General features: G+C 53.5%; 82 protein-coding genes and 1 other RNA gene (1 of these 83 running past the window's edge). 40 read left to right on the top strand and 43 right to left on the bottom strand.

All coding sequences use genetic code 11. From position 1 onward, the window contains the following. Positions 1 to 729, bottom strand: partial view of a DUF4252 domain-containing protein gene (locus tag KIS77_01855; protein MCW5921059.1) — the 5' portion only. It extends 45 nt beyond the left edge of the window; only the first 729 of its 774 coding nucleotides appear in the window; the start codon lies at positions 727 to 729; its stop codon lies beyond the left edge, outside the window. A 211-nt stretch (positions 730 to 940) separates the two neighbouring features. Between KIS77_01855 and KIS77_01850 the strand changes: the two genes are divergently transcribed. Continuing rightward, positions 941 to 1,807 (top strand): prohibitin family protein, encoded by an 867-nt coding sequence (locus KIS77_01850; protein ID MCW5921058.1) that lies wholly within the window; start codon positions 941 to 943, stop codon positions 1,805 to 1,807. A 163-nt stretch (positions 1,808 to 1,970) separates the two neighbouring features. Next, positions 1,971 to 3,086 (top strand): OmpA family protein, encoded by a 1,116-nt coding sequence (locus tag KIS77_01845; protein MCW5921057.1) that lies wholly within the window; start codon positions 1,971 to 1,973, stop codon positions 3,084 to 3,086. Between the two features lie 21 nt (positions 3,087 to 3,107). Here KIS77_01845 and KIS77_01840 read toward each other — a convergent pair whose 3' ends face one another. The 3 genes from KIS77_01840 to KIS77_01830 all read right to left on the bottom strand — a co-directional run bounded on the left by KIS77_01840 (position 3,108) and on the right by KIS77_01830 (position 5,459). After that, positions 3,108 to 4,049: a DUF3137 domain-containing protein gene (locus tag KIS77_01840; protein MCW5921056.1), complete on the bottom strand. Its 942-nt coding sequence runs from the start codon at positions 4,047 to 4,049 to the stop codon at positions 3,108 to 3,110. A gap of 75 nt (positions 4,050 to 4,124) precedes the next feature. Then, complete coding sequence (locus KIS77_01835; GenBank protein ID MCW5921055.1) at positions 4,125 to 4,616, bottom strand: hypothetical protein; 492 nt, start codon at positions 4,614 to 4,616, stop codon at positions 4,125 to 4,127. A gap of 57 nt (positions 4,617 to 4,673) precedes the next feature. Further along, the gene (locus KIS77_01830; protein ID MCW5921054.1) at positions 4,674 to 5,459 is read right to left on the bottom strand and encodes a ParA family protein; all 786 of its coding nucleotides are present in this window, start codon (positions 5,457 to 5,459) and stop codon (positions 4,674 to 4,676) included. Between the two features lie 306 nt (positions 5,460 to 5,765). Here KIS77_01830 and KIS77_01825 point away from each other — a divergent pair, with 306 nt between their 5' ends. Then, on the top strand, positions 5,766 to 6,500 hold the full coding sequence (locus KIS77_01825; GenBank protein MCW5921053.1) for a S24 family peptidase: 735 nt from the start codon (positions 5,766 to 5,768) through the stop codon (positions 6,498 to 6,500). A 196-nt stretch (positions 6,501 to 6,696) separates the two neighbouring features. Next, positions 6,697 to 8,847, top strand: a complete 2,151-nt coding sequence (locus tag KIS77_01820) for a hypothetical protein (protein ID MCW5921052.1) — start codon at positions 6,697 to 6,699, stop codon at positions 8,845 to 8,847. 46 nt (positions 8,848 to 8,893) lie between these two features. On the opposite strand, the gene KIS77_01815 is transcribed toward KIS77_01820, so the two are convergent. The 4 genes from KIS77_01815 to KIS77_01800 all read right to left on the bottom strand — a co-directional run bounded on the left by KIS77_01815 (position 8,894) and on the right by KIS77_01800 (position 15,115). Then, positions 8,894 to 9,541: a response regulator transcription factor gene (locus tag KIS77_01815; GenBank protein ID MCW5921051.1), complete on the bottom strand. Its 648-nt coding sequence runs from the start codon at positions 9,539 to 9,541 to the stop codon at positions 8,894 to 8,896. Then, entirely contained in the window at positions 9,538 to 12,690 is a 3,153-nt protein-coding gene (locus KIS77_01810) for a hypothetical protein (protein MCW5921050.1), read from the bottom strand. The genes KIS77_01815 and KIS77_01810 overlap by 4 nt, the downstream gene beginning before the upstream one ends. 21 nt (positions 12,691 to 12,711) lie before the next feature. Continuing rightward, complete coding sequence (locus KIS77_01805; GenBank protein ID MCW5921049.1) at positions 12,712 to 13,479, bottom strand: hypothetical protein; 768 nt, start codon at positions 13,477 to 13,479, stop codon at positions 12,712 to 12,714. Between the two features lie 76 nt (positions 13,480 to 13,555). Further along, complete coding sequence (locus KIS77_01800) at positions 13,556 to 15,115, bottom strand: hypothetical protein (protein ID MCW5921048.1); 1,560 nt, start codon at positions 15,113 to 15,115, stop codon at positions 13,556 to 13,558. 382 nt (positions 15,116 to 15,497) lie between these two features. On the opposite strand from KIS77_01800, the gene KIS77_01795 reads away from it, so the two are divergent. Then, entirely contained in the window at positions 15,498 to 16,955 is a 1,458-nt protein-coding gene (locus tag KIS77_01795; GenBank protein MCW5921047.1) for a GWxTD domain-containing protein, read from the top strand. 10 nt (positions 16,956 to 16,965) lie between these two features. Here the strand turns inward: KIS77_01795 and KIS77_01790 are convergent, their stop codons facing one another. Beyond that, a complete protein-coding gene (locus KIS77_01790; GenBank protein MCW5921046.1) occupies positions 16,966 to 17,424 on the bottom strand; it encodes a hypothetical protein in 459 nt (152 codons plus the stop codon). A 433-nt stretch (positions 17,425 to 17,857) separates the two neighbouring features. On the opposite strand from KIS77_01790, the gene KIS77_01785 reads away from it, so the two are divergent. Next, complete coding sequence (locus KIS77_01785; protein ID MCW5921045.1) at positions 17,858 to 19,498, top strand: peptide MFS transporter; 1,641 nt, start codon at positions 17,858 to 17,860, stop codon at positions 19,496 to 19,498. A 355-nt stretch (positions 19,499 to 19,853) separates the two neighbouring features. Here the strand turns inward: KIS77_01785 and KIS77_01780 are convergent, their stop codons facing one another. Further along, positions 19,854 to 21,005 (bottom strand): OmpA family protein, encoded by a 1,152-nt coding sequence (locus KIS77_01780; GenBank protein MCW5921044.1) that lies wholly within the window; start codon positions 21,003 to 21,005, stop codon positions 19,854 to 19,856. Between the two features lie 187 nt (positions 21,006 to 21,192). Next, positions 21,193 to 22,620, bottom strand: a complete 1,428-nt coding sequence (locus KIS77_01775; GenBank protein ID MCW5921043.1) for an OmpA family protein — start codon at positions 22,618 to 22,620, stop codon at positions 21,193 to 21,195. Positions 22,621 to 22,979: 359 nt separating this feature from the next. Between KIS77_01775 and dnaK the strand changes: the two genes are divergently transcribed. Then, the gene (gene dnaK, locus KIS77_01770) at positions 22,980 to 24,908 is read left to right on the top strand and encodes a molecular chaperone DnaK (protein MCW5921042.1); all 1,929 of its coding nucleotides are present in this window, start codon (positions 22,980 to 22,982) and stop codon (positions 24,906 to 24,908) included. A 388-nt stretch (positions 24,909 to 25,296) separates the two neighbouring features. Here the strand turns inward: dnaK and KIS77_01765 are convergent, their stop codons facing one another. Together KIS77_01765 and hscA are read right to left on the bottom strand one after the other, a co-directional pair. Next, on the bottom strand, positions 25,297 to 29,784 hold the full coding sequence (locus KIS77_01765) for an HYR domain-containing protein (GenBank protein MCW5921041.1): 4,488 nt from the start codon (positions 29,782 to 29,784) through the stop codon (positions 25,297 to 25,299). A gap of 141 nt (positions 29,785 to 29,925) precedes the next feature. After that, positions 29,926 to 31,788 carry a Fe-S protein assembly chaperone HscA gene (gene hscA / locus KIS77_01760; GenBank protein ID MCW5921040.1) on the bottom strand — a complete coding sequence of 621 codons (1,863 nt, stop codon included), beginning with the start codon at positions 31,786 to 31,788 and terminating at the stop codon, positions 29,926 to 29,928. A 299-nt stretch (positions 31,789 to 32,087) separates the two neighbouring features. On the opposite strand from hscA, the gene KIS77_01755 reads away from it, so the two are divergent. Then, positions 32,088 to 32,894 carry a queuosine precursor transporter gene (locus tag KIS77_01755; protein ID MCW5921039.1) on the top strand — a complete coding sequence of 269 codons (807 nt, stop codon included), beginning with the start codon at positions 32,088 to 32,090 and terminating at the stop codon, positions 32,892 to 32,894. Positions 32,895 to 32,934: 40 nt separating this feature from the next. Here KIS77_01755 and KIS77_01750 read toward each other — a convergent pair whose 3' ends face one another. Further along, a complete protein-coding gene (locus KIS77_01750) occupies positions 32,935 to 33,507 on the bottom strand; it encodes a cytidylate kinase family protein (protein MCW5921038.1) in 573 nt (190 codons plus the stop codon). 371 nt (positions 33,508 to 33,878) lie between these two features. Here KIS77_01750 and cls point away from each other — a divergent pair, with 371 nt between their 5' ends. The 4 genes from cls to KIS77_01730 all read left to right on the top strand — a co-directional run bounded on the left by cls (position 33,879) and on the right by KIS77_01730 (position 39,438). Next, positions 33,879 to 35,336 carry a cardiolipin synthase gene (gene cls / locus KIS77_01745; GenBank protein MCW5921037.1) on the top strand — a complete coding sequence of 486 codons (1,458 nt, stop codon included), beginning with the start codon at positions 33,879 to 33,881 and terminating at the stop codon, positions 35,334 to 35,336. A 33-nt stretch (positions 35,337 to 35,369) separates the two neighbouring features. Further along, positions 35,370 to 36,332 (top strand): DUF4340 domain-containing protein, encoded by a 963-nt coding sequence (locus tag KIS77_01740; GenBank protein MCW5921036.1) that lies wholly within the window; start codon positions 35,370 to 35,372, stop codon positions 36,330 to 36,332. A gap of 150 nt (positions 36,333 to 36,482) precedes the next feature. Continuing rightward, the gene (locus KIS77_01735; protein ID MCW5921035.1) at positions 36,483 to 37,784 is read left to right on the top strand and encodes an FAD-binding oxidoreductase; all 1,302 of its coding nucleotides are present in this window, start codon (positions 36,483 to 36,485) and stop codon (positions 37,782 to 37,784) included. A 373-nt stretch (positions 37,785 to 38,157) separates the two neighbouring features. Next, positions 38,158 to 39,438: an agmatine deiminase family protein gene (locus KIS77_01730; GenBank protein MCW5921034.1), complete on the top strand. Its 1,281-nt coding sequence runs from the start codon at positions 38,158 to 38,160 to the stop codon at positions 39,436 to 39,438. A gap of 120 nt (positions 39,439 to 39,558) precedes the next feature. Here the strand turns inward: KIS77_01730 and KIS77_01725 are convergent, their stop codons facing one another. After that, entirely contained in the window at positions 39,559 to 39,834 is a 276-nt protein-coding gene (locus KIS77_01725) for a hypothetical protein (GenBank protein MCW5921033.1), read from the bottom strand. Here KIS77_01725 and KIS77_01720 point away from each other — a divergent pair. Further along, positions 39,833 to 42,163: a TonB-dependent receptor gene (locus KIS77_01720; protein MCW5921032.1), complete on the top strand. Its 2,331-nt coding sequence runs from the start codon at positions 39,833 to 39,835 to the stop codon at positions 42,161 to 42,163. The genes KIS77_01725 and KIS77_01720 overlap by 2 nt on opposite strands. A gap of 109 nt (positions 42,164 to 42,272) precedes the next feature. Here the strand turns inward: KIS77_01720 and KIS77_01715 are convergent, their stop codons facing one another. Next, positions 42,273 to 43,991 carry a dynamin family protein gene (locus KIS77_01715; protein MCW5921031.1) on the bottom strand — a complete coding sequence of 573 codons (1,719 nt, stop codon included), beginning with the start codon at positions 43,989 to 43,991 and terminating at the stop codon, positions 42,273 to 42,275. Positions 43,992 to 44,122: 131 nt separating this feature from the next. Between KIS77_01715 and KIS77_01710 the strand changes: the two genes are divergently transcribed. From KIS77_01710 to KIS77_01700, 3 genes are all read left to right on the top strand, one after another. Next, positions 44,123 to 45,070 carry a methyltransferase domain-containing protein gene (locus tag KIS77_01710; protein MCW5921030.1) on the top strand — a complete coding sequence of 316 codons (948 nt, stop codon included), beginning with the start codon at positions 44,123 to 44,125 and terminating at the stop codon, positions 45,068 to 45,070. A 143-nt stretch (positions 45,071 to 45,213) separates the two neighbouring features. Further along, the gene (locus KIS77_01705; protein MCW5921029.1) at positions 45,214 to 45,996 is read left to right on the top strand and encodes an N-acetylmuramoyl-L-alanine amidase; all 783 of its coding nucleotides are present in this window, start codon (positions 45,214 to 45,216) and stop codon (positions 45,994 to 45,996) included. Between the two features lie 16 nt (positions 45,997 to 46,012). Further along, a complete protein-coding gene (locus tag KIS77_01700; protein MCW5921028.1) occupies positions 46,013 to 46,528 on the top strand; it encodes a hypothetical protein in 516 nt (171 codons plus the stop codon). Positions 46,529 to 46,602: 74 nt separating this feature from the next. On the opposite strand, the gene KIS77_01695 is transcribed toward KIS77_01700, so the two are convergent. Continuing rightward, positions 46,603 to 47,409 (bottom strand): class I SAM-dependent methyltransferase, encoded by an 807-nt coding sequence (locus KIS77_01695; GenBank protein ID MCW5921027.1) that lies wholly within the window; start codon positions 47,407 to 47,409, stop codon positions 46,603 to 46,605. A 316-nt stretch (positions 47,410 to 47,725) separates the two neighbouring features. Here KIS77_01695 and KIS77_01690 point away from each other — a divergent pair, with 316 nt between their 5' ends. The 3 genes from KIS77_01690 (at position 47,726) to KIS77_01680 (ending at position 54,055) form a co-directional block, all read left to right on the top strand. Beyond that, on the top strand, positions 47,726 to 49,267 hold the full coding sequence (locus KIS77_01690; protein MCW5921026.1) for an acyl-CoA carboxylase subunit beta: 1,542 nt from the start codon (positions 47,726 to 47,728) through the stop codon (positions 49,265 to 49,267). A gap of 301 nt (positions 49,268 to 49,568) precedes the next feature. After that, the gene (locus KIS77_01685; GenBank protein MCW5921025.1) at positions 49,569 to 52,013 is read left to right on the top strand and encodes a TonB-dependent receptor; all 2,445 of its coding nucleotides are present in this window, start codon (positions 49,569 to 49,571) and stop codon (positions 52,011 to 52,013) included. Positions 52,014 to 52,228: 215 nt separating this feature from the next. Continuing rightward, the gene (locus tag KIS77_01680) at positions 52,229 to 54,055 is read left to right on the top strand and encodes a gliding motility-associated C-terminal domain-containing protein (protein ID MCW5921024.1); all 1,827 of its coding nucleotides are present in this window, start codon (positions 52,229 to 52,231) and stop codon (positions 54,053 to 54,055) included. 94 nt (positions 54,056 to 54,149) lie between these two features. Here KIS77_01680 and KIS77_01675 read toward each other — a convergent pair whose 3' ends face one another. Further along, complete coding sequence (locus KIS77_01675) at positions 54,150 to 54,476, bottom strand: DUF4296 domain-containing protein (GenBank protein MCW5921023.1); 327 nt, start codon at positions 54,474 to 54,476, stop codon at positions 54,150 to 54,152. After that, positions 54,473 to 54,967: a histidine phosphatase family protein gene (locus tag KIS77_01670; GenBank protein MCW5921022.1), complete on the bottom strand. Its 495-nt coding sequence runs from the start codon at positions 54,965 to 54,967 to the stop codon at positions 54,473 to 54,475. Before KIS77_01670 ends, KIS77_01675 begins: the two co-directional genes overlap by 4 nt. A 223-nt stretch (positions 54,968 to 55,190) precedes the next feature. Between KIS77_01670 and KIS77_01665 the strand changes: the two genes are divergently transcribed. From KIS77_01665 to KIS77_01655, 3 genes are all read left to right on the top strand, one after another. Further along, positions 55,191 to 56,906: a hypothetical protein gene (locus KIS77_01665; GenBank protein MCW5921021.1), complete on the top strand. Its 1,716-nt coding sequence runs from the start codon at positions 55,191 to 55,193 to the stop codon at positions 56,904 to 56,906. After that, entirely contained in the window at positions 56,903 to 57,373 is a 471-nt protein-coding gene (locus KIS77_01660; protein MCW5921020.1) for a 23S rRNA (pseudouridine(1915)-N(3))-methyltransferase RlmH, read from the top strand. Before KIS77_01665 ends, KIS77_01660 begins: the two co-directional genes overlap by 4 nt. 361 nt (positions 57,374 to 57,734) lie before the next feature. Continuing rightward, a complete protein-coding gene (locus KIS77_01655) occupies positions 57,735 to 58,352 on the top strand; it encodes a rhomboid family intramembrane serine protease (GenBank protein MCW5921019.1) in 618 nt (205 codons plus the stop codon). Between the two features lie 108 nt (positions 58,353 to 58,460). Here KIS77_01655 and KIS77_01650 read toward each other — a convergent pair whose 3' ends face one another. The 5 genes from KIS77_01650 to KIS77_01630 all read right to left on the bottom strand — a co-directional run bounded on the left by KIS77_01650 (position 58,461) and on the right by KIS77_01630 (position 72,354). Next, positions 58,461 to 59,147: a methyltransferase domain-containing protein gene (locus tag KIS77_01650; GenBank protein ID MCW5921018.1), complete on the bottom strand. Its 687-nt coding sequence runs from the start codon at positions 59,145 to 59,147 to the stop codon at positions 58,461 to 58,463. Between the two features lie 39 nt (positions 59,148 to 59,186). Then, on the bottom strand, positions 59,187 to 62,342 hold the full coding sequence (locus KIS77_01645) for an AsmA family protein (GenBank protein MCW5921017.1): 3,156 nt from the start codon (positions 62,340 to 62,342) through the stop codon (positions 59,187 to 59,189). Positions 62,343 to 62,970: 628 nt separating this feature from the next. Further along, positions 62,971 to 65,352 carry an FdhF/YdeP family oxidoreductase gene (locus tag KIS77_01640; protein ID MCW5921016.1) on the bottom strand — a complete coding sequence of 794 codons (2,382 nt, stop codon included), beginning with the start codon at positions 65,350 to 65,352 and terminating at the stop codon, positions 62,971 to 62,973. A 159-nt stretch (positions 65,353 to 65,511) separates the two neighbouring features. Further along, positions 65,512 to 67,059 (bottom strand): lysine--tRNA ligase, encoded by a 1,548-nt coding sequence (gene lysS, locus KIS77_01635; protein MCW5921015.1) that lies wholly within the window; start codon positions 67,057 to 67,059, stop codon positions 65,512 to 65,514. 279 nt (positions 67,060 to 67,338) lie between these two features. Further along, positions 67,339 to 72,354: a hypothetical protein gene (locus KIS77_01630; protein ID MCW5921014.1), complete on the bottom strand. Its 5,016-nt coding sequence runs from the start codon at positions 72,352 to 72,354 to the stop codon at positions 67,339 to 67,341. A 45-nt stretch (positions 72,355 to 72,399) separates the two neighbouring features. Here KIS77_01630 and KIS77_01625 point away from each other — a divergent pair, with 45 nt between their 5' ends. Continuing rightward, positions 72,400 to 73,479 carry a terpene cyclase/mutase family protein gene (locus KIS77_01625; protein ID MCW5921013.1) on the top strand — a complete coding sequence of 360 codons (1,080 nt, stop codon included), beginning with the start codon at positions 72,400 to 72,402 and terminating at the stop codon, positions 73,477 to 73,479. A gap of 50 nt (positions 73,480 to 73,529) precedes the next feature. On the opposite strand, the gene KIS77_01620 is transcribed toward KIS77_01625, so the two are convergent. The 5 genes from KIS77_01620 to KIS77_01600 form a co-directional block, all read right to left on the bottom strand. Next, positions 73,530 to 74,831 carry an NAD(P)/FAD-dependent oxidoreductase gene (locus KIS77_01620; protein MCW5921012.1) on the bottom strand — a complete coding sequence of 434 codons (1,302 nt, stop codon included), beginning with the start codon at positions 74,829 to 74,831 and terminating at the stop codon, positions 73,530 to 73,532. 179 nt (positions 74,832 to 75,010) lie between these two features. Then, positions 75,011 to 75,637, bottom strand: coding sequence for a trimeric intracellular cation channel family protein (locus KIS77_01615; GenBank protein ID MCW5921011.1), 627 nt, complete (start codon positions 75,635 to 75,637; stop codon positions 75,011 to 75,013). A gap of 79 nt (positions 75,638 to 75,716) precedes the next feature. Next, positions 75,717 to 77,354 carry a glycosyltransferase family 39 protein gene (locus tag KIS77_01610; GenBank protein MCW5921010.1) on the bottom strand — a complete coding sequence of 546 codons (1,638 nt, stop codon included), beginning with the start codon at positions 77,352 to 77,354 and terminating at the stop codon, positions 75,717 to 75,719. A gap of 99 nt (positions 77,355 to 77,453) precedes the next feature. Further along, positions 77,454 to 78,674 (bottom strand): ABC transporter permease, encoded by a 1,221-nt coding sequence (locus tag KIS77_01605; GenBank protein MCW5921009.1) that lies wholly within the window; start codon positions 78,672 to 78,674, stop codon positions 77,454 to 77,456. 67 nt (positions 78,675 to 78,741) lie between these two features. Then, the gene (locus tag KIS77_01600; GenBank protein MCW5921008.1) at positions 78,742 to 79,626 is read right to left on the bottom strand and encodes a hypothetical protein; all 885 of its coding nucleotides are present in this window, start codon (positions 79,624 to 79,626) and stop codon (positions 78,742 to 78,744) included. 140 nt (positions 79,627 to 79,766) lie between these two features. On the opposite strand from KIS77_01600, the gene gcvP reads away from it, so the two are divergent. The 5 genes from gcvP (at position 79,767) to KIS77_01575 (ending at position 86,059) form a co-directional block, all read left to right on the top strand. Continuing rightward, positions 79,767 to 82,634 (top strand): aminomethyl-transferring glycine dehydrogenase, encoded by a 2,868-nt coding sequence (gene gcvP / locus KIS77_01595; protein ID MCW5921007.1) that lies wholly within the window; start codon positions 79,767 to 79,769, stop codon positions 82,632 to 82,634. Between the two features lie 166 nt (positions 82,635 to 82,800). Beyond that, positions 82,801 to 83,529: a Crp/Fnr family transcriptional regulator gene (locus KIS77_01590; GenBank protein ID MCW5921006.1), complete on the top strand. Its 729-nt coding sequence runs from the start codon at positions 82,801 to 82,803 to the stop codon at positions 83,527 to 83,529. A gap of 65 nt (positions 83,530 to 83,594) precedes the next feature. Then, complete coding sequence (locus tag KIS77_01585; GenBank protein ID MCW5921005.1) at positions 83,595 to 83,999, top strand: hypothetical protein; 405 nt, start codon at positions 83,595 to 83,597, stop codon at positions 83,997 to 83,999. Further along, positions 83,996 to 84,955 (top strand): NAD(P)-dependent alcohol dehydrogenase, encoded by a 960-nt coding sequence (locus tag KIS77_01580; GenBank protein MCW5921004.1) that lies wholly within the window; start codon positions 83,996 to 83,998, stop codon positions 84,953 to 84,955. Before KIS77_01585 ends, KIS77_01580 begins: the two co-directional genes overlap by 4 nt. A 57-nt stretch (positions 84,956 to 85,012) precedes the next feature. Continuing rightward, complete coding sequence (locus tag KIS77_01575) at positions 85,013 to 86,059, top strand: hypothetical protein (protein MCW5921003.1); 1,047 nt, start codon at positions 85,013 to 85,015, stop codon at positions 86,057 to 86,059. Between the two features lie 15 nt (positions 86,060 to 86,074). Here KIS77_01575 and KIS77_01570 read toward each other — a convergent pair whose 3' ends face one another. Continuing rightward, positions 86,075 to 86,620, bottom strand: coding sequence for a metal-dependent hydrolase (locus KIS77_01570; protein ID MCW5921002.1), 546 nt, complete (start codon positions 86,618 to 86,620; stop codon positions 86,075 to 86,077). Positions 86,621 to 86,631: 11 nt separating this feature from the next. Beyond that, positions 86,632 to 90,363: a GHKL domain-containing protein gene (locus KIS77_01565; protein MCW5921001.1), complete on the bottom strand. Its 3,732-nt coding sequence runs from the start codon at positions 90,361 to 90,363 to the stop codon at positions 86,632 to 86,634. Between the two features lie 156 nt (positions 90,364 to 90,519). On the opposite strand from KIS77_01565, the gene rnpB reads away from it, so the two are divergent. Next, positions 90,520 to 90,977: RNase P RNA component class A (gene rnpB, locus KIS77_01560), an RNA gene on the top strand. A gap of 97 nt (positions 90,978 to 91,074) precedes the next feature. Here the strand turns inward: rnpB and KIS77_01555 are convergent. Continuing rightward, positions 91,075 to 91,455 carry a hypothetical protein gene (locus KIS77_01555; GenBank protein ID MCW5921000.1) on the bottom strand — a complete coding sequence of 127 codons (381 nt, stop codon included), beginning with the start codon at positions 91,453 to 91,455 and terminating at the stop codon, positions 91,075 to 91,077. Between the two features lie 190 nt (positions 91,456 to 91,645). Between KIS77_01555 and KIS77_01550 the strand changes: the two genes are divergently transcribed. Together KIS77_01550 and KIS77_01545 are read left to right on the top strand one after the other, a co-directional pair. Beyond that, positions 91,646 to 92,191: a hypothetical protein gene (locus tag KIS77_01550; GenBank protein MCW5920999.1), complete on the top strand. Its 546-nt coding sequence runs from the start codon at positions 91,646 to 91,648 to the stop codon at positions 92,189 to 92,191. Positions 92,192 to 92,251: 60 nt separating this feature from the next. Next, complete coding sequence (locus KIS77_01545; GenBank protein ID MCW5920998.1) at positions 92,252 to 92,965, top strand: hypothetical protein; 714 nt, start codon at positions 92,252 to 92,254, stop codon at positions 92,963 to 92,965. Positions 92,966 to 93,038: 73 nt separating this feature from the next. On the opposite strand, the gene KIS77_01540 is transcribed toward KIS77_01545, so the two are convergent. Then, positions 93,039 to 93,785: an acyl-CoA desaturase gene (locus tag KIS77_01540; protein ID MCW5920997.1), complete on the bottom strand. Its 747-nt coding sequence runs from the start codon at positions 93,783 to 93,785 to the stop codon at positions 93,039 to 93,041. A 228-nt stretch (positions 93,786 to 94,013) separates the two neighbouring features. On the opposite strand from KIS77_01540, the gene KIS77_01535 reads away from it, so the two are divergent. Further along, positions 94,014 to 95,249, top strand: a complete 1,236-nt coding sequence (locus KIS77_01535; GenBank protein ID MCW5920996.1) for a serine hydrolase — start codon at positions 94,014 to 94,016, stop codon at positions 95,247 to 95,249. 58 nt (positions 95,250 to 95,307) lie between these two features. On the opposite strand, the gene KIS77_01530 is transcribed toward KIS77_01535, so the two are convergent. Both KIS77_01530 and KIS77_01525 read right to left on the bottom strand, forming a co-directional pair. Beyond that, on the bottom strand, positions 95,308 to 95,661 hold the full coding sequence (locus KIS77_01530; protein MCW5920995.1) for a hypothetical protein: 354 nt from the start codon (positions 95,659 to 95,661) through the stop codon (positions 95,308 to 95,310). Positions 95,662 to 95,708: 47 nt separating this feature from the next. Next, on the bottom strand, positions 95,709 to 96,893 hold the full coding sequence (locus KIS77_01525) for an MFS transporter (GenBank protein ID MCW5920994.1): 1,185 nt from the start codon (positions 96,891 to 96,893) through the stop codon (positions 95,709 to 95,711). A 124-nt stretch (positions 96,894 to 97,017) separates the two neighbouring features. Between KIS77_01525 and KIS77_01520 the strand changes: the two genes are divergently transcribed. The 4 genes from KIS77_01520 to bshC all read left to right on the top strand — a co-directional run bounded on the left by KIS77_01520 (position 97,018) and on the right by bshC (position 101,487). Beyond that, complete coding sequence (locus tag KIS77_01520; protein ID MCW5920993.1) at positions 97,018 to 97,980, top strand: glycosyltransferase family 2 protein; 963 nt, start codon at positions 97,018 to 97,020, stop codon at positions 97,978 to 97,980. Next, on the top strand, positions 97,977 to 98,810 hold the full coding sequence (locus KIS77_01515; GenBank protein MCW5920992.1) for a flippase-like domain-containing protein: 834 nt from the start codon (positions 97,977 to 97,979) through the stop codon (positions 98,808 to 98,810). Before KIS77_01520 ends, KIS77_01515 begins: the two co-directional genes overlap by 4 nt. 41 nt (positions 98,811 to 98,851) lie before the next feature. Next, on the top strand, positions 98,852 to 99,802 hold the full coding sequence (locus tag KIS77_01510; GenBank protein MCW5920991.1) for an SDR family NAD(P)-dependent oxidoreductase: 951 nt from the start codon (positions 98,852 to 98,854) through the stop codon (positions 99,800 to 99,802). A gap of 77 nt (positions 99,803 to 99,879) precedes the next feature. Continuing rightward, entirely contained in the window at positions 99,880 to 101,487 is a 1,608-nt protein-coding gene (gene bshC, locus KIS77_01505; protein MCW5920990.1) for a bacillithiol biosynthesis cysteine-adding enzyme BshC, read from the top strand. Here bshC and KIS77_01500 read toward each other — a convergent pair. Continuing rightward, entirely contained in the window at positions 101,468 to 102,769 is a 1,302-nt protein-coding gene (locus KIS77_01500) for a 1-acyl-sn-glycerol-3-phosphate acyltransferase (protein MCW5920989.1), read from the bottom strand. The genes bshC and KIS77_01500 overlap by 20 nt on opposite strands. Positions 102,770 to 103,027: 258 nt before the next feature. On the opposite strand from KIS77_01500, the gene miaA reads away from it, so the two are divergent. Next, on the top strand, positions 103,028 to 103,924 hold the full coding sequence (gene miaA / locus KIS77_01495; protein MCW5920988.1) for a tRNA (adenosine(37)-N6)-dimethylallyltransferase MiaA: 897 nt from the start codon (positions 103,028 to 103,030) through the stop codon (positions 103,922 to 103,924). 53 nt (positions 103,925 to 103,977) lie between these two features. On the opposite strand, the gene KIS77_01490 is transcribed toward miaA, so the two are convergent. The 4 genes from KIS77_01490 to KIS77_01475 form a co-directional block, all read right to left on the bottom strand. Beyond that, positions 103,978 to 104,634 carry a phosphatase PAP2 family protein gene (locus KIS77_01490; GenBank protein MCW5920987.1) on the bottom strand — a complete coding sequence of 219 codons (657 nt, stop codon included), beginning with the start codon at positions 104,632 to 104,634 and terminating at the stop codon, positions 103,978 to 103,980. Beyond that, positions 104,631 to 106,226: an LptF/LptG family permease gene (locus tag KIS77_01485; protein ID MCW5920986.1), complete on the bottom strand. Its 1,596-nt coding sequence runs from the start codon at positions 106,224 to 106,226 to the stop codon at positions 104,631 to 104,633. The genes KIS77_01490 and KIS77_01485 overlap by 4 nt, the downstream gene beginning before the upstream one ends. An 87-nt stretch (positions 106,227 to 106,313) precedes the next feature. Beyond that, complete coding sequence (locus KIS77_01480; protein MCW5920985.1) at positions 106,314 to 106,985, bottom strand: ribulose-phosphate 3-epimerase; 672 nt, start codon at positions 106,983 to 106,985, stop codon at positions 106,314 to 106,316. 22 nt (positions 106,986 to 107,007) lie between these two features. Next, positions 107,008 to 107,769 (bottom strand): 3'-5' exonuclease, encoded by a 762-nt coding sequence (locus KIS77_01475; protein ID MCW5920984.1) that lies wholly within the window; start codon positions 107,767 to 107,769, stop codon positions 107,008 to 107,010. A gap of 350 nt (positions 107,770 to 108,119) precedes the next feature. Here KIS77_01475 and KIS77_01470 point away from each other — a divergent pair, with 350 nt between their 5' ends. Then, complete coding sequence (locus KIS77_01470; protein MCW5920983.1) at positions 108,120 to 109,139, top strand: hypothetical protein; 1,020 nt, start codon at positions 108,120 to 108,122, stop codon at positions 109,137 to 109,139. Between the two features lie 71 nt (positions 109,140 to 109,210). Here KIS77_01470 and KIS77_01465 read toward each other — a convergent pair whose 3' ends face one another. Beyond that, the gene (locus KIS77_01465) at positions 109,211 to 109,981 is read right to left on the bottom strand and encodes a hypothetical protein (protein ID MCW5920982.1); all 771 of its coding nucleotides are present in this window, start codon (positions 109,979 to 109,981) and stop codon (positions 109,211 to 109,213) included. 207 nt (positions 109,982 to 110,188) lie between these two features. Here KIS77_01465 and KIS77_01460 point away from each other — a divergent pair, with 207 nt between their 5' ends. Together KIS77_01460 and KIS77_01455 are read left to right on the top strand one after the other, a co-directional pair. Then, positions 110,189 to 111,286 (top strand): sensor histidine kinase, encoded by a 1,098-nt coding sequence (locus KIS77_01460; protein ID MCW5920981.1) that lies wholly within the window; start codon positions 110,189 to 110,191, stop codon positions 111,284 to 111,286. Between the two features lie 81 nt (positions 111,287 to 111,367). Further along, positions 111,368 to 112,093 (top strand): response regulator transcription factor, encoded by a 726-nt coding sequence (locus KIS77_01455; protein ID MCW5920980.1) that lies wholly within the window; start codon positions 111,368 to 111,370, stop codon positions 112,091 to 112,093. Positions 112,094 to 112,395: 302 nt separating this feature from the next. Here KIS77_01455 and KIS77_01450 read toward each other — a convergent pair whose 3' ends face one another. Together KIS77_01450 and KIS77_01445 are read right to left on the bottom strand one after the other, a co-directional pair. Next, positions 112,396 to 113,181, bottom strand: a complete 786-nt coding sequence (locus tag KIS77_01450) for a hypothetical protein (protein ID MCW5920979.1) — start codon at positions 113,179 to 113,181, stop codon at positions 112,396 to 112,398. A gap of 439 nt (positions 113,182 to 113,620) precedes the next feature. Then, positions 113,621 to 115,285, bottom strand: a complete 1,665-nt coding sequence (locus tag KIS77_01445; GenBank protein MCW5920978.1) for a glycosyltransferase family 39 protein — start codon at positions 115,283 to 115,285, stop codon at positions 113,621 to 113,623. Between the last annotated feature and the right edge of the window lie 58 nt (positions 115,286 to 115,343).

The following is a 115,343-nucleotide window of genomic DNA, read 5'->3' as shown; positions in this document are numbered from 1 at the left end:
TTGAGTTTTTAGCTGCACCCAATATAGGCCACTCGGCAGCTCGGGCAAAATCACTTGCTGAATCGGTATGCCCGAAAGACGCAACTGAGCAACCTGACGGCCATGCTGGTCAATCACGCAAAGCAGCGACGGAACGTCTTGCTCGTCATTGTAGGCAATCGTGAACGCTCCGCTGCTTGGGTTGGGGCTGACACCGAAATCAATAGCCACCGCCTCAGTGGTGCGGGCCAACTGCTCGGCCGCTCCCGCCTCAAACAATTCAGCCAACTCGGAGAGATTGCCCAATTCGAGCTCGCCCGCAAAGCAAACCAACACAAATTCATCGGGCGAACCCACCAGCAACACCATGTCCGTCACGACACTTTCCTCGCTTTTGGCCCAAATACGGACGTTTTCCTTGCCATCCCGAACAGTCAACAATTCATCAAACTCATCGGTAGGCACTTTTTGAAGTGCTTCCTTGTAAAGTTTAATGCCGTCAGTGATGCTATCTGCGGCCAAAATGCTCAGGCTCCCGATGTTCCTCACCACGTTGTGCAGTTTGTTCCAGTCCTTGTCGGCCACGCGGGTCTGCGTCGCCACCTCGAAGAGGTCCTTGCTCAGATAAGCAAAGGTGAAGGCCGGGGCTTTTTTATGTTGCTCGATAAACTGGGCGATGGCTTCGGGTTGAGATTGAGCCATGCCACTGGCAAGCATGGCCACGACGAGGCAAAGCATAATTTGTTTCATAGCGAATGGTTGAAAAGTGATGGAAATGGAGCGGAGACGAACGCCCCACGCAAGATGTTACGGCTTTGCTGAAGAATATTCGGGAAATCCAAAACTGTCAATTTTTTCTTAAAAAAAGACTTTTTGCCAAACACTCATTTTTCATCCTTGTTAGGACTCAAAGTGTCCTGCACGCATAAAGCTCAAATTTTCACACTTAAACTTCTTCGTTATGAGAAATACCGTGTTTTTCAAATTGTTTGGTGCGGCGGTTGTGTTGCTGAGCCATGTCGCCCAAAGCTGCACCGTCGTTCGTCAAGGAGAGTTCGGGGTAAAACGCAAATTGGGCAAATACGACGACAACGTCTATACCAGCGGCCTGCGCACGTTCAATCCATTCACCAGTAGAATCGTGAAAATAAGCGGACAAACCGAGAACATCGAAGTCTCCGTCAATATCCCTTCGCGCGAGGGCCTCACCATTCAGAGCGAGGTCTCCATACTCTACAATGTGGTGCAAAGGCAAGCCCCCAGTCTGCTCCGCAGCGTTGGGCTGGACTATGAGCAAACCATCATCCTGCCCGTGTTCCGCTCTGCGGTGGCCGATGTCACCGCCCGCTACTACGCAAAGGACATGCACTCAGGCAGCCGGGCAGAAATCGAGGTAAGCATCCGCGAGTTGATGATGCAGACTTTGGAGAAAAAAGGCATCATAGTGGAAGCGGTGTTGTTGAAAAGCATCGTGTTGCCACGCAACCTGACCAAGGCAATAGAGGAAAAACTTGAAGCCGAACAACAAGCACAACGGATGGAATTTGTGCTTTTGCAGGAAAAACAGGAGGCCGAACGCAAGCGCATACAAGCGCAAGGCTTGAGCGATGCCAACAAAATCATTGCCGAAGGCCTAAGCCAAGAAGTGTTGCAGTTCAAAGCCCTCGACGCTTGGCTCGAATTGAGCAAGTCGCCCAACGCCAAGGTCATCATCACCAATGGCTCAGTGCCCACCATGATGGACATTGACCAACCGACCTCCACCACCATGCAGCCCCGCCCCATCCCATCAAGAGCGACTGGGCCAGTACTCGGCTCCAACGAATAAAACCGACTTGCTCGAACTTAAACACACAAACAATCGGAACACGCCCACCCGACGGATGGACGTGTTCCTTTTTTTAGGGTAGTTCTTTATTTTTCAGCTGGAATGTTCCAACTTTGTCGGGTACTTTACATTGAAAATCATTTTTTCAACAAAACGAATTCCAATGAAATCAATTCGACACATCACACTCTTGAGCAGCACCCTGCTAGCGTTTTTTCCCTCGTTCCTTCTAGGGCAGAACCTCGTGCTCAACCCCGGCTTTGAGGAAATCACCCCCGACAAGTCCGTCACGCTGAACAGCCCCATCGAGACGGCAGCCCACTGGAGCGCCCCACACGCTGGCAAGTCTTTGCTCTACACCACCTCCAACGGCTACATATACGACCCTAACGGTGCCTCGTGGCCCTTCAAGGCACGCACCGGCAAAAACGTGGCGGGTATGAACGTCTATGGGGAAAGTATGTTCGGCGAGCCGCTCCGCGAATACATCCAAGGCACCTTGACGCGCCCACTGACGGTGGGCAAGCAGTATGTTTTTGAGTTTTGGGTACACTACCACTGCGAGGGAGCCAACAACATAGGCATTGTTTTTTTGCCTGAAAAAATCAAGGACAACTCCACCGGATTACTCAAATTCCAACCTGTTTCATTTCAAAAAGAGGTCACCAAATACAATAACGACAAGGACACTTGGACAGTGGTGCGCGATACCTTCGTAGCCGTGAAGCCATTCAAAAGTTTCATCATTGGCAATTTTTTGCCCGACAGCCTGACCGAGATAGAAGACAACGGCTACAATCACCACTTTGCATACATTGACGACATTGTGGTGCTGGAATTGAGCAATAAAGCACAGGTTGTCATTTCAAAAGCCGAAACGGAGAAGTGGGAAGGCAACACGGAAGTAAGCAAAGTATTGGCAGTGGCACCGAAAGGCGTGTCGTCAGAGACATCGCTCGTCTATTTCAAGTTTGACTCCGCCACATTGCAACCCGAGGCCAAATCCATGCTCGACGAAATCGCCGCCCAATGGGGACAAACCCCCAACGGCGTCACCATCGCGCTCGGGGGCCATGCCAGCAGCGAAGGCAGCTCGGCGTACAACAAAAGGCTCTCTCAACGCCGCAACCAAGCCGTGCGCAGATACCTTCTTTCAAAAGGCATACCCGCTTCCAATATCTCCACGACCGCTTTTGGGGAAGAAAACCCCGCCGCCGACAATGATACGGAGGGCAACAGGAGCAAAAACCGACGGGTAGAAATTCGAGTGAATCAGTAAAACTGGCAGATGAAGGCTTGCTCAATTCATCACATCCACATCCAGCATGAGCTCAAGCAACAGGCGGATGTCGCTGAAAAACTCGCCAATCGTTTCAAAATTGGCGTTATTGGCAAATAGGGAAGGCTCCAACAGGTCCTTATCCTGTGAGAGCGCGATATAAATCCTGTCAGCGATGATGGAGAAATAAATCTCCTTTTGCCGATTTTTTTGCTGAAACATCGCCCTGAATTTCAGAATCAACTGCTGCATCTCCTCCGAAATCACGTCTTGCACCCGAATGTCGGGCGTTGCGTAAGTGTCAAAGAACACCTCGAATTCGGGCAACAAATTTTCTTTCACGCGGCGCCCTCCCACCAAATGAAAGGCACGCTCGCTGCGGCTCATGTATTTGCGATAGGCATCGGGCAGCACCAACACACCCCCGTGCATATCCCAGCGTTTGTAATCGCCTACGAGAAAAACACCGTGAAACACGAGGTCGAGTTTGCTCCGAGTGGGCGAAAATTCCTTCACGCGCAGCTCACACAGTTCAAAGGGCGTCTCGCGCACTTGCCCCTGAATCAGGTCTTCGCCCGCATACACTTCGGCAGATGTGAAGATGCGGCTTTCGAGAAAAGTCTTGGGTTCGATGACACCTTTTGGGTCGTAGCCCGTGAATGAAAAATTCACGTCGTTGTCAATAAAATCGAGAATCAACTCCACGATGCGCGGCTTGAACTCCCGATAAAAAACTTGAACCCGGAAAATCAGGTAGGAAATCCACAGCGCCACCGGGATGAACAGCAGCAAGGTGAAGACAAAAACATTGACAAAAATTTGCAGCGCCACCACTCCGAACAAAAACACGCCCGACAAGGCCAACAGCCGCAGCAATCGCCGCCGACGATGCTCCAGATGAAGCAGTTCAGGGAAGATATTTTGATTGTAAAATTGGCGAAAATCGTGGTAGGAGTTGTGCATAAACGATGATGAACGACGCAGTTGGAATGGGGATGCGCGGGGGCCAATCCCCTTCCACAACCCATCATTCACGGTTCAAAAGTCTATTCCTTTTTGCTGCGTGTATTCCTCGATGTACTCGTCAATGAGATGGACGAGCAAATCCCGCATATAGGAGTTTTCCAATCGAGCGATGGCTTTTAGCTTTTCCAATTTGGCTCGGTCGAGCGTCACGGTCAGTCGTTTTTTCCCGGTTGCCTCATCCGTTGCAATTTCCTGCACGTCAATGGTTTGGCGAATGAGCGCATCCAATCCGGTCATGGACGAGCGAACGCTGGCACTTGAGGCAGAGGCCTTCGTCTTGCCGCTGGGCGTGGTCGTGTCAGGTTGGTTGGCCTCGTAGCGTTCGAGGCTTTCCTCCAATGCCTCTTGCAGCAGCGAATCGAGGTCGGACATAAAATTCTTGTGTGCCGCCCTGCGCTCCTGTGGGCGAGCCACGATGGTCGCTGCCGCAAAATGGTCGCCCTGCCCGGCATGGACATCGGTCAGCAGATCATCGAGACCCTCGGAAAATCTTTTTTTACTCATTGGATTTGTCCTTTATTCAATACAGGCAATATCTCGTTGGCAATTGGCACATTGCGCTCAGTTGACGGTGGAGGGTTGCTCGCTGAACACGCCATTTTCCACCCGCTCCAAAAACTCCCGGCTCAGTGCCAGATAATCCGCGGCGCCAGGGCTTTTGGGGCTGTACTCAAAAATGTCCTTGCGCTGGGCCGGCGCCTCTGCCAACGCCACATTGTCGCGGATGTAAGTGCCAAACACCTTGTCGCCGAAATACTTGTGAATGGTATCCACCACATCGCGATTGAGCACGCGCCTGCTATCGTACATGGTGGCAATCACGCCGGCCATTTCCACCTGCTTGTTGAGGCGGAATTTCACCTTGTCAATCACCTGCTTTATTTTGGCAAGCCCCTGCACGGCAAGAAATTCCGTCTGCAACGGAATCAACACATAGCGGCTGCTCGTGAGCGCGTTGAGCGTGAGCAGCCCCAGCGAGGGCGGGCAGTCAATCAAAATGTAGTCATAATCGTCCGCCACCTGATGGAGCAATTCGCGCAGGATGAACTCGCGCCCGGCTTCGTTGATGAGTTCCATCTCAGCGCCAGAAAGGTCGAGTGATGAGGTGACGACGTCAAGATTGGGCTTGTAAGTGTAGGGAGCCAGTTCGCCTTCGCCGCGCAACGCTTCATAAATCGTGAATTTCTGCCGTGGTATGCCCAGCGAAATAGTCAGGTTGGCTTGCGGGTCGAGGTCAATCAGGAGCACTCGCTTGCCCAATTCCACCAAACCCGCGCCTATATTGATGGCGCTCGTCGTTTTGCCGACACCGCCTTTGTGATTGAGAAGAGATACAACTATACCCATAGAAAGGTTTGAAGGTTGCTGGTTTCACCAACAAAAGTACAAAAGTTTATCAAACAACATCCCGGCCAAAAACAGAGATGCAAGTTGGAGGATAGGTTTGTTTGAGATTTTTTTTCAAAGGAGATCAGTCGCAAAATTCTGATTATCAATTATTAAAAAGACTTTCGAGAAAAAAAATTGCTTTTGGGCGAAAAAAATCTTTGACATTTTTTGTTTTTAAAAACTCTTTGTTTTAAGTTTGCATCGTCAAATTTCAAAGAAACCAGTCATTCACCCTTTTATTGCTCATCAAAAAAACAGCGCGTTATGATTAAGGAAGACCGTATCGAACTCAACAAGCGTTTCATTCATGCTTTCAAATTGCTCGAAGACAGGGGTGCCATTGTCAAGAATGACCGCAGTGGCCGAGGTGTCGGCGATGTGGCCGACAAGGTATTGGGCAACAAAGCTTACGGACACATCATTCGCGCTTTTCTTAACCCCGATAGCAAGCGGGTGATTGACTATGGCCAAGCCAAGTCGTTCTGCCGCGCCTATGATATCAATGAGGCATGGCTGCTCTATGGCATTGGCCACCCGTTTGGTTTTGAAGCGCCAAGCGATGCCTTTGTCGGCGACCGGGGCGGTGTTTCCGTAGGCGGCAATATTCTTTTCACCACTATACGCGCATTCGCGGGCAGCACGCTAGGTGCTGAAAATCAAGAAGACAATTCTTATTTTTCCATACCGGGCGTGAGCGGCCCTGGTTTGGTGGCCTTCCAGATTGAGGGCAACTCCATGGACCCCGTCATCAAGCACAACGATATAGTGGTCTGCAAATCAGTGGAGAACATCGCCGACATTCGAGACAACGAAATATATGCCGTGAAGAGCAACGGCAATGTGTGGGTCAAGTACGTTCAGAAAATTTACAACAATAGAGGGCGAGTCACGCGCCTCAAAATGATTTCAGCCAATTATTTTGACAATGACCCCTTCGAGGAAGAAGTCAACGAGACCACTCGCCTCTATAAGGTAGTGAGAAAAATTAGCAACGTCTGATAGGCTGTAGGCTGAATGTCCGCTCAGCTGCCTCTTGGGGTGAGGCGGACATTCAGCCAAGCAACCAATCCATAAAATCTATCCTGCTGTTTATTGTTTTCGGAGCCTCCCGGCGCAAATGCCGGCGAGGCTTTTTCATTTTTTCTAATGCTTCCTTGTGCTACCTTTGGCGGCGAATAAACCATGAAAGCCCATCATGCAAAAAATCATTTTTGGCCTTATCGCCCTCGCCTTTGCCGTTTATTTTGCCTGTGGCAAAAAAGTATTTGACCGCCGCCCGGTGAAATATGTGGCCTTCGTCGGTTTTAACCATCAGGACACCACACGCGCTCGGCTCAACAATTTCGCCGACTCGCTGCACATCCTCGCCTTGGAAAAATATCTCCGACGCATCAACGCGGAAAAAAAGCCCAAACGCTACGACTGCGAGTATCGCCTCCTCCCCTTTCAATGCAATTTCGAGGAAGATTCCATCGCCCCGATATACAATCGAATTCTGGCCGACACCAACATCGCGCTCGTGGTGGACAATACTTGGGGGCGCCATATTCGACACGCCAGAGACATTATCCGCGACCAGCTCCCGGTTATTTCCCTGACTGCCGACCAGAATGACACGCTTTTTGGGAGAAACGCCATCTTTCTCGAACCCAACGACCCTCAGCCGTTTTTCCTCGCCAATTTTATTCAAAAAGTGTTGAAGGCGCCCTCAGTTGGTTTTATCACCGAGGACGATTACTTGCTCCACAAACAATTTGAACGATTCGCCAAACAATACGACCTGAGATGCAACACGCTGCTGACTTTCAAACAAGATAGTTTGGTGAGCAATCTGGTGCCCGCGAAAGATACCGCTAGGGTCATCAGCGCCATTCGGCAGGCGTTGGCCTCTACTGACGAAAGGTATATTCTGCTCAACTTGCACAGTGCTTATGGCAATCTGGTGATGCGTGCCTTACAGGCTGCCTCAAAAGAGGAAATCAAGGCGAAAACCATACTTGGCATATCGGGCATGACCAGCCTCAAAGACAGTGAGTTGCAAAGACTGACCAAAGAGAAGGGACATGTCATCATCCGATATGAAACGACGGAAGAACTTCTACAGGAAGATGTGTATCATCTGAAGGAGGAAATAGAGGCGCGGTTTCCCAATCGCTTTTTCCAAACAAGAACCTCGCAAAACGCCCTCCGCCGGTGCTACGACGCGATGAACATATTCGAGGCGGCACTGCAAGCCGGTCATTCGCATCGAGCGGCATTGGTCGGGTATTTCAGCAACCTGAAAAACAGAAAGGTGACTATTTTCAACGAGTTGTATGAGTTCGACAGCACGCTCATCCTTCGCAAGGAACCCACTTTTAGCCGCACCGGAGACGGCAGGACGCAGGCTTTTCCCAAACAAGTCAATATCTTCGGCGACTCTGTGCCAAACCTGCATGTGGGCATTGACATCGTTGACATCAACGACATTGACATTCGAAAAAACATCTTCAATTGCAACCTGCTCTACTGGGTCATCGTGGATTCCAATTTTATCCAGAAAGAGGGATACATTGACTTTTCCACTATCAACGACCCGGAATCGCGCTACCTCATCGCCGAAGAAGCAGATACCAACGGCAATATGCTGCGCCTTTATCGTATCAGCGGTTCTTTTCTCGGCAATTTTATCTCCTTCGATTTCCCTTTCGACCGACATGAGATAAAAATACCCATCGAGGCGCTGAGCTCGAGCAACAACATCAAAATCAGTTTCGACTACAGCCGTCTTCAAACGAAAGACAAAATCGCCGATTTTCAGATGAACGACTGGAACACGGACCAGTACTTCGTGACGCTCGACAACAACATCTCGCACGCGCTCGGCTCTCCTTACAGAATCATGGTGGAGGGAGAAGACAGTACCCAACATCTCGAAAAGTACAAGACGCTCAACGTGCACTTGCGCGTGAGCCGCCGGCTTTGGGGCGCCATCATACTCGTGGTGTTGCCCTTCATCATGTTCAGCGCATTGCCTATCTTCATGCTGTTTTTCCACAAAGCTAGTTTCGAGGAAGTGGGCGAGCTCATCATCACCTCTTTCCTCGCCACGGTGGCCTATTCTATCAATTTGGTGCAGATATCGCCTGCTACCGACTCGATGAATCTGGCTTATATTTTCCTCATGCTGACACTGGGCATCAACTTTTTCTGCTTCATCTACGTCACCTACATTGACCGGTCGAGGAACGGAACTTCCTCCAACGGGGGGCGACGCACGATATTCCGTTTGCCGGGCAAGGTCTGGCTTCCTTATCTGCTCCTTATTTTGCTGTTGATGCTCTTCTACCTCATTTTTCAGAATTGATGCCTGCTTGCGAGAGCCGGTTTTTATTGTGGATTGGCGAGATGCGTCAGTCGCCATTTCCGAAGGCTTTCTCGATGGCTTCCCGGCTGTTGGTGACGTGGAGTTTTGTGTAAATGTTGTGGATGTGTACCTTCACCGTGCCTTCCTTGATGCCCAAGACGTTGGCGATTTCGCTGTAAGTGCGGCCTTTGGAAAGCAGTTGAAGGATTTCATGCTCCCTTCCGCTGAGTACCTCGGTGGCTTTGCTTATCGGTATTTTTTTCTGAAAAAACTCAATGACCTTTTTAGCGATGCTGCTCGACATCGGCGCCCCGCCTTCCAATAAATCTTCCAATGAGGAGAGAATCTTCGAGTCGGAGGCATCTTTCAGCAAATAGCCGCTCGCCCCTGCTTTCAGGGACTCGAATATCTTGTCGGCATCCTCAAACACGGTGTACATCATGAAGAGCGTGTCGGGCATTTTGGGCTTCACCGCTCGCACACATTCGATGCCGTTGACCCTGCCCGGCAAACCGATGTCCACCACGGCGATACGGGCGCCTGTCTTGGGCAAAAAATCAATGGCCTCTTCGCCGTTGTGATATTTGTGGCGACAGGTGAATCGCGGATGCTCGTTGATGAGCTCGCAGAGATAATCGCGGATATCGGGTTTGTCTTCCACGATGGCTACCGAAGCTGCGTTTTCTTTGCTCATGGTTGGGTCGTTTTTTCGATGGGAATGATGAACGTGAGCAACGTGCCGTCCATGTTTTCGATGCGCATTTCGCCACCCACGTCTTGCAGACGCTGTCGCATATTGTGGAGTCCGTTGCCGAATTGATTGATTTTTTCGAGTTCTATGCCTTTGCCGTCGTCCTGCACTTGCACCACCAAGCAGTCGTTTTTGAGTTCAAATGAAATGCTGACCCGCTCTGCCTGAGCGTGTTTCACCACATTGTGCAGGCTTTCCTTCACCGCCAGATAGAGGTTGCGCCGTCGTTCGCCCGAAATAGCTTCATCGGTTATTTCCTCTGGTTCGCGTATGTGATAGTGCAAGCCGCTCACGTCGAGAAAATCTACGGCATAGCGACGAATGTATGCCACGAGATTTTCCACCGTATCGAAATTGGAGTTCATCGCCCAGATGATTTCGCCCATTTTTTGCACCAGATCCTGCGAATAATCCGCGATTTTGTTCACTTGCTCTTGAAGGCTGGGGTCGGTTGTTTTTTTCTGCACCCTGCTGCTCAGCATTCGGATGGAGGTAAGGCCGCCACCGAGGTCGTCGTGCATTTCGCCTGCGATGCGGTTGCGCTCTTGCGTGAGGGCCTCTTGCTTCTCTATTTGGAGGCGTTGCTCGCGCAATTGTAGGTTTTTCTCGCGCAATTGGCGGCGGACGTAAGCGCGGAAGTAAGAGACCACGATACTTGTCGCGGCGAGGAAGCAAACCAAATAGAACCACCATTTTTCCCAAAACGGCGGCTCGATTTTGATGAAAAGTCGGCGTGGCGTCGGGTTCTCGATGCCATCGGAGTTGGCCGCTGTTATTTCCAACAAATACGCACCGGAGGGAAGGTTGGCATAGCGGGCAAAACCGCGTGCCGATTCGCAGCTTATCCATGTGCCGTCGTAATGTCTTCCATCGGCGTAAGACAGCCGGTAGCGCAATCGATTGTTGACAGGGTCGCTGTATTCCATGGCGACAAAATCGAACGCCAGGGTGTTCTGAAAGTAATCGCAAAAAAGGCTGTCCAGCATGGTCACGTTGCGCGGCAACTTCTTGACAACTTCATCATTGATTTTCACCTCCGTGATACAGACCTTGGGCTGTGTGGACACATCGCGGAGTTCGGAAGGAAGAAAATAATTAAGCCCATCCACCCCCCCAAACCACAACCGCCCGTCGGGTGTCTTTTGGTAAGCACGCGAATTGAACTCGTATCCTTGAAGGCCATCGGCCAGATTGTAGCGGCGCGACTTCCATGTGACGGGGTGCAGCCGCAGCAGGCCATAGTTGGTGCTCAGCCAGAAATGCTGCTGTTCGTCGGGCAAGATGCCATACACCGTGCTGCTAAGGATGGTATCGGGTTGGCTGCTTGGCTTTTGGGCATCCCACAGGGGCAAGCGCCGAAGCCCAAAATCACCCCCCATCCAGATGAAGGTGTCCGTCTCGGCGAAGGCATAGACGTAGCCACCTATGTCAACTTCGGCCTCCGTTTTCAAGCGCCCGTCCTTGATGGAAGATATTGCCAGTGTTTGGCCATCAACGCTGAGATAAATCAAGCCATTTTTGTCTTGGTGGATTTGTGAAATGTAAGACTGCTCGAACCCCATCGGCTTTTCTGCCGCAACACTCCCTGCCTTTCGGACTATTTGGCAAACACCAGCATCCGAAGCGGCCAGTATGGTACCATCGCGCAGTTGGAAAAAGTCGTTGAATCCGCGCCCATTTTGAATTGCCTGAAATGTGCGTCTTCGCAAATCATACAGGTACGCGTTTTGGTCGGGGATGCTGGGCGCAAAGAGCAAATCGCCATTGCGGAGCATCCTGATGACTGATGTGAATTGATTTTTCCCGTTAGGCGTTTCCTTGCGTGGAGCGACGGTGTTGGCGGCGACCGAACGCAAGGGAGCCATGTTGCTGCCGAGCCACAGCACGCCGTTGTCGTCTTGCGCGATGGCATCGGCGGAAAATCGGGACTCATTGGAGAAGTAGAGCGACTTGCTGCGCACCAGATGGAATTTGTTTTTGTCAAGCAAACCATAGTCCACCCCCACGGCCCATATAGATATCCACACCACTTGGTCGCGGTCAACGTAGATTTCATTGAGTTCATCGGAAGAGAGGCTGGCCGGGTCGTCCGGGTCGTGGCGATAACGGCGCACGAACTGGGCCTTGCCCCTGTCGAACAACAGCAGCCCTGCCCATTGGGTGGAAACAAAAAGATAGTCAGCCCCCAATCGTTCCACATCCACCACCTGCCCTACCCTTTCTCCCTCAAACGTGTTGAAAGATTCCACGAGCACTCCCTTTTCGATGTCGAAAAGCAGCAAGCCTTCGCTGCTGGTCAGCCAGACCAAGCGTTTGTTCTCTGGCAACAATCGGCGAATGGAGTATCCTTTTTTGCCTTTCTCACCTTTGAGAAAATGGTTTTTCTTGCGCAGTTTGCCCTCCGCTATTTCGTACAAAACAAAACCCGCATCGCGGGTGCTGTTGGTGCTGACGATGCCGAATACCTCGCCAGTGGCCTCGTCGCTGAGCGCAAAATTGTAAAAGCCGTCCAACCGGCCAATGTTCTCGCTCATTGGCGGGCTTCCCAATTGTTGCGGCGGCGTGATGCGGTACAAACTATCGTTGAGCCGCGTCCACAGCCGCCCTTTCCCATCGCGGTGAAAAATGTAGTAACTGCTGCTCCATGGGGTTCCGTCGAGCGAAATTTGAAAGGTGAAAAAATCGTCGGTGGCGCGTCGGTAACAGTTGATGGCCTGCACTGTCCCGAACCAGATATTGCCCTGTTCATCCTCAAAAAAAGGGCTTTGGATGTTGTTGCCGACCATAGAATGCCGTCTCCCTTGTTCGGGGCGATAGACCCTGACCGATTGCCCGTCGAAGCGATTCAGCCCATCGGACGAGCTAATCCACACAAAACCTTGCTGGTCTTTGTGCACAAAGGGATTGATGGATTGGGAAAGCCCTTCTTTGGCGGTAAGATGATGCAAATAAAATCGTTCGGGCTGCCCGATAGCGGGGCTGACAAGCCCAACACACAGTAGGAGGACAAAGGCACGCAGATAACCGCCGGATGTCGCGACGACAACCGAGAGCGGTGTTGCTGATAAAGTGTGATTCTCAAAAGGCTTCATTATGTCGTGCTGACCACTGCTCTAATCACTCGTTAGATAGCGTTTCGGTGGACACGGCGGGCCAACCCAGTATTGTTGCTGGTTGTGCTTTTTGGCGATTAAAATAAAATAATCTTGATGGTCGGCCACAGGTTCCATGGTGTCGTTGAGTCGTATGCCCAGATAAAACTCTGTGGAGCCTGCGAGGGTGTTGTTGTCCGTGTTTGATATCAACCTGAAAAGGGTTTGGTTGTCTATGGCAATTTTGAATGGCGAGCCGCCGGGAATCGGGTTGTTGCTTTTCAGAAGATTGTACCCTTTGTGGCCCGAACTGGCATTGGCTATAAAATTGTCGCGCTGAGCGTTGTAGTCAGCCATGGCGTTCACCTCCGTCAGCGTGCCCGGTTTTTGAATATACATTTTGTAAACCCTGCCCGGCGGCACGGAGGGGTCGGTCGTCTCGCCCGGATACCGCCCCTTCCCGTCGGAGCCACGGGCCAACAGCGTGAGCATATCGGTGCCATTCACTGTCTCTATGCCCAAAGTGATGGTGAGGCCGACAATGCCCGACGGGGCGGTGCCTACCACGCCGCCCGTCAGATTTTCCATGACGTGGCCGCTGAAAAAGCAGGCGATAAAGCGGCGTCCGCCCGTCACTTCCCAATAAGTGCTGCGGTCAAGTATTTCGCGCCGCGAGTTGATGTCGGCAAAATTGGCGATGAGGTCATTGAACGTCGCTTGGTCGAACTGCCAATCAATCTCTGCGGAGTTTTCCCAAAAATAGAGGTCGGTGGAATCGGAGCGCGGCATAATTGAATTGTTTGAAATAGAAGAATGATTGAAATGGGATGTTGTTGGTGAGGGTGAAGGCATCGCTGCCCTTTCCTCATTGTCCAGTTGTTCCTCTCCCGCCAGCATGAAAGATTCTTTGGTTAAAATCCTGTTGGATGTCCCGTCTCATTTCTTTGGGAAACTGAATCAACCCTGCCATTGTGATATGCTTGAATTTGGCGCTCAGCCCGTCGTGGTCTATCTGGATATCCTTATTGTTTTTTTGAACGAGGGGCGTTTCATGTTTCAAATATGAATATGGCTCATGCGCTAGCACCCACATAATTTGCTCCGCCACGATATGGCTTCCCAGCACGCCCAGATTTTGACCGCCGTATTTGACTTCGGCTTCTAGCAAGATGTAGAGCCAAAGCGGCAACGCATGGGCTTTCACTTCCACGCCCAAGGCGAGTCGCACCTCATCGTCGGTCAGCAGGGTGTGATAGGCCCCGGTTTTTTCATTCACCAACGGGTAAAGCACGGAAGCAAAGGCATGACCCGTCGGCAATGCTTCCGAACGCGCTAGGTTGATTTGCGCAAGGGCGGGTCTGTTTTTCAAAAAGATGAGCGCATTGAGCGGGTCAGCGATGGTGTGGTCAATGGCCGAGCTGGGCTGGGCAAGTGGCTGCTCGGGCATATCGAAAAACAGGGGCCACTCGAAATTGATGAATGGATATTTGGTGAAGCCACGCAAGTCTTTTTCGCGGAGGTTGTTGTTGCGAGCAGACTGCCGCCCAAAAATCCGGCGGCGCTCTTTGGCGCGATTGAGCGTGTAAACATCTTGCACTTGGCTGTGACCGATGCGCAAGGCAGCACGGCTGAACTCGGGCATCATGCGTGGTTCTTCATCAGGCTTGAAGAGCAGAAAATGGTCGGGGTTGGCCAGTCTGTCCACGAGCGCCCCCTCGTACATCAGGGGCTTCAGATACTCTTCCACGATGATGCGGTGATAGCACCAAGTGACCAATTTGCGCGTCTCGCTAAAAAGCGCCTCGCCTGTGAGCGCAGGTCTCTTGAAATTGAGCCAATCCGCCACCGCGTTGTGGAATCGGATGAACGCGCAATGCAATTGCAAAAGCAAGAAATTTTGGTCGTTGCGGGTGTCGGCCATGAGCGGCACTTGGCTGGTGTAGAGGCGGCGGATGTCGTATTGGTCGCCGCCGACGGACTCGACATACAATTTGACACCTCTGAAAATGGGATAATTTGCGCTTTCCTCGTGGTGCAACGAACGCATGGCCGGGTCGTTAAAATCGGTTCCATAGTAAGCGTATAGGTATGGCATGGCGCCCGGCCCATGACCGTAAAGCGATTGGAGGCGCAGGGCGGGCGATTCGTCGCCACTGTGTCGGCTAATCGTAATATCGTGTGCCAAAAATTGACCAAAGTAGGTGAAGCCAGCCGCTATTTTATCATTGTCCTTCGTGGCAATGGCTCCCACGTTTTGCGGCTCTGCGCGCATGGACTTAGCAATAGCTTCCAATTGGGTGGGCGTGAGCGAGGGAGTGCTTTTCCCTATGTGGGCAAACCGAAAAGCAGATTGCCGATAGGGGTCATAGTCGGGGATTTGTTCCGTAACCCCAGAGCCGTGACCTTGAGAGTTTTCGATTGTCATCGCAAATACTTTTGTTCAGATGAATTGATTAAAAAAACCCCCTCCGGCCATACGGGTGGAAGCGACCGGAGGGTTGACGCAAAAGTTTGGTCTTTTGGAGGACTGCTTCACGGCATCAAGTGTTTCATGTTTTTTGGGGTTAGTCCCAAATGGGATGGCCTTCATTTTTTTTTATGAAATCATACAGGGCGCACTAACTTTGAGGGGCTTAGCCGGAGGTTTGACGACACAAAAGTAATTTAACTCATCTTTGGCAGAATATATCGAAAGATATATTGTCGGCAATTTTTTTTCCGCGCAATTTTGTCGCTTGCCCAATTTTAAAAAACCTAACAAAACACAAACGAAACAGGCCCACTACTTACATTTAAGCACTTTTGCCATGAAAATGAAATCTGCACTCCTTGCGCTGGCTTTGATGCTTGTTTCGCAGCTCGCCCACGCGCTCGACGCAGGCGTTTCTTACGCCGTGTATGCCACGCCTGAAAAACCATATCTTGAAATCAACATCGAAATAGCCGCCGCCTCGGTGATGTACCGACACGTTGACAGTGTGATGCTTCAGGCAGGCGTGGAGGTCTTGATTTTGGTGAAACAAGGCGACGAGACCGTCAAATTTGACAAGTATGTGCTGAACAGCCCTTTGGTGGATTTTCCGCAGGCATTGCTCGATGTGAAGCGGATGTCGCTGCCCAATGGTGATTATTTGCTCGAAATATCTTTCGTGGATGTCAACGACCCGGAGAACAAGGCGCTTTTCAAACGCCCCCTAAAAGTGGCGGTGGGGACGCAAATCCATCTTTCGGAGGTGCAGCTGCTGCGCAGTTTTCGGCGTGACGACACGGACAATCCTTTCACCAAAAACGGCTTCTTTCTCGAGCCCCTGCCTTTCCTCTTTTACGACCAAGGCGCCAAGTTGCTCGCTTTTTACGCCGAAATTTATCATTCGAACAAAGACATCCAAGACCCGGCCTATCTTGTCCGCTACTTTATCGAGCAAGAAAAGGGCAACGATGTCACCAACCTCATCTCCATCGGCCACCAGCGAAAAAAGCCCTCGCCGATTGATGCCGTGCTCGTGCAAATGGACATCAGCAAACTCGAAAGCGGCAACTATTTCCTCACCGTCGAGGTCCGCAACGCAGCCAACGAACTGCTCGCCACTCGAAAAGTGGCCTTCCAACGCAGCAACCCACTGCTCGAACTGCCCGAAAAAGAATTGACCGAGGAATTCGTCCATCAGCAGTTCGTGCAGCATCTGGACGAAGCGGCCTTGCGCTATGGCCTGCGGGCCGTCTCCGCTTATGCCATCGGCGAAGAGCCGGAGATGCTCAAAAACATCTTGCAAGGCGGCGACCTAAGCAAGATGCGTTTCTACCTCTTCCGCCATTTCATGCGCGAAGACCCCAACAACCCCGAACAGGCTTACAAGAAATTTTTGGAATTGGCGGCAGCGGTGGACAAAAAATTCAGGAGCGGGTTCCGATACGGTTTTGAGACGGACCGGGGGCGCACCTTCCTGCGCTTCGGTCGGCCCGACGACCTCGTGACGGTCGAGAACGAACCCGGCGCGGTGCCTTACGAAATCTGGGTCTATTACAAATTCCCCAAAACCCAACAAAACAACGTGAAATTCCTGTTTTACAACCCTTCATTGGCGGGTGAGGACTATCTGCTGCTGCACTCCACCGCTCGCGGCGAAATCAGCAACCCACGCTGGGAACGGGTGCTTTACTCGCGCAATTCCACCGAGTATGTGGAAGATGGCAACTACCACGATGCCACCGGCACCCAACGCAACTTGGGCCGCAACGCACGACAGTATTTTCAGGATTTCTGATGAAGTGGGGTCAATGCCTGTCCGCCTTGGCTTCCTCCCGCCGCTCGACGTAGTTTTCCCACACAGGCTTGTAGTCGTAAGTCAGATAGACCTCCGTGTTGAATGCGCCCCAAGCGCCATTTTCGAGGGAAAGATTGAGCCGGCGCTCCGACCCGGCGGGTATTTTTAGCAAAATGACATGGCCGAGATTCATCGCTATAGTCCACGACAACACGCGGGCATCCTGCGGCGGAAAAATGTCCCAAAACCCCTGGGCCTCCAATATGCGGCGTATCTCCGGCAAATTCTTGTCTTGTTGGTGCTTCAGCACGACGGTCACAAGGATGCTATCGGCAATAGGCTCCACGGGAGCGGCCATCGAAGGCCCTTCCACCGAGGTGGAGTCGGTTTTTTCAACTGGTTGCTGTGCAAGGGCGATTTGGCTCACAAAAAAGATACTCAGGCCTATAAGCAAAATTTTCTTCAACATTTCCAAAAAAAGGATTTCGATAAATTTTGAATGTGCAACGAGCGGCAAAGATATGTTCCCACGCAACCAAACGCGCTCGAAAACGCACAAGTTTTGGAAAGTTCGGTCAAGGCATCTCGCACAGTATGATTTTATACCTTGATTCGCCAAGATTTGTTAGATGAACATGATTGACGTTCTTGATTTTTAGCAGATTGCGATTGCGGCCATGCCCAAAACCTAACGGCGCGAAGTATATACCCATACTTCGCTTCGTCAAGTCTTCAGCATGGATGAACCCCTCCTTCGCGTGAATCATCAAAAATCAGGGAGAGCAATCAAGCGTATCTGATAAATCTTGACGAATCAAGGTATACATTTGCCCGAAACATAAACGGCACTCAGATGCGATGTACTCTCCCCATTCCGCTGTGTGCAGCCAATCATCCATCCCATGTTCAAGAAACACCCATCCGGATTACCCTTCCTTTTTTTCACCGAAATGTGGGAACGCTTCGGCTATTACCTCATGATAGGCATCTTTTTGCTCTACATGACGGACACCCAAAAAGGCGGCTTGGCTTTTGACCGCTCCATGGGCTCCGACGTGTACGGCACCTTCATCGCATTGGTCTATCTCACCCCTTTCATAGGCGGGCTTGTGGCCGACAGACTTTTGGGCTATCGGCGCAGCATCATCCTGGGGGGCGTGCTCATGGGCATCGGATACCTGATGCTGGCCATTCCGAACAACTTGTTTTCATTCTACGCCTCGTTGGGCGTCATGATTTTGGGCAATGGTTTTTTCAAACCCAATATCTCCGTGCTGCTTGGCAATCTGTACAACGAGGAACAGTATAAGCACCTAAAAGATACGGGCTACAACATCTTTTACATGGGCATCAACATCGGGGCGCTCATCTGCAACTTCTTCGCTGCATGGCTGCGACACAACATCGGCTGGGGCGCGGCTTTTGCCGCCGCAGGGGTGGGCATGTTCATTGGCGTCGTGGTGTTCCTCGTCGGGATGAGGCACTACGCCCACGCCGACGTGCGCAAAGCGCCCGTGGCGGGCGAGGCAGGTGTCGGGCAGATGTTGTCGTCCGTGCTGTTTCCGGCCATCGTGGCGGGTGTGTTGGGCTGGATGATTCCGGGCAACATTTTTGGCTCCGATTCTACCGACGCTTTTCTGTTTGGCAGCATTCCCGTGGTAGGTTTTTATCTTTGGATTCTGATGAAAGCCGCGCCGGAAGACAAGCCGCGCATCAAAGTGCTGCTGTCTATTTATGCCATCGTCATCATTTTTTGGGCTATTTTCAAACAAAACGGCACCGCTCTCACTACTTGGGCCGAATTTTACACCGACCGCGAAATGCCCACATGGATGGCCAAGCCAGCAGAAAGCCTCAAAATGGCGCAAGTGGTCTCGATGGAGGAAGGGCTTTACCCAAAATACGACGAGCAATTCCGCACTACCCGCGATTCGGCTGGCAATGTTGTGAAAATCGCCACATTCGACCCCTACTTCCTGAACGTGCCCGAAGCCAAGCGCCCGCCTGACGGCGGAAGCGTCTCGCTCATCTCCACCGAACTCTACCAATCTGTCAATCCATTCTTCGTGGTGATTTTCACGCCGTTGCTCATCGGATTTTTTGCTTGGCTCCGCCGCCGAGGCAAAGAACCAACCACCCCAGCCAAAATCGGCTGGGGCTTGGTCATTTCCGCATTGAGCACCCTCGTCACCGTGTGGGCGGTCTATGCTGCCCACAATGGAGCGGTGAAAGCATCCGCTTGGTGGCTCATCGCTGCTTATGGGGTCATCACGGTGGGCGAGCTCTGTCTCAGCCCGATGGGGCTTTCGATGGTGTCGAAAATGGCGCCGCGCCACATCACCGGGCTGATGATGGGCGGCTGGCAATTGGCCACTTCCATCGGCAACAAATTGAGCGGGGTGCTTGCCTCACTTTGGGACCAATATGACGACAAAGCCAATTTCTTTTGGGTTAACTTTGCCCTGCTGTCGGGCGCGGCATTGGCGCTGTTTGCCATGCTGCGATGGCTCAATCGAGTTTTCCGAGAAAAGGGATTGACCTGATTCTTAAAGTTTGTTTGAATTCATTTCACCTTCCGACCCCGTGAAATGAATTTAAACAACCTCTCACAGAGCGTCGTTTTTCAATTTCAATCATCAACCTACAATCTAATCATCGGTCATGGCAACAAAGAATAGACAGCCAAAGCAAAAAGTCACCGCCAAAGACCGCGAGGAAAATCGCAAGTTTCTCATCGTGGTCGCCTTAGCCACAGTAGCTTTGATGTTGCTGATGTATTTCATCTATGTTAGGTGACAAACGCCTCACGGTGTTTTTCAAACAAAAATTGCCTTCGTTTCACGCGAAACGAAGGCAATTGTATTTTGAGAAAAAGGCTCGCCTTATCAGCTTTTCGCCCTATTTTACGAACAGCTCAAACTCCACGCGACGGTTTTGCTCCCGGCCTTCGGGTGTGCTGTTGGTAGCAATCGGGCGGGTTTCGCCAAAGCCATCGTGACTCATCCGGCTGGCGCTGACACCCTTGCTCACGAGGTAGTCGTAGCAGGTTTTGGCGCGGCGCTTAGAGAGGTCGAGATTCATCTTGTCGTCGCCCACATCGTCCGTGTGGCCTTCTATGCGAAGGCTGTATGCCGGGTAACGCTGCATGAGCGAGGCGATTTCGTCGAGCACGGGAAGGGACTCTGGCAAGAGGGTGGCTTGGGCGGTTTCAAACTGGACGGCACGCACGGCGCGAATGAGCACATCCTTGTCAATCTGGGCAAGCTCGGGACAGCCCTTGTTCGCGGCGGTGCCCACCACATCGGGACAGCGGTCCTCATCGTCTGCGATGCCATCGCCGTCGCGGTCGGGGCACCCGTTGAGGCTGGCCAATCCCGGCACATCGGGGCAGCGGTCGAACCTGTCCACCACGCCGTCGCCGTCGCGGTCGTTGACCTTGCTCAGCATACCGTCTTCATCCCGTTCGGGGCCCCAGTAATAGGTGAGGCCCACTCCGTGGTGCCAGCCTTCGCGCCCGCGAATGGAGGGGCGAAACTGTGTCTGGGCGCTGAGGTCAATATTGCGCGTCAGCCGGATGTTCAGGCCTATGCCCAAGGGGATATTGAAATCCAAATCCCTTTTGTCCACCCGCTCGCGGAAGACCCTGTCCTTATCGGCATCAAAATCGAAAGTGGTGCCTACCCCAAAGTGGAAGTAAGGGTTGATGAGGTTTTCGTGCCGGAATAGCTCGTATTGCAGCAGGGCGTCCAAGTTGAACAACTTGTGGTTGACACCCGGGTTGACCGTGCTGGGCGGGATGCGGGCGCTGCCATACTTGACCGGAATCACGAGGAAGGTTTGCGGAGCAAAGCACCATTGGTACGCCAACTCGACACCGCCGCCGTCAATATCGCCCCAAATGTCGGCAAACTTTCGGTCTCTTAGTTGAGGCGACACATAGTTGTAGAAGTTGTAGCGGGCGGTGAGACCGTGTAGTGGCTGGGCTACCAAATCTTGATAGCAGAGCAGCAAACATGATGCTGCCAGAAGCGAAAAGGAAAACTTTTTCATTGGTAAAAATTTTGTTTTGTTGAATGATATTTTAAAAACTGCGTGAAAGTACACATTCCCGCACTCAACAAAACATACTCGTCGAAGTTTTTTTGCCAATGATTTATTTCTAAAAGAACATGAGCCACCGCCGAATATTCGGGATGGCTCATGCCTGAATGAAAACGACAGCCCAAAGGCTGACACATTATTTGACGTATAAGTCGAACTCCACGCGGCGATTCTGCTCGCGGCCTGCGGCAGTATCGTTGCTGGCTTTGGGCTTGGTTTCGCCGAAGCCCTGATGCGTCATACGCGAGGCCGGTATGCCTTTGCTGATGAGATAGTCGTAGCAAGTCTTGGCGCGGCGCTCGGACAGGGTCTGGTTCATCTTGTCGTCGCCCACGCTGTCGGTGTGGCCATTGATGTCGAGACTGTATTCGGGGTACTGGTTCATCACTGCCACCACTTCATCCAAAACGGCGAAAGACCTTTGCAACAGCACCGCCTTGCCAGTTTGGAATTGTACCAACTTGACTGCACGTTCCAACTTGGCCTTATCCTCGGCTTTTATTTCCGGGCACCCCTTGTTGCTGGCTGGGCCGGGTTTGTCGGGGCAGCGGTCTTCGCGGTCAATCACGCCGTCGCCATCGCGGTCGGGGCAGCCTTTGGTCAAAGGACTGCCGTATTCATCGGGGCACATATCCTCGTCGTCGGGGGTGCCGTCGCCGTCGCGGTCGCGCACTGGGCAGCCTTGCAAGGCGGCGATGCCCGCCTCGCGCGGGCATTTGTCGAGGTGGTCGGGGATGCCGTCGCCGTCCGTGTCGGGGCAGCCCTTGAATGCCGCCAAGCCTGCTTGGTCGGGGCATTCGTCTTCGGCATCAGGAATGCCGTCGCCGTCGCGGTCGGGGCAACCCATGAATGCCGCCAAGCCCGCTTGGTCGGGGCATTTGTCGTCGGCATCAGCGATGCCGTCGCCGTCGCGGTCGGGGCAGCCCATGAGCGAGGCTAAGCCCGGCACCTCGGGGCAATTGTCCGTGATGTCTGGCACACCGTCGCCGTCGCGGTCGGCAGGGACCTCTGGCGCACCGCCAAAGAAGAAAGTGGCACCGACCCCGTGATGCCATCCCGGGCGATTATCCATAGAAAAGCGATATTGTGTTTGCGCGTTGAGGTAGAGGTCTTTCAACAATTTGACATTGAGACCCAATCCGGCCGGGATGTTTAGGTCGAACCTGTCAGCATCCGCATTCCAAGTGGAGCCGACACCCATTAGGAGGTAAGGGTTGATGACACTCTCGTATTTGAAAAGGTTGAACTGCACATGCGCATCCAAATTGAGCAGCAGTTCGTTGCGCGCCGGAAAACCACCGGGGGGCGTTTTACCTCTTGCAGTGCCCATCTTGAATGGCACCACCAACCATGTGCGGGCATCGAGCCGGCCATTATAGGCGATTTCCACTCCCCTACCCCTAGTGTCGAAGATATCCGTCCAATCCTTCCAGTCGGGTTCGGGGTTGTGATAGTTGTAGGCGAGCACACGGACGGTTAGCCCGTGATTAGGTTGGGCAGAAACTTGATGTTGCACTATCAAAAGTGTCAGTGCCAAGCACAGTGTTCTAAGGAATTGTTCCATAAATGATTGGTTTTGTTTCGTGAAAGAAAAAATTTGGTTGACCGTCCAAAAGTAGAAACAGAAAATTATTTACAATCAATTTTTTTGATAAAGTGAAATCGAATTTTAAGTCCCTCCAACATCAAGCCTCCGATGGGGCACTAAGCCTACCCTTGGTTGGTGTTACTGCCTATTTTTCATCCGCCTATTTGTTTTTCTGACAAAAAATCTTTTCTCACCACCCCTAACTGCCATTCCGTCAGATTTTCCCGCGTGGCACAACGATTGATAAGCACGGTGAGCAAATGACCCTCAAACTTTCAAACCAGAAACCTTCAAACCTTACAAATCAACTTTCAACGAATCAACATTTCAGAATAATGGGCAAAATAATAGGCATAGACCTCGGCACAACCAACTCTTGCGTCTCCGTCATGGTCGGCAACGAACCCGTCGTGATTGCCAACGACGAAGGCGCACGCACCACGCCGTCAGTAGTCGGTTTCCTCGACAACGGCGAGCGCAAAATCGGCGCACCAGCCAAGCGCCAAGCCATCACCAACCCGAAGCGCACCGTCTCGTCCATCAAGCGTTTCATGGGGATGCGCCACAGCGAATCTACTTCCGAAATCGGTCGTGTGCCGTACAAAGTCGTCAAAGGTGACAATGACACAGTGCGCGTGGACATTGATGGACGCCTTTATACCCCGCAGGAAATCTCCGCGATGGTGTTGCAAAAAATGAAAAAAGTCGCGGAGGACTACCTCGGCGAGCCTGTCACGGAGGCCGTCATCACCGTTCCGGCATATTTCAACGACTCACAGCGCCAAGCCACCAAAGAAGCAGGCGCTATCGCCGGTCTCGATGTGAAACGCATCGTGAACGAGCCGACGGCAGCAGCCCTCGCTTACGGCCTCGACAAGCGCGACAAAGACGTGAAAATCGCTGTGTACGACCTCGGTGGCGGCACGTTCGATATTTCCATTCTCGAACTCGGCGGCGGTGTTTTTGAAGTGAAATCTACCAACGGCGACACCCACCTCGGTGGCGACGACTTCGACCAAGTCATCATTGAATGGCTGGCCGAAGAGTTCAAACGCCAAGAAAATATGGACCTCCGCAAAGACCCGATGGCGCTCCAACGCCTGAAAGAAGCGGCGGAAAAAGCAAAAATCGAACTTTCGGCCAGCGCCGAAACGGAAATCAATCTGCCCTACATCACGGCAGTGGACGGCGTGCCCAAGCACCTCGTAATGAAACTCAGCCGCGCCAAATTCGAGCAAATGACCGACCCCCTCGTGCAGCGCACCCTGGAACCTTGCCGCAAGGCACTACAAGATGCGGGCTTGAAAGCAAGCGACATTGACGAGGTGATTCTCGTGGGTGGTTCCACGCGCATTCCGCGCATTCAGGCGGAAGTCGAAAAATTCTTTGGCAAAAAGCCCAATCGCTCGGTCAACCCCGACGAGGTGGTCGCCATCGGCGCAGCCGTGCAAGGGGCCATCCTCTCCGGCAACGCAGGCGTGAAAGACATGGTGTTGCTCGACGTGACGCCACTTTCACTCGGCATCGAAACGATGGGCGGCATCTACGACGTGGTCATCGAGGCAAATACGACGGTGCCGACCAAAAAGTCGAAAACATACTCGACGGCATCGGACAATCAGCCACAGGTGGAAATCCACATCCTGCAAGGCGAGCGTCCGATGGCCCGCGACAACCGCTCGGTCGGTCGCTTCATCCTCGACGGCATACCACCCGCCCCACGCGGCGTGCCTCAAATCGAGGTGACGTTCGACATGGACGCCAACGGCATCCTCTCGGTGTCGGCAGTGGACAAAGGCACGGGCAAGCAGCAAAACATCCGCATTGAGGCCAGCACGGGTCTCTCGAAAGAGGAAATCGCCCGCATGAAAGCCGAAGCTGAAGCCAACGCTGCCGCCGACCGCGAAACCCGCGAACGCGCCGAAAAACTCAACCAAGCCGACTCGCTGATTTTCCAAACGGAGAAGCAGCTCCGCGAATACGGCGACAAAGTGCCTGCCAACCACAAAGAGACCATCGAGCGTTCGCTCAACGATCTTCGTGAGGCACACAAGGCTCAGGACCTCAGCCGCATTGACGCAGCGACCGAATCCCTTACCGCCGCTTGGAACGCTGCCAGCCAAGACATCTACGCCGCACAGCAATCCGCTGCAAACGGCGGAGCCGCCGACGGCGAGGGCAATCCTTACGGCTCCACTACTGGCGGCCCCACAGGAGGTGCAGGCGACACGCAGGATGTGGAGTTTGAGGAAGTGAAAAATTAAACTTGATTGATGTTTCTGGAAAATAACGAAGCCGCTCGGAATGACTCCGGGCGGCTTCTTTCATTCTTGCCATCTTTTCAAGACGGCTATCAGTTTTGTAGTTGCTTCAAAAGGTTGATGAGGGTTGATGTTAAGCGCCAAAACTGAAGCTTCTATCCGTATTCGACGCTCAACATCAACTTCATCAGCCTTTATCAACTTTCGAGAGTGTTCAGAAAACTGTGTCATCCCAATGGAGACGATAAGAAAACACAGAGGCACAATGGGCACAGAGTTTTGGTTTTCAATAATTTACATTCCTTTAAGCGCGGCGTGTATTGCGTAAAAAGAAAACACCCGGTATGGTTTGACACACTTTTCTGAACACTCTTCAACTTTTTCTACCACACTAACGCTGTAACACAAAGCGAATCGTCTGCCTTTCCCCATTTTCACGCCTCACTTCGAGGAAGTACAGCCCACTGGAAAGCCCGTCTGGCAAATGCAGTGCCTCTGGCGCATCGCTCGCTCGGCTGGTTTGCCACAAGACCTGCTGCGCTTGGCTGTTGAACACCTGAATGTGCAATTGCTCCCCATCCCAGTCAGACAGGTCCACAAAAAGCACGCCCGTGGTCGGGTTGGGGAAAACGGACAATCGAGAAGCGGCCTGAATATCAGCTCCGTCCGTCCGGTTCTCTGGCTTGTTGCTCACAATCTCAATCGGGCAATTGAATGTGTTGAGATGTGCTTCTTGGAAAATCTGCGGACTCAAGCGCGAGGTCACATGGATGTAGGCGGGGTTGATTTGCGGCGGCAACTCGTACTCAAACACTTCCGACTCACCGTTGGAGATGCTATCCTGCTGCGACTTGAAGCGGATGGAGTAGAAGGGCGAGAAGTTCGGGTTGCGCACGTCATAGAGCCTGCCGCTTTGAGCCGCGAACACGGAATTGTTGGCTGGCGACACGGCTACCACCCCGGTGGGCAGTTGAATGGCCGTGTAAATCAACTTGTTTGAGCAAGTGTTGGTCACCCGGATGCGATATTTCAGGTTCAGGGTTGCCGAGTTGCGCGTGATATTGAGCAACTCATATTTGAGGCAGCCGATGTTTTTTTCATCGCAGGCCTTCTCCTCGCGGATGGTGACATTGAAACAGCAGGAAGCCGTGTTGCCGCAACTGTCCTGTGCCGTGTAGCAAACTTGCGTGGTCGTCACAGGGAACAGGCTACCCGACGGCAAGCCCTGCGTTAGGTTGAGCGCGATGCCGGGGCACTCACAGTCGCTGTTGGTCGTCGGCAAATTATAATTGACCACCACAGGGCCTGTGCCAGCATCGGTAGCAATGTCGATACTGCTGGGACAGGTGATACTGACGGAGGCGTTTGGCGAGGTGATGAGCACCAAAGTGTATGTTGCGATGGTGTCGCAACCCACTGTCGCCGGAATGGATACCACCACCGTGCCCGGCTGCGTGTAAGCGTTGCCACCGATGAACACGGTGTCACCGTTGCAGAACTCGATGGTCTGCTCAAAGGTTGGGTTAGACAGCAGCACTAGTGTGTAAGTCACGATGGTGTCGCAGCCCGTCGTTGCTGGGATGGTGTCCACCACCGTGCCCGGCTGGTCGTACTCCACGCCGCCGATGGTGACCGTGCTGCCGGGGCAGAACTCGATGGTCTCCTCCGCGGTCGGGCCGGGCAGCAGCACCAAGGTGTAGGTCACTATGGTGTCGCAGCCCGTCGTCGCTGGGATGGTGTCCACCACCGTGCCCGGCTGGTCGTACTCCACGCCGCCGATGGTGACCGTGCTGCCGGGGCAGAACTCGATGGTCTCCTCCACGGTCGGGCCGGGCAGCAGCACCAAGGTGTAGGTCACTATGGTGTCGCAGCCCGTCGTCGCCGGGATGGTGTCCACCACCGTGCCCGGCTGGTCGTACTCCACGCCGCCGATGGTGACCGTGCTGCCGGGGCAGAACTCGATGGTCTCCTCCACGGTCGGGCCGGGCAGCAGCACCAGCGTGTAAGTCACGATGGTGTCGCAGCCCGTCGTCGCCGGGATGGTGTCCACCACCGTGCCCGGCTGGTCGTATTCCACGCCGCCGATGGTGACCGTGCTGCCGGGGCAGAACTCGATGGTCTCGGAGCGTGTTTCAAGCGGAGCGATGGTGATGGTGAAAGTGTCGTTGACAACACAACCCAACGCATTTTCGGCAAATAAGGAGTATGTCGTCGTCACGTCTGGCTGAATGCTCACCGTCGCGCAGTTGTCGCAACTCAGCCCTTCCGAAGGCGACCAGCTGTAAGTGTCAAAGCCGGGTACCGAAAAAGTGATGCTTGTGCCAGCGCATAGCGTCGTGTCAGGCAATTTGACATCGCCCGCCAAACTAAAGGTCAGCAGCACAGAGTCGCGTTGTGTGTCGCCGCAAGCATCGGTGACTTCCACCCAATACACGCCCGCCTCATCAGTCGTGAAAGTTGAATTGGTGGAACCATCCTGCCAAACGTACGCAACAAAGTTATCGCCAGCATCGAAGGTGATGAAGGTATCCTTGCACACCACAACGTCAGGCCCTAAATCAAGCACATCGTCGCAGGTGGGGACGCAACTGACACAGAGCGCGGCAAAGGGCATTTCAGCGGATTCGACGCTCGTCGGTGCGTTGAGCGACTGAACGATGAATTGGTTCACTGGCACATCTATCGCAATGTTGACCGGATTTGGGACGGCCTCTGCCAGCACATCAAAAGACTCTATAAAATCACATCCATCGCCTGCCTCGCCCTCGGCAGTCATTTTTAGGAAAATGGCATCGCTGGGAAGACTGGCCGAAGTGGCTGTGAGATAGAGCACGTCGCCTACCACCGCCGACTGATGTTGGCCCAAGGTGAAGGCGCTTCCCGGTTCGAAGTTCAACGTGACCGAGGGCAGTCGTTTGGCCCATTGCATGGCTCCGTCGAAGTCGGTTTTTATCACGATTTTATTCCAACTGCCATTTGTCAAAGCCGTGCCGACAACGGCAAAGCCATCGCTCATTGCCTGAATATCGCTGGCTAAAATACCTTCCTGCAAGGGAGTGTTGTAGCGTTTCACCCAAAGCAATTCCCCGTCGAGCGTTGTTTTTTGGAGGAAAAAGACAGGAGACGCATCGGGGTCGTCGGCATCAGTGCCATTGTAAATGGCAAACAGCGCGTCGTCGTGAACGAGCAAATCTTGCCCGAACAAGATGGCTGCCTCGCTTGTGTCCACATGGCTCAAGCGTGACCAGACTGGCGTACCGGTTGCCAAATCAAGGCGGCTCAGGCCCATGCGCATTTTATCAATCGGCACCGTCGGCGATGGGAAATCAGGGATGTGCCGACCCACAGCGTAGAGTGCCCCGTCGTGGATGACCATGCTGCTCCACACGTCCGAGATACCATAATTGTAGCGTTGGGTAAGCCCGCTCGCCAGAGTGCCAGTGTTGCGATTGAGCTCCCAAATTTCCGCGTCGTCCACGTTCAAGGTCAGTTGCGGGCTGGTCAGCAGCAAAAAGTTGCCGCCCGGGTTTTTCTCCAAAATCGCGTACGCTTCGGGGCTTTGCTGCTCCAATAGGCGCGACCAAATCATCGCATCGGCGACGGGGTCGTAGCGGAAGGCATAACTTCTCAAATTCAAATCGCCCGTGCCCACAATGGCGCAGCCGACCAACATCCCGTCGGAATCTTCCACCAAATCGGTGATAAACGCTTGATTCGCCACTGTGGGTCTGAACTTCCGTGTCCACACTACTGCCCCATCGGAAGTGACCTTTGAAATAAAATTCTGGTCGTCCTTTTCGCCTGCCAAATAGAAATGGCCATCTGCGGCAACGGCAACGACCTCGCCCGACTCGTCCGCACCAAGTTCGCCCAATTGTTTTAGAAAGCTAATGGTCTGGGCGCAAGTGTCTGGCACCGTCTGGTCGAGCACGAGCAGATAAGTCACTAGCGTATCGCAGCCAATGTCGGCGGGTATTGTGGTTTGCACGACATCGGGCGCGAAATAGTCATTGCCCCCTACCTCAAAAGCGACACCGGGTGCCAACGGTATGGTGAATGACAACTCAGGCTGAGGCAGGTATTCCAAAGTGTAAGTGATGATGGAATCGCAGCCGCCCGTAGTGGACGGCAACGGCGTATTGGATGCATAAACACCGGGCTCGTCGAACTCGATGCCGTCAATCACGATGATTTCACCCGGACAAAACTCGATGGTTTTTTCCGCCTGTATGTAGGGGAGCAATTCCAAAATATAGGTGGCGAGGGTGTCGCAGCCGCCCGTGTTGGAAGCAAGCGTGACCGTCACCACATCGGGAGCGCCATAGGGCACCCCGTCTATCAGCAAAGTTTGGTTGGGGCAAAGCTCGACCGTTTGAGTGTCCACAACGGTCGTGGCTCCTCCCACCGCTTCTATCTCAATCGTGTAGTCGCATTGGTCGCCGTTGTAACCGTCGAGCATCAGAAAATACTCGTTGCCAGCCACCAGAGTGACGGAAATGGAGATGGGTGTTGTCCCTCCTCCCAAGATACCGGCATTGCAACTACAGGCGATGGGGTTGGAGTCGCAATCGGTATAGATAGCCATTTGAAGGCCATTGCCGTTAAGGCAATTGGAAGGCGTGACGGTGATTGTCGCCACAGAGTCGTCGGCGACAAAGCCATACCACACGCTATTTTCGACAACGCCACAAAACCCCTGCACTACTTGGCCGGTAAAACCAGCCGTCGTGCCGGTCAGACCCGAAAGTGAGGGATAGATGCAAGCATCTTCACAAAAGTCTGCGGCTGGTGGTAGTGGAAGGGAGCAAGGAGGCCCTTGCGCGATAACCACAGATGCGGTAAGCCATAATAGGCAAGAGAGTAAAAGTTGTTTCATCATTAGAGCGGGTAATTAAAGATGAGCGAGAATGGTTGAATTACAGTTCCCGCCAAACGTACTGACTACCCGAACGATGAAAGATTAAAAATGCGCTTTTTGTCGCCTTAAAGTGATTTTAATGTGTTTTTAATGAACACTTTATCACACTTTTTTCCCGCGCATGGCCTGTCTAATGGTCGCGTCCATAGCCCGGTGCGCGAGCGGTGCGGTATATTCGTTCAGTTCCTCGATGGCGCGGTGGATGGCATCCTTGTCCTCGCCTTTTGTTGCCTCACGCAACGCCTTTAGCAGCGCCTGTGTGGTGGCTTTTTCCGATTCCGAAAGGATTTCGTTGTGCTGTTGCAGAAATTTGTCGCCCGAAAGGAGAAGGTTGTTCGCTTCGTTGCGGGCTTCCAGAAGGCTCCGCGACTGCATGTCGGTTTGAGCGTTCTGAATGCTGTCGAGCAACATGAGGGCCATCTCCTCCTCGCTGATGCCGTAGGTCGGGCGGATTTCGATGTGTTGCTCCAGATTGCTGCGCAGCTCTCGCGCCCGCACGAAAAGGATGCCATCGGCATTGAGGATAAATTGGATATCAATTTTGGGCAAGCCGGCAGGCATGGGTGGTATGCCTTTCAGGATGAACTCGCCCAATTTTCGGTTGTGTTCCACCAAATCGCGTTCGCCTTGATAGACACTGATTTTCAGGTTTTTCTGGCCATCAACGCTGGTTGTGTACTGCCGCCCGGCCTTTGTTGGGATTTTGGAATTGCGCGGAATAATCACATCCATCAGCCCGCCCACCGTTTCGATGCCCAGCGAGAGCGGGGTCACGTCGAGCAAGAGCAAGTCTTTCTGGTTGCCAGCCAAAATATCCGCTTGAATCGCCGCGCCAAGTGCCACTACCTCGTCGGGGTCGAGGCTGTCGAACACCGTCTTTTGGAAAAAGCCGGACACGGATTTTTTCACCATCGGCGTTCGTGTGCTGCCCCCGACCATGACAACTTTGTCAATTTGGCCTACATCAAGTTTGGCATCGCGGAGGGCATTTTTGCAACAATCCAACGTGCGTCGCACGAATGGTTCGATGAGTTCCTCAAATGTCGTCCGCGTCAGGCTCACTTTCCGCCCGTTCAGTTCGCCCTCAAACACTTCGGCGCTCGACAGTGCTTTTTTGGCTGCCTCTGCGAGCAATCGGATTTGCTGGCCGAATTCCTTGTTTTTTATCAAGTCATCGGATGAGTGGGTGTTGCCAAGTTTTTTCAGCCAAAAATCAACAATGGCGCGGTCAAAATCATCGCCTCCCAAGAATGTGTCGCCGTTTGTGGAGAGCACCTCGAAGATGCCGTTTTCGATGCGCAAAATGGAAATATCGAACGTGCCGCCGCCGAGGTCATAGACGGCGATGGTTTCCGTCCTGCCTTCCTCATTGCCAAGCCCATAAGCCAGGGCTGCTGCCGTCGGCTCGTTGACAATTCTCAACACATCCAGCCCGGCGAGTTTGCCGGCATCGCGGGTGGCTTGGCGCTGATTGTCGTTGAAATAGGCTGGCACTGTGATGACGGCTTTGGAGACAGCTGTGCCAAGTTCGTCTTCGATGCGGGTTTTTAATTCTTTCAAAATGAGGGCACTGAGTTCGACGGGCGTGTAAAAACGAGTTTTGACGCGGATTTTCACGAGCGAATCGGTGTCGTCGTCGAGGATTTGGTATCCAAAAAAGTCTTGTTGCTCCCGCACGTCCTTGAAGGACTTGCCCATGAGTCGCTTCACGGAGTAAATCGTGTTGGCGGGGTCGGTCTCAAGTTTCGTTTTGGCGGCATCGCCGACGATAATCTCCTCGTTTTGGGCAAAATGGACGACGGATGGCACGAGGGTGCTTTTGCCGTCTTTGCCTTTCACGCACGTCGAGCGACCATCTTTCATGTATGCCACAAGACTATTGGTGGTGCCGAGGTCAATGCCGACGATGACTGGCTTGGGTTGTTCGACGGAGCCGTCTTTTAAATTGATGGAAAATGTTGCCATGATAGTAACGCCAACTTTTGGTTGGCTGGGTGTGGCCAACTTTTAGTTGGCGTTACTTGGGTGTATTCGCCAACTATACCTTGATTCGCTAGGATTTGTTAGATGAACATGATTGATGCTCTTGATTTTTAGCAGATTGCGATTGCAGCCATGCCCAAAACCTAACGGCGCGAAGTATAAAAGTCAGCGATATGGGTGCGAAGGTAAACAGCCCAAAAAATTTTTGGTTGGCAACAAAGTGGTTGCAATGTTTTTGCAACCTTGCGCCGCTTAATTGCCCCTAACCGCCATTCTCTCTTATGCGCGATTTTTTCTCCTCCAAAGCCAGTCGCCTTTGGGTGGTGCTGGCGGGCTTCTTCATGACCAATGCCATCGTGGCCGAGTTCATCGGGGTCAAGTTGTTCTCGTTGGAAAAAACATTTGGCTTTGAGCCGGTCAACTGGACTTTTTTCGGGCAGGGCAATCTTTCCTTTACTCTGACCGCAGGGGCCTTGATGTGGCCTGCGGTGTTTGTGATGACCGACATCATCAACGAGTATTTCGGGCCGCGTGGCATCAAGGTGCTTTCCTATCTCACGGCTGGCCTGATTGCTTATGGTTTCCTCATTGTGTTCATGGCAATTGGCCTCGAACCCGCTGACTTTTGGCGCACGGCACACATCAAGCCCGACTGGACGGCGGAAGAACAGGCTGCCATGCGCGCGCAGGTGACGGACTACAACGCGGCCTACGGCATCGTGTTCGGGCAGAGCTTGTGGATTATCATTGGTTCGCTCGTGGCGTTCTTGGTGGCACAGGTGGTGGATGTCGGGGTGTTTCATCGCATCAAAAAGATGACGGGCGAAAGCAAAATTTGGCTGCGAGCGACGGGCAGCACGTTGGTGTCCCAATTTCTCGACAGTTTTGTGGTGGTGTTCATCGCGCTGTATATCGGGCAGCAGCTGCCGTTTTTGCAGGTGCTGGCGATTTCGATTATGAGCTACATCTACAAGGGCGCGATGGCGGTGCTGTTGACACCCGCCATTTATCTGGCGCATTATCTGATAGACCGATATTTGGGGCATGATTTGGCGACCGCGATGAAAGAAACGGCTCAGCAAGGGTGAAGAGGGGTTTGTGCGTTGTTGCCCCCTCATTCTATCCTTATCATAAAAATCGAGCGAAGGGGATGGCTTCGTTTTTCCAAGAAAGTGCCCGGAGTATCAACGCGGCCACCTGCTCCGGGCTGCGGTGCGTGGTGTCGAGCACTAAGTCGAAGTTGTGAAGATTGGTGCAATCGGCACCATATTTTACCCAAAAACGGGCGTTCTCGCTTTTCTTGCGGGCGATTATTTTTCTTACTGCTTCCTCTTTGGTTTCGTATTCCTCACTCTTGCGGGTGGGGTCGTTGAAAATGCGCTCGGCTGCGACGGCGATGTCTGTTTGCAGATATACTTTGAACGATTCGGGCAGGAAAAACCACGCCATGCGGCTGTCCACGATGTAGCCTTTTGGGTTTTTGCCGAGGTCAATGAAAATGCTGTCAATACGTTGGTCAATGGTTGGGTCCGTGTCGGCGCGGCGGTTCATTTCGAGCGTGTCAAGTCCGAGCTCTTCGGCCAATTGGCGCTGGATGCGCCCGGTGGACACATATTCGTAGCCTGTTTTTTCGCACAATATGCTCGACACCACGCTTTTGCCGCTGCCGAGGTCGCCTGTGATGGTGATTTTGTTCGTCATGTAAGGGACATTGAAATCATGAGGGGAGGGAATTTATACCTTGATTCGCTAGGATTTGTTAGATGAACATGATTGATGTTCTTGATTTTTAGCAGATTGCGATTGCAGCCATGCCCAAAACTTGGCGGCGCGAGGTATAGGTAGAGGGTGGAAGGCTGATTTCAGTATGACTGCTCAGTGGGGAGGTTTATTGGGGTATACATTATAAGTAAGGCCAGAGCAGGACTATCTCTTAACCTGTAAAGTTATCTTAGGATGAGATACCTTCCACCCTCCACCTAAATTCCCCCCAAAAAAAGAGCGGCAAAAGTAGCGATGACTTTCCATTACTTGCCGCTTACCTTCACAGCTATATTATTGTATGCCTTGCCATGCAGATTCAAGTTGAAACCCTACTTTCCATCGGCGTGTACGCGCTAATGTTATTCACGACCGTGCGCATCATCCTTGACACGAACAATCCGGCCAAGGCGCTGAGTTATTTGCTGCTCAACGTCATGTTGCCGGTGCTGGGTAGCATCGCCTATTTCACGCTGGGGGTCAACTATCGCAAACGGCAGATTTACAGCAAAAAACTCAAGGCGACCAATCAGCTGCTGATGAGCATCCGCGAAAAATATGTGGCCAAGACCGAGCAACTCATCGAGCGCGACGCGCCACAATTGGGCGGCCACACCGAGCTCGCTCAGTTGCTGCTGAATGAGGTGCGCGAGCCGTTGTCGCTCAATTGTGTCACCTTGCTGAACAATGGCGAATCGAAATTCCCCGCCTTGCTGGAAGACCTTGAATCGGCCCAACACTTTATCCATATCGAATACTACATCTACGAGGACGACGGCATTGGCAATCAGATAAAGGACGTGTTGCTCCGCAAGGCAAAATCGGGCGTAAAAGTGCGGTTCATCTACGACGATTTTGGGAGCAGGGGTCTGAGGCGCGAATTCCTCAAACAACTGAAAGCCGGAAAGGTGGAGGCCTTCCCGTTTTACAAAGTGCGCTGGCCTTTTTTTGCCAGCCGCCTCAACTATCGCAACCACCGAAAAATAATCGTGATAGACGGCCACACGGGCTATGTCGGCGGCATCAACGTATCCGACCGCTACATCAACACCGTGAAAACCAACGCCATGTATTGGCGCGACACCCACATCCGGCTCGAAGGCCCAGCGGTGTGGACGCTGCAACACACTTTTCTCGCCGACTGGAATTTTTGCTCCCGACAGCGCATCAATCCCGACGAACGGCTTTTCCCGCCCACGTCAAGACCACTCCCCAACGCGCGAGAACTGGTGCAAGTCGTCGCCGGAGGCCCCGACTATCCGCGTTCGGGCATCATGCTGAGCTATTTCACCGCCATCGCCAACGCCAACGAACGCATTTTTCTCACTTCGCCTTATTTTATCCCCAACGCAAGCATTTTCGACGCGCTGCGCAAAGCAGCTTTGAGTGGCAAAGAAGTGCGGCTGCTCGTGCCGGGCATCTCGGATTCGGGCTTTGTGAACTCGGCATCCCGCTCCTACTACCAAGATTTGCTCGACTGCGGGGTACATATCTACCTCTATCAAAAAGGCTTCGTCCATGCAAAGACTTTGGTCGTGGACGATTACCTTAGTTTCGTGGGCACAGCCAACATGGACAACCGCAGCTTCGACCTGAACTTTGAAATCAACGCGGTCATCTATGGAAAAGAATTTTGCCAACAACTCGCCGAATCCTTCCTCAACGACCTCAACGACAGCCGCCTCATCACGCAACAAGCATGGCGACGGCGCAACAGATGGCAGGTGTTGGGCGACAAAATCGCCCGCCTGTTCTCACCCTTGCTCTGATTCGTTACCTTCGCCCGAAAAAGTGCTATTCCCATGAAAAACAAGCACTTAGTTTTGCTTTTTCTCGGCGTGTTGGCCATAGGGCTGCTTGCTCGCAAGCTCCCGTGGCCACTCAGGCAAATGCTACAAACCGATTTGATTGCGGTGGACACGGCACAAGTGACGCAAGTGACCATCCTGCACCCCGACCAATCGGAACTGCTGCTCGAACGCACCGAGGCAGGCTGGGCAGCGGCGCAGGATTTGCGTTCCGTCGTCGTGGAGGCCGAAAAAATCGAGCATATCCTCCAAGCCCTCCGCTCCATTCGTTCCTTGCGCATAGTGAAAACCCGCCGCCCCGACACGCTCGGTTTTTCCGAAAAAAAACGCCTGCAAATCCTCGTTTTTCGAGACAGCAAAATGCTTGAGCAGTTTGAAATCGGCGACGAGCACACCGAAAACGGCCAACCCGCCACCTACATCCGCCTCAGCCGCCACGAAGGCATTTATTTGGTGGAAAATCACCTGCGCGGTATTTTCTCAAAATCCCTGCACTACTTCCGAAGCCCCACGGTGGCGCAGTTCGACCCTCAGACGGTCCGTGCCGTCATGCTCGAATGGCCCGAGCAGGCACCCGTTTTATTCGAAAAAAACGACTCTGCGCGGCTATGGGAAACACCCTCGCTCACCCCAGTACCCCACGACACGATGCTGGCTTGGCTATCCCTTTTCAACCGCCTCAACGGCAGCCCTTTTGCCGACCACTTCGACGAAAGCCGTGCCCGCGAGACGTGGCTCCAACGCACCACGCTGCACCTTGCCTCGCCAGACTCGCTGGTTTTCAGGCTCTTCTATGTACAGCCGCCCGACTTGCCCGAAGAAATCACCTTAGCCAAGAAAGGACTGTCAACGTGGGTTTTTCACTCGTCGCAGAACCCTTCCAACTTCTTTGCTCCCACCGACACCACCCTATTGCGCAGGATGAGCGACTGGCTCCGGCCAAACCATTTGCGCTGATGCGCTTACTTTTTGAATACTTAACTCGCGCCGCCAAATTTCGGGCATGGCCACAAACGCAATCCGCCCAAAACCAAGGAGAGCAATCATGTTGAACCGACAAAACCCAGCAAATCACGGTATGATTCGTCTGAAATAAACACCCGTGCCATGATGCTCACCCAAACCACACTTGCCAATTGGGGCAATTACCCCGCGACCGAGGCCCGCGTCGCCACGCCCGAAAGTATCGAGGAGGTGAGAGCGTGCCTGTTATCGCAGGAGCGCCTTATTGCTCGCGGCAACGGAAAATGTTACGGCGACGCAGCGCTTGGCCCCTCCGTCCTCTCGACGCTGCGCCTCAATCGCGTGCTGCATTTCGAGCCTCAAACAGGTCAAATAGAATGTCAGGCAGGCGTGTTGTTGGCAGACTTGCTCGGCCTCGTCGTGCCAGCGGGATGGTTCTTCCACGTCACGCCCGGCATCAAGTTCATCACCGTCGGCGGAGCCATTGCCAGCGATGTGCACGGCAAAAACCACCCCGCAAAAGGCTGTTTCTCCAATTGGCTGCACTCGTTCGAGCTGATGCTCGCATCGGGGGAAATCGTGACCTGCTCGCGCACGGAGCGCCCCGACTTGTTTTGGCAGACTTGCGGCGGCATGGGCTGGACGGGCATCATCCTTTCCGCGAAATTCCAGTTAATGGAAATATCATCCGCACAACTCCGACAGGTGACATTGCGAGCCGCCGATTTGGACGGGTTGTTCAGCGCCTTCGAGGAAAACCGCCAATGGCCCTATCAAGTGGCATGGCTCGACGGGACGCACCCGCACGGGCGAGGAGCCGTGTTTCTGGCGGAGCATCTGAGAGAAAAAGAGGCGAGTTCGCCGCTCGCATTTCCGGCAAAAAAATCCGTGAGCGTTCCGCTGTTCGCCCCTGCTTGGCTGCTCAATCCGTTGACCATCAAGACCTACAACGAACTTTTTTATAGAAAAAACCAACCTAACGAAAAGGTTGTTGACCTCGATGCTTGTTTCTATCCACTCGACCGCATCGGCCATTGGAATCGGCTTTACGGGCGGCGCGGCTTCATCCAATACCAATGTTGCCTGCCGGAAGAACAAAGTTTGGAAGGACTGAAAAAGATGCTCGCGCTGATTCAAACAAGCCCCGAAACGCCGTTTCTGACGGTGCTAAAACGCCACGGAGAGCGCCCGCCGGAAGCAGTGCACTCATTCCCCATCAAGGGCTATTCGCTGGCGCTGGATTTTCCGCGCACGAAGACTATTTTCCATTTAGTGGAAAAATTAGACGACTTGGTGTGGGGCCTGGGCGGCAAAATTTATTTGACCAAAGATGCGTGCTCAGCGCCGCGGATGGGGCGGGTCAACCCCTCGGCTTTTGGCTCGGAAAAGTTTTATTCGCTGCTGAAGGAGCGGCTGCTGCAACCCGACAAAAGATTGGAAGAATGAAGCGCAAATCCACTCACTGGCTCAATGAGTCAACAGAGACCCCGCTTCATCTACCATGAAAAAGTTGTCCACGTTCTCGACGGATATATCGCCTATGGCATTTTGCAGCAAATAGTAGCGTGAGGCATCATTCGGAATCGCACGAAGAGGCTTCATGTCTGATGTGAAATGGGCGGGAGCACTTTGCCCTTCGCTCGTCGAATGGCAACTTTGCATCAAAAACAGCCATGCAAAAAGAAAGCCCTGCATGGGCAATCGCGAAGGCCGGCAGTGCTTGTTGTTCAGAATATCCAACATGTCAAAAGGAAAACGGATTGATAAGAATGACCGCCGATTAGTCGTGACAAACACTCGCGTCATCAATGAAATTTTTATGAAAAAGCACTTCTACACCTTCCTACTGCTCGCGGCTCCGCTCCTCGTCCACGCCCAACCCATCCACCCTTTCACCCCGCCCGAATATGCGCCCGCAAAAGCCGTCTTGATAGAATGGGACTTCAACCCAAACACTTGGAGTCTTTATTCGCCTCTAATAGCCGCTTGTCGGGAAGCGGCGGAGACCATTTGCGTGGTGCGCGACATGGGCGAGGAAAACATCATGCGCAGCAGACTGACTCAGGACGGCGTGTCGCTGGACAACGTGAGCTTCGTGCACGTTCCTTGTGAGCGCATGTGGATACGCGACCACGGCCCCTTTGCGATTATGACTGACGAGGGCATGGCGTTCATGGAATTCGACGACCACGCCAATAGCGGCATGGATGAGTACCTGCCGACCAACTTGGCCAACCTGTGGGGCCTGTCAGTGTTTGAGCTTCCGTGGGTGTTCGATGGCGGCAACTTGATGGTGGACGGGCACGGCACGCTTTTTTGCACCAACGGCCTCTACTCGCGCAACCCCAACATGAGCAAACAGCAAATCCACGCCGACTTGGAGCATTATATGGGCATAAAACAAGTGGTGGCGCTCAAATCGCAGCACAACGACTACTGGAAACACATTGATATGCAGGTAAAATTGCTCGACGACAGCACCCTCGTCGTGTCGAGCGTGGCGCTTGGCTCAAGTGCCAACCATGACTCGCTAGAACACAATTACAATCTGTTGGCGGCATTGGAATCGCCCAACGGACAGCCTTATCGCATCGCTCGCCTGCCACACGCCGACAACTGGAAAACCTACGCCAACGCGCTGCTGCTCAACAACCACCTCCTCGTGCCGACCTATTCGCACCCAAACGACTCGCTGGCCTTGGCCACCTACGCCTCGCTCCTACCCAACCACACGGTCGTCGGCATTGACTGCAATAAAATCATCGGCTGGGATGGCGCATTGCACTGCATCACCATGCAACTGTTCGACGACGCACAGGTAAGCCGCGTGAAGAATATCTCCACACGCCACGACGGCTTTAGTGTGTGGCCCAACCCCGTGCCGACAGGCGGCACATTGTGGCTTCGTTTTGCCGATGAATGGCACGACGCGACGTGGGTGCAAGTGCTCGACGTGCAAGGGCGGGTGCTACACTCGCAATGGCTCACGCCTTCTGACGCGGCAGCGGTACGCTTGCCTGTTCACCTGACACCGGGAGTGTACTGGCTGCAAGCAAGTGGGGAGCAGCGCATGGGCGTGCGGCGGTTTGTGGTACGATAAAGGGTGGAGAGGATGGAAGGCGGAAGGCTGATTCCCGTTTGGGACTGTTCATGCGAATTGGGAATGAATTTCTTAATTCAACACGAGATCGAAGATATTTCCGCGCCCTGCTTGGTGTTTTCACCAAGCAGTATCGCGAGCAGCAACGCAACGATCACCGCGACAGCGCTTGGTGAAAACACCAAGCGCGGCGGAAAACAACCACCAACGAACAACAAACAACCACCAACGAACAACAAACAACCACCAACAAACAACAAACAACAAACAACCAGCAACAAACAACAAACAACAAACAACGAACAACAAACAACCAGCAACAAACAACAAACAACGAACAACAAACAACCAGCAATCTTCAAGCTCCGCACAAACGACACAAAATCCGACTTTCATGAAAAACATCCACATCTTCTTTATCGCGCTATTTCCCCCTCTTTTTCTTACAGCCCAAACGCAGTCCATTTCCGGCATCGTGCTCGACAAGGACTCGCGCCAACCGCTTGTCGGTGCGACGGTGCAGGTGCTGAACACCACTCCCGCCATCGGGGCGGTATCGGACGCGGAGGGCAAGTTTTCTCTAAAAAACGTCCCGCTTGGCCGCCACCAAATCCAATGCACCTACTTTGGCTACGACCCTTGGCTAAGCGACCCGCTCATCGTAAGTAGTGTGCGCGAGACGCACTTGACCATCGGGCTTACGGAGGCGGTGCTGAAAACGCAGGAGGTGGTGGTGTCGGCTCGGCGCCGCGGCAACGAACCCATCAACGAACTCGCCTTGCTTAGCACGCGCTCTTTTTCGGTGGACGAAACTCAACGCTACGCTGCCAGTGCCAACGACCCGGGTAGAATGGCGCAAGCCCTGCCGGGCGTGCAACCCAGCCGCGACAGCCGCTCCGACATCGTGGTGCGTGGCAACTCTGGCATCGGCCTGCTCTGGCGATTGGAGGGCGTGGACATCCCGAACCCCAATCACTTTGCCCGACGCGGCTCCTCCGGTGGCGGCATCACGATATTCTCCATCAGCATGCTCGCCAACTCTGACTTTAGCACCGGGGCTTTTCCGGCTGAATACGGCAACGCCTACAGCGGCGTGTTCGACATTCATTTCCGAAAAGGCAATCCCGACAAGCGGGCCTACACTTTTCGCGCCGGGATGTTGGGGCTTGATTTTAGCACGGAAGGCCCGTTCAAAAAAGGCGGAGAAGCCACCTATTTGGTCAATTACCGCTATTCCACGCTTGGTATTTTGAACAAAATGGGCCTACACCTCGTGGGCGAGCGCATTGACAACACTTTTCAGGATTTGTCTTTCAACCTTTATTTTCCCTCCAAAAACAAAAAACACTTGTTCACGCTTTGGGGCATCGGCGGCCTGAGCCAAGAGACCGAGAATGCCGTGGAAGATACCGCCGAATGGCGCTCGTATTCCGACTACTTCACCCGCCATTTCAACACGAGCATGGGCGCGGTGGGTGCCACGCACACGGTGTTGCTCGATGAAACCGCATATTTGAAAACCAGTATCGTCGCAACGGGACAGGACGTTGACTGGCGGAACGACACGCTCAATGCGGCGCGGGTGCCATTTGCCGTGAACACCGAGCGATACAAGGAGGGGCGCTTCGTGTTGTCCTCGTTTTTGAGCAAAAAATTCGGCCCGCGCGTGGCGCTGAAAACCGGCTTTTTCATCAACCACATACCTTACGATTTTTTCCGCGAGACGCTGGGCGACTCGTCGTCCATCGGCGCGAAAGGCAGTACCCAACTGTTGCAGCCGTATTTTCAATTCAGATTCCGACCGACCGACAAACTGACTTTCAATGCGGGTCTGCACGCCTTGTTTTTCACCCTCAACGCGACTTCGAGCATCGAGCCGCGCCTTGCTGCCAAGTATCAGTTTTCGGAAAAACAATCCATCAGCCTCGCATGGGGGCTGCACGGGCGGGTGCTGCCGTTGGGCAACTATTTCACTCGCATCGGCGGGAGGGAAGTGAACCTGAGCACGGACTTGATAAGAGCGCAACACCTCGTGGCTGGCTGGGATTGGCTGTTGGGCCAAGCGTCGCGTATTCATGTGGAGGTCTATCGCCAAACATTCAGGGACGTGCCGGTGGCGAAAAACCCGGCGAGCAGTTGGAGCATCCTGAACACGATTGACGGTTTTGCCAAACAGGAAATGACCAACAGTGGCGCGGGCGAAAACATCGGCTTGGATGCAAGCGTGGAAAAATCGTTCACGGGCGGCACTTTTTTCATTGTCGGTGGCTCGGTGATGCGGTCGCGGTATAAAGACATCAGCGGGCGCGAGCACCCGACGGTGTTCGACAGCGGCAAGTCAGCCACTTTCACGGGCGGCAAGGAGTGGACGTTTCGCAACGCCTCCATGCTACAGCTCGGCTTGCGCGTCATCTACAATGGCGGTCAACGACTGATGCCTTTGTTGCCCGGACAGACCGTCAATCGCTACTCGCCAGAGCCATTGTTGGACGAAAACCGCGCTTTTCAAGAGCGCGTGGAAGCGTATTTCCGCCCTGATTTGCGCATTGCTTTTCGGAAAAACAACCCGCGCGCGGCATGGTGGCTTGCGCTGGATGTTCAAAACGTGATGGGGCGCCGCAACGTGGACCCGCTCAACCGCACTTATGACCCCGACCTGAATCAATGGGTGTTCAGGGAGCAATCGGGACTGACACCGGTGCTGAGTTTTCAGATAGATTGGTAAAACGTGCGTGTGCTTTATTCAGGGGGGGGAATTTGCCCCTCCCTGAATAGGGCTGCCTGAACGAGGGGTTTGCGCATCGGATGCTTTTGTAGGAAACAATCATTCAGTCTCAATCGCCCAGCCCCGCGTCGAGGTCCGTCAGTCGCTTGTCCAGCGCCGCGTAGCGTTCGTTGAACTGCGCGATTTGGATTTCCTCGTTGGCCAGCAGCGCATCGAGCTCGGAGAAATTGCCTTGAATGCGCTCGCGGATGGTATGCACATAGCCGCGCAGTTTGGTGTCGAGCGCCTCCTGCATCCGGCCTCGTCCCTTGGCGATTTCCTCGGTGTAGCCGTTGATGATTTTGCGGCGTTGCAAGCCAGCGGTCACGCCCGCGAACAGCATGCCCAACCCCGTGAGCACTCCGCCCGTGATGTCGAGCACGGTGATTTTGGTGACGCCGGCCAAGATGATGCCCACGATGGCGGCCCCGCTTCCGGCAGCGATATTGGGCGATACGGCGGCGTTTTCGGGGAACAGGCGCTCGTCGTTGAAATTTTCGGAACGCGACATGAAGCGCGAGAATGCCTCTTGCAATTCTTTGAGCACGGCAGCGCGTTTGTCGGCGATGTCCTCAAAAATGTAGGAATCGCTTTTCACCACCGTGTTGCTCGTTCGGATTTTGAGGTCAATCATCTTGGCCATTTGCTGCACGGAGTCGGCCAAATCCACCACACCTTCGTTGAGTTTGATTTTTAGTTCGCCGTTGAGTTGGAGCTCGAGTTTTTGGGTCAGTTCGTCGAGCCAGTCTTTGATGGAGGCTTGTTTGCGGAAAATGCCTTTGAACGAGCGCACGAGCATGGAGGGGAAAGAAAGACCGTCGGAAAGTTCATCGCCGATACCTTTGGTGATGCGGGCGTAGCCATTGAGGAGGTTCTCGACGAGCAAGCCGACTTGATGGTTCGATTTTTTTTCCTGATTGTCGAGCGTCTGGCTGATGTCGTGGCGGAAATGGGTGTCGGCTTTGAATTGCGCCGCGCGGGTGTCGAGGTCGTGGCGGATGCGAGCGAGAATGCCGCGAGCGGTCGTGAGGTTGTTTTTGAGTTTGAGCATGGCTCCACGTCCGCCGGTGACGTGGGTGCGAATGTAGTCACGCACGGTGGAGAAGCCGCTTTCGTCGAATCTGCCTTCCATCTCGGCCTTGGCGCTGGTGGCAAAAATGGGTGGCTCGCTCATGCCTTTCTTTTGGGCAAAATCGAAAAGGCCGCGTTCGTTCACCGCCAAATCTTCCGCCGAGAGCAAGTCTTTTTGCTGCAACACGAAGATGATTTTTTTGTGCCAATCGCGGTGAATGAATTCAAAAAAATCCCATGCCGACTGGCGGTAGGGGTTTTTGGCCTCAAAGACAAAAATGACGAGGTCGCTGGCAGGTATGAAATTCTCGGTGATTTCCTGATGGCGCTCCACGATGGAATTGGTGCCGGGCGTGTCCACGACGGCAATGTCGCGCAGGATATCAACTGGCAGATAGACCTTTTTAAGGTATGGATTGACGACCACTGTTTCCTCTTTTTCCGCGTAGAGAATCTGTTGGATGGTGTCGGTCAGCGGTTGCGGGGCCACGGGGCATATCTCCCGCCCCGCGTCGAGCAAAGCATTGACGAAGCTGCTTTTGCCCGCCTTCACTTCCCCCACGATGACGAACATGAAGGGGTCGTTCATGCGGTTGCGCAATTCGCCGACGGTGGCGGCCAAATCTTTGTGGCCGATTTCAGCGCTGAGCGATTGCAGGTCTTTGACGAGGTCTTCGACCTGCGCACGAATGGCTTGGGTGCGTTGGTTGAGAATCATGCAGCAAACGTATCCAAAATTCTGGAAAACATGGCGTTGAGTCGTGTGGAACAATGGAACAAGGCCAACACCGAGCACACGGAATGGGCCTGCCGCACTACCTTTGCCCGATTGAACACTTATTCCAAGCAATGAACTTCAAATTTCTTTTTCCCACTTTCCGAAACCGCTACCTGTTCGTGCGCGACAGGCTAAGAAAGTACGCCGGAAACGAACAACCCCACCCCGACGAGACCGTCGGAAAGGGAATACCTCCCCCCCCCGCCCCGACAAGCCCAATCCCTACCGGCGCGGGCAGGCAGCCGGACGGGAATCAACTAACAACCAACAACAAGCAACCAACAATTCACAACGGATTAAACCTCGGCACTGGTGAGGGCGACTACGACCGCATGATTGCTGCTTACTGCACCGAGTTGATTGCTTGTGATGTGAACGAGGAGGACCTTGCCCATGCCCGCGCACTCAATGCAGGCGTGATGAATCTTCGCTACGAACCCAACAACGCGCTGGCCTTGACGTATCCCGACCAGTATTTCGACCTCATCGTGAGTTGCGAAGTCATAGAGCACGTCGGCGACCCGGCCCAAATGCTCCGCGAGATGAGCCGCGTGATGAAGCCCGGCGGCGTGGCGATTATGACTTTTCCGAGCCGCGAGTTCCCTATCACATACGACCCCGTGAACCGTATATGGCAGGTGACTCGGAGCGAGAGCAGCCGCGAATACGCGATTTCGCAAGGCGCTTATGCTTTTGGCCACGATTACCTGATTGGCTCGGACGACTTTCGGCGTTGGGCACGGGAGGCAGGTTTTGAGATAGTAGAGTTTAAGGGGCTGAGCCGCCACTTTGTCGGGTTGTTGGAAATGTATTGGACGGGCATCGCGCAACGCGTTTTCAAAAAAAACGCCCGCAACGTAAGCGAGGAAAAGGAGCGCAAGGGGGGGGCCTTACGCCCTGCCTCGACCAAGGAGCCAGCCCTTGTTTTCATCACGGATGGCTTGCTCTGGCTCGACAAACTCTTGTTCGGATGGACGGGGCGGAGTGTGGGGAAGGGCGTTGTGCTGAGGAAAAAGTAAGAGGAGGGATTGAAGAAAAGGCAGTCCCTTAACCAGTTTTTTGCCAAAGTTTAATTGCGAATTTCGATATATTATTTTGATGATTGCCTGTCAAGGGGAGATTTTTGCAATGAAAAAATTTCCCTTGCCAAAGAGGCCTCATCATGTTAGCCAGCGAGACTTTATCCTACGAGCAAGTTTTTTTGCAATTTGAACAGAATCGGGGCAGAGTCTCCGTTCTACAGGTGTCGCACCCCGACGGCCAGCCCTTCCACCTCAACGTCTATTCGCCCGGGCACCATTCGTTCTACTATGCCGAGCGATTTTCTAAGGAGCGCATCGTGCTGCATTTCACCGCAGGTTTCTTGCAAGGCGACGTGCCGTGGCTGACGCGTGCCAACAAGTATGTGTCGGTGCCATTCGTGGTCGGTCGCAGTGGCGAAATTTTCAACCTTTACCGCTCGGCATATTGGTCGTATCACCTTGGCGTGGGCGATAGGCGCTGGGATAGGGCTTCCATCGGTATCGAGTTGAGCAATATCGGGCCTTTGGTGCTGGAAGGCAATATGCTGAAATACGAGGTGCAGCGGCAACTGCCCGACGGGCGACTCGTCACGGTGCGCTACGATTACTGTGATGTCAATGAATCGGCCTATTATCAACGCATACCGCAGCGATACAGGGGTCATGAGTTTTTCGCCGCCTTCACCGATGCCCAATACAACTCGCTGGCGCGTTTGCTGGTGTACCTGACCAATCGCTACAACATCCCGCGCGTGTTTCTTCCGCCTGCCACTCGTTTTGATGCCTTGCCTCAGAACTTCTCGCATAGAGGCATTTTGAGCCATGTCAACTACCGGCCTTCTGGCAAATGGGACATAGGCCCTGCGTTCGACTGGGCGCGACTGGAGGCGGCAGTCAACCAACAAGTCATTCTCGAGCCCTAAATTTTGCTTCAACGCCATGAAAAGAGATTTGAATCAACTCATCGGAGCTATTATGTTCATAGTGGGAGCGGTCACCTTCTTGCTCGCCGCATTTATGAAAGTCCAATCGGGCGGAGTGCCGGCAGCGGCTTTCCTAATCATCATCCTGTCCATTGGATGTTATTTTCCCGACCTGTTTCAAGATGGCTCCAACGCCCCATCCACCCTTCGGATTTGCGTCCTGATGGTCGTCGCCGTTTTTTCGATCATCATGGTGAAAGCAGGTTGGGAGGTGCGCGACCTTTCCAATTTTTACGCGAACGAGTCTTGGATCTATATCCTCGGCTTGGCTTTCGGAGCAAAGGTGACGCAAAGTTTTGCCGAATTCATGTCGGGCAGGCTCGGCAAAAAAGGCAACGCGGCTCCTTCAATCAGCACGAGACCAGCAAGCAGCATGACGGCCCCTAGCATCAACGGCGGAACGAGCAGCTTTGCCAACCATATCGAGCGCAACGCACTCGCTGGCAACCCTGACGACTATGGCGATGTGTGAGGTTCGGATGAGCGCCATAGCACGGGTGTTTATTTCAGGCAAAATCCCGGCGAATCAAGGCATAAAACAGGCTCTTACTTTTTTTGAAGCACATACCAGAAATAAATCAGCTTGCCAGAGCGCAAATCCTTGTCAATCTGCGAGCCTTTCACGCCGCCGAATTCCTCGAAAAATTTGACATAACGGGCGGGAATTTGTTTGCGGATGCGGGCGCGTTTCATATCGTCTTCAAGCGCAATCGCCTGCACCACATTTTCAGAAATCACCTTCTTGGCAACAAGTGAAAGCCCGCTACCCAACAGGGTTTGCTCGAATGTTGCGAGGTTTTTGGGGTCGCGCATATCCGTTATCAAAAAATAACCGCCGGGACGCAACACTCGCTTTACCTCTTCAAAAAAATTGGCCACTGAGCCATAGGCGTGGCTCGATTCGACATTGATAACGACATCGAAGCGGCCATCTTCAAAAGGAATTTGTTCAGCGTTGCCCGTCACATAGCCGAGATTGGGGCTTTTGTGCCGCTTGTTGGCAAACGCGACAGCGTTGTCGGCTATGTCCATGCCAATGATGCTTGTGGGCTTCAGGTAACGGGCTATGTAGGAAGCGCCGCCGCCGCGCCCGCTACCGACTTCGAGCATCGTTTTTCCCTCAATATCGGTTTGTGTGGCCAAAAAATGATAGAGTTGAAGCGGATAGCGGTCAGGTTCATCGGCTTCTGAAAGTTCGGGCCGGGCCACCTGCTCATCCGGCTCAAAGCCGTAGTTCATAAACACCCAATCGTCAAAAGGGAAATTTTTGGCGAGGCGGTTGTAAATGGGTTTCCAAGCAATGCGGCGAAACCATGGAAATTCCGTCAGTTCAAGAAAGATTTTTGCGAGCATAGAGCGGGGGTGTTTTACAAAACAGCGCAAGAACGCACAATTCCTTCGGCTTTCAGCGAACCATTTTTCAAGCGCACCTTCTTGAAAAACAGGGCACCTCGATATTCAACAAAAACTCAACTTTCGGCTACTGAATCAAGCAGTAAAAATCAACGGTTTACAGAGAGAACACGAGCCACCGCCGAAAACTTGGGATGATTCATGTTTTTTTACCTTTGCCCACCCTTGCACTTCGGAACGCGGCGTTCCGAAGCAGTCGTAACAACGACATTCGATGCCGGGCGGAACAGCGTACCGCCATACATAATTGATTTTCATGGACAACAAACTTGAAATCCTCCAATCCAAACTCGCCGAGGCAAAGCTCGGCGGCGGCCAGGCCCGCATAGATGCTCAACACAAAAAAGGAAAACTAACAGCCCGCGAGCGCGTCCATTTCCTGCTCGACGAGGACAGCTTCGAAGAAGTCGGCGCGCTCGTCACCCACCGCAGCACCGATTTTGGCATGGCCGAGCAACAATACCTCGGCGACGGCGTGGTGACGGGCTACGGCACGATTGGCGGGCGGCTCGTGTATGTCTTTGCACAAGATTTCACCGTGTTCGGCGGCTCGCTGTCCGAAACCCACGCGGAAAAAATTTGCAAAATCATGGACTTGGCCATGAAAAACGGTGCCCCCGTCATCGGCCTCAACGACTCGGGCGGCGCACGCATCCAAGAAGGGGTGAACTCTTTGGGCGGCTACGCCGATATTTTTTACCGCAATGTGCAAGCCAGCGGTGTCATTCCGCAAATCTCCGCCATACTCGGCCCCTGCGCGGGTGGCGCGGTGTATAGCCCGGCCATGACCGATTTCATCCTGATGGTGGAGGGCAGCTCCTACATGTTCGTGACTGGCCCCAACGTGGTGAAAACCGTCACTAACGAAAACGTCACTTCCGAAGAACTCGGCGGCGCCAGCACCCATGCCACCAAATCCGGCGTGACCCACCTCGTGGCCTCCAACGACGTGGATTGCATGGCCAAAATCAAACGACTGCTCTCCTTCATCCCCCAAAACTGCGAGGACAAAGCACCCACATTGCCTTACACACTTGGCGACGAATACCGCGACGAACTGACCTCCATCATCCCCGAAAACGCCAATCAACCATACGACATGAAAGAGGTGATTGCAGGCATTGTGGATGCGGAGTCGTTTTTTGAAATCCATGAAAACTACGCGGAAAACATCGTCGTCGGCTTCGCTCGCCTCGCCGGACGCAGCATCGGCATCGTGGCAAACCAACCGATGAGCCTCGCGGGCGTGCTCGACGTGAACTCTTCTAAAAAAGCCGCGCGTTTCGTGCGTTTTTGCGACTGCTTCAACATCCCCTTGCTAGTGCTCGAAGACGTGCCCGGATTCCTGCCCGGCACCGACCAGGAGTGGAACGCCATCATCACCAACGGCGCAAAACTGCTCTACGCTTTCTCCGAAGCCACCGTGCCGCGCATCACCGTCATCACCCGCAAAGCCTACGGCGGCGCTTACGACGTGATGAACTCCAAACACATCGGCGCGGACATGAACTTCGCGTGGCCTTCTGCCGAAATCGCCGTGATGGGCGCGAAAGGCGCCTCCGAAATCATTTTCAAAAAGGAAATAGACGCGGCGGACGACCCGGCTGCCAAACTTTTAGAGAAAGAAAAAGAATATGCCAACACCTTCGCAAACCCCTACCGCGCCGCCGCACGAGGCTTTATTGACGAAGTGATTCATCCCCGCGAGACACGACGAAAACTCATCAAAGCCTTCGCGATGCTGGAGCACAAGGCAGTGGCGCGGGCGAAAAGGAAGCATGGAAATGTGCCGTTGTGAGAATGAAGGCAACTTGCTCTTTGGGCACCGAAATATTTTATACTTCGCTCCGCCAGAGTCTTGGGCATGGCTAAAAGCGCAATCTGTTCAAAATCAGAGAAAGCAATCATGAGCATCTGACAAGTCCTAGCGAATCAAGGCATATCGTCGCAAAAGTCAACTCCCACGACTATTTGCCATTCCGCCCGGCCCCCGGCCTTTCGCGTCGCCCACCCACCTGTTTCGGTCATTGGTCGAAAAAAGGGAGCCGTGCGGTCGGCCCAGCCTACTTTTCCCTTCTTTTTAGGCATTTTCTACTGCTATGACTACAAAAACGGGTTCTCTTACCCTCCTTTTGCTGTGGCTTGTTGCCACCCTTCCTCTATCGGCCCAACAAGCCAGTGTGCGCGGGCAATTGCAAGGCTCCAATGGAGAAGCCGTCGCCTTTGCCAACGTGGCGTTGTTCGCAGCCGCCGATAGCAGCCTTTACAAGGCAGGCACCAGCGACGATGCCGGCATTTTCGACATGAATGGCTTGGGAGCCGGGCACTACTACCTGAAAGTGGTTGGCCTCGGATTCGGCGAATTTCAGCAGCCGGGCATCCGCTTGGCCGAAGGCCAACGCTTGGATTTGGGAGTGCTCACCTTGACCGCCAAGGATATCAATTTGGCGGAAACGACCGTGACGGCATCGAGGGCCATGGTCGAAATCAAGCCCGACCGTACCGTTTTCAACGTGGAAGGCACCATCAATAGCGCAGGCTCGGATGCCATCACCCTGCTCCGCAAAGCCCCCAGCGTGACGGTGGACAACAACGACAATATCAGCGTATTGGGGCGTTCGGGGGTGCTGCTCTATGTGGACGGCAAGCGGCTGCCCCTTACGGGCGACGACCTCACCAACTACCTGCAAAACTTACCCGCCGAACAAATTGACCGCATCGAAATCATCACAAACCCCGGCGCGCGATACGAGGCAGAAGGCAATGCGGGTATCATTGACATCCGGCTTAAAAAAGACAAAAACCTCGGCGCCAATGGCTCGGTGAACACCACCCACAGCATGGGTCGCCACCACCGCTCCAACCTCAGCAGCAGCGCCAACTATCGCAACAAACGCCTCAATGCCTTCGGCACAGGCGGGCTTGGCGATGGTGTAGGGTTTCACGAAATGAAATTCCTGAGCTATCTCAACGGGATGGAGCAACGCGAAATCAACAACCAACGCAACGATTGGGATTTTCTCAACTACCGCGTTGGCGCAGATTTTTTCCTGACCGACAAGCATACCATCGGGCTGCTGGTGGGAGGCGGAAGCAACAAGCGGCTCAATTATTCATTCAACCGCATCACGCTCGCTCAGGAAAACACACCCGCGCTGATTGACAGCATTCTGGTGGCCAACACGACGGCCAACAATCTCCGCCATCAACAAACCTACAACCTCAACTATCGGTTCGACAACAAAAACGGTCGCAGCCTCAACATGGACTTCGACTACGGCCACTACCAAAACGACAGCAAACGCCACCAGCCCAACCGCTACTTCGATGCCTCGGAAGAGAATGTGCTCACCGAAATCATCAACAGTTTCGACACCCCCACCGACATTGACATTTACACCCTTCAGGTGGACTATGAGGACAAACTCTGGGGCGGCACACTTGGGGCAGGCTCTAAGCTCAGCCGCGTGATTTCGGACAACACGTTTTTGTTTTTTGACGAAATAAACGAAACCCCCTTGCTCAATACTCGCCGCTCCAACCTGTTCAAATACGATGAAAAAGTGTACGCAGGCTATGTGAACTACGCCCGAGCGCTGAACACAAAATGGAAATTTTCCGCCGGGCTTCGCGCAGAGCAAACCGACGCAAGAGGAGACTTGCAGGCCTTCTTGCCCGAGCTGGAAGAGCCTCCCGTCTTGTTCAACTACCTCAGCTGGTTTCCGAGCGCGGGGCTGACCTGGGATGTAGCCCCCAAACACACCCTCGCCCTCAACGGCGGCCGGCGCATCAACCGTCCCGACTATAACGTGCTCAACCCTTTCAACAACCAAATCAGCCAGCTTTCCTACGAAAAAGGCAACCCCTATCTCCGTCCCGAAATCGTGAACAACCTCGAGCTCGGCTATACCCTCGCCTATCGTTACAACCTAAAAATAGCCTACAGCCGCACGACAGACCAAATCACCCGGCTCATCGCGCCAGACAAAGAAGACCCGCGAGCAGGCTTCATCACTTGGGCCAACTTGGCCGACCAAACCGTGTGGAGCCTCAACGTCAGCGCCCCCGTTCAAATCCTCAAATGGTGGAATGCTTACTTCAACGCCAGCGCCTCGCATTTGGACAACCAAGCCGACTACGGCAACGGCGCGGTGGTGGACGTGCAGGCATTCACATACAGCATCTACCAGCAACACACCTTCGATATGCCGTTTGGCCTAAAAGGCGAAATCTCCGGCTACTATTCTGGCCCCGGCGTGTGGGGCGGCGTGTTTCTCTACGAATCCAATTGGAGCCTCAATCTGGGCTTGCAGCGCAAGTTTTTGCGCGAGCGCCTCACGGTGCGCCTCAGCGCCGACGATATTTTCTACGAAACCGGCTGGGATGGCTACTCCAACTTCGACGGGCTGCTCTCCTATGGCAGTGGCCGTTGGGACAGCCGTCGGGTAGGGATAAGCTTGGGCTACCGCTTTGGCAACGACAATGTGAAATCGCGCAAACGGAGCACTGGCATCGAGGCAGAGGCCGGCAGGGTGAAAGACTAAGACTCACGGCTGGCCAGCGTTAAATTACCACTCTTTTTTTTCCCTCGCACAATTCGCCGTCAGGCGTGGCGTTAAGGGCGTGTTCACAATTTGTGACCCCTCAACGGCGCGTTTTTCAACCCGTTTTGGCCCCCACTTCAAGCCAGTTCCCCATCCAACTCGTGTCGCAAGCGGCACTAATCCTTTTTATCAAACAATACTAAAACGCCGATTCCATGGCAAAAACAGCACTACTCCTGCCTTTGGTGCTGGCCATCACAGCCAACCTGTATGCCCAGCTGCCTGCTCCTTGTGGAGGTTCTTCCGAAACCGCCAACTCCTGTCAAAACGCCTGTATCTACTGCAACTTCGATGGGCTTACCGGCTCCACCGCCTTTGGCGACTCGGACGGTGGCAACGACGTTGATTTTTGCGGCACGCTCGAAAATGCCCAGTGGATAGGGTTCATCGCAGGCTCCACTTCTGCCACCTTCACCGCCAACCCTTTCTTTTGCAACGACGGCAACGGCGTACAAATCGCCTTGTATGCCGATTGCACCTCCGCACCGCTCAAATGCAACATTGGCAAGGAGAACGGCGGAAACACCCCCGTCTCAGTGTCGGTGGACAACCTCAACCCCGGCTCCAACTATTATCTCCTCATTGACGGCTATGCGGGCGACCTGTGCAATTTCACTATTTCAGTGACTCCCAACGATGCCGTTTACGAGCCGCCATTGGGCATGGTCGGCCCCATCTCCGGCCCCACGGAGGCGTGCCCCGGCGCGGTGTTCCCCTACTTCGTCGCAGCCGTGCAAGGCGCAGGCGCCTACATTTGGGATGGACCACCCGGCACACTCGTGAACGGAGAGCCGGTACCTGCCGTCGTGTTGGGGCCTGCAGGCAGCCTCGTGGACATCACCATCGGCGACCAAAGCGGCCCGATATGCGTCCAAGCCGCCAACTCATGCAAGCGAAACCCTCCCTGCGCCAGCTCGCTCAACATCACGGTGCTACCCGATTCGTACCGCCCAACCTTGACAATGGAAAAGCCTCAGGCGCTCAATTGCACCAATGAACCTGCCGAACTCGTGGTGCAAGTCACCCCCCCCGCCAACTATGCCTACCGATGGGTGGCAGACTCTGTGGGGCACATCGTGTCCGGTGCCGACCGCCTGCGAGTCAAAGTGGATAGCGTGGGGCTTTACACCTTGACTGCGACCAATACCGTCAACGGATGCGCCTCCACCGACAGTTTGGAAGTAGTGGAACCGCTCATCCCCGATGCCGCCACGCTTGATGTGCGGCCCATCACCTGCTATGGCGAGCGCAATGGCATCCTCCAAGTGTCCGGCGTGGCAAACGGCGTGGGCCCATATTTATATTCGATTGACAACAAACCCTTTAACCAAGACCCTCAAATTCGATTCTTGGACCCCGGCGACCACACGCTCACCATTCAAGGCGCCAACGGTTGCGAATTCGACACGGTGTTCACCATGCCCGAACCCGCCGAACTGCTTGTCGTGCTCGACCCCGACACAGCCATCCATCTGGGGCAAACCATTGACCTATGGCGCGAAACGGTGGTGAACTACCCCGAACGAGCCAATGAAGTCCTCATTTCGCCCGCCGAACTGACCGAATTTCTGTGCGAAGATTGCCCTTACGCACCCACATACAGCTTCCGCTACCGAGTGACGGTCATAGATTCCAATGGCTGCCAAGCCACCGACGACCGCACTGTGACCGTGACGAAGGAACGATACGTGTACATCCCCAACATCTTCACGCCTGACAACAGCTCGGATGGAGGCAACGACATCTTCACCGTTTTCGGCGGGGAGGATGTGGAAATGGTCAAGCTGCTGCGTGTGTACAACCGTTGGGGAAAGGCCATTTTTGAGAATCGAAATTTTGCGCCCAACGACGTGTTGGCAGGCTGGAACGGTCGGGTGTCGGGCGATGGCATCAACCCAGCCGTGTTCATCTACGAGGCCGAAGTCTTGTTCAAGGATGGCGAGACCGAGCGATTCTTGGGCGATGTGACAGTGGTGCGATGAAAGCCCCCCCCTTATTGTTGGCTGGCGCGAGACACCCTCCTCGCGCCAGCCAACAATAGCGGCCTGCCAACCCACATCTGAGCATACGCTCAGCTTACTGCGTTTTGGGCGTGGTCAATATCTCCTCCGCCTGCCGCACGATTTCCTCCATGCGCGGCAAGTCATTGGCGATGAGCATCAGGCTTTTTTCATAGTCCTCCTTCGTCACGCCATGCATTTCCAGCACCTGTTTGAAATAAATCTGCATGAGGCTGTCTTTTTGATAGCCAATCAAAGTGTTTGTGGCGCCCTCTGCCGTGAAGAGGTCAGCCATCACCCTGCTCACTTTTTCATCGGAAAGCGGCGGTTGCTCCGCCTTTTTTTGACACGAAAAAAACAACGCCGCCGAAAGCACCCAGCCGTAGAACCCTATTTTTTTCATAAAACTTCTTTTGGGAAAAACCACTTGCGCACGGCGGCATTGTGCTCGCCAAACGCCTGCCACGATTCGGCCTCCGCATCAATTTGAACGATGCCGCACGTCGGGATGTTGTCAATGAATTTTTCGGAAAAACGATTGGCCACCTCGGTGAGCGTGGGATTGTGCCCAAACAGCAATACCGTTCGCGCCGAATCGGGCAAACCGCTCACGATGCGCATAATATCCATCGGGGCGGCCTCATAGATATCTTGCTCGCGCGCCACCGCGTCTTCCGCCACGCCGAAGGCGTGCGCGAAAAAAAGCGCAGTCGTGAGGGCGCGTTTGGCCGGGCTGCTGATGAGCAAGTCGGGTTCCACGCCTTTCATCACCAACAGCTGCGCCATACGGGGCGCGTCGCGCAAGCCGCGGTCGTTGAGGGGGCGATTGAAGTCACGCAAACCGGGGTTGTCCCAGCTCGATTTGGCGTGACGAATGAGATAAAGTGTCCGCATGGAGCAAAGATAGAAAAAGACAAAGGATGCAAATTGGGAGTTGAAACTTTTTGGCGTTTGATACTCAATCTCTTATTCAGGCGGTGATTTGAAATCACCGCCTAAATAGCACACATTTTCAAGACCTTACCCCCCCCCAATTCGCATAAACAGAATAAAACTTTGAACAGGCCGCTCAAACGCACTACTTTTGAGGTTCGCTTTTTCCAAAAGGGGTGGCAATATGCAAAAACTCTGGCTCAAAGATTTTGAACACCATATCAGCAGCAGCACTTGGGCCGCTGCCGACGAACTCGTGCAAGCAGGTCGGGTGAAAGCACTGCGAGAAATGGAGCGGCACTTTTGGGTGGCTTCGGTAGAAGACGCGGAAGCGACCTATGAAGTGGAGACCATCATCACTCCCCACAAAATCAAAGCTTTTACCTGCGAATGTTGGACGGAAGGCCGGCGCTTGATATGTCCCCACATCGCCGCAGCCTTGCTCAAAATACGCCAGTTTCTGGAGCAAAAACAAGAGGAGCGAAAAGCCAAGGCAGAAGCCCGCGCCTCGACGGAACACAACCGATTGACCGTCGGCAACGTGCTCGACCACGCGGCACCTGAAGCCCTCGCCGAGTTCGTTCAGGAATACGCACGCCGTGACCGCGATTTTGCCCTCGCGCTCAAGACTTGGTTTGCAGGGGCGGTATCCAACACCCCCAACCCCTTCGCGCTCGTGCTCGACTCCGTGCTGCCGAAAAACCCCACAGACAAGACTTTTCGGGAGCCTGATTTCCGCCGGCTGCGCAACACGATTGATGACCTGAACAAGCAACTCTCGAATATCTTCGAGGAGCGAAATTTTCCGACGGGGTTCCAACTTGCCACTACCATCCTACAGAAAATCAACCCCTTGCTGCCAAAATTGGAAGGCAACAGAAGGCTCCAATTGCTCCAGCAGAGCCAACAAGCCTTCTATCATCTGACGCATTTGCAGGACGCATCGGTGTCGCCCGAGCTGCGCGAGCAAGCGTGGCGCACCGTGTTGGAAATGGTGGCACAGGATATTTTTCCGGCGGAAATGTCGGTACCCGTGCTGTTATTTCTCACCCAAGAGGCCGCCAACGACGAAAAATTCGAGGGCATCAGCGCCCTGTTCGACCAATCGCCCAGTCCTGCGCCGCCGTTTGTGTTGCAGCTGTTTCTCGGCGCGTTGGCGCAGCGCAACCGTCCCGAGTCCGTGGTGCGCGTGTTGGAGGAATACACCGACCAACCCACCGTTGTCCGCGATGCCATTGTCACGCTGACCCAAGCCCATCATGCAGAGGCGGCGTTTCAGGCCGGGGCGCATTTTTTGGGAAAAATAAAATTTTCACCAGGACAGCGCCGCGAGTTGGAAGACACGATGTTGTCCCTTGCCCGCAGCAGCGGCGACCCAACGCGGCAAGTCAACCTGCTCTGGCAGCGTTTTTTGCAAAGCGGTCATTTCGATTTCTACGAGGAGGCCAAAACCGTCGCTGGCCGCAACTGGCCTGCGGAGCTCAAACGCCGTTTGGCCGAACTGCGCCAAAAGGGCGATACGCGCACGGCAGCCGTCGTGTTGGCGGCGGAGGGCCACAAGAGCGAACTGGCCGAATTGCTTGAAAAACAGGAAGATTTGCGGCAATTTCAACAATATGAAAACTTGTTTTTGCCGGAAGACAAACCTTTCGTGCGCGGCCGCTATGTGGACCTGCTGTCCGCTTATCTGAACGAGCACTTTGGCCGCCCTGCCTCCGAACACGCCCGCGCCATGCTCGCCGGACTGATGCAAAAAGGCGAGCAAACCCTCGTGCTCGACATCATTCGCGCTCTGAGCGCCCAGTTCCCCGACCGCCCTTCTTTGCCAGAGGAACTGGCGGAATTGTTTCCAAAATCAAAGAGAAAATCGCTATTGCAAGCCCCCGCTGACAAACCATGAAAGTAGAACTTTGGGCCATCGGCAAGACATCGGAGAAGTACCTGGTGACAGGCATCGAGATTTTTGAGAAGCGCCTCAAAAATTATCTGCCTTTCAGCTGGACGATATTGCCAGATGTAAAACTCAAAACCACCAACGGCGCTCAACTCAAACAGGAAGAAGGCAAAATGGTACTCGCCAAAATCAACCCCGACGACTACCTCGTGCTGCTCGACGAACGCGGGCAAGAGCTTGGCTCCGTCCAATTGGCTCGCTGGCTTGAACGCCGCTTGGCCGCCTCTCACCGCCGATTGATTTTTTTGATTGGCGGCGCTTTCGGATTTTCGCCCGAAGTTTATGCCCGCGCCGATGAGCAGTTATCTCTGTCAAAAATGACGTTCAACCACCTCATGGCACGTCTTTTTTTTCTGGAACAGCTATACCGCGCCATGACTATTCTGCGCAACGAACCTTATCATAATGAGTGAGTGGCTGAGTTGAAATGTTCAGAAAAGTGTGTCAAACAATCCCGGATGTTTTCTCTTTACACCACAAACGCTGCGCTTAAAGAAGCGTAAATTATGCGAATCAAGGGTTAGAAAATTGACTTCATTTTAAGCGACTTACGTTTACGAAACTTTCAAAAGTTTCGTAAACGCGGGTGCTTAAAAATATGATTTTCAACACTTTGGATTTTCCAACTCTTGATTCGCATAAATTATTGGAACCCAAAACGCTGTGTCCTTCGTGTCTCTGTGTTTGCTTATTGTTTCCATTAAGATGAGGCAGTTTTGCGAACACTTTCAATCATCAAACAACAAGTTGCCAGCCAACAAATCACCAACCAACATGACCATCACCTATCTCATTATTGGCTTCACGGCACTGATTTCGTTCATGGCCTTCAACAATCGAGAGCTGTTCGTGAAAATGCAGCATTGGCCGTATCAGGAAGCGCGGCATGGCGAGTATTATCGCTGGTTGACGAGCGGCTTTCTGCATGGCGACCCTATGCACTTGATTTTCAATATGCTGACCCTCTACTTCTTCGGCAATCATGTGGAGAACTGGTTCAAGGCCAAGTTTGAGGGCTTCGGCGGGCTTGTATATCTTGCTTTTTATTTGGTGGCCATCGCGGCGGCTTCTTCCGCCACCTTTCAGAAGTACAAAAACACTTCGAGTTTTGCCAGCATCGGCGCGTCGGGGGCGGTGGCGGCGGTTTTGTTCGCCTTCATCCTGCTGGCACCCACTGTCGGCATCATGCTTTTCTTCATTCCTATCCCCATTCCGGGCTTCATCTTTGGCATCTTGTATCTGTGGTACAGCTCGCGCGCGGCACAGCGCGGCGGCGACAATATTGACCACGTCGCGCATTTTTTCGGAGCCGTGTTTGGCTTCTTCTTTCCACTCATCTTGGAGCCTTCCTTGTTTCTCGATTTTGTGGCGCAATTGCTCAATTGGTTGTAAAAAATGTAAAAACTTGGGTGGGAGGTCGAGAGTAGAAGGCTGATTTCATACGGTTTGCAAGCCCCAACAAAGACTGAACCCCTCTGATTGCTGCCCTCTGCCTTTTGTCTAAGCAACGACCACTGACTTTTTTTGGTGGCAGAGTATCCAGTTGCCCCCTGTGTCAATAGCCCAAGCATCGGGAAATGCGGCTTTGAATTTCACTTCAAAGAAACGCTCGGTCACGATTTTCACGGCTGGGCTGCCGCCGTGCAGTCGGTTGAAAAGCAGCAGCCCGCCGGGGCGGAGCAACTGTTCGCAGGAAAGCAGGAATTCCGCCGTCTCGAATTGGGGGGGCGTAAGGTCGTCCTCAAAAATATCGGCCACAATGAGGTCGAATGTTTGCTCCGTGATGCTCACAAACATTTCTGCGTCGGCGGTCACGATGTCCATTGGGCTGGAGAGGCGGGAAAGGGTGTATTTGGCGGCCAATTCGGCTACGGTTTCGTCCCATTCCACTGCGGTGTAGCGGTATTTTTGGTGAAACACTTTTTCCAGCATATAGGGTACCGAGCCCAGTCCTAATCCCAGAACGAGCACTTCTTCGATGGCTCGTTCATCCATTTTCAGTTGGTCGAACGCCACGAGAAAATTTTTGTAGAGGTCGTCCCACGAATAAATGGCATCGCCGCTTAGCAGTTGAAGCCGCCCACGGTCGAGTGTGACGGTGAGCTCTGGGTTGTACTCGGAGCCGGTTTCTTCCAGCGTGAGCGGTACGAGATGCGACAGCAGTTTTTTCCAGCGTGGGATTTTCATTGATTTGGTTGTGCCGATTGGTTCAATCAGTCGAGTCAATCAATTATCCTTCTTTTTCTTCTTGAAAGGGTCCCAAGTTTCCAGTTTTTTCTTGGCTTCGTCCACTGTTTTTTTGCCTTGGTCGCCCAATGCTTCGTCGGCTTTTTGGCCGATGGCCTCGCCCGCCTTTTCGCCCAGTTCTTTGGCGGCTTTGTCTTTGGCTTCCTGCAATTGCTTGTCGGCTGCAGCACGGAGGCTGTCAGCAGCTTTGTCGGCGGCGGCTTGGGCTTGTTGCTTTGCTTTGTCGAGCTCGCGGTTGGCGACGTTGGTCAAGGAGTCCTTGGCTTTGTCCACGGCGGCTTGGGCGGCGGCTTGCACGCTGGCCGTTGCCTCTTCCTTTATGCTGCTTTGCCCGTCGGAGCCGAGTATTTTCATGGCGACCTTTGGATTGGCCAGCGAGCCTGTGAGGTCGAAGCGAACATTGATGTACTCGCCTTGCGCGATGTTCACACCGAATTTGCCGGCTTCTTTGCTGAGGAAATTGAGGCCGGAATTGGCCGCGGCACCGGCGGCGCTTTTCTGCAAGGCGGCGCGTGGGGTCTTGGTGACGATTTGATAATTCATTTCCTGATTAAGCCCGTGCGAGCCGCCAATCTGCATGGCCACATCGCGCACCTGCGTGTTGAAGGGCTTCACGATGACCTGACCGTTCTTGATTTCAAACCAGTTTTTGGTGTTTTTCAACTCCATGCGTTGCAGGTAGTCAATGCCCAGTTTGGATCCGATTTCGCTCATGGGTTTGAAATTGTTGAATGCCGCGCTGAGAGTCTCTAAGAAGCCTTCCGCTGTGAGGGTGTTCAGGTCTGGCATCATGTCTTTGCCCAAGGCGCCGCTCATGGAAAGGGTGGTGTTGAATTTTCCATCCATCAACTGCATCACGGGGGCGAGCGCCTTCACGGTGGCAAAGGTCTGGAAAGCTTCTTTGAAGCCCATGTTTTGGAGCGCCATGTCCATATTGAAAGTGGGTTTGGCGGGGTTGGAGGTGTTGTATTCGCCTTCCAAGCCTATGAGGCCACCGATGACGTTGGCGGTGCAGTCGTTGAGCCGGGCCACGCCGTTTTTCACCGTTATTTGACCTTCGAGATTGTTTAGGTCGTAGGTGGTGTATTTGATTTTGTTGAAATCGGCGTTGAGCGTCATGTCCACGTTTTTCGGCACCACCACGATGTCCTCAGTGGCGGGTGCGCTTGCCGTTGGAGTGGGCTTGGCACCGCCGGTGGTCGAGGAGGCTGGCGCGGGGTCGGTCATGAACTGGTTGAGGTCGAAGTAGTTGGATTGCAGATTGACCACGCCCGACACGGTTTGGTTGTCGAACAGGTAATTCCATGCGTTCAAAATGCGCCCGTTGCCGCGCAAATCGCTCGCGCCGATGTTCATGCCAAAATTGTCCACCGTCATCTTGTTGGGCATGAAGCGGCCTTTCATGACGAGGTTGGTCAGGTCATAGGTATCGTATTTGAGGCGATTGATTTTGCCGTCCATCTCGAAATCCCAACGGTCGAATGCTTTTTCGCCGGCAGTTGTTGTTTGGCCGCCGCCACTGGTTTTCGAGACATCGCTCGGCACCACGCCACCATCGGAGGGCTCGGGTTCCATCCATTCGTTGGCATCGAAGAAGTTGGAGGAAAAATTCAGGCGGCCTTTCATGGTTTTGTTGGTGGAAAAATATGCGAGCACGTTGTCAATGGAGCCATTGGCGCGGAGGTCGCTCTTGCCAAGCTTGGCATCAAAATTCTGAATGTCAACTCGTTGTGGGGTCAGGCTGGTGGTCAGTTGGTTGATTTTCACCGCAGGCATATCGGCCGTTTTGTAGGAAATGCCGCTCATGGCGAAATCGCCAGCCATGTTCACTTGGTCGTATTGGCCTCGGTCTATTTGGCTCATGGCCGCCTTCAAGGTCATGTTGGCCTTGATGACCCCTGCGAGTTCTTGCACCCCTTCCATGGGGAAGGCTTTGGAGAGTTCGCCGAGGTTGAGCGTGCCGTTGATTTTCATGTCAACGGTGGGGTCTGTTTCGGGCGTTTTCAAGTTGAAATAACCCTCCAGCGGGTTGGAGCCGATGCGGAGGCTGAATTTCGGAATGCGCACCGTCATATCGTTGAGGCGAGCCGAAGGGCTATTGATGCTGGCATCTACATGGATGTTGCTCACGCCGAGAGGCAGGGAGGGATATTTAAAATCAGCGTTGGCGACCTTGAAATCAAGTTTGAAGGCTGGATAGACCCTTTCGTTGTAGGTGCCTTTTGCAAAACCCGCGAACTGTACCGTGCCATTGGCTTGCACGTCGTTGTAGTCCTTTGTGTAGGCACCGGGAACGATGCTGAGGAGGCTTTTGAACGTGTTGGCGGGGGTGCCAAAGGTGAGGTCCATGCGAATGTCGTCGCTGTTTTCGGGCATCGCCACCCAGCCGTTGAGCATCAGTTTTAGGGCATTGAGTTGCAGCTCGTTTTCTTTGAGCGTGAATTTCATGTTTTTCATGTCGGCATTCAGCGTCGTGTTCCAGTCGAGGCGGGCATTGCGCAGGTATTGCACCCCGCCGTATTTCACCGAAAGCCGCTCTACGGCGGTCTTCATGACGAGGTCGTAGAGGTCGGTGGTGAACGCGCCGGAACCCGTGTGGTCGAGGCCTTCCAACTCGGCACGCATATTTAGCCCCCGGTCGTCGTAGAGCACTTTGCCTTGACTGATGCCATAGCGTTCGAGTTTGATGGGGCTGGCATCAGCCGTCGAGGCCGACGACGGTGTGGTTGGCTCCGACGGCTTTGTGATATCGTAGTTGGCTTGTCCGTTGCTCAGCACAAATACCCGGATGTCGGGCTTTTTGAAATAAAGCCCCTTCACAATCACTTCGCTGCCAAAAATGGCCGACCATAGGTCAATGGCCACGTCGAGGCGCTCGCACTGCACGAGTTTGACCCCTTCGAAGGGGCCGGGGCCGTTGGTCACTTCCAAGCTTTCGAGGCCGACGGAGAGTTTGGGAAAATTGCGAAAAACGGAAATGCTCACGTCCTTGAAGTCCACCGTAGCCGTGAGGCTTTCGTTGGCGGTGGCTTTGACTTGTGCGAGGATTTCGTCTTTGAAAAGAAATGGCAGCGCCACGAGGGCCCCCACCAAAAGCAAGAGAAAAATGGCAACGCCGAACAGTAGTTTTTTCATGGTGAAGTATGCGCGGCAGAGCGGTGAAACAGCGCGGGGAAGTTTGGTGGTTCGACGCGCCTTGATGTCTCTGCCTCTTGTGTTTGAGTATTAACGCAGCAAAGAAAACGATGTTTGAAAAACATTTCGCAGATTCAAGAAAACTTGTGCAGGAGATAGACGTGGGAAAGCTTGCGGCGTTTCGAGTTTTTTTCCAAATTTGTTGATTCGGGATGGTATTTTGGCTTGCTTTGCTTATGCTGTTGAGGTGGAGTGGATGCGGTTTGTGGCTTGATGTTGGCGAGGATGCAAACCATACTATTTGGACTTTTTCAGATTTGCCACGAAGTCACACAGCAAAATACTCATTGATTTGTGCATTTTGTGTCTTTGTAGCACAAAAAGTAATGTCCAGTAATGTGCCGATAAACACCCTTCTATTGCCTCGTATAGGTCTTGAAACAGGTCCTCGAAAGTTTCCCTTGCGTCATGCAGCCCGGTATGGCAGGAACCTCTGCCCAATAACCTCCTTCCTCGGCCTTTTGAACAACTACTTTTGGTTTCATGCGCTAAACTCTAAAAATCCTTTGCGGCTAAAAACCTATGTTTTTACGATTTTTTTCCAAAGAATGAAGGCTCTCTTTCTACGCTAAACATCGTCAAGGGCATGCCTCCTCACCCGCACCACCACGCCCTTCGACACGGGCGTTCCGCTTTTCTCCGCTGTGTCGTTAATCGGCACCAGCACGTTCGCTTCGGGGAAATAAGTCGCCATACAACGTTCCGGGATGTCGTAGGCCACCACGATAAACTTCCGGGCCACGCGCTCCACGCCATCGTGACGGTTGAATAAATCCACCACGTCGCCATCTTTTAGCCCCTCTTTTTCGATATCTCGGGCGTTCATGAGCACCACGCGGCGCTCGTGGAAAATGCCACGATAGCGGTCGTCGAGGCCGTAGATTGTCGTGTTGAACTGGTCGTGGCTGCGAATGGTCATGAGCACGAACTCTTCGGCAGCGAGTTGGTTTTCAGGCACTTCGGCGATGTTGAAATTGGCTTTGCCGTTGAAGGTGTTGAATTTTCCGATGCGCGAGCCATTGGGCAGGTAGAAGCCGCCCGGCTCCCGCACCCGGCGGTTGTAGTCTTCAAAACCCGGAATCGCGCTTTCGATGGCGTCGCGGATGTGGTCGTAGTGTTGGAGGTATTTGTCCCAGTCAATTTTGACAGGATAAACATGATTTGCAGGATTTTTTTTCTCTGGTTCGGCTTTTAAAACCTGTGAATCCTGTAAATCCTGTCGAGAAAAAACCGCCTTCGCCAAACGGCACACAATGACAGGCTCGCTGAGTAGGTGGGGCGACACAGGCGGCAGGTTGCCCTGCGAGGAATGAACCACGCCCATCGAGTTTTCCACCGTCACGAATTGCCGCTCGCCGTTCAGGATGTCGAGGTCGGTGCGACCGAGACAGGGTAGAATGAGGGCTTCTCGGCCATGCACCAAGTGACTTCGATTCAATTTGGTAGAGATGTGAACGGTCAAATCACATCGGCGCAGCGCCTCGGCGGTGAAGTTTGTGTCGGGCGTGGCCGAGAGGAAATTACCGCCCATGGCGATGAAGACTTTGGCTTTGCCCTCGTGCATGGCGCGGATGCTTTCCACCACGTCGTAGCCGTGTTTTTGCGGGGGCCGGAAGCCGAAGGCGCGTTCGAGGTTGTCGAGAAACGCCTGCGGGGGTTTTTCGTTGATGCCCACCGTGCGGTCGCCCTGCACGTTGCTGTGGCCGCGCACGGGGCAGGTGCCAGCGCCGGGCTTGCCGATGCTTCCTTTGAGCAAAAGCAGGTTGACGATTTCCTGAATGGTGGCGACGGCGTTTTTGTGTTGGGTCAAACCCATTGCCCAGCAGGCGATGATTTTTTTCCTGGAAATGAGCAAGTTGGCGGCTTCGCGGATTTGTTCCAACGGCACGCCACAGGCTGCCGCGAGGTGTTCCAACTTGTGTTTTTTCAAATGTTCCAAATACGCCTCTGCGCCGAACGTGTGTTCCCGAATAAAATCGAGTGCGAACACCGAGCCGGGGTTTTGCTCTTCGGCTTCGAGCATGAGGAGCATCAGCGCCTTCAAAAGCGCCATGTCGCCGTTGATTTTTATTTGCAAAAAAACGTCGGTGAGCGGCGTGGCTATGCCCAACATTCCTTTCAGCGTTTGCGGGTGACTGAAGGCGACGAGGCCGGTTTCTTTTAGGGGGTTTACGGAGATGATTTTCGCGCCGTTGGCTTTGGCTTTTTGCAAAGCGGTGAGCATACGCGGGTGGTTGGTGCCGGGGTTTTGGCCGAGAATGATGATGACTTCGGCCTCGTAAAAATCTTCGAGCGTGACCGAGCCTTTGCCGATGCCGACAGATTCATTGAGCGCCACTCCGCTGCTTTCGTGGCACATATTGCTGCAATCGGGCAGGTTGTTGGTGCCGAATTTTCGCACGAAAAGTTGGTAGAGGAAAGCGGCCTCGTTGCTCGTGCGCCCGGAGGTGTAAAACAGGGCTTCGTCGGGCGAGGCGAGGCTGTTGAGGTGGTTGGCGATTTTGGCAAAGGCATCATCCCAAGTGATGGGCTGATAGTGCGTGGCGCCGGGGGGCAGATAGACCGGCTCCGCTACCCTACCCTTTTTCCCGATTTCGTAGTCGGACAATTCGGCGAGTGCGGCGACGCTGTGTTGGGCAAAAAACTCGGCGGTGAGTTTCTTTGTGGTGGCTTCCTCGGCGATGGCTTTTGCGCCGTTTTCGCAGTATTCGGCGATGCCGCTGCGCTCGTCGTCGGGGTCGGGCCAAGCGCAGCCGGGGCAATCGTGGCCGCCTTTTTGGTTGAGTTGAGCCAATGCTTTGAAGCCGCGCGCCGCGTCCATTTCAGCGAGGACGTGCTTGACGCTGCTCACGACGGCAGGCAGGCCACCCGCGACTTTTTTGGGCTTGCTTCGGCGCAGTCCGGTGAAAGTTTCGGGATTTTCGGGATTGGGAATGGATTCCTTTTTCATAATGGAGGCAAATTTATGCCTTGATTCGCCAAGATTTATCAGGTGCTGTGGATTGTTATCCCTGCCTTCGAACGAATCAGGGGGTCACTTACACTGAAAATCTGACGACGCGAAGAAGAATATCCATTCTCCATGAAAATCAATTGAGAAAGTCCTGTCTTAATGCGTCTCTGGCCGCATCTGTGGGAAGAACAGCACTTCCTGTATCGAGCTCTGTCCTGTGAACAGCATGGCCAATCGGTCTATTCCGAAGCCAATGCCAGCGGTTGGTGGCATCCCATACTCCAGTGCGCGTAGGAAATCCTCATCCATCGCCATGGCCTCTTCGTCGCCTCGTGCCGCCAGATTGAGTTGTTCCTCGAAGCGCTCGCGCTGGTCGAGGGGGTCGTTCAGCTCCGAGTAGGCGTTTCCGACTTCTTTGCCATTGACAAACAACTCGAAACGCTCCACGAGGCCGGGCTTGGAGCGGTGTTTTTTGGTCAAAGGCGACATTTCCACCGGGTAGTCAATCAAGAACGTGGGCTGAATCAGGTGTTTCTCCACTTTTTCGCCAAAAATCTCGTCAATCAACTTTGCTTTTCCCATTGTCTTGTCAATTTCGATGCCTTGCTGGCGGCAATAATTGCGGAGCTCCGACTCGTCGGCGGTCTCCACGTTGAGGCCCGTGTATTCCTGAATGGCATCGAACATGGTGAGGCGGCGATATGGCCCGGCAAATTCCAAGACGTGAGCGCCGGAAGGGATTTTCGTGTCGCCGTCGTCGCTTAGTGCGCGAGCAATGCGCTCAAACATTCGCTCCGTCACGTCCATCAGCCAAAAGTAGTCTTTGTAGGCCACATAAAACTCGAGCATGGAAAATTCGGGGTTGTGGGTGCGGTCCATGCCTTCGTTGCGGAACATCTTGCCCAGTTCGTACACCCCGTCGAACCCACCGACGATGAGGCGCTTCAGGTAGAGTTCGTTGGCGATGCGCAGGTAAAGCGGCATATCCAAAGCGTTGTGGTGGGTCTTGAAGGGGCGTGCCGCCGCACCGCCGTGAATCGGTTGGAGGATGGGCGTTTCCACCTCCAGCAGCCCCAGTTCGTCGAGAAATGCACGGATGGTCTTGATGAGCCGGGTTCGCTTGACGAAGGTGGCACGCACTTCGGGGTTCACCGTCAAATCCACATAGCGCATCCGATAGCGTTGCTCGGGGTCGGTGAAAGCATCGTGGATATTGCCTTCCGCGTCGCGTTTCACGATGGGCAATGGACGCAAGCTTTTGGACAGAAACTTAAGTTGCTGCACATGGATGGTCACCTCTCCGGTTTTTGTCTTGAAGGCAAAGCCGCTCACCCCCACATAGTCGCCGAGGTCAAGCAATTTTTTGATGACCATATCAAACATGGGCGCTTCGGGGGGGGCGCCATCGGGGCTTGCCACGAAGTCGTCGCGGCGCAGGTAGAGCTGGATGCGCCCGCTCGCATCTTGCAGGTTCATAAACATCGCCTTGCCTGCTTCGCGGGCGGCCATGATGCGCCCGGCAAGGGCGACGGTTTGGTAATTGAGGCGATTTTTCGAGCCGTCTTCCAGTGTTTCCTCTTGATAGTTTGCCACGATGTCGGCTGCATGGTGCGTCACCTCGAACATTTCGGCCGGGTAGGGTTCGATGCCGAGTTCACGGAGTTTTTGCAGCGATTCGCGGCGGAGAAGTTCTTGTTCTGTCATATTGTGTGTGGATGGCTGTTGGCCAATGGCTTTTATGCTTCGTGTCGTCAAGTTTTCAACATGATTGAAACGCAACCCATTTAAAATCAAGGGCATCAATCGCGAGCATCCGATAAATCTCGACGAATCATGGTAAAAAAGAGTGCAAAAGTAGGATTTCGGTAAAAGAAGCAAAGGGTGCGGCGGAAATGTTGGTGAAACAAATTTTCCGCACCGCACATACGGTGTTTTCCTCAGCGATAAAGAGATTGTGACGATTTGATACTCCACTTGGTGTTTTCACCGCATCAACACCATTTTCCCGAACCCTCCCTTGAAGTACCCATCCACGCTGTTGTTTTCAAAAAACTCAAAATCGGTGCCGTCCGCTTTTTTGGCGACGATGCGATAGAGGTACACGCCGTTGGCCAATTGGTCGCCGTATTCATCTTTGCCGTCCCAGCAAAAATCGCTTTGGTGCGTGCCAGTGCGCAGGGGGCCAAATTCGGCCTGCGTGATTTCCCGAACTACCCGCCCGCTCACGGTCATGATTTGGATTTTGAAATGCGTCGGCGACTCGGCGCCTGTCATCGTGTACACGAAACACGTGCGCGTGGAGAAGGGGTTGGGATAGTTGAGCACATTGGAAAGCGAGGACTTCGTGATGACTCTGAAAGTGACCGCGTAGTCGAGCGTGGCGGATTTGTTGCCCGAAGCATCGCGCCCGTTCACCAGAAGTCGGTAAGAACCGTCCTGCGTGAAGGTGGGGCGCCATTCGAGCCGAGCGAGATTTTTCTTGGGCAAATCCGTCGCGTCGGCGGGGATAAACAGCGCTTCAGGGTCGCTGAACGCAATGGGGCGGATTTCGCCATTGGGCCATTCGAGGCGCAGTTGGAACGTCGCCGTGTCCGTCATAGCCAGAAAGCGGTTGTCGTCTTTGAGGGTCACGACGATTTCAGGCTTGGGCGAGATGAGGTCGCCGTCCAAGATATGAGAGCCGTCGAAGGTCACATCGAGCAGGGGGTTGCGGTTGTCGCGCCCGACATAAAAATCCCGCACTGCCACATTATTGAAGTGATACAATTCGGGTTGGTGGTTATCGGGATTCACGTCAATGAAGAGGCGCTGCGGGCCATTGAGGCTCACGGTAGAGGTTTCCAAACTGACCTGCAACGTGTCGCCTGACGGGAGAGGGCGGAATTTTTTGAAAATATCCGAACTGGGATTTCCCGTGCCTTCCACGCGGAATTTGACCAGCAGGCTATCCATCGGCGCATCGGAAATGTTGGCAAAAGCAATAGAGGCTCGTAGGGTTTCGCCCTCCTGCAAAGTGTCGCGGTAAAATGTCTCGTGCAACACGGGGTGCAGTGCTCCTTCGGGCAGGCCTTCGTAGAGCACACGCAGATAGAGCGGTTGGGTAACGGAGCGCGTCAGCGTGTCGCCCGTCTCGTACCGGATTTTCAGGTGCGGATATTGGGCTGCCGCGACGAATTCGATTGTGGTGTCGAAAGTCGTGGCAGTCTGGAACAGCACCACGTCGTCCTCGCCGGGGCGCACGCCCAGCACAGAGAGCCGGGCGTAGTCAGAGGCATCATCGAAAGGCTCGCGTTTCCAATGGATTGATTTCCAGTTTTTTGCTGGCCCGACGAGGGGTGTCTCCAGCAGGCCGTTAGTCCATTTGGCCAGAAAATTGGCCCGAATGGTGGCCACCGAATCGGGATTGAACACAATCGTGTCTTGCGAGGCGTAGTTGGGGTCGTTTTTCCGAAACAAGAGGCCATAAGGCCAAGGGGAGGTGATGTAGTCGGTCAGTTGCCGCACTTTTTGAGCGCCCTGCTTTTCCAGCACGGAGAAGATATTTTTCCCAAAAGACACCGAATCCGCAGCCCATAGGCGGGGCGAATAGCCTGTGGTATCCCACGGGCGGCTAAACGCGAGCAATGCCGCATAATAGCCATCGGGGATGCCCGTTTCGATGAATTGCATCAGTTTGACGCGCTGCAGGGAATCGCGCGTGTTGAACCAGTACACAAATCGGCGGTCGGCTGGGTCAAAGTTGTTGTTGCCCTGTTCGGGGTTTGGCACAAAGCGGCCAGTGTTGGGGTTTGAAAGCACCATCACCACGCCGTCGCTGATGTTGCGCACGTTCCAGCCGTAATCGCCGAAAAAGCCTTCGTAGTAAGAATTTTGAAAACCGGGATAACGGTTGGCATCCCGGTAGGCGACATTGAGGATAATGTTGGCGGCGTTGTCCAGAAATTCCAATTGCCGCACCGAGTCATCGGCTTGCAAGTTGGCAAACACGCCATCGCGGTATTGGCCGAAATTCGATTGGTTCCAGCCCGATTCGCTGCCCGGCAGATAGACAAACGAGCGCGTTCGCCAAAGCACCTCGCCGTTCACGAGGCTATCGCGGGCGATTCGCCAGTAGTACACCGTGCTGTCTTTCAGCGTGATGGCAGGCTTCCATTCCAACAGTCCGCCGCGCTGCAACACTTGGAACGCCTTTTTGAACGGGCTGCCGAAAGTTTCCAAAGTATCTATCTCAAAGAGGTAGCGCAAGGGTGCGGCGTTCGTGTTGAGGGTGGAGGCCCACAATGTCACCTGTGGTTGGGAAACAATCCCGTAAGGTGGCGGAAACACGGCTTGCACATCGTCCGCATAAAAATACACATCCACGCCGCGTGCCCCCGTCGCGTCGGTGAGCTCGTTGTTGAGTTTGGCCGCGAACGGCTTTTCGTCCACTTTGTTCTCTGGGTCGAGGGTGATGAAGAAACGATTGTAGCCTACTTGACTGCCTGCCACTGGCATCGAATATTCGAGCGAGCGGCGGTTGGGCGGTGCCACGATGGTATCCGTGATTCGGCTCAAAACCGTGTTGTCGGGCAGGCGTTGCTCGATTTTCAGGGCGAGTGGGCCGCCCGTGTGTTCTCCGATGTTCGCCACATCGAAGGTCAGTTCAAAGTTGTTTGCCTCCAAACCAACGGGGTTGGGGTTGAATTTGACGGTGGGGGCATCCACCATGTAATCAGGCCCGAGGTGGTCTTGAATTTTCACCGCTGGGTCGCCTTGCAAGAGATTTTGGTGCATCACGGCGATGAGGCCGTTGTCGTTGGTGTTTTTCAAAACCCCGATGGAGCGCTGCAACACTTCCCCCACACTTTTCCCGTAAAGCGTGCCGCCGAGCAAATCGTAGTAGGTGCGACCATACTCGTGCAGCGCGGTGATATAACTGTAATTGACCGACGCGATGTAGGCAATGGCGCCTCGGTCGGGGGCGAGCACGAACTGTTCGCCGATGCCTTGTTGTGGCGCTGAACACAGCCCTGAAAAGCAGCCCAACACCATGAGCAATGGATAACGCCCGAAGTTGCTGTAATTGGCAGGCGTACCAATATCAAAATCCACTGCAAATGCCGATGAGTGGCCGTAAATCGTCCATAGCGACACCCCGCCATTGATGAGGTCGAGCATCTGCTCGTAGGAGGAAAGTTGAATGGGGTCGTTCGAGGTTTTGTAAAACGTGTGCACGTCCGCGCCAAAACGGTTGTTACGCAGCACGTTTTCCATATTGGTCGTGTAGAGTTTGATGGCGCCCGCCTCGTTGGCCAAGCCCCCGCTGTTATGGATGACCCGTTTCATCCACGCTTTGTCTGCGATGGTTTGAGCCGCGTTGCGCAGCGTCGCTTCGTGTGCTCTTACCTTTTCCAAATAAACACCGATGTCGCTGGGTTTTGTCACGGCCAAGCGGCCAATTGCCGCCACCGGGTCGGACAGCCTGTGGCCGCGCAACACAAAAGGCAAATCAGCCGCGGGTGTGCCATAAGTCGGCACAAAAAAGAGCGAGTCAGCCAACGTCGCTTGTGCCGTCGCCGTGCGAAACTGGCCATAGTCCAGACCTTTCCCGATGAGCAAGACGTGGCGAAAATCCGGCCAATGCTTGGCGGCATAGTGCAAGAAATTGCGCAACGCAAGGGGATGGAAACGCACTCCATAAGCGAATTGGTCGTAGAGCTCGTTCACATCCACGATGGCAACTTTGCGGCTGCCCCCTTCCATGCTTTCGCGGTAAGCGGCGTACTCGGCCACATAGTTGATGCCGCCATTTCCATAGAGCGCCGGGTTGGAGACGATGACATAATCGGCTGGTTCGGAGCGATAGTCGCGGAACTGCACCGACTGCACCACGCCGATATTTTTCACCGCGACAGGAGCCAGCAGAACCAAATGTCGCTCTGTCGTGGATGGCGGAATTTTTACCTTCACCAAACCGCCCTCCACCGTTGTCTCGAAGCGGGTTCGGTTCGTCAAATCATACAAAACAGGGGTGCCGCTCGACGCATTAAATGCCTGTATTTCAAGATACTGATGTTCCGAAGACGCATCAAGCGCAAACGCCGCGTAGGTGGCGTTCTCAAAATCAAACTGACGCGGATAACGCAGGACGACACCCGCCAACGCATGACGGTCGGTGCCGCCAATGAGCGATTGCACCTTCACCGAGGCATTGGTCGCGATGAGCGACAAAGGCACATCAAAAGCGCGGTGCACCAAGCGCCAACCACTGAAAACATCTTCGGCAAACACCGTGTCGTTCACCGTGATGCGCTGCTGGTGTTGAGCACCCGACTGGCAGGCGTAGCGCACTGTCACGTTGGCGGGCGGCCCAGCGGGAGACAATTTGCGGGGAACGAGCGCGACCGTGTTCAATGTAGTGACCGGACGGGCGAAACCCTCCCCTTCAAACCATGAAAAAGTGATTTCGTCGCTGCGTTTTCGCTTAAAAAGAGTCTGGCTGAATATCTGTTGCAGCGTGGTCCAGCAATACGCTGTCTTGGGCGGCAAATTGCCCAAATCGTTGGGCAGCCCCGCATAACGCGCCGCAAGCCCCGCCGTTTCCCAAGTCAGGTAGTAGGCTGCGGTGTCGTTGAAAAGGCTGTGCCAAGGATTAAGATTTTGGGAAGCCGCATCCTCAAACAGGTATTTGTCCACCGCGTCGCGGTTTTTTTCCCCGTAAAACTCTATGAAGTCTTGTGCGGAAAAAACACTCTCCGTCGTGGTATAAATCGGCTCTTGCACGCCGTAGCGATACAAGCGGAATTGGCTCGCCTGCACGCTCCCCACAGGAACACCGGCGGCGGCAAGCGTCTGATAGTCAAGTCGGTAAATGCCGTCGTCCGCGATTTTTATTTTGAAATAGGTTTTGGAAAAATCTATCCACTCGTTGCCATAGAGCGAATCCGCCCCGTTCCACATTTGAGCGCGGGCCGCGAAAAAGAACAAAAGAAAAAGCGGGAGTAAAATCGGTTTTTTCATGCGGACAAAATTACACCTTTGCCATGCCATCCTTGTCGCAGAAAAATGTTATTTGGCAGAAAACAGCTGAAATCCCCCCCTGCCCTCTCGCTCGCCGATTGGGAACGACGCACCGATTCCGCTCTTTCGTGGCTGCGCCGCAGCATAGAAGCGACAGGGGGACATGGCTCCTCGCATAGCTGGTCGCCAATCTTTGGCTGGGCAAAGGCGTATCCCGAAACGACTGGCTATCTTATCGAGACTTTGCTGGATTACGCAGAATTGAAACAGGACAATTCGCTCCGCGACTTGGCTCATCAGTGCGCCAACTGGCTGGTTTCCATCCAATTGGCTTCGGGCGCCTTTCCCAGTTTGCTGGCGGGGAGCCAAACGCCGAGCGTGTTCAACACGGGAATGATTTTGTTCGGGTTGGCGAGGGCCGGCTCCAACGAACCGGCGCTGCGACGAGCCATCCATTGGCTGCATTCCGTCCTTGAGCCGGATTCCTCATGGCGCAAATATGCTTATGTGCCCGATTTTACGCCTTCTTACTATACCCGAGCAGTTTGGGGGGTGTTGATGGCCAATCAGCATTTGCAGGACGCGGAGGTCGAGCACGCGATGCGCAAAGCCCTTCATTTCTACGCACAGCGTTTTTCGCCGAATGGCGCGGTGCGCGATTGGGGGTTCTGGCCGGGCAAACCCGCGTTCACGCACACCATCGCCTACACGTTGGAGGGGTTCTGGGAGTGCGCCTTGTTGTTGGGAGAAAAGGAGATATTGGAACGAACGGCGAGTAGTGCCGAGCGCCTCCTATCAGTCCGCCAAGCAGCGGGCATGAGCACCGCTGGCCGCTACGACGAGCAATGGCAGGGCGACTACTCGTTCGTGTGCGTGACCGGGCATTGCCAATTGAGCGTGTTGTATCGCAAGATTTGGGACTTTACCGGCGACGAGCGATTCCGCCAAGCAGCCCATGATTTGTTGTTTGAAATACTTGATTCACAATGTTTTCAAAAAAATCAAAACCGCTTCGGGGCCATACCGGGGTCAGCGCCTTTTTGGGGGCCATACCTTCGGCTGCGATACCCAAACTGGGGGGCCAAGTTTTTTCTGGATGCGATGCGACGGGCGCGTGAGGGCTGAGGAGCAGTTTGAAATGCGCTCGCTTAAAACCGATGTTGAATAGGTGTGGACTATCCAACCGTTTCAGCTTTTTTCTCCGCCCTGCGCCAGGGTTTTATCACCAACCGGAGACTTTGGTCGTAAGTGAGATAGTTCCATACCCAGTTGAGGAAAATAAAGACCTTGTTCTTTAAGCCGAGTATGGAGAAGAGATGAACGTAAAGCCAGACGAACCATGCGAAAGCGCCTTGAAAACGCCAGAACGGCAAGTCCACCACCGCCTTGTGGCGCCCCACGGTGGCCATGGAGCCAAGGTCGCGGTAGCGAAAAGGTCGAGGTTTTTTCCCCGCTTCGAGCCGTTGGAGATTTTCCGCCAACAATTTTCCATGCTGAATGGCCACTTGCGCCACCTGTGGGTGTCCATTGGGCCATTTTTCCTCCGTTTGAAACGCGATGTCGCCGATAGCGAAAATATTGTCTGTGCCAGCCACCCGATTGTATTCGTTGACTTTCAGGCGATTGCCCTTGTGAAGCGCCTCTGTGGGCAACCCCTCAATCGTGTTGCCCGCTATGCCTGCGGCCCATATTACCTTATCGGCACGGATGGTGGAGCCGTCGTTGATGGTCACGACCTCACCATCGAAATCCGTCACCACCCTGTCGAGCCAGAGCTGCACGCCCAATGCGCGGAGGTACAATTCCGCTTTGGCAGATGCTTGCTCCGACATGGTGTTCAGCAGGCGCTTGTCGCCATGCACCAAGTGAATATCAATCTCCTTGCTATCGAGGTCGTTGTAGTCTTTTGCGATGATGTGGCGCTTCATCTCGGCCAATGAGCCTGCCACTTCCACCCCGGTAGGCCCGCCGCCCACAATCACGATATCCAAAAAACGCTGACGCTGCTCGTAGCCTACCGATGTGACGGCACGTTCGTAATCCTCGAAAATAAGATTGCGCAAATAGAGGGCCTCGCTGACTGACTTCATCGGGATGGCGTTGGCTCGGACGCGCTCGTTGCCGTACCAGTTCGTGTCGGCACCAATGGCAAGCACGAGATAGTCGTAGCTGAGATTTCCGATTTCAGTCACCACCTCGTTCTGGGCGGGATGGACGGCCAATACCTTCGTCACCCGCACAAATACGTTTTTGCTTTTTTGAAACACCTTGCGGAAGGGGAAAACGATGCTGGAAGGCTCCAGCCCCGCCATAGCCACCTGATAAAACAGTGGCTGAAATTGGTGGTAGTTGTTTTTGTCCACAAGCACTACCTGAAAATTGGTCTTGGAAAGTTTGCGGGCCAAAGTCAGCCCTCCAAAGCCGCCACCCACGATGACGACTCGCTTTTGTCCGGTGTCGGGAATATTGAATTGCATGATGTTGAATGGGTAGTTTTCCAATTGACAAATGTTCGGCTCGTGCCACTTGTTTTCTGCCACACATGACCAAGACATAGACGCATGGCACTCATCATAGGCGGCAAACAAGACGGCCTCGCCAAACTATGTTTTGAAAACAGGGAACAGATGGCAGGCAAATAAGTTTTTATTTGGCCTCACTCTTCCGGTGTTTTCATTCCCGGAAATTCCCACCCATAACGCAGCACTGCCACTCGCACCCCGATGATGAACAACATGGAGAGCGTGGCAGCCAAGGGCCTGAACATATCCCAACTGGCAAAGAGGAAATACAAAGCGCCTCCCAGCAAAGAAGCGGAGGCGTAAATGTCTTTGCGAAACACAAGGGGTATCTCATTGAGCAGCACATCGCGGACGACTCCACCAAAACACCCGCTCACCATGCCCAAGGTGATACAAATCGTGGGGCTGAGATTGGCCTCGATGCCGCGCTGCAAACCCACAATGGTCGCAAAACCCAAACCCACCGCGTCGAAGACGGCGAGTGTCTTGCTAAAATGACGCAGGTAGGGTCGAAAAATCAGCGTGAGCAAGTACGACCCAAAGATTACGGCGATGGTTTGCTGGTCTTTGAGCCAAGCTACTGGCGTGTTGCCAATCATCATGTCGCGGATGGTGCCGCCCCCGATGGCTGTGGCAAAGGTGATGACCAACACACCGAACACATCGAGCCGCTGACGCATGGCCGCCAAAGCCCCCGAAAAGGCAAAGGCCGAGGTGCCAAGCATTTCCATGATTTCTCTGATGAGGATGGTCGCGTTCAAGGTACGGGCAAGGGTTTTGGCTAAAAATCAGGTCGAAGGTTTGAAAAAAAACAAGCCACCACCAAAAAATTGGATTCAATCATTTTTTGACTTTCTCGAAAAAAACAAATCCGTTTTTCCGGCCAACCTCCTTATAGTCACTCAACTGCACAAGACTATCCACCTTGCCCACTTTTGCCACCAGATAAATGGTGGAGCTATCTGCTCCGGGCTTCTTGCAAGCATAGAACAAGTGCGCGTAAGTCTTGAAACCAACGGGGACAATCTGGCACTCCTCCCCGCATTTTTCCTCGTAAAATTCGATGGCTGCTCGCTGGGAATGCGCCTCTATGTTGCACACGATGAAAAACATCGCCAACGCCGAGAAAACCGCCCCGCCCCCAAACACCGCCTGTGCCGCGAGCCACGGGCGATTTTTTTGCCAATAATACAGGCCAACAAACGTCGCCACCACCAAAATCAGCCCCGGCAGCCCTTCCCACACTTTCCATTCTACGTCAGCTGCCAATGCCGCCAGCGCAAAAGGGTCGTCGGCAAACATTGCCTTGAGCGGCTCGTTGTTTCTACCCAAATACGGAATCGCCATGACCGCCAAGCCCAACAGCACGCCCACAAGCGGCAGGAACACCGTCGTCAGTTTGGGCCGCACGTCCCACCGAATCGCCCGCCATATCGTGGCTGCTCCCAAATAGGTTAGCGGGAAATAGCAGAGAGAGGAATAATGCACGATTTTGGTGCGCACCAGACTAAACAGGATGAACGCCGTCCAGAAAAGCAGTTGCATCCATGTGCCAAAATCGGAGCGCTGGCAGGCGGCGAGCGTGTCGGATTCGAGCAGCTCATCCTCCGATTGGCGGTCGCCCCAGAGATTGGGCAGCGCAAAAACAGACACAGGAAAACAACCGATGAGCAACACCACCGCATGATAGCCCCAAAATCCGCCATGGCCAGCGTCGGGCGTTGAAAACAGCCGAATCTGATAGGCAATGAATCGCTCCACGAAATCCGCGCCATGCAAGGCAATTTCCAGCCCAAACCACAACCCAGCCACCAACATGGATGCTGCCGAAAACAACAGCAGGTGCTTCAGATACCCTTTCCCGCGAAAACGATACCGCGCCCAATAAAGCCCCAAGACCAGCATCACAATCAAATAGGCAGTCGGCCCTTTGGTCATGGTCGCAATGCCAAGAAAAAAGCCCCCCAGCAGCAGCCAGCGATATTTTTGCCAGTAAGAAGCAGGCTTGGGGGCCGTCAGAAATTGCCAGCGAAACTCGATGAACCCGTAGAGGCCGCCAAAAATGAAGAGATTGAACCACGGGTCAATGATGCCGCTGCGGAAATAAAAATGCGGCAAAAAACTACCCAGCCAAGCCAAGACCCAAAGCCATGCGAACATTTGGTCGTGGAGCCGCAAACCGATGCGATAGACCAACAGCAGCGTGGCCAATCCGCAAACCGCATTCGGGAATCGGGCAGCAAACTCATTCACCCCAAACATTTTCATAGAGAGCGCCTGTGCCCAAAAAAAGAGGGGCGGCTTTTCAAAAAAAGGCTGGAAATCTATCTGTGGACGAATCCAATCACCCGTCACAAGCATCTCGCGAGCACACTCTGCAAAGTTGATTTCGTCCCAGTCAAACAGATGCACCCCTCCCAAAAAGGGAAAGAAAAACAACAAGGCAAGACCAATGACAATCAGGTAATCACGCCGCATAGTCAACACGAAACAACAGGTTAGGAGATTTGGTTGAAACAACCATGAAGCCCCTCCGACTGGAAGGCAAAGTATCTTTGGTATCGGGTCAAAAAACGCTTATTTGTTTTCGCTCAATCGCTCTCCGATGGCATTCAAGGCCAACACCGTCAAACATATTGCCAGACCCGACGGCAACGCCATCCACCACGCCTTCAAGGAGGAGCGAGCATTGTTGAGCAACGCACCCCACGACGCATTGGAAGTGCTGCCCAACCCCAAAAACGAAAGGGACGCTTCCAACAGCACCGCCCCCGCCACCCCAAACGCAAAGGCTATCATGGTGGCGCGTATCGCATTGGGCAACGCATGCCGCCACAATATCCGCGCCTCCGAAAGCCCCAACCCCCGTGCCGCCGTCACATAGTCCAACTCCCGCACCCGCAACAGGTCTGCCCGCACAAAACGCGCCACCCCCGTCCAACTCATCGCTCCAATAAGCGCAATCAGCACCCAAAACGACTCATTGCCCCGCGGCAATACCGCCACCATGACGAATAGAAATATCAGTTTGGGAATCGCATTGAACAACTCCGACAGCCGCATAATCAGCAAATCCGCCGGCACAGTGACCACACGCCCGAAAAATGGGAACCGGCTTAACAACCACCCCACAATGCGAAAAAGCAACAAAACACCCACAAAAATCGCCCCACTCATCACCCATTCCCCTGTCCCCTCAGCCGTTGACAACACATATTGACGCGCCACAAACGCATAGAACCACGCAGGCAAAAGCCCCAACAACGTCAGCCAAAGCGTCCCACGTCGAAGCCGAAGGCGGTCGTCGCCCCAAAAACCCGCCAAGGCTCCCAAAAACAGCCCAATGCTCATGGCCATCGTCATCGCCGTCAGTCCTGTCAGCACCGCCACCCGCGCCCCCGCCACCAAAGCCGCCGCCACATCGCGCCCCTCGCGGTCGGTACCCAGCCAATGGCGAAACCGCGACGACAACTGCGGGTGAATCGTGCCGGGCCGGGCGGGCAACTCATTCGCGGAAAAATATGGCATCGCTTTTTCACCCGGCGAAAAGGGAATGGGAGCAAACACCGCTGCCTTGTAGGGGTAGGTTTTCCACAATTCATTGCGCCGAATGGAATCCAACACCGGATGAGCAAAGGGAGCATTCGGCCCCTTCCACATCGTGCGCACGCCCGGCCAAAACCCCTCGCCTTCCACACGACAATAGAGCGGTCGGCCATTGGCCAAAAAATCGCGCCCCACTGCCACCAAAAGCAGCAGACCCAATACCCAATAAGCCGGATGGAGGCGCTTTTTCATTTCATGTCGGTAGCGCCAACCTTCTGGTTGGCGACATTCACACCCCCAACCAGAAGGTTGGGGTTATTTATTCGAACGGAAAAACGATTCTGAACTCGCTCCCCAAGCGCGTCGCCACATCCCTGTTTTTGGCAAAGCCAAGCACGAAGCCGCCACCGCCCGCGCCGCAGATTTTCAACGCAAAATCCTCGTTGTCGAGGTTTTTGCGCCAGAAACGCTCGATGGTCGCGGGCACTATACGGTCGAGATGCCCAACCTGAAAGCGGGAAACGCGCCGCAAGTTTGGCCAAAACCCATCGGAATCCGCATTGAGCCAAGCCCGCACCATCGCTTCGTGGGCGGGCATCAGTTCGGCGCTCAGCCTATCGGCAAAAGCAGCCCGCCCATTTTGCTCCAAAAACCACTGCACAAGCGGCCCCGTTTGGCGCGGCAAATTCGTGTCGAGCAAAAAAACAACCGGACGCTCCGCTCTCCAGTCGGTCAAGTCAGCAAGCGCAACCTCGACGATGTTCCTGATGAGCAGAGGTTTGTTCAGATAACTTGCCAAGGGGTCAATGCCCGAACTTGAGCCGTGAAAAAAACTTTCCATTCGGGCAAAAATCGCCTTCAAATCGTTCAAGTCGCTCGTTTTTTCTTTGCAGTAACGGTCATAAACCGCCGCGCACAAAGCGCCCGAACTGCCCAAACCATAACCAACGGGGATATTTGAGCGAAAAAAAAGGCCAAGACGCAAGTCGCGCCGAAACAACTCGACGCGCAAGCCCGGCAGTTCGTCCCACAACGCGTGCTCCGCCCATTCGAGCAGCCGCATCTGCAAGCCGCGAACATCGGCCTTAGGGCTTGCCTGCTCCCAATGGCCGCCAAAAGCAGGCACGGGCACAGCAAGCGCCGAGGCGCCGAGCAGCAGAACGTGTTCGCCGAAAAGAAGAAGTTTCGCTGGGTAGTGTTTCATGGCCGCGCAAAAGTGCGAAATTCAGAAGCATTCCAAAGCGCAAAAGGAGTGCTGGCGGCTAACAAACAATTTTTACCTTCGCGCTGTTTTTCACCCTCCTTCATTCAATTTTTCACTCAACCACCACTAGCTCATTTGACATGAGTCAATTTCCGCACCCGGACCGCTTCGTACGCCGGCATATCGGGCCAAGTGAGGCCGACACCCAAGAAATGTTGAAAACCCTCAAAGTAAAGTCGTTGGACGAACTAATCTGGCAAACCGTGCCCGATGCCATCCGACTGAAAAAACCGCTTGACCTGCCGCCCGCCCTCTCCGAATTCGACTATTTGCAGGATTTGAAAAAAGCCGCGCTGCAAAACCGCGTGATGCGCAACTACATCGGCATGGGCTACCACGGCACCATCACGCCATCTGTCATTGCTCGCAACGTGTTTCACAACCCCGGCTGGTACACCCAATACACGCCCTACCAAGCAGAAATAGCGCAAGGCCGCCTCGAAAGCCTGCTCAATTTCCAGACGATGGTGAGCGATTTGACGGGCATGCCCATCGCCAATGCAAGCCTGCTCGACGAAGGCACCGCGGCAGCTGAGGCCATGCACATGTTTTATGCGGAAAAAAACAAACGGGCGAAACCTGGCGAGGAGGCCAACGAGTTCTTCGTGTCCGACAAGGTGCTTCCGCAAACAATAGATGTGTTGCGAACCCGCGCTTTGCCGCATGGAATCAAACTCGAAATAGGCGATTGGAAAGCGTATCAATTTTCCGAAAAAACCTTCGGTGTCTTGCTGCAATATCCTGACAAAGAAGGAAATGTGCAGGACTACCGCGCTTTTGTGGAAAAGTCCAAAGCATTGGGAGCCTTCGTCTGCGTGGCTGCCGACATACTCGCGCTGGCACTCCTGAAGCCACCCGGCGAATGGGGTGCCGACGTTGCCGTGGGCAATACGCAGCGCTTTGGCGTCCCGATGGGTTTTGGCGGCCCACACGCGGCCTATTTCGCTTGCTCAGAGGAATTCAAACGCCAGATTCCCGGCCGCATCATCGGCGTCTCTGTGGACAAGCACGGCAACCGCGCACTCCGCATGGCACTCCAGACCCGCGAACAGCACATACGCCGCGAAAAAGCAACATCCAATATATGCACCGCACAGGCGTTGCTGGCCAACATGGCAGCCATGTACGCCGTCTATCACGGCCCGGCAGGCATTCGCGGCATCGCCCAGCGTGCCCATGCAATGGCGACAAGCCTTTCAGCGGCATTGGAAAAAACCGGGTTCAAACAAACGAACGCGCATTACTTCGACACACTCCGCATCGAGCTCTCGGAAAAACAGTTGTTTGAAATAAAAAACAAGGCGGAAGCGGCAGGCATCAATTTCTTCTACGAAAAAAACGCCCTGCAAATCTCGCTCGACGAAACGACAACCGACGAGGACTTGAATGACATAGTGGAGATTTTTGGAGGTGACAGAAAACGCATCGCTCCTCACCCCTCATCCATCATTTCAAAAAGTCTTCTGCGCGAAAGCCCCTACCTCACCCATCCGGTATTCAACACCTACCACACCGAGAGCGACATGATGCGCTACATCAAGCGGCTGGAAAACCGCGACATTTCGCTCACGCACTCGATGATTTCGCTCGGCTCCTGCACCATGAAACTCAACGCAGCAACCGAGATGATCCCGGTGAGCTGGGAGAACTGGGCGAATATGCACCCCTTCCAGCCCGCCGAGCAAGTGAAGGGCTACACACACATCATCGGCGAACTGGAAAAATATCTGTGCGAAATCACGGGCTTCGACGCTTGCTCCTTGCAGCCCAACAGCGGCGCACAAGGCGAGTACGCAGGCTTGATGGCCATTCGCGCCTACCACCACGCCAACAAACAAGACCATCGCAACGTGGCGCTCATCCCCTCTTCCGCGCATGGCACCAACCCTGCCTCGGCGGTGATGGCCGGCATGGAAGTGGTGGTGGTGGCCTGCGACGAACGCGGCAACATTGATGTGGAAGATTTGAAAAAGAAAGCCGAGCAACACGCCGCCAACCTTGCCTGCCTCATGGTGACATATCCCTCCACGCACGGCGTGTTTGAGGCAGAAATCATCGAAATTTGCCAAATAATCCACCAATATGGTGGCAAGGTTTACATGGACGGCGCGAACATGAATGCCCAAGTCGGTCTTACCAGCCCCGCGGCCATTGGCGCTGATGTGTGCCACCTGAATTTGCACAAGACCTTCGCCATCCCGCATGGCGGCGGCGGGCCGGGCATGGGGCCGATTTGCTGCAACACAAGCCTCGCCCCGTTTTTGCCCAAACACGTTTTCAGGGAAACAGGTGGCAAACAAGGCACGACGGCCATCTCCGCCGCGCCTTGGGGCAGCGCGAGCATCCTGCTCATTTCTTATGCCTACATCCGAATGCTCGGCGCGGAAGGTGTCACGGATGCCACGAAATATGCCATCCTGAACGCCAACTACATGAAAGCACGTTTGGAGAGCGCCTACCAAATCCTTTATGCAGGCGACATGGGGCGCTGCGCCCATGAGTTCATTCTCGATTTGCGGCCATTCAAGACCGTCGTCAGCGCCGAAGACGTGGCTAAGCGCCTGATGGACTATGGCTTTCACGCGCCCACGCTGTCGTTCCCGGTGGCAGGCACGATTATGATTGAGCCGACGGAAAGCGAAAGCAAGGCCGAGCTCGACCGCTTTTGCGACGCGCTGCTGGCTATTCGCAAAGAGATAGACGAAATCGCGTCGGGTGATTACGAGACCGAGGACAATGTGCTGCACAACGCGCCGCACACTGCCGAAGAAGTCACCTCCGATGACTGGCATCATAAATACAGCCGCGAAAAAGCAGCCTACCCACTCCCCTACTTGCGGCAGGGATTCAAATTTTGGGCAACGACGGGCAGGATTGACCAAGCCTACGGCGACCGGAACTTGGTGTGCGTTTGCCCACCGATAGAGGCATATTCCACTGCCGAGTGACTGCCAGAGACTTTGTGATTTGTGAAAACAGGCTGCTCGGAACATTTCCGGCAGCCTGTTTTTTTTCCAGTTATATGCAGCCTTTAAAAGGCAGCCTTTGTGGTTTTGTCGAAAAACCGGCCTGATTGTTCTTGCCAAAAGGCTCGCAACACGTCTTTGGTCGTTCATGTTTTTTTGCGAAGCAGTCGCCACTTTATTTTTCCCAAACAAAAAATATCAGACACTCTACGAAATGATGATAGAAACAGTGACGCACCCACCCCAAATCTCTTACAGCAGAAAGCCTCAGACCGAGACTCCGATGGATGCCATCGTCCAGTACATATCTGAGTTCAGATCGCTCACCGATGCCGAAATCAAAGGCATCCGCGACAACCTCAAACTGCGCACGTTCGAAAAAGGAACACTATTGCTCAGGGAGGGGCAAGTGTCCAGCCTTTGCTATTTTATCCTCAAAGGATGTGTGCGGCAGTATTACCTGGTAGATGGCGTGGAGAGGACCACCAACTTTTACACGGAAGGGCAACCCGTCACGCCTTACGAAGGCACCTTCAAGAAGCAGCCGTCCAAGTTTTACCTATCCTGCGTGGAAGATTCAACAATGTCCTATGGGACACCCGAAGACGAGGCCGAGATGTTTGCCAAGTTCCCACAATTCGAGTTGATATGCCGCTTGGCCACCGAGGAAGAGCTGGGCAAAAGTCAGAACCAACTCGCCTCTTTCATGCTCAGCAGCCCCGAAGAGCGATATCTCGACCTGCTAAAAACTCGCCCTGACCTCTTGGACCGGGTGCCGCAATACCAGTTGGCCAGCTACATCGGCGTCACGCCGGAGTCCTTGAGCCGGATTCGCAAAAGAATCATGGCGGGAAAAAGGCACGGTGTGTTTTCCTAACCAAAGTCAATGAAATCCAAGCGGCACGGCTCATTTCTTTGCAACTCAATATGCAAACAAGAAACATGAACGACAAGAAAGCACTGCTGTCCACGCTCTGGATTTTCGTAACGCTCAACTACCTCTACTGCGACCTCATCGGCTTGATGGATGCCCGTTTGCTCCGGCAATATCTGACCGGCACGGTGGACGGGCTGGAGCTCACGCCCACCTTCCTGTTTGCCGCTGCCGTGCTGATGGAAATCCCCATCGCAATGGTGCTGCTATCGCGCATTTTGGCGGCCAAGCCCAATCGTTGGGCAAATATGCTCGGCGCAGCCATCAAGACCGTAGTCATGGTGCTGACCTTGTTCATCGGCACGTTCACGATGTACTACCTGTTTTTCGCAGTAATAGAAATTGCCGCCACCATTTTCATTTTCATCTACGCATTACAATGGAAAACAACCCAAACACCGCTGGCAGCATGAAGGCCGCCGTTCGGCCCCGATACGGCCCGCCTGAGGCGCTGAGCGTTCGAGAAGTGCCGATGCCTACGCCAAGAGCGCGCGAAATTTTAGTAAAAATACACGCCGCCACGGTCAATCGGACGGATTGCGCCATGCTGACCGGTACGCCGTTCGTGTACCGCCTATTTATCGGCCTCTGGAAACCGAAGCGCGCTACGACGGGCACAGACTTTGCCGGCGAGGTGGTGGCCATCGGCGATGCGGTGAAGGCCTACCAAGTGGGCGACCGGGTGTGGGGCTTTGACGACATCGGCCTTTCTTCCCACGCCCAATATGCGGCCATTTCGGAGCGGGTGGCCATGGAATTCATACCCGACAAAATCAGTTACGAACAAGTGGTAGCCAGTGCGGAAGGAGCGCATTACGCCCTCAATTTTCTAAAAAAAGTAAAATTGGAAGCCGGGCAAAAAGCGTTGGTCAACGGCGCGACGGGTGCCATCGGTTCCGCGCTACTGCAATTGTTGAAACACAGGGGTCTGTTTGTCACTGCGGTTTGTGGCACGCCCCACATGGAGCGAGTACGCGCCCTAGGCGCCGACAAAATCATTGACTACCTCCAAAGCGATTTTACCCTCGACGACGAGCGATACCACTATGTGTTCGACGCGGTGGGTAAAAGCACCTTCGGCAAGTGCAAACCGATATTGGCACGCGGCGGCATCTATATTTCCTCCGAACTGGGACCATATTCCCAAAACTTGTTTCTGCCCTTGTTTACCCGCTTTTTTAGCAACAAAAAGGTGATTTTCCCAATCCCTTTCAATATCAAGCGCAGCCTGCAAACCATGAAAAAATTGTTGGAAGAAGGCCGATATCAACCGTTGATTGACCGCCATTACGCCTTGGAAGATATACAAGAAGCCTTCCGGTATGCGGCAAGCGGACATAAAATTGGGAACTTGGTGGTGAAGTTCTGATGATGCGCACAAACCCCAAAATGCAGTATTTTCGCAGCATAAAAACTGAAAACCGCTATGGTAGAAATAGCCAATCCCATCTACGATGTCGTTTTCAAGTATCTGATGAACGACGAAAAAGTGGCGAAACTCCTGCTGTCGGCGATTATCGGCAGGGAAGTCGTTTCGCTGGAGTTCAGACCCACCGAACACCATTTCCCGGTGGGAGAACTGTTGGCCGTGCTTCGCATGGATTTCAGCGCCCGCATCGTGGACGAAAACGGCGAACAGGAGCTCGTCATCATCGAGCTGCAAAAAGCCAAGTTGGCCAGCGACATCATGCGGTTTCGCCGCTACCTCGGAGAGCAGTACGCCAACAAGGAAAACATGGTGCGCGAGCCAGCGCCCGAATACCCGTACCGCAAGGCATTGCCTATTCTCAGCATCTACTTTTTGGGACACACGCTCGAACATACCAAGGCCCCCGTCGTGCGGGTGAATCGCCACTACATAGACGCGGCCACAGGCGAACAGATTCGTGAAAAGGAAGAGTTTATCGAAAGCCTGACGCACGACAGCATCATCATCCAGATACCGTACCTGAAAGGGCATCGCCGCACTGAATTGGAGCAACTGTTGGCACTGTTCGACCAGTCCGGCACCACCGACGACCCGCATTTCATAGCCGTAAACGAGCACGAATTGCCCGAACGCTATCGCCCGCTGCTACGCCGGCTCCAAAAAGCCATAGCCGACCCAACCATTCGGCAAAGCATGGACGCGGAAGACGACCTAATCGAAGAAATCAAAGATTACCAAAGGCTTATTTCAGAAAAAGAGCGTATCATCTTAGAAAAGGAACGCACCATCTCGGAAAAAGAGCGCACCATCTCGGAAAAAGAGCGCACCATCTCGGAAAAAGAGCGCACCATCTCGGAAAAAGAGCGCACCATCTTGGAAAAGGAACAAGCTATGCAAGAGGGCCAAAAAATTATATTGGAACAACGAAAGCGTCTTGAGACAGCTATATGGGCGCTGCATCGCAACGGCTCTTCAGTAGAGGAGATGGCTTCGATGTTTGGGCTAAGCACCCAGGAGATAGCGGGTATCCTATCTTCAAAATAGTTCCCCATTTCAAGGCTACCGCACTTTTCGCCACTTTCGCCTACCCAAACGCGCCGACGCAACCAACAACAAACAAGGAACACCTATCCATACCAATTCGCTCAGCAACACCATTATCCCCCATCGCCCAATGAAGTCCCAGACCGAAATGGGCGAGACTTGAATGGGCCGAAATGAGAAAAAGAGGCGCTCCGCGCTCAATGGCCACCATAAGGCACAGCCACGCCCGCCATTGGTCAGCATATCTAGTAGAGGATGAGAAATCGCACTCAGCACACACCAAAGGAAAAGTTCCCACTCAAAACGTTGGCGACTATGTAGCAGGGAAAAAAAACCAGCCATCAGCACGCCAAATAACGTCCCGAAAAACACGGAGTGCGTCCATCCGCGATGCCCCCATTCGCTGTCGTACGGAATGCCGAAGCGAAAAGCCAGCACGTCCAAATCGGGCGCGAAAGCACAGAATCCCGTCAACAACAGCGCAGCCGGGCGCACCTGTTTTGGGAAAAAAGCATATCCAATGGCGGTAGAGGCGGCAATGTGGCCAAAAATGGATGCCATATACAACGCATTTAACCGACAGCGGTAATCGGCATTTCCACGAAAAAGTCGGTGCCTTCGTTTTGCCGCGTCTCGAAGCGGATGCTGCCGTCGTGAGCCTCGATGATTTTTTTGCAAATCGCCAGTCCGAGACCACTGCCAGAGGTTTTGGTCGTGAAATTAGGCTCAAACACACGCTCGCCGATTTCGGGCGGAATACCGCCGCCGTTGTCGCTGATTTTCACCGTAGCATGACCGTTTTGTCGAATCAAGGAGACGTGTATCTTGCCCTCTCGGTCGGAAGGAATCGCTTGTATCGCATTGATGACCAGATTGTTGAACACCCTGATCAAGTGGTTTTTGTCACCCAAAATGTGATAGCGTTCGGGCGGTATGGCGAGGTCGAGCGATACGTTGCGCTGCTCGCTAAACAGGTCATAGACGCTTTCCACGACATCGTTGAGCACCACGTCCGATTTTTGGCGAATGTCCAAGTTGGCAAACATGGAGAACTCCGAAGCGATTTGCGCCAACGAATCAATCTGTTCGATAAGACGCGTGATGGCCTTGCGCAGATAAGCGGCGGCTTGCTCGGGGTTTGAAGAGACCCGCTCCAGCTGCTGCATGGAAAGTTTCATGGTGGTCAACGGATTTTTGATGTCGTGCGCCACCTGCCGCGCCATTTCGCGCCAAGCGCCCTCGCGTTCGAGCCGCACAAGCTGCACTTTCGACGCTTCGAGCTTGTCCACCATTCGGTTGTACTCGGCAATCAACTCGCTCACCTCATCCTGTTCGTCGCCTTGATATTCCAGCGTCTGGTTTTTGTCCTGACTGAGTTTTACCTCGCGTATTTTATCCGAAACAAGGCTCAGCGGGCGAATAATCGAACGCGACAGGAAATAAGTCACCACAAAGGCAACCAACAGCAGCAAAACATACAAACTCGCCAGCATACCGATAAAGTCTGAGACCTCTGGCCCGACTTTGCCCTCGGTCAGCAGATAAGGGACACCGAGAAAGCCCAGCAGCTCGTTCTGTCCAGTGCGCAACGGCAGGTATTTCGTAAAATAGTCAAAACCAGCGGCTCTTTCAGGCTCTACCAGTTCCGGCTGATTGGTTTTGGTCAAGATCTGCAACGCCGTGGGGCTCATTTTGCTCGGCAATATGCCCAATCCGCTCAATTCTTCTTGCGTGGTGTAGTCAAGGTCGCCTGTGGAAGCGTACAAATTGGCATCCATCAGAAGGCTGCCAGCAATGTCCGAGATAGTCAGAGGCAACATCCGTCGCAAGCTATCTGAGGATACCGCCGCCCCGACGAGGCGGGTTTTTAGGCTGGTAAGCACCGCGTCAGCGCGATAGTCGAGGTTGGCATCTTGGGTGTTTTTGGAGGTTTCCCTAAAATGTTGATAAGTGATGGCGCCCAACACGATAAAAGTGATTCCAATGATGGTGACAGTCCAATACTGAATACGCTTGGCGAGGGAGCCGCGAGTGCTGATTTGAAACTGATATTTCTCAGGCAAAAAATGCAGCCAAGAATTGACCGCCGCCAAAGCAAACAACGATAGTGAGGCGAGGGCAAACAACATGGAAAACAAATAAACCTGCTTGTGCCAGCCACCGCGCGAGCGACCAACGGAAGCAATCGTCTGTCCATCCGCACTCTTGAACACCGCATCAACACGACGCGGGTTGTCGGTCTCAATGTCGCGTTGCTCGCCATTGTCAATGGGTGCATAAAGCGCAAGACCATTGCCCAAGCCTTGCTCCACCGCGAGTTTGCCCCTTTTCAGCACGGCAAAATCGTAGCGCGGCAATCGCTTGAGTTTCTTGTAGGGCAGATTGTAAAACAATTGCGCATACACGCGAGCGGGCGTGGGGTATTCGTGGTTGAGAAAACAATAAACCTTGGCTGGCTGGGTCGGGTCGCTCATGCGTTGGCAGTCCAACGCCAGCATGTAGCGAAACTTGCCATCAGCATCCGTGTGGTAGCGAATATCGGGCGCGTTGGGCAGGGTTTTGCCTTGGTTCCAATTTTCTTCCACCGCATGTTGATACCCCTGCGGCTGCTCCAGCAAAATCGGCTCCTCGCCTCGGTCGAACGCAAAAACATCCAAACGGTAATGCTGAAACAGGTAATGATTTTCAAAAATCAGGTCATTGAAATAATTGCGCAGGTCGCTCGCCTTCGGCTTGAATGGCCAAGGCTTGAGCAGCACGTTGAGCCGTTGGGAATCGCGTTTGAAAGCCTCCAATAGACGAGGCAATTGCGCTTCCACGACATCTAAGTCGCGGTCGTCGGCCAATGCTTGAGAATAGGCAAAGCGTATGTCCCTGTCCTTTTGCAAATTGTAGTGATAAAGCAACTGAGAAGCGAAAACCGAAAACAAAAGCAACCACACGGCTACCCACCCAAACCCAGGCGCCTCCCAATGGGCAAACGTGTCGAACAGTGCCCCATAAAGCACCCCCAATGCCACCACCGTAACAGGAGCCAACAACATATCGCCACTCATGGCCGAGCTGATGGCAAACAGCATCACCGCGCCCACGCCCAACGCGATGCCGCGCAGCGGCAACGAAAGCCCAACCCTTTTCACCGTTTTCATCATGCGATGGCTAAACAAAAACAAGCCAACCATGAGCAATATCACCCCGACAATAGCCAAAAGCGCCGACCAGTCGGAGTACAGTATATTGTCGAAATCGAACTCAATGCCAGAGTAGAACACCAGCCGTCGAAGCACCTCTACCCCCACCAGCACACACATCATAGTAGCCAGATAATACGCCGCGCTCAACGCAAGGCGAATGGGAAGCGCGAAATGCGCCAATGAGCCCGCGCGAAAATGCTGATGAAAAAACACCATGAGCCACGCCATTAGCCCGATGTTGATGAGCCAATCGCCCAGCGACTTGCCGATGCGCGATGGCACCTCGAATGGATGAGAAAAAAATGACAGCCCGCCAAACTGCTCACCCGTGAAATCGAACTTTTGATTGAGCCAATACACCCCTCCCACCACCAACAGCAAGAGCGCGCCGCCCGCCATTGGGGAAAAACGCTCCACCAACTGTACGGCAAATTGGTTGACAAGACTGAACAGAATCACGAAAAACAACCCGTAAAACACAAACTTCACCCACTGAAGTCCCGTCGAGTACACCGCGCCATTCGCCTTGAGCCAGCAAAAATCCTTGTCGCCCACCCGAACGGCATACTCCGTAGGCTCAGGGCTGACCTCTATTTTGGGGGAAATGTTTTTTCCAGCCGGAAAAACAATCTGCCCCGCCACGGCACCTTCCGAGCTGTTGGCATAGCGGATCGGCAGGAGCACCACAAGCGTGTTTTCTCCCAACGGTTCTTGCCGAACGGCGAACCAACCAGCAGGAAAACGGCGCAGCAAATGACCCTTTTTGGAAAGTATCTGCTTGAGTTGGGCGTTGGTGGGTAGCGTGCTGTTGTTCGTCCAAGCAAGAATGGAATCAGCCCGCGCAACCAGTATCGTGTAGTTTTTGGAGCGCTGCCCTTCCAGAAGCTCGCCCCATTGGACTGGGGGCACACCCTGAGCGGCGGCTTGCAAGGCCGCACGGTGTTCTTTCGCCCAAGCGAACGCCTCCGCTTCCTGCCCCTCCAAGTGAGCGGAAATTTGGTCGGCATGCTGTTGCAGCAGCGCCGTATCTTTGTCCCACTGACTGGCGCTGATGGCTACGGCCAAAAGGAGAGCCAGCGCGACCAAGTATAGGAGCAGTCGTCTCAACATAAAGGGAACTTTACAGGGATTTTTGCCGGTTTCGGCGGAGATTTTTTTAGAAAAATGCCCGACGCGGATGGATTAAAGTATCGTGAAAGCGCGGGCAAAAGTACCTAAACAAAGTTTACGCCAAGAAACAACTGCTTCCAATTTTCATTGAAAGAACTACAGACCGCTCTGCCGCCTTTGCTTTCAGAGGATTCCGATATGGCATGTCGTTTTCCCAGAAAACCTCGCCATGTTCTAAGAGTCGCTCAAAAGCGGGGAGGAAAGTCTGGACAACACAGAGCGCCGCACCGCCTAACGGGCGGAGTCTCCGAGCAAGCTCGGAGGCATAGATAGGGTCACAGAGAACAACTTCCATGCTCAGGCGTGGTAAAGGTGAAAACGTGCGGTAAGAGCGCACGCTCGCGCCAGGCAACTGTCGCGGGGGATAAACCTTGCGGGTTGAAATGCCATGTACACCTTGTTCGATATGTTGCTCGCATATTTTTCCTCGAACATTCGGGGAAAAGCAAGGGGGGTAGGCAGCGCAAATGCTCCGGGCAACCGCGAGCATCAGATAAATGGCAGAGACCCCGATTCATCGGGGGACAGAATCCGGCTTACAGGTCTGTAGTTTTTTTTTGAAAAAATAAGCGCGTCGGCGAGACTGACCTCAAAACGGGGGCTTCTCGCTGCCAGTCAGCACAAACTCTCCCGAGATCTCTGGATTGGTGCCTATATCGTCTTTCTGAAAGTGTAGGTCACGCCCTTTCTAAAAAGCAGCAGCTGGAGGCTATCCACTTTCAAAATCTCGAAGTCCGCAAACGCTTGGCCGTCTGTATCTTTTAGTATCAGGCGATTGCCAACCTCTTGCCAAAAGGTGCCAGTAGGGAAAAAACCGTCGAGGCAGGTACTCTCCAGCGTTTGGTCTGCCTTGAAAAGCAAAAAGCCATCGCAGTGCATTTCGTAACTCGTGGAGGCATCCGACTTGCCAGATTTGGTGTCGCATTGCCATTTGCCGTGCAGCTGCGCGTTTGCTTGAGGTAGGGAGCAAAGAAGCGAAAAGAGGAGTGCAAAAACAGCCCCTCGAACCGAAGTATGTGTGTGGGCGGGCATAATGGATTAAGATTTTAGTCAGGGGCGAAGATAGAGCGTACCAAATAAAATGTAGCAGGCGAATATGTTAAAGTTTTGATGCGATACGGAAAATCCGTGTATAGCGAAAGGTATATTTTGGGAGACGGCATCTAGCATCACTTTTGCGCTCAGTTTTCAAAACCTTTTTGTCACCAGCCATCTCCCTCACATGAAAAAATCCATTTTTTTTGCCGTCGTACTTTCCATCAGCTTTTCCTCATGCTGCGACGCGCTCGAGCTCTGCGACCTCCTTATTCGCTCATTTCAATCTCCTCACACGGTTACAGTCGGTGAGGTATTCAATGTCGTGGCAAATATCGGCAACGATGAAGCGGACACCGATTGCGATACAGATATCGCCAATGTCACGACGAGCTTGATTGAAATTTTCAGAAAAAGCATTTCCGGCGACTGGGAGTTAATCGAGAGCGTAACCAAAAGTCAACCCGCAGTTGACCCCGGAGGAACAGTCCCGCTGCCAAGTTCAATCACCATCTCGCAAGCAGGGGATTATCGGTTTGACTACTACACCGACGACACAGATTCGGTGAGAGAACGCAATGAGAACAACAACAAGGGATGCGCTGGCTGCAAAACCGACCGCAAGGCGCAAATGCGCCAAACCAACAACTACGCCTCTATCGAGATACGTGTGCTTCCCCTCTCCGACGGCACCACTCAAATCGAAGGCAAACCCGTCGTTGAGGTTAAATGACCACCAGCCCCGCTAGCCGTGCCATTCCATTATTCCACTTTTTTAAAACACCAATTTGATATGAGGAAGCATATCGTTTCTTTGTCTCTGCTTTGTTCCCTTGCCCTTTTTACTGGCTGCGAGGAGGAAAACGACCCCGACCTTACATTTCTCGATTATCAACAAATTTGGAATCCATGCGCGGGCACCACCGAGTATCTTGATGTGAGAAGCTTGTATTGGGTACGCAACCTCCAATTCCCATTCAATGGATACCCCGAGTTTGTGCTGCTCTACTGGCGCCACAATGAAAGAGGTTTTTTTGATTGCTTCGGCATACCGTGGCATGTCGTGCCCGGCTCTGTCATCGTAAGCAATCGCTACCTTGCCAACAGGTCAACCAACAGCACATCATCGTTGAGCACCAAACCAGCCAGACAGCCCGCGGCACGCACCTACACTACCGTCAGGGATATTGGCACCGGCAACACCATCGCCACAGACAATGGCTCCAAAGTCGTTTTCCCCGATATTCCCGCTGGCCAATATGTCCAATTCGCGTCAGAGTCGTTGGTAACCCAAGAGGGCATTTACGACCTTGCATACACAGCAGACCCCGACGAGGAAATAACGGAAACCGACGAGAACAACAATGTGCAAAACAGCTCTTTTGAGCGAAGCCATCACTCGTCAGGTTGCTCTTTCATCATTCGCGAGCCTACGAAAGAAGAATTGTCGAAAATAAAAACCAGGTATGTGATTTACCGAGGAGGCAACATCGAGGTGCACAACTGAAAAAGCACATCGCTTGCACAAAAGGCCGCCCCAACGACTGGGATGGCTTTTTTCGCAAGTAGGGTCTGCCTGCTTAGCTCAACCCAACGCCGTTCGCCTTTCTCAATCTGATAATCCTCGCCCCGTGCATCACCCGCAACACAGGATAAATCGGGTCGAACTCCCACCGTTTCACCGCAAAATTGGGACTGTTTGGGTGTTTGTGGTGGTTGTTTTGGAACAATTCTCCCATGAGCAGCAAATCAAAAGGTAGCGTGTTTTTTGAATGGTCGCCGTTGTTGTAGTTGCGGTAGCCATATTTGTGGCCGCACCAGTTGACGATGGCGCCATGCACAGGCCCCATGAGAAAATGCACGGGCAAGAGCAGGTACATCCACCACTGAGTGGCAAAAAACGCATAAAAAACGATGTAGCCTGCCGCCCACAAAAGACGCGACGTCCACGAATTGCCGAACTTATCCAGCAAATGCCAATTGGGATAGTTGCCCAAAAAGTTCGGGGCCACTTTGAGCGTGTTGGTCAACAAACCATTGTATATCCTGGCCGTGTGCATCATCATGGAAAAAATATCCTTGAAAAAATTGGGCGAATGCGGGTCTTGCTCCGTGTCGGAGAAAGCGTGGTGCATCCGGTGCATGATGGCATAAGCCCGTGGCACCAAATACGACGGCCCTTGCGCCAGATAAGTCAGGAAGTGGAAAAATCGCTCCCAGAACTTGTTCATCGTGAACATCTTGTGCGACGCATAGCGATGGTGAAAAAAAGTTTGCACAAAAATGGCGCTAAACCAATGCACCGTGAAAAAACCGAAAACAGCCATGTTTGAAATAATTTTAGGGCGCAATGGTAAATATAATTCTCCCGGCATTTTTTCTAAGCCGCATTGGCACGCCCAGCCACTTCCCGCCGCAGACGGATGCAATGCCAACAATCAACTTCTGTTTCTTTGTGCCGACAAACAATCATTCGAGAAACCGCTCCAAGACCCCGTTTCATACGGTTGTAACAGAGCGTGTTTTTTTCAAAATTTCACAAAAAAATAATTCGCGTGAGAGCCACCACCCTGCTGCTATTCGGCATTTATGGGCTGACGGCCTGTTTGCCCGGCAAAAAAACGTTTCGACAGATCTCCCCTCTTGATGCCATATTAAGCGACCTGTATAGAGACTCGCTCGCCAGCCAAGTGTTGAAAAACCCGTCAGACTTTGAGCTGCAAATCATTTACACCCAAATTGACCGCGACCACAAGGGCGTGCCCATGTTCACCACCTTCCACCACAACACAGACAGCACTCGATATTTCTACCCCGCCAGCACCGTCAAGATGCCAGTCGCGTTGCTGGCACTCGAAAAAATCAACCATCTGAGGCGCAGCGGCTACCCCCGTCTTCACCGCGACACCCCCTACCGACTCGATTCCCTGCGCCCTTTTCAACAAAGCCTAACCCACGCGCCAACCGCCCCGAACGGCAAACCCTCTATCGCCCACGACATCCGGCAGATTTTTGTGACAAGCGACAACCTTGCCTACAACCACCTCTTTGAATTCCTGGGCAGAGAATACATCAACCGCCAATTGCGCGAAAAAGGCTACACCCGCACAGGCATCCTCCATCGCTTCAACTACCCGCAACGCGACAACCGACACGCCAGCCCCATCACCTTCTACGACGCTTCGGGCGATATTTTCAGGGAAGACGAAAAACATGACGAGGAGACATGGGAAAACCCGCAACGCGACACACGCAAGGGAAAAGGCTGGTACGACACCGCCGACAGCCTCGTGCAGGAGCCTTTCGACATGAAGCTCAAAAATTGGTTTGCCCTCACCGACATGGAAAAAATGCTTCGAGCGGTGTTGTTCCCAGAAGCAACGCCCGCGCAACATCGCTTTTCCCTGACGGACGATGATTACCGCTTTTTGCGGCACTACATGAGCATCTACCCACGCGAGTGCGACTTCCCGCAATACGACGCCGCCACCTACCACGACGGCTACGTCAAATTCTTTCTCTTTGGAGACCAAAACGCGCAATGGACACCAGCGCAACACCCCAACATTCGGGTCTTCAACAAGGTCGGTATCGCCTACGGCACTCTGACCGATGTGGCCTACATCGTGGACTCGGCCAACATGGTAGAGTTCATACTCGCGGCCACGTTGTTGTGCAATTCGGATGGCATTTTCAACGACGACCAGTACGACTACGACACAGTCGGGCTTCCCTTTCTGGCAAAACTTGGAAGGGCGGTGTATGAATACGAATTGAGAAGAAGGAGGTGATTTGGAGGAATTGGGGATTTGTTTGTTTGAAGGTTTGACCGAAAAGGGGAGCCGGCTTTCACGCACATGGCCTCACGCGCACATTGACAGAAGCGGAGAACGTGCAGCCGCCTTTGGTCTTCACCGTGACGTGGTAGATACCCGCTTCTTTCACTTTGATGAAACGCTCCTTGCTGCCGTCGCTCCATTCGTAGCTCTCAAACTCGCCGCCATCCACCTCAAGGATAGTCTCGGTGCCTTGGCAAATGTCCGTCTCGCCCTTAATATCAATGCCCGGTGATTTGACGAAATTGGGCGTAGCCTTGTCAAGCGAGTTGATTGAGTTTTGTGCCAACAATTGGGAAGGACCAACGACAACAAACAGGAAACTGCCGGCCAGCAAAAAAGACGAGAAAACACGATGGCTGAGCATAAAAGAAAGATGGTTGAGAAATAAGAGTAGTGTGAGACGCTACAAATCTATGAGATTTTTTTTCTTTCTCTAAACGTCAAGACAAACAGTACCAATATGCTCGCCGCAATGCCCGCTGGCACCAACCACAACCCAGACCAATCACGCACCCCATCAGCTGTAAACATATCGGCCACCGCTCCGCCCAAATAAGAGCCGAACGTCATGCCCACACCATAAGTGGCAATAGTAAACAACCCTTGCGCAGAACTTTTGTACTGCTCGCCCGCCTTTTGGTCAGAGTAGATGAAACCCGTCACGAAAAAGAAATCGTAGCAAATCCCGTGCAGCAGCACCGCCATATAAAGCGGCCAATGCAGCGATGCCCCCCCTATGCTGAGCAACAAATAACGCCCCACCCAAGCCACAATGGCAATCAAAAGGATGTTGCGAACACCCAACTTCATCAGGAAAAGCGGGAGCAAGAGCATGAACAACACCTCAGAGCCTTGCCCCAACAAGCCCATCACCGAGGTCACGTTTTGCACCCCGGAAGCCGTCAGAAAATCGCCCGTGAAAGCGTAATAAAAAGACAAAGGAACGCAGAGCAAAATAGCGCCGATAAAGAAGGTGGCGTAGGAGCGGTCTTTGAGAAGCGCCAGCGCATCCAACCCTATGACCTGACGGACGCTGCCACCAGCGACCTGACCCTTGGGCGGTGTGTCGGGCAAGAAAAAACTGAAAACGCCCAACACAGCAGACAATATCGCAGGCAAGACAAAAATAAAATCCGTGGAGGAACGACTGTTGACGGCGATGCCCGCCACTATCCAGCCAATGGTGCCCAACACGCGCAACGTGGGAAAATCGCGTTCGGGGTTGTCCGTATGCCCCATAGCCACCGAATTGGTGAGCGCCACCGTCGGCATATAGAGGCAGGAATAAGCCAGCAGCACCCACGGGAACACCGCGATGTCGCGGATTTGTGCCAAATACCAAAGCAGCACAGCCCCCAACAGATGCAACACGCCCAACACTTTCTGCGCCGAAAAATAGCGGTCGGCAATCAGACCAATAAAAAACGGCGAGACGAGCGCGCCAAACCATGCGTTGCCATAAGCAATGCCCACTTGGGCACCATCGGCTTTCAGCACGGCCGGCAAGTAAATGCCCATTGCCACAAACCACGCGCCCCAGATAAAGTACTCGAGCAGCATCATTAGGGATAATTGGAGGCGGGTCAGAAGTCGCATAACAGAGTTCTTGATTGATTGAAGCGGCAATATTATTCACGGAAAATTAAGTTTTCACCCCGCCTGCTAATAATTGCCTCGTTTTCCCCCAACTTTGCCCTTTTTTAGGCCACACCTCACACGCATGAAGTGCTACGTTTCCGTTATCGTTTGTGTTTACAACGAAGAAAAAAACATTGCTCCATTGGTCAGCCAGATTGAAGCCGCTCTGGCAAATTACGACTACGAAATCGTCTATGTGGATGACGGCTCGCGCGATGGCACCCTGACCGAACTGAAAAAAATCCAAAACCCCCGGCTGCGCATCGTTGAGTTTCGCCGCAACTACGGCCAAAGCGCCGCGCTCGCCGCAGGCATCGAATACGCAGAGGGCGAATGGCTCGTCACTATGGATGGCGACCTCCAAAACGACCCAGCCGACATCCCTGCCATGCTCGAAAAAGCCGAGCGCGAGCGCCTCGACCTGCTCGCCGGCATCCGACAAAAGCGGCAAGACGGTATGTTTCTGCGCAAAATTCCGAGCCGAATCGCCAACTGGCTCATTCGCCGCGCCTCAGGGGTATATCTGCACGACTACGGCTGCACGCTCAAGGTCTTTCGCTCCGATTTGGCCAAAAGCCTCGGCATCTACGGCGAGCTGCACCGCTTCATCCCCGTGTTGGCCGACCTCGAAGGAGCACGCATGGACGAGGTGCCGGTGCGACACCACGCCCGTCAGCACGGCGCATCCAAATATGGCATCAACCGCACCATTCGCGTGTTGAGCGATTTGCAGCTCATCCTATTTTTGAAAAAATTTCGCCACAAGCCCATGCACCTGTTCGGGGGGTGGGGCGTGTTGTCGCTCGCAGTGGGTTCGCTCATTTTGTTTTGGTTGTTGCTCCAAAAAATAGCGGGTCACGAAATCGGGGGGCGCCCATTGCTCACGCTGGGCTTTATTCTTTTCATGGCGGGGCTTCAACTCATCGCGCTCGGCATTCTTTCTGAGATGATGGTGCGCACCTACTACGAATCGCAGGACAAAAAACCCTACAAAGTGCGGAAAGTGTATGGACAAAAGGTCGAGCACGACGCCATGGAGAGATGAGCTGGAAAACCCTTGTCAAAATACTGCTTTCTGTCGTCATCGTGTGGCTTGTGTTGCGCAACATTGATGAACAACTGCTGCTCGCCACCTTGCGCCAAGTGCATCCCGGTTGGCTGCTCTGGACTGCTGCGTGGTTCGTTTTTTCCAAAATCGTCAGCGCCGTACGTTTCAACGCCCTGCTGGCCACAGAGGGCATCCAACTCTCCCAAGCACGCAACCTTCGACTTTATTGGCTGGGCATGTACTACAACCTGCTGCTACCCGGCGGCATCAGCGGCGACGGCTACAAAATAAAGTTGCTGATGGATGCCTTTGGCGCACCGTTCAAGCGGCTGTTTGCCGTCACGCTGCTCGACCGCGTGGGCGGAGTGCTGGCGCTGGGCCAGCTCTGCCTTTTGCTCGCGTTCGGGAGCGCCGCGCTACAACCATACCGGTGGATAGGGCTGCTGGGTTTAGGCGCAAGCGTGCCATTTTCCTTGTTCGTTTACAAAAAATTAGGCGGTGCGTTGAGCAGCGTCTGGGGGCGCACCTCCTTGCTGTCGCTGCTCGTGCAGGCGACCCAGCTGGTCGCCACGCTTGGCCTCGTGTGGGCCTTGGGAGAGTCCGCCCTGTGGCTCGAATACTCCATCCTGTTTCTCGTTTCGTCGGTCGTGGCCATGCTCCCGCTCACCATTGGCGGCACAGGTGCTCGCGAACTGACTTTCCTTTGGGGCGCTGCTTTTATGAACATTGATGCCGAAAAAGCCGTTGCTATCGCGTTTTTGTTTTATCTCATCTCCACCGCAATCGCGTTTGTGGGAGTTGTTTTCAGTTTCAATGCCAAAGCCTAACCCCCCGATTCAACCCTTCCAACCAACCTAAACCTTATTGCATGACCATTTTAGTCACCGGAGGTGCCGGTTTCATTGGCTCGCATTTGTGCGAGCATTTGTTGGCGCAAGGCCATCGAGTGGTGTGTCTCGACAATTTTGATGATTTCTATGCGCCAAGCATCAAAGAGCAAAATGTGGCCATTTTGAGCCAAAGTCCTCAATTCGTTCTCCGACGTGGCGACATCCGCGATGCTGCCTTGTTGAGAGAAATTTTTGAAAAAAACGCGGTGGACTGTGTGGTGCATTTGGCCGCCAAAGCGGGTGTCCGCCCCTCCATACAAGAACCGGCCAACTACATGGACGTGAACGTGAATGGCACTACAAGGGTATTGGAGGCCATGCAACGTGCGGGCGTGCGGCGCTTTGTGTTTGGTTCCTCCTCCTCCATTTATGGCAATCAGACAAAAACACCCTTTTCGGAAACGGACGACGTGAGCCAGCCCATTTCCCCCTATGCCGCCTCAAAGCACAGCGGCGAGTTGCTTAGCTATGTTTTTCATCATCTCTATGGAATGGAAGTCGCTTGTCTGCGATTTTTCACCGTGTATGGCCCGCGGCAGCGCCCCGATTTGGCCATCCACAAATTCACGCAACTCGCTCTCGCGGGGCAGCCGATTCCGCTCTATGGCGACGGACTGACGCGCCGCGACTACACATTTGTGTCGGATATCGTGCAGGGCATTTGCCAAGTAGTCACAATGCCCCAACTGAGCTACGAAATCATCAATCTCGGTGGCGCTCACCCGGTCACATTGCTGGAGATGGTGAAGGCAGTAGAGGCCGCATTGGGCCAACCCCTGACGATTCAGTATCTTGAAAAACAGCCGGGCGATGTGGAGCAAACCCATGCGGATGTGAGCAAGGCCCGCCGCTTGTTTGGCTACCAGCCTTCCGTAAGCCTGCAGGAAGGGGTGCGGCACTTCGTGGAATGGTACACCGCAAACCATTGACAGGCAGCGCCCAAACACTGTTATGCCTCATGAACCAAGCATCGGAAAAACCGAGACAAACGAAACAATCGGTCTCAATGGAACATACCTTTCAAATGCACAAAACACTCATACCGTTTCAAGAAATCCCACAATTGTCGAAGACGGACGTGGCGTATAGCACGGGCGATGCTTTGCTTCGGCCATTTTACCAACATCTGCCCGAAATGAATGCTTTTGAGGCGATTATCGCCGAACGAAAAGCAAGACCCCACCCCCGCACCACGCTTCAGGAAGTGCTGCGGGAACAATACCACGCTTTGCCGCCTCAGCCCAAAGTGTCGGAGAACATCGCAGCGTTGGCCAACGGCAACACCTTCAGCATCACCACCGCCCACCAGCCAAGCCTGTTCCTCGGCCCGTTGTATTTTCTCTACAAGGCGCTGACCACCATCAATCTCGCGGAAGCCGTTGCCGAAAAAACCAGCCATCCCATCGTGCCAGTGTTTGTGCTCGGCAGCGAAGACCACGACTTGGAGGAACTGAACGCCATCCATCTTTTTGGGAAAAAAATAGCATGGCAAACCAATGAGCAAGGCGCTGTGGGCAGCATGGGCACTGCCTCGCTCGCGCCTGTTTTGGCGGAGCTGAAAACCATCTTGGGCGAAAGCGAGGCAGCGGCGGCACTTTTTGCGACCGTCGAGCGCGCCTACACACAAAGCCCCACCATCGCAGCAGCGACACAGGCCATGCTCCACCATTTGTTTGGACGCTATGGATTGGTGGTGCTAAACATGAACGATGCTCGCCTCAAACGGCATTTTGCCCCCGTGTTGAAAGCTGAATTGCTGGAACAACCCTGTTTTCGACTGGTCAACGAGACTACCACACGGCTCAACGAACTGGGCTTCAAGACCCAAGCCACTCCCCGCGAAATCAATCTTTTCTACATGGTGCCGGGGCAGCGGGAGCGCATCGTCCGGGAAGGCGATGTTTTCAAAGTGCTGAACACCTCGCTCGTTTTTTCCGAAAAAGAAATGCTCTCGTTGGTAGAAGCGCACCCTGAGCGATTTAGCCCCAACGTGGTGCTGCGCCCCTTGTTTCAAGAAATGATTTTGCCCAATCTCGCATATGTGGGCGGTGGCGGCGAACTGGCCTACTGGCTGGAGCGGAAAGCGGTTTTCGAGCATTTTGGGGTGTCTTTCCCAGCCCTTGTACGCCGCCACTCCGTGCTTTGGCTCGACCGCGACGCAAAGAAGAAACTACAAAAGTTCGGCTTTTCGCCCGCCGATTTTTTTGAGGACACGGACATTCTCGTGCGGAGTTTTGTGGAAAAAAACGCGGCAGTGGAGGTGAGCCTGACGGAGGAGGTCAACGAGTTGCGCCGTGTTTTTGAGCGGCTGGCATCCAAAGCCACCGCTATTGACCCAACATTGGAAAAGGCGGTGCGCGCCGATGAGGCGAAAGCCGTGAGCGGCCTGGAACACTGGCAGGGTCGCCTTGTCCGCGCCGAAAAACAAAAGCACGAGGTGACAATCAATCAGATTCGGGCTTTGAAAGAAAAACTTTTTCCGGGCGGCGGATTACAGGAGCGCCACGACAACTTCATGCCTTATTGGCTGAAATACGGGGAAGGATTCATCGAGACCTTGAAGGCGAATCTGGCACCGTTTGACGCTGGCATGGTCATCTTGGAGGAGATATAGCAGCCCTTTGCGCCAGCAGCGCGTCCCGTTGTTGGTGCGTCAGCGCCTTGCGTGCCGCTCGCCAGCGTTTCCACATATCCATGTAAAATTGCGCGAACCACCCCAACAGCGGCAACATCAGCCCAAGCGCAATCCATGCGGGGCGGCACGTGAGCAAAAAGGGCAGCACGAGCAATAAATAATACGGCGTGCCAAGCAGCAGTCCCAAACCAATGCGAACGCTGCTGTAAAACTCGCGCTTCTTGACTCTTTTATCCGCGATGGCTCGAATGACATGGACAAGCGGCCAACTGCTCAGGTAGCCAAGCAGCCACGGCGCGAGCCCAAGCACCAAAAACAACAGCCACCACCCATTGCCCCATTGCGGGTTGACCAACGCAGCGTCGTCCAAGCCAGCCTTTTCGAGCGCGGAAAAATATGGGGCGGCGCGTTCGCGAAGTGCATTTTTCTCGTCTGAAGGCAGCGCGTTGAGGCGGTCGAGCACAGATTTTTCCGCCGCGAAACGACGGCTGTTGAACACATATATGGGCAGCGGAGCCTCAGGGTGGGCGCTGCGGTGGAGCATGAGGAGCTGTTCGGCCAACTGCGCGTCACCGTCGTGTTCGACGTGGTAGCAAACCGATTGCAGGGCGATTTCCACATCCTTGCAAAGACGCTGGAGCGTGCCGGCGGGGTCGCGCTGATAATCGTCCCAGTAGTCTTTGACCAGAATCGGCTGGCCTATATTGACCATTGCCTCCTCGCGCGGGCGGTCGCCAAAAACATAATTGCAACCCGCCGGGATGATTTGCAGGTCGTCGAGCCGATGGCGCTCGAAGGCGGCGAAGGCGATGCGGGCGATGCCTTTTTGGACGGGGCGCACCTTTTTTTCCAAATGGTGCTCGCCTTCCACATAAATCGTCACCACGCGCCGATGGTAAAGTTTGTCAACGCAATACTCGAACACTTCGTCGTTGCGGTCGCGCCCGGTGTAGCCGTCGCGCACGCGAAAAACGGGGAACATGTTGATGCTTTGCAACAGCTTGCGAAAAAAGGGTTTTGCGAAAATATCGCCCCGCGTCATGTTGTAGATAGGCGGGTCGAGAAAAGTGCAAAGCAAAAAAGGGTCGAGAAAAGCAGTGGGATGATTGGCGGCCAACAAGACCGGGCGGTCGGACGGCACGCCGTGGCGGTTGTTCACATGCACCTTGCGCATGAAGCCAATAAACATCGAATGTCCTCCAAGAGGCACCAAATAGGGATACACCTTGCCCGTGCTTTGATGGCGCAAACTAAACTTCATCTATCTCGCTTCTTGTGCGGTTGAGGTTGGTCGGTTGGGGAATAGACTTGATTTTTGCGGCGAAAATAAGCCCCTTCCGATTGGGCGCTCATAATTTTATGCCTTGATTCGCTAGGATTTGTCAGATGCTCATGATTGATGTCCCTGATTTTGAACAGATTGCGCCTGTAGCCATGCCCAAAGCTTGGCAGTGCGAAACATATACCTCGCATCGTCAATAAACCGACGACGCGACACCAACCACGCCCCCCCCACGGGATGAAACACCTCATCGTCATTGGCGGCGCCACGGCCACCGGCAAAACTGCCCTCGCCATCAAGGTGGCGCAACATTTTGGCACGGAGATACTCTCTGCCGACAGTCGCCAATTTTATCGGGAAATGAACATCGGCACGGCCAAGCCCAGCCCAGCCGAACTGGCCGCCGTGCGACATCATTTCGTTGATACGCTCGACGTGACCGATGATTTTAGCGTGGGCGATTTCGAGCGGGAGGCGCTGCGGGTTTTGGGAAAAATTTATTCCGAAAAAGAAGTGGCCGTGCTCGTGGGCGGTTCGGGGCTTTACCTCCGGGCCGTGTGCGAGGGATTGGATGCCTTCCCCGACGTTTCAGCCGAAACAAAAAAACAAGTGGAAGCAGGCATCCAAACAGGTGGCCTCGCTTGGCTTCAAGCCGAACTGGCACAGCGCGACCCCGCCTATTTTGAAAAAGTGGACAAACAAAACCCAGCGCGATTGCGCCGTGCGCTGGAAGTCTGTTGGGAGACCCGTGCCCCCTTTTCGGCATTTCTCGGCCATGAAAAAAAACCTCGCGCTTTTACCCCCATATATCTGTTGCTGGAATTGCCTCGCCCCTTGCTCTACGCCCGCATCGAGGCGCGTGTGGATGCTATGGTGGCTGCGGGCTTGGAGGCAGAGGCACGCGGGCTTTTTCACTTGCGAGCGCGACCCGCCCTGCACACGGTCGGCTACGAGGAGTGGTTCGACTTCTTTGATGGCAAAATATCCCGCGAGGAAGCGGTGGACAAAATCAAGCAACACACACGCAACTATGCCAAGCGTCAGGCGACTTGGTTCAGGAAGCATGGCGCATGGGAAGTTTTCCAGCCCGACGATTGGGAAGGCGTGCTGCGTTTTTTGAAAGTTCGGCTTTGAACCGCAAAACGAACGACGTTTTCATCAGCTTGCGAAAAGTAGCTTCTCCGTAGTCAGCCCACCTTAATGCGCCCGTCCAAAAATCTTTTTTCTTGAAAAAAAGGGGTCTGGTCCAATCGCCACACCGCCCAACCCACCAATAGCCCAAGCGCAGCCCCCGCGAGTACGTCGGCCAAAAAGTGTTGTGCCAAAAACACGCGCGACACTCCGACCAAAGCAGCCAATAAGGCCAACGCCAGCCCCCAACGGCGATGCGCTTGGCCGACGAACAGCGCCAGCAAGCTATACAGCGCAAACGCCGCCATTGTGTGCCCGGAGGGAAAACTCGTTTGGCCTGCGTTCAGTATCACGCCCGGCACGGTGACGAGCGCATCCTCCATGTTCTGGTTGCGGAAATAAGTGATAGGGCGGTCAGTGCCAAAGGACTCCTTGACAAAATAGGCGGCCAGAATGGTGACAAGCCCCGCGAGCGCGATGAGAACAGCGTAGCGATAGCGCCAAAAAAGCGCCGCTATGCCGAACGCGAAGAAGGCATAAGCTTCGCCCAAACGGGTAATAAATTGGAAAATAGAGCTGAAAGGCTCGCGGCGCAGAGTGTTCAGATACAGAATCTCGTTGCCATAAGGCAGATAGTACGCAAGCAACAGCCCTACATTGAAAAACAGCAAAGTCGGTATCACAAACCAAGAATTGTCCCAAATGCTCTTCATGCCATTTTAGCCATTTTTTGTTTTTGCCAACGATTGCGCAACAGGAGCATCCAACGGTCAATTCGGTCGGTACTGAACATTTGCGAATCGTTCATCGCCTTGCGCGTCAGATACACCCCTATCGGGACGAGCACAATGCAAGGTACCATCGCCGCCATGAAAGGCGACATGATGTTCCCTTCCGCCAATTTCCTACACAAGATAGTGAGCATGATGAAAGTGACGAAAAAGATGATGGACACTAATATGGGGTACCCAAAACCACCCTTGCGGATGATGGCACCCATGGGCGCGCCGATGAACAGGAAGATAAAGCAAACCAGTGCAAAACTGTATTTGATGTAGAGTTCATACCCTGTTTTCACCCAATCCAATCGGCGATTTTCCACCTGAGCCTTGCGGGTTTCCACCGAAGTCATGCTGGCTTTGGCCCGATTCACCGCCTCTCTCAAAACGCTGGGGCGGTCTTCGGGTTTGAACGTCTCGTAAAAAAACTTGTACTCCGTGAGCGGGCGCGTCAGTTCTTGTTCGGGCACTTCGGGGTTGCGCCGAGCATCGGGCGTTGCTGTCTGTACGGCGATTTTGTTTTTTGCCGATTGAATGATGGTCGGGGAGTGCGATTGTGCATCGGAGGTTGCCTCTTTTTGCGCGGTGGTGTCCTTTACGACAGGTTTGGGGGGCTTCATGGGCTGGCGCTTCAGCTGGAACAGCAGGTCTTCGGCGATAGAAATCCGATAGCTATACATGGAGCGGTCGAGCGAATCAATCATGGAACGCAATTGGTTCATGCTTAGCATAGACCGATTGGTGCTATACCGTTCCTCGTCCGACCGCACCAATTCGAACTCTTTCATGTCCCACACCTTCGTCCACGATTTGAAATTGGTGCGCACGAACGGATATTTCTGTTTTTGCGCCCCCCCACCCTGTGCACCCGGCTCTTGATATTGGGTACCGTTGAACAGGTTCATCACGAAAAAGCGTCGGTCGGCGGTGGTGTACATTTGGCCGCTGTCCGCAAGTATCTGGTTGAAGTTGATTCTGCCCGGGTTGGTTTGGTCTTCTATCATCACATCGCTGATAGTTTCCCCATCGCGCGCTTTGTCGCCGATGCGAATGACGAACTGCCGAAAATCTTCGTTAAAAATCCCCTTTTCGAGCGCCAATGCCGGTTTTTGTCGGCGAATATCGGTGAGCCGCGATTTGAACTTCAAGTTGGAATAGGGAATGATGACATCCGAGCAGAGGTATGAAAACACCGCTGTGGCTGCCGCCCAAATTATCAGCCCTCGCATGATGCGAATCAACGGCACACCGGCAGACTTCATGCTCGACAACTCGTAGCGTTCGGCCAAATTGCCCATCACCATCACCGAGGCAATCAGTATAGCAATCGGGAGCGCCATCGGGAAAGTAGAAATCGAGAGGTAGCCAATGAGCTCCAACATGATAAAAATACTCACGCCCTTGCCCGCAATATCGTCAATATAAAGCCACAAAAACTGCATGATGAGCACAAAAAGCGCGATGCCAAACGACACCGCGAATGGCCCAACGAAGCTCTTCATTAGCAGTTTATCAATCTTCTTCATGGTGGGTGTTCGTTTGGGGATTTGCTGACTTAGGAAGTTGAGGATTTGAGCACATTATGTCCCGATTCCCGGACAACCAAATCCCCATCAAAAATCAAACCCTGCTTCAAACGCTTTTAGTGCTCGAATCGTTGCGAGTGGGTCTTGCGCAGCGAACACACTGCTGCCCGCCACCAGCACATCCGCACCTGCTTGAAGGAGCGATTCGGCATTTTGCAAGCCCACCCCACCGTCTATCTCGATGAGCGCCTTGCTGTTGCGAGTGTCAATGAGCTCACGAAGTTGGCGCGTCTTGGGCAAGCTCTGATAGATGAACTTCTGGCCGCCAAAACCGGGATTGACCGCCATCAGACACACAAGGTCAATGTCCTCAATCACATCTGCCAGCAGACTGACGGGTGTGTGCGGATTGAGCGCCACCCCAGCCATAGCGCCGGTTTCCTTGATTTGATGTATCGTGCGGTGCAAGTGCGGGCAGGCTTCGTAGTGAACCGTGATGACGTGCGCGCCCGCCTTTCGGAAAGGCTCGATGTATTTTTCCGGCTCCACAATCATCAGATGAACATCAAGCGGTTTGTGCGCCATTTTGCCGATGGCTTCCACGATGAACATCCCGAACGTGATGTTCGGGACAAAGCGACCATCCATCACGTCAAGATGAAACCAGTCGGCCTCGCTGCGGTTCACCATGTCAACCTCTTCGCCCAAGCGCGTGAAATCAGCCGCCAAAACGGAGGGAGCTACCAAGTGTTTTCTCATAACGGGGGCAAATATCGGGAATTTATCTAACCGACACCACCTGCCCCTCTGTGAGTATCGGCAGCCTTTTCATTTTCAGAAACAACTGCACGGTTGCCAACACATCTTTTTCGCAGTAGGTAGCGATACGCTCCAAGTCGCGCTCTTCCCAATAGACACCGGCCACATCAGAGCCGTCCATGTCATCTTTGGGAGAAGGGAAGTCAAAAATCGCGGCCAAAAGACGGAGCGAGGTGTAGTTCTTGATATCGCCAAACTTCCACATTTCCATCGTGTCCACCAGATGTTTTGTCTCCCACGGTTTTTTCCCGGCGATGTCAAGTATTCTTGGGAAAGCGATTTGGTTGAGCAACATTCGGCGGCAGATGTACGGCACGTCGAACTCTTTGATGTTGTGCCCGCAGAGCGCGAACTTGTCAGGGTTGTCAAAACGCTTTTTCAACAGCTCGCAGAAATCGTCGAGCAAAGCGGCCTCCACATGATTGGTAAACGACTTCAGTCGCAGCAGCGGCTCGCCGTTGTCGGGATTTCGTGCCAGAATACCCACCGAGATACACACAATCTTACCAAACTCCGAATAAATGCCCGCCCGAGTCCGATAAAGCTCAGCCATCTCGTCATACTCGATTTCATCGCTGGCAGGCCGGCGCAAGATGGAGCGACACTTGACACCCCAGAGCTCCTGCATCTCCTCGCTCAGTTCCTCAAAGTCAGGCCTGCCCGGCACCGTCTCGATGTCGAGAAAAAGGATATTGTAAAGGTCGAAAGCATCCAAAAGCGTCATGGCAGGAAAGGTTGAGGCGTGAGCAAGGCGGAAAAATTTGTTGAGCGCAAAGATAGTGTTTCCCCTTCCCTCTTCCGAAATCCACTCCCGGCGCGATTTTTTTCAAATCTTTTTTATCCAAAATTTAACACTGAAAATCAATTGTTTATCGTATAATTTCAAAAAAAATTTGGAAAAAGAGACCGACTAAAACGCAATAAAGCCCGACGAAAGATGGTTAATGGGTGACTTTGCAAAACGCATTCGTATCAACTCGCACAAAAAAAAGCAGTCAACTCTTCGGCACAGCCTATGATGAAAATTTTGACATCACATTCTAACGTTAAACCTTTTCATCACACTTTTTCAGCATGAGCACTCCCACCAATTTCAATCAGCCCACGACTCCGAACTACGGCAACAATGACGGCGACAACCAAAAGCGTATGACCACGATTATGGGCGTAGCCATCGCCGCGTTGCTCGGCCTGTGCGTCTTTTTGTTGGTTAGCAAATACAACACAAGCAAAGAACTGAGCGCCACCACTATGGAGCTCACCCAACAGAAAGAAGCTTTCAACGAACTCGACGCTCGCTACAATGACGCAGTAGCCCAACTCGAACAGCAAAAAGGCATCAACGCCGAGTTGGACGCGAAAATCAACGAGCAACTCCAGCAGTTGGAAGCACAGAAAAACGAAATCGCGGGGCTTATCCGCAACAAAAAAGACTATCAGAGCGCCCTTGCCAGCTTCGAGCGCCAGAAAAATCAGTATCTGGCAGAAATTGATGACCTGAAAAAACAAGTTGGCATCCTGACGGAATCCAACACACAATTGACGGCACAAAACCAGCAGCTTTCCACCTCGCTCAACGAGACCACAAGCAGACTGCAAGAAGAAAGCACCGCAAAAGCTGCCTTGATTTCCGAAAAGACACAGCTCGAAACGGAACGTGCCGCATTATCCAAAAAAGTGGACATCGCGTCGGCGATTCGCGTGAAAAACGTGACCGTCAAATCGGTTGACGTGCGCAACAATGGCAAAGAGAAATCCAAGTCGCGTGCCGGCAAAGTTGACAAACTCAACATTTGCTTCACCACCGAGCCGAACGAAGTAGTCCCCTCTGGCGAGGAAGTGTTCCAAATTCGCATCGTGGACCCGACTGGCGCCCCGCTCGCCATCGAAAGCCTTGGCTCCGGCGTGGCTCTCGACAAGAGAGCAGAACAAGAAGTGCGCTACACCACTACAGCTTCTTGCCAATACAACAACGGCGAAACCAACGTCTGCGGCGCTTGGCAGCCCGGCCAAAACTTCGCCAAAGGCAAGTACACCGTTGAAGTTTACAACAAAGGATTCCTTGTCGGCACGGGTGCCTTCAACCTGAAGTAAGAGGTTCCTTTCAAAAACCCAATATAACGAAAGCGGTTCTCGTCACTTGACGGGAACCGCTTTTTTGTTGGCTATTTCAACGAAACGAACCGCTGCCCCTTCAAAACCCCATCGGCTTGGCGCTGCAATTTTACAATGCCGCTACTGTGCCCGCCCTTGGTCTCATTCGCCCTGTAACGTTTGTCCACATACGGGTCGTCATCAAAAACCGTGTCGTTGATGTAATATGGCTCGCTGCCATCCGGCTCCTGCACGACGTGGTGAATATGCGCGGCGTTGCGGCTGTCCGGGTAACTGGCAGGCCGTATCGTGCGAATCGAAAACCACCCCTCCACGTCGGTGCGACACCAGCCATGAAGCCGCCCGTGCCAGCGCCGGATGCCCGTCTCGCCCCCTTTTTTGGAATAAATGCCCTTGGAGTCGGTGTGGTAGGCATAAATGAGCACGTTCGGATAAGGCGTTTTGCCATCAGCCTTGAACACGCGCCCGCGAATGAACAAACGCTCCCCCGGCTCGTCTTTTCCCGCGATTTTCATTTCCGAAGTCAGGCTATCGGGCATCCCGACGAAGCAACAACGGGGGCTGGCATCAGGGTTGTCGCAAGTGTCGGGCGGATTCTGCGCCAAACGGAGTTCATTCGCCTCTTCTTCGGGAGGCAAGGTTTTGTCAATGAGGCAAAACTTAAAGGGGTGCATTTCAAACTGTCGCACTTGTAAGCCGGAATGATACTCCGAGGTGCGCTGAATGTCATTCCGCGATACGTTCCGTGACCAGTTGAAATGCGCCCACTGAAACAGCGCAAAGCTGCCGAGCAAGCCGAAAAAAATGTTTTTTGCTTTCATAAACTGTTGAATTTTAATTAACTGAACACTAATGCTTTTGCCATTGAAAAGCCGAATGAGAGCACAATTTGAGGAGGAAACAACCTGCCAAAAGATATTTCAGCCGAACAGTTTCGAGCCAACACCACACAACCCAAAGTCGCAGCCAAATGGCATTGGGCGACAAAATCTGCCTGAAAACCAGCGCAATCCAGCCGTCTGCCGACGATGAAAACGGCTAAAAAGGTTTGCCGTACTTTTGGCGGCGTGATAAAACGCATCCTCCTCCACCTCCTGCTCTGGTCGGCCTATGTCGCCGTCGAGTTTGTAGCCAACCTGCCGCACTACCGCGACCAAAGCGAGCTGTTGCGGCAGACGATTTTTTTCCTGCCCGTCGTCGCTCTGCCGTTTTATTTCGTGGCCTACTTTCTCGTGCCGCGACTGCTTTGGCGAGGAAAAAAAGTATTGTTCTGGTTGTCGTGCGTCATTGTTTTTCTGGTAGTTATGGTTTTTCGGTTGCAATGGGAAAACCTATACTGGTCGCTGCACGAGGGAGAAAAATTCAGAATGCCACTCTCCAAAATTTCCAAAAACCTGTTCCGCGACTACGCCGTCATCGCGCTCGGCGTTTGCCTCAAAATCATTCGGGATTGGGACCGAAAAGACCGCCTGACAACGCAGTTGGCCGAAGAGAAACGCGATGCCGAGCTCCAATTCCTACGTGCCCAAATTCATCCGCACTTTTTGTTCAACACGCTGAACAACCTCTATGGCCTCGCGCTCAAAAAATCGCCACACACACCCGACAGTATCTTGAAACTCAGTGGCCTGCTCGATTTTATCCTTTATGAATGCAACGCCGAAAAAATCCCTTTGCGCAAGGAAATCGAACTTATCAGACACTATATCGAACTCGAGCGCCTGCGCTTCGGCGAGCGGCTGGCACTCGCTTTCGAGCCGAAAATCCCGCCCGACGACATCCGCATCGCGCCGCTTTTGCTTTTGCCTTTCGTGGAAAATGCCTTCAAACACGGCGCGGCCAACACGGCGAGCGATACGGTTTTTGTAAAAATTGACTTACGTTTGGAGGGAAAAACGCTTTTTTTTCAAGTGGAAAACAGCAAAAGCAGCCGCCCCGCCAAAGGCCCCGAAAACGGCCACAAAGGCATCGGCCTGCGCAACGTGGAAAAACGCCTCGCGCTGCTCTATGCTGGTCGCTACGAGTTGGAAAAAGTGGAGGGCGGAGAGGTGTTTTTGATTGCTTTGAAATTGCAGTTAGCGTCATTGAGGTCATTAAGGGTCATTGAGGTCATTAATGACCCTTAATGACCTCAATGACCCTTTAATAACCCTCAATGACCCTTCAATAACCCTCAATGACCCTTCAATAACCCTCAATGACCCTCAATGACGACTATGCTTTACACTTGCTACATCATTGACGATGAGCCCATTGCTATCGAAATCATCGAATCGTACCTGCTGCGGCTCGAAGGGTTTATGGTCGCCGGAAAATTCACCAACCCTGTGAAGGCCTTCGAGTCCTTGCAGCAGCAGCCAGTGGATTTGCTCTTCCTCGACATCCAGATGCCGGGGCTGACGGGGCTGGAGTTTCTCCAATCGCTGCGCCGAAAACCGGAGGTGATTTTGACGACTGCCTACCGCGAGTTTGCCCTCGAAGGCTTCGAGCTCGACGCGGCGGATTATCTCTTAAAACCCATTTCGTTCGACCGTTTTTTGAAGGCGATTGGAAAATTCCAAGCGCGAGTTAGGAAAGCGGAATTGCCCGTTTCGCTAAAAATTCAAGCATCCGAAGTAGAGGCACCGCACCTCTTCGTGCGTGCCGACCGCAAAAACGTGCGGGTGCTGCTTGACGAAATCCTCTATTTGGAAAGCCTGAAAGACTATGTCCGCATCGTGACCACCCAGGGAAAAATCACGACGAAGGAAACTATCACGCACTTTGAGGAGGTGCTGCCTCCAGCGCGATTTCTGCGCGTGCATCGCTCGTTCATCGTGGCGAAAGACAAAATCACCGCGCACTCGGCAGATGGATTGGATATTGGGAAAACGCCGATTCCGGTGGGGCGAATGTATAAACTGGCAGTGGAGAAGGAGATTTTGGGTAGGTAACGCAAGAAGAAAACGATTTGAGGGATGCGCCGAATCGCAACAGTGCTTTTTCTTTCAAGATACCTTGAAGCCATTGGAGGTCTTCTTTCGAAAAAGCGGGCGGGGGCAGGTCGTTTTCATAACGAACGGACAAATCGTAGCGGCTGCGCGCATAGACTTCGCTCAGGGCGGCGGCGCAACAAGTGTGTGTGTGTGTCATGCAGGCGGTGATTTTTTTCAAATCACTGCCTGCATGAGTGTTTGGATATCGAAAGCCCAAGACTTTCAACTCATGATTTGCACGCACACACTTTGCCCGACAATCACTGCGCCGGTTCCAATTGCGCCGCAGGCGCTGTGACGGGTGGTTTGATGTCGAAGGGTTCCGACGACGATTGCGGCACTGGCGCATTGGCAAAGAGCATGAGCGGGGCAGCCATCGCGTCGTCCACAGACCGAATCGCAATCGTGACGCGAGGAAGCGAGGAGGTAGAGCCATCGGTGCGCTCGGCGACTTCGAGCACGTCGAACGCCACGAGGCCGAGGTTGGCGCCTTGCAGGTTGCCATTCAAGGGAGAATAGTTGATGCTGATGTCGCTGTCATAGACCACCGCGAGCACTGTTTTCCCAATCAACGTTTTCAGCCCGGTGGCGCGGAGGGGGGTCACGTTCGGGATTTTGTCGAGCAACACCTCGCGGTTGTCGTCGCCACCACCGAGGCCGGGGCCAGCGGCGAGAAAGTTTTGCGAGCCGTTGTCGGTCGGCCCGGCGTTTTTCCATGAGTTTGGAATTGTTTTCAGGGCATACCAGCCCTCGTCGCCGACTTGGCCTGTGTAGAGGTCAATCGTTTTGCCCACGTTGTCTTGGAAATAGCGAAGTGGCTGACGGAGGCCGACTCTGGCGAGTTGGTCGTTCACGTCCACGGCGGAGAAGTTGTTGGGTTCGTTTCCGTTGTCAATGCTTTCCTCGTCAATCACGAGCAGCACGGCTTCCGTCGCGGGGTCGTCCGTTCGGTCGGTGGATTTGTTGTCGTCGCAAGCAGCGGTGAAAAGGAGCAGGGAGGCAGAAATGGCAAGTGCTGGCAAGCGGAGAAATGGATTTAAGTTCATCTTGTGTACGGTTTGATTTGATAATGGAAACTTGAACGGCTCGTTGTCTTAGCCCATTGTCAGTGAAACCGACCTTTAACATAGCCTTGCCTGCAAGCGCATTTCAAATGGTGACGTATAAATTGTAAGGCTTTTTCGTGAAAACTTAGGTATATAGTCAACGCAAATCAGCCCCGTCCACTTCACTTGGGCGGGCAAGCCCCTGAGTACAGGGTCTGACAAGGTGGTTTTGAACAAACGACGCTCGCAATCCTTTGAAAATCATACAAATCAATCAGGGGTGTCTTCAAATCTTCTTTAATCTGGGTATAGAAGGTTGGGGGTGGAAGGCTGATTTCATTTTCATTGAAACAGCATACGACCCCAAAGCAAGCCCCTCAACCTAAGTTTTAACGCTTTTCCAATAATCGCTGAAATGTCTTGGCACACAGCGCGTGGGTCACTCCTTTTCGACTGCCTTTCGCACAAAAAACACAAATCCGTTCTTTCTGCCCAGCTCTTCCATGCCAGCGATGCGCTCCACTTCGTGCGCCGATTGAATTTTCGACACCACGAACACGTCCTTGTCTATGTCGCCCGCGTAGAGCCAGTTGCGGTCATAGCTTTTTTCGTTGGTCACAGGTGGCTTGCGTGTGTAGAAGAGGTGCGCATAAGAGCGATAGCCATGCGTGAGCACATAACAATCCTCCCCAATTTTGCTTTCAAAAAACGTAATGGCCGCCCGCTGCGAGTAGCCTTCGATGCGCTTTATGAAAAAGATAAGTGTGAGCAGCACAAATGCGCCCGTGCCCACAAAGAGGGTTTGGAAACCTCGCCAATGGTTTGTCTTTTTGAAAAAATAAAACGCTGCTGCCATCACGCCCAACAACCACACGCCCGGCAATATCTCCCAACCTGTCCAGCGCACGTCGGCTTCCAAGTTTGCCTGCGCAAAAGGGTCTTTGAACAAAGGTTTCAGCACCTCGATTTGCATGGCAAGGAAGGGCAAGGCGGCCACCGCCAACACAAACACCCCTGCGATGCCCCACAACCCCGCACGCATGGCCGAGTTGAATCGGATTTCCCCTGCCACGATTTTATCTATCACCACCGCCGCCAGATAGGTCAGCGGAAAATAGCACATGGAGGAGTAATGGACGATTTTCGATTTCACGATAGTGAAAAGGAGCAGCACCACCCAAAAGAGATACTTCATCCAGCGCCGAAAATCGTCGCGGTAGCGGAACGATTCCGCAGGCATTTTCCAAAAGGCCCGCAGCGCAAAAATGGATGCCGGGAAACACCCAATGAGCAACACCACGAAGTGGTAGCCCGGAAAGCCTTTGTGCCCCGCGTCGGGGGTGCTGAACAGGCGGTATTGATACTTGTTGAACTCTTCAATGAACCAAGTGCCGTTTTTCCAAGTCTCCAAGCCGTACCACGTCAGCATGACGATGGCCGCCGCGAGCGTGAAAAACAAAAACTGCGGCACGCTCACATACATCCTGAAGCGTTGGCTGACCCAATAGACGCCCATCGTCAGCACGGCGATTAGGTAGGCCGTTTGCCCTTTGGTCAGGATGCCCATGCCTATCCAGAAGCCGCCGAGAAAAAGGTAGCGCCATTGGCTGTGCGGCAGGGCGAGCTCAAAACCATCTTTTTTCCAGTAAAAAAGGATGAAATGGTAAATGCCCGCGAAAATGAAGAAATTGAACCACGGGTCAATGATGCCCGATTTGAAATAAAGGAACGGCAGCACGGTGCCAAAATAAGTCAGTGCCCACACCAGCCCGAATCGGTGGTGGTAGAGCCGATGCCCGATTTGATAGACCAATAGCAGCGTGGCGATGCCGCAAAGCGCATTGGGCAAACGAGCAGCAAACTCCCCCACCCCAAAGCCCTCCATCGCCAGCGATTGCAGCCAGAAAAACAACGGCGGTTTTTCCCAAAACGGCTGAAAGTTGACATAAACCCTGAAATACTCTTTGGTGATGAGCATTTCCCGACTGATTTCGGCGAAGTTGATTTCGTCCCAGTCGAACAGGTGCACGCCGCCGAGAAAGGGTATGTAAAACACTGCGCCAAGCAGTGCCAGCAGGAGGGATGTGCGTAAGGATTGGCTCATCGAAAATGTTGACTTGTTTGCGGTTTGATTTGTTGAAGCGTGATTTTTTCAACAAATC

Source organism: Saprospiraceae bacterium (assembly GCA_026129545.1).
Classification (GTDB): Bacteria; Bacteroidota; Bacteroidia; order Chitinophagales; family Saprospiraceae; genus M3007.
This window is presented reverse-complemented; position numbering and strand designations above follow the sequence as displayed.

Bases quoted from the DNA above. Each gene is read 5' to 3' on its own strand.
- KIS77_01540 (MCW5920997.1), bottom strand. From the start codon at position 93,785: ATGGCTGTTTTCGGTTTTTTCACGGTGCATTGGTTTAGCGCCATTTTT.
- KIS77_01470 (MCW5920983.1), top strand. From the start codon at position 108,120: ATGAGCACTCCCACCAATTTCAATCAGCCCACGACTCCGAACTACGGC.
- KIS77_01610 (MCW5921010.1), bottom strand. From the start codon at position 77,354: ATGCGGCGTGATTACCTGATTGTCATTGGTCTTGCCTTGTTGTTTTTC.
- KIS77_01695 (MCW5921027.1), bottom strand. From the start codon at position 47,409: ATGCTCGCAAAAATCTTTCTTGAACTGACGGAATTTCCATGGTTTCGC.
- KIS77_01555 (MCW5921000.1), bottom strand. From the start codon at position 91,455: ATGCCCGCCCACACACATACTTCGGTTCGAGGGGCTGTTTTTGCACTC.
- KIS77_01510 (MCW5920991.1), top strand. From the start codon at position 98,852: ATGACCATTTTAGTCACCGGAGGTGCCGGTTTCATTGGCTCGCATTTG.
- KIS77_01845 (MCW5921057.1), top strand. From the start codon at position 1,971: ATGAAATCAATTCGACACATCACACTCTTGAGCAGCACCCTGCTAGCG.
- KIS77_01500 (MCW5920989.1), bottom strand. From the start codon at position 102,769: ATGAAGTTTAGTTTGCGCCATCAAAGCACGGGCAAGGTGTATCCCTAT.
- KIS77_01455 (MCW5920980.1), top strand. From the start codon at position 111,368: ATGACGACTATGCTTTACACTTGCTACATCATTGACGATGAGCCCATT.
- KIS77_01550 (MCW5920999.1), top strand. From the start codon at position 91,646: ATGAAAAAATCCATTTTTTTTGCCGTCGTACTTTCCATCAGCTTTTCC.
- KIS77_01675 (MCW5921023.1), bottom strand. From the start codon at position 54,476: ATGAAAAAAATAGGGTTCTACGGCTGGGTGCTTTCGGCGGCGTTGTTT.
- KIS77_01820 (MCW5921052.1), top strand. From the start codon at position 6,697: ATGCAAAAAATCATTTTTGGCCTTATCGCCCTCGCCTTTGCCGTTTAT.
- KIS77_01730 (MCW5921034.1), top strand. From the start codon at position 38,158: ATGAAAAAGCACTTCTACACCTTCCTACTGCTCGCGGCTCCGCTCCTC.
- KIS77_01755 (MCW5921039.1), top strand. From the start codon at position 32,088: ATGCGCGATTTTTTCTCCTCCAAAGCCAGTCGCCTTTGGGTGGTGCTG.
- KIS77_01670 (MCW5921022.1), bottom strand. From the start codon at position 54,967: ATGCGGACACTTTATCTCATTCGTCACGCCAAATCGAGCTGGGACAAC.
- KIS77_01475 (MCW5920984.1), bottom strand. From the start codon at position 107,769: ATGACGCTTTTGGATGCTTTCGACCTTTACAATATCCTTTTTCTCGAC.
- KIS77_01450 (MCW5920979.1), bottom strand. From the start codon at position 113,181: ATGAACTTAAATCCATTTCTCCGCTTGCCAGCACTTGCCATTTCTGCC.
- KIS77_01645 (MCW5921017.1), bottom strand. From the start codon at position 62,342: ATGAAAAAACTACTGTTCGGCGTTGCCATTTTTCTCTTGCTTTTGGTG.
- KIS77_01655 (MCW5921019.1), top strand. From the start codon at position 57,735: ATGACCATCACCTATCTCATTATTGGCTTCACGGCACTGATTTCGTTC.
- KIS77_01740 (MCW5921036.1), top strand. From the start codon at position 35,370: ATGAAAAACAAGCACTTAGTTTTGCTTTTTCTCGGCGTGTTGGCCATA.
- KIS77_01690 (MCW5921026.1), top strand. From the start codon at position 47,726: ATGGACAACAAACTTGAAATCCTCCAATCCAAACTCGCCGAGGCAAAG.
- miaA (MCW5920988.1), top strand. From the start codon at position 103,028: ATGAAACACCTCATCGTCATTGGCGGCGCCACGGCCACCGGCAAAACT.
- KIS77_01840 (MCW5921056.1), bottom strand. From the start codon at position 4,049: ATGCACAACTCCTACCACGATTTTCGCCAATTTTACAATCAAAATATC.
- KIS77_01765 (MCW5921041.1), bottom strand. From the start codon at position 29,784: ATGATGAAACAACTTTTACTCTCTTGCCTATTATGGCTTACCGCATCT.
- KIS77_01725 (MCW5921033.1), bottom strand. From the start codon at position 39,834: ATGAAAGTCGGATTTTGTGTCGTTTGTGCGGAGCTTGAAGATTGCTGG.
- KIS77_01460 (MCW5920981.1), top strand. From the start codon at position 110,189: ATGAAAACGGCTAAAAAGGTTTGCCGTACTTTTGGCGGCGTGATAAAA.
- KIS77_01605 (MCW5921009.1), bottom strand. From the start codon at position 78,674: ATGAAAAAGCGCCTCCATCCGGCTTATTGGGTATTGGGTCTGCTGCTT.
- KIS77_01630 (MCW5921014.1), bottom strand. From the start codon at position 72,354: ATGAAAAAACCGATTTTACTCCCGCTTTTTCTTTTGTTCTTTTTCGCG.
- KIS77_01835 (MCW5921055.1), bottom strand. From the start codon at position 4,616: ATGAGTAAAAAAAGATTTTCCGAGGGTCTCGATGATCTGCTGACCGAT.
- KIS77_01465 (MCW5920982.1), bottom strand. From the start codon at position 109,981: ATGAAAGCAAAAAACATTTTTTTCGGCTTGCTCGGCAGCTTTGCGCTG.
- KIS77_01490 (MCW5920987.1), bottom strand. From the start codon at position 104,634: ATGAAGAGCATTTGGGACAATTCTTGGTTTGTGATACCGACTTTGCTG.
- hscA (MCW5921040.1), bottom strand. From the start codon at position 31,788: ATGGCAACATTTTCCATCAATTTAAAAGACGGCTCCGTCGAACAACCC.
- KIS77_01795 (MCW5921047.1), top strand. From the start codon at position 15,498: ATGAAAATGAAATCTGCACTCCTTGCGCTGGCTTTGATGCTTGTTTCG.
- KIS77_01805 (MCW5921049.1), bottom strand. From the start codon at position 13,479: ATGCCGCGCTCCGATTCCACCGACCTCTATTTTTGGGAAAACTCCGCA.
- KIS77_01625 (MCW5921013.1), top strand. From the start codon at position 72,400: ATGTTATTTGGCAGAAAACAGCTGAAATCCCCCCCTGCCCTCTCGCTC.
- KIS77_01600 (MCW5921008.1), bottom strand. From the start codon at position 79,626: ATGAAACACTACCCAGCGAAACTTCTTCTTTTCGGCGAACACGTTCTG.
- KIS77_01715 (MCW5921031.1), bottom strand. From the start codon at position 43,991: ATGATTCTCAACCAACGCACCCAAGCCATTCGTGCGCAGGTCGAAGAC.
- KIS77_01565 (MCW5921001.1), bottom strand. From the start codon at position 90,363: ATGTTGAGACGACTGCTCCTATACTTGGTCGCGCTGGCTCTCCTTTTG.
- KIS77_01640 (MCW5921016.1), bottom strand. From the start codon at position 65,352: ATGAAAAAGGAATCCATTCCCAATCCCGAAAATCCCGAAACTTTCACC.
- KIS77_01570 (MCW5921002.1), bottom strand. From the start codon at position 86,620: ATGGCATCCATTTTTGGCCACATTGCCGCCTCTACCGCCATTGGATAT.
- KIS77_01585 (MCW5921005.1), top strand. From the start codon at position 83,595: ATGAACGACAAGAAAGCACTGCTGTCCACGCTCTGGATTTTCGTAACG.
- KIS77_01720 (MCW5921032.1), top strand. From the start codon at position 39,833: ATGAAAAACATCCACATCTTCTTTATCGCGCTATTTCCCCCTCTTTTT.
- KIS77_01815 (MCW5921051.1), bottom strand. From the start codon at position 9,541: ATGAGCAAAGAAAACGCAGCTTCGGTAGCCATCGTGGAAGACAAACCC.
- KIS77_01575 (MCW5921003.1), top strand. From the start codon at position 85,013: ATGGTAGAAATAGCCAATCCCATCTACGATGTCGTTTTCAAGTATCTG.
- KIS77_01785 (MCW5921045.1), top strand. From the start codon at position 17,858: ATGTTCAAGAAACACCCATCCGGATTACCCTTCCTTTTTTTCACCGAA.
- KIS77_01680 (MCW5921024.1), top strand. From the start codon at position 52,229: ATGGCAAAAACAGCACTACTCCTGCCTTTGGTGCTGGCCATCACAGCC.
- KIS77_01830 (MCW5921054.1), bottom strand. From the start codon at position 5,459: ATGGGTATAGTTGTATCTCTTCTCAATCACAAAGGCGGTGTCGGCAAA.
- KIS77_01650 (MCW5921018.1), bottom strand. From the start codon at position 59,147: ATGAAAATCCCACGCTGGAAAAAACTGCTGTCGCATCTCGTACCGCTC.
- KIS77_01525 (MCW5920994.1), bottom strand. From the start codon at position 96,893: ATGCGACTTCTGACCCGCCTCCAATTATCCCTAATGATGCTGCTCGAG.
- KIS77_01665 (MCW5921021.1), top strand. From the start codon at position 55,191: ATGCAAAAACTCTGGCTCAAAGATTTTGAACACCATATCAGCAGCAGC.
- KIS77_01735 (MCW5921035.1), top strand. From the start codon at position 36,483: ATGATGCTCACCCAAACCACACTTGCCAATTGGGGCAATTACCCCGCG.
- bshC (MCW5920990.1), top strand. From the start codon at position 99,880: ATGGAACATACCTTTCAAATGCACAAAACACTCATACCGTTTCAAGAA.
- KIS77_01825 (MCW5921053.1), top strand. From the start codon at position 5,766: ATGATTAAGGAAGACCGTATCGAACTCAACAAGCGTTTCATTCATGCT.
- KIS77_01850 (MCW5921058.1), top strand. From the start codon at position 941: ATGAGAAATACCGTGTTTTTCAAATTGTTTGGTGCGGCGGTTGTGTTG.
- KIS77_01780 (MCW5921044.1), bottom strand. From the start codon at position 21,005: ATGAAAAAGTTTTCCTTTTCGCTTCTGGCAGCATCATGTTTGCTGCTC.
- KIS77_01705 (MCW5921029.1), top strand. From the start codon at position 45,214: ATGTTAGCCAGCGAGACTTTATCCTACGAGCAAGTTTTTTTGCAATTT.
- dnaK (MCW5921042.1), top strand. From the start codon at position 22,980: ATGGGCAAAATAATAGGCATAGACCTCGGCACAACCAACTCTTGCGTC.
- KIS77_01545 (MCW5920998.1), top strand. From the start codon at position 92,252: ATGAGGAAGCATATCGTTTCTTTGTCTCTGCTTTGTTCCCTTGCCCTT.
- KIS77_01580 (MCW5921004.1), top strand. From the start codon at position 83,996: ATGAAGGCCGCCGTTCGGCCCCGATACGGCCCGCCTGAGGCGCTGAGC.
- KIS77_01685 (MCW5921025.1), top strand. From the start codon at position 49,569: ATGACTACAAAAACGGGTTCTCTTACCCTCCTTTTGCTGTGGCTTGTT.
- KIS77_01515 (MCW5920992.1), top strand. From the start codon at position 97,977: ATGAGCTGGAAAACCCTTGTCAAAATACTGCTTTCTGTCGTCATCGTG.
- KIS77_01480 (MCW5920985.1), bottom strand. From the start codon at position 106,985: ATGAGAAAACACTTGGTAGCTCCCTCCGTTTTGGCGGCTGATTTCACG.
- cls (MCW5921037.1), top strand. From the start codon at position 33,879: ATGCAGATTCAAGTTGAAACCCTACTTTCCATCGGCGTGTACGCGCTA.
- KIS77_01775 (MCW5921043.1), bottom strand. From the start codon at position 22,620: ATGGAACAATTCCTTAGAACACTGTGCTTGGCACTGACACTTTTGATA.
- lysS (MCW5921015.1), bottom strand. From the start codon at position 67,059: ATGACAGAACAAGAACTTCTCCGCCGCGAATCGCTGCAAAAACTCCGT.
- KIS77_01520 (MCW5920993.1), top strand. From the start codon at position 97,018: ATGAAGTGCTACGTTTCCGTTATCGTTTGTGTTTACAACGAAGAAAAA.
- KIS77_01700 (MCW5921028.1), top strand. From the start codon at position 46,013: ATGAAAAGAGATTTGAATCAACTCATCGGAGCTATTATGTTCATAGTG.
- KIS77_01750 (MCW5921038.1), bottom strand. From the start codon at position 33,507: ATGACGAACAAAATCACCATCACAGGCGACCTCGGCAGCGGCAAAAGC.
- KIS77_01530 (MCW5920995.1), bottom strand. From the start codon at position 95,661: ATGCTCAGCCATCGTGTTTTCTCGTCTTTTTTGCTGGCCGGCAGTTTC.
- KIS77_01790 (MCW5921046.1), bottom strand. From the start codon at position 17,424: ATGTTGAAGAAAATTTTGCTTATAGGCCTGAGTATCTTTTTTGTGAGC.
- KIS77_01800 (MCW5921048.1), bottom strand. From the start codon at position 15,115: ATGACAATCGAAAACTCTCAAGGTCACGGCTCTGGGGTTACGGAACAA.
- KIS77_01810 (MCW5921050.1), bottom strand. From the start codon at position 12,690: ATGAAGCCTTTTGAGAATCACACTTTATCAGCAACACCGCTCTCGGTT.
- gcvP (MCW5921007.1), top strand. From the start codon at position 79,767: ATGAGTCAATTTCCGCACCCGGACCGCTTCGTACGCCGGCATATCGGG.
- KIS77_01710 (MCW5921030.1), top strand. From the start codon at position 44,123: ATGAACTTCAAATTTCTTTTTCCCACTTTCCGAAACCGCTACCTGTTC.
- KIS77_01620 (MCW5921012.1), bottom strand. From the start codon at position 74,831: ATGCAATTCAATATTCCCGACACCGGACAAAAGCGAGTCGTCATCGTG.
- KIS77_01590 (MCW5921006.1), top strand. From the start codon at position 82,801: ATGTTTTTTTGCGAAGCAGTCGCCACTTTATTTTTCCCAAACAAAAAA.
- KIS77_01660 (MCW5921020.1), top strand. From the start codon at position 56,903: ATGAAAGTAGAACTTTGGGCCATCGGCAAGACATCGGAGAAGTACCTG.
- KIS77_01485 (MCW5920986.1), bottom strand. From the start codon at position 106,226: ATGAAGAAGATTGATAAACTGCTAATGAAGAGCTTCGTTGGGCCATTC.
- KIS77_01445 (MCW5920978.1), bottom strand. From the start codon at position 115,285: ATGAGCCAATCCTTACGCACATCCCTCCTGCTGGCACTGCTTGGCGCA.